This is a genomic window from Actinacidiphila glaucinigra, from assembly GCF_900188405.1.
Classification (GTDB): Bacteria; Actinomycetota; Actinomycetes; order Streptomycetales; family Streptomycetaceae; genus Actinacidiphila; species Actinacidiphila glaucinigra.
The window spans coordinates 1-99,786 of sequence record NZ_FZOF01000032.1; the positions used below are offsets into that span (position 1 = coordinate 1).

General features: G+C 72.6%; 100 protein-coding genes and 4 pseudogenes. 56 read left to right on the forward strand and 48 right to left on the reverse strand.

The window, feature by feature from the left end; translation table 11 throughout:
- The 5 genes from CHF15_RS37390 to CHF15_RS37410 form a co-directional block, all read right to left on the reverse strand.
- Positions 1 to 294 (reverse strand): YciI family protein (locus CHF15_RS37390; RefSeq protein WP_089228394.1); only part of this gene is annotated, 294 nt, incomplete at its 3' end.
- A gap of 325 nt (positions 295 to 619) precedes the next feature.
- Positions 620 to 1,441: an MBL fold metallo-hydrolase gene (locus tag CHF15_RS37395; protein ID WP_089228395.1), complete on the reverse strand. Its 822-nt coding sequence runs from the start codon at positions 1,439 to 1,441 to the stop codon at positions 620 to 622.
- Positions 1,442 to 1,610: 169 nt separating this feature from the next.
- Positions 1,611 to 2,486: a glycosyltransferase family 2 protein gene (locus CHF15_RS37400; protein ID WP_089228396.1), complete on the reverse strand. Its 876-nt coding sequence runs from the start codon at positions 2,484 to 2,486 to the stop codon at positions 1,611 to 1,613.
- A gap of 163 nt (positions 2,487 to 2,649) precedes the next feature.
- Positions 2,650 to 3,147 carry a hypothetical protein gene (locus tag CHF15_RS37405; RefSeq protein WP_089228397.1) on the reverse strand — a complete coding sequence of 166 codons (498 nt, stop codon included), beginning with the start codon at positions 3,145 to 3,147 and terminating at the stop codon, positions 2,650 to 2,652.
- Positions 3,148 to 3,404: 257 nt separating this feature from the next.
- Positions 3,405 to 4,733, reverse strand: coding sequence for an epoxide hydrolase family protein (locus CHF15_RS37410; protein WP_089228398.1), 1,329 nt, complete (start codon positions 4,731 to 4,733; stop codon positions 3,405 to 3,407).
- A 391-nt stretch (positions 4,734 to 5,124) separates the two neighbouring features.
- Here CHF15_RS37410 and CHF15_RS37415 point away from each other — a divergent pair, with 391 nt between their 5' ends.
- Positions 5,125 to 7,419 (forward strand): AAA family ATPase, encoded by a 2,295-nt coding sequence (locus tag CHF15_RS37415; protein WP_179280132.1) that lies wholly within the window; start codon positions 5,125 to 5,127, stop codon positions 7,417 to 7,419.
- A gap of 80 nt (positions 7,420 to 7,499) precedes the next feature.
- Positions 7,500 to 8,288, forward strand: coding sequence for an alpha/beta fold hydrolase (locus CHF15_RS37420; protein ID WP_089228400.1), 789 nt, complete (start codon positions 7,500 to 7,502; stop codon positions 8,286 to 8,288).
- Positions 8,289 to 8,422: 134 nt separating this feature from the next.
- On the opposite strand, the gene CHF15_RS37425 is transcribed toward CHF15_RS37420, so the two are convergent.
- Positions 8,423 to 9,175 (reverse strand): SDR family NAD(P)-dependent oxidoreductase, encoded by a 753-nt coding sequence (locus tag CHF15_RS37425; protein ID WP_089228401.1) that lies wholly within the window; start codon positions 9,173 to 9,175, stop codon positions 8,423 to 8,425.
- Positions 9,176 to 9,276: 101 nt separating this feature from the next.
- Positions 9,277 to 9,897: an NAD(P)H:quinone oxidoreductase gene (wrbA, locus tag CHF15_RS37430; protein WP_089228402.1), complete on the reverse strand. Its 621-nt coding sequence runs from the start codon at positions 9,895 to 9,897 to the stop codon at positions 9,277 to 9,279.
- A 380-nt stretch (positions 9,898 to 10,277) separates the two neighbouring features.
- On the opposite strand from wrbA, the gene CHF15_RS37435 reads away from it, so the two are divergent.
- On the forward strand, positions 10,278 to 11,201 hold the full coding sequence (locus CHF15_RS37435; protein ID WP_089228403.1) for an NAD-dependent protein deacetylase: 924 nt from the start codon (positions 10,278 to 10,280) through the stop codon (positions 11,199 to 11,201).
- Between the two features lie 81 nt (positions 11,202 to 11,282).
- On the opposite strand, the gene CHF15_RS37440 is transcribed toward CHF15_RS37435, so the two are convergent.
- The 4 genes from CHF15_RS37440 to CHF15_RS37455 form a co-directional block, all read right to left on the reverse strand.
- Complete coding sequence (locus CHF15_RS37440) at positions 11,283 to 14,819, reverse strand: S8 family serine peptidase (RefSeq protein ID WP_322975717.1); 3,537 nt, start codon at positions 14,817 to 14,819, stop codon at positions 11,283 to 11,285.
- A 649-nt stretch (positions 14,820 to 15,468) separates the two neighbouring features.
- Positions 15,469 to 16,065, reverse strand: coding sequence for a hypothetical protein (locus CHF15_RS37445; RefSeq protein ID WP_089228405.1), 597 nt, complete (start codon positions 16,063 to 16,065; stop codon positions 15,469 to 15,471).
- Positions 16,062 to 17,681, reverse strand: coding sequence for a sensor histidine kinase (locus CHF15_RS37450; RefSeq protein ID WP_089228406.1), 1,620 nt, complete (start codon positions 17,679 to 17,681; stop codon positions 16,062 to 16,064). The genes CHF15_RS37445 and CHF15_RS37450 overlap by 4 nt, the downstream gene beginning before the upstream one ends.
- Entirely contained in the window at positions 17,678 to 18,367 is a 690-nt protein-coding gene (locus tag CHF15_RS37455) for a response regulator transcription factor (RefSeq protein WP_089228407.1), read from the reverse strand. Before CHF15_RS37455 ends, CHF15_RS37450 begins: the two co-directional genes overlap by 4 nt.
- Positions 18,368 to 18,562: 195 nt before the next feature.
- Between CHF15_RS37455 and CHF15_RS37460 the strand changes: the two genes are divergently transcribed.
- The 6 genes from CHF15_RS37460 to CHF15_RS37485 all read left to right on the forward strand — a co-directional run bounded on the left by CHF15_RS37460 (position 18,563) and on the right by CHF15_RS37485 (position 24,569).
- Positions 18,563 to 19,420, forward strand: coding sequence for a DUF3152 domain-containing protein (locus tag CHF15_RS37460; protein WP_089228408.1), 858 nt, complete (start codon positions 18,563 to 18,565; stop codon positions 19,418 to 19,420).
- Between the two features lie 166 nt (positions 19,421 to 19,586).
- A complete protein-coding gene (gene cseB / locus CHF15_RS37465; RefSeq protein ID WP_179280133.1) occupies positions 19,587 to 20,333 on the forward strand; it encodes a two-component system response regulator CseB in 747 nt (248 codons plus the stop codon).
- Between the two features lies 1 nt (position 20,334).
- Positions 20,335 to 21,597 carry a sensor histidine kinase gene (locus CHF15_RS37470; RefSeq protein ID WP_089228410.1) on the forward strand — a complete coding sequence of 421 codons (1,263 nt, stop codon included), beginning with the start codon at positions 20,335 to 20,337 and terminating at the stop codon, positions 21,595 to 21,597.
- 190 nt (positions 21,598 to 21,787) lie between these two features.
- Positions 21,788 to 22,894, forward strand: coding sequence for a D-alanyl-D-alanine carboxypeptidase family protein (locus tag CHF15_RS37475; RefSeq protein WP_089228411.1), 1,107 nt, complete (start codon positions 21,788 to 21,790; stop codon positions 22,892 to 22,894).
- Between the two features lie 125 nt (positions 22,895 to 23,019).
- Entirely contained in the window at positions 23,020 to 23,877 is an 858-nt protein-coding gene (locus CHF15_RS37480; RefSeq protein WP_089228412.1) for an endonuclease/exonuclease/phosphatase family protein, read from the forward strand.
- 200 nt (positions 23,878 to 24,077) lie between these two features.
- The gene (locus CHF15_RS37485; RefSeq protein ID WP_179280134.1) at positions 24,078 to 24,569 is read left to right on the forward strand and encodes an SPW repeat protein; all 492 of its coding nucleotides are present in this window, start codon (positions 24,078 to 24,080) and stop codon (positions 24,567 to 24,569) included.
- Positions 24,570 to 24,679: 110 nt separating this feature from the next.
- Here CHF15_RS37485 and CHF15_RS37490 read toward each other — a convergent pair whose 3' ends face one another.
- Together CHF15_RS37490 and CHF15_RS37495 are read right to left on the reverse strand one after the other, a co-directional pair.
- Positions 24,680 to 25,228 (reverse strand): hypothetical protein, encoded by a 549-nt coding sequence (locus CHF15_RS37490; protein ID WP_089228413.1) that lies wholly within the window; start codon positions 25,226 to 25,228, stop codon positions 24,680 to 24,682.
- Positions 25,229 to 25,467: 239 nt separating this feature from the next.
- Positions 25,468 to 27,180 (reverse strand): SpoIIE family protein phosphatase, encoded by a 1,713-nt coding sequence (locus CHF15_RS37495; RefSeq protein WP_245939253.1) that lies wholly within the window; start codon positions 27,178 to 27,180, stop codon positions 25,468 to 25,470.
- Between the two features lie 275 nt (positions 27,181 to 27,455).
- Here CHF15_RS37495 and CHF15_RS37500 point away from each other — a divergent pair, with 275 nt between their 5' ends.
- Positions 27,456 to 27,839 (forward strand): winged helix-turn-helix transcriptional regulator, encoded by a 384-nt coding sequence (locus CHF15_RS37500; protein WP_089228415.1) that lies wholly within the window; start codon positions 27,456 to 27,458, stop codon positions 27,837 to 27,839.
- 82 nt (positions 27,840 to 27,921) lie between these two features.
- Positions 27,922 to 28,137: a hypothetical protein gene (locus CHF15_RS37505; RefSeq protein ID WP_089228416.1), complete on the forward strand. Its 216-nt coding sequence runs from the start codon at positions 27,922 to 27,924 to the stop codon at positions 28,135 to 28,137.
- A gap of 27 nt (positions 28,138 to 28,164) precedes the next feature.
- Here CHF15_RS37505 and CHF15_RS37510 read toward each other — a convergent pair whose 3' ends face one another.
- On the reverse strand, positions 28,165 to 28,368 hold the full coding sequence (locus tag CHF15_RS37510; protein ID WP_089228417.1) for a hypothetical protein: 204 nt from the start codon (positions 28,366 to 28,368) through the stop codon (positions 28,165 to 28,167).
- Positions 28,369 to 28,664: 296 nt separating this feature from the next.
- Between CHF15_RS37510 and CHF15_RS37515 the strand changes: the two genes are divergently transcribed.
- Entirely contained in the window at positions 28,665 to 29,963 is a 1,299-nt protein-coding gene (locus CHF15_RS37515; protein ID WP_245939254.1) for an MFS transporter, read from the forward strand.
- A 45-nt stretch (positions 29,964 to 30,008) separates the two neighbouring features.
- Here the strand turns inward: CHF15_RS37515 and CHF15_RS37520 are convergent, their stop codons facing one another.
- Positions 30,009 to 31,064 carry an NAD(P)-dependent alcohol dehydrogenase gene (locus CHF15_RS37520; protein ID WP_089228418.1) on the reverse strand — a complete coding sequence of 352 codons (1,056 nt, stop codon included), beginning with the start codon at positions 31,062 to 31,064 and terminating at the stop codon, positions 30,009 to 30,011.
- 162 nt (positions 31,065 to 31,226) lie between these two features.
- Here CHF15_RS37520 and CHF15_RS37525 point away from each other — a divergent pair, with 162 nt between their 5' ends.
- The 3 genes from CHF15_RS37525 (at position 31,227) to CHF15_RS37535 (ending at position 34,472) form a co-directional block, all read left to right on the forward strand.
- Positions 31,227 to 32,096: a helix-turn-helix transcriptional regulator gene (locus CHF15_RS37525; RefSeq protein WP_089228419.1), complete on the forward strand. Its 870-nt coding sequence runs from the start codon at positions 31,227 to 31,229 to the stop codon at positions 32,094 to 32,096.
- A gap of 404 nt (positions 32,097 to 32,500) precedes the next feature.
- Positions 32,501 to 33,502, forward strand: a complete 1,002-nt coding sequence (locus CHF15_RS37530; RefSeq protein WP_245939255.1) for an NAD(P)H-dependent flavin oxidoreductase — start codon at positions 32,501 to 32,503, stop codon at positions 33,500 to 33,502.
- A 103-nt stretch (positions 33,503 to 33,605) separates the two neighbouring features.
- On the forward strand, positions 33,606 to 34,472 hold the full coding sequence (locus CHF15_RS37535; protein WP_089228420.1) for a helix-turn-helix domain-containing protein: 867 nt from the start codon (positions 33,606 to 33,608) through the stop codon (positions 34,470 to 34,472).
- Positions 34,473 to 34,481: 9 nt separating this feature from the next.
- On the opposite strand, the gene CHF15_RS37540 is transcribed toward CHF15_RS37535, so the two are convergent.
- Complete coding sequence (locus CHF15_RS37540) at positions 34,482 to 35,105, reverse strand: TetR/AcrR family transcriptional regulator (RefSeq protein WP_089228421.1); 624 nt, start codon at positions 35,103 to 35,105, stop codon at positions 34,482 to 34,484.
- 72 nt (positions 35,106 to 35,177) lie between these two features.
- Between CHF15_RS37540 and CHF15_RS37545 the strand changes: the two genes are divergently transcribed.
- The 5 genes from CHF15_RS37545 (at position 35,178) to CHF15_RS37565 (ending at position 38,918) form a co-directional block, all read left to right on the forward strand.
- On the forward strand, positions 35,178 to 35,819 hold the full coding sequence (locus CHF15_RS37545) for a hemerythrin domain-containing protein (protein WP_245939256.1): 642 nt from the start codon (positions 35,178 to 35,180) through the stop codon (positions 35,817 to 35,819).
- A gap of 231 nt (positions 35,820 to 36,050) precedes the next feature.
- A complete protein-coding gene (locus CHF15_RS37550) occupies positions 36,051 to 36,311 on the forward strand; it encodes a hypothetical protein (RefSeq protein ID WP_089228423.1) in 261 nt (86 codons plus the stop codon).
- 41 nt (positions 36,312 to 36,352) lie between these two features.
- The gene (locus CHF15_RS37555) at positions 36,353 to 37,273 is read left to right on the forward strand and encodes an ABC transporter ATP-binding protein (protein ID WP_089228424.1); all 921 of its coding nucleotides are present in this window, start codon (positions 36,353 to 36,355) and stop codon (positions 37,271 to 37,273) included.
- Positions 37,270 to 38,274, forward strand: coding sequence for an ABC transporter permease (locus tag CHF15_RS37560; protein ID WP_089228425.1), 1,005 nt, complete (start codon positions 37,270 to 37,272; stop codon positions 38,272 to 38,274). The genes CHF15_RS37555 and CHF15_RS37560 overlap by 4 nt, the downstream gene beginning before the upstream one ends.
- Positions 38,275 to 38,444: 170 nt before the next feature.
- On the forward strand, positions 38,445 to 38,918 hold the full coding sequence (locus CHF15_RS37565; protein ID WP_089228426.1) for an SDR family NAD(P)-dependent oxidoreductase: 474 nt from the start codon (positions 38,445 to 38,447) through the stop codon (positions 38,916 to 38,918).
- Here CHF15_RS37565 and CHF15_RS37570 read toward each other — a convergent pair.
- From CHF15_RS37570 to CHF15_RS37580, 3 genes and pseudogenes are all read right to left on the reverse strand, one after another.
- Positions 38,821 to 39,165, reverse strand: a pseudogene (locus CHF15_RS37570) (thiamine pyrophosphate-binding protein); the annotation flags it as partial. The gene CHF15_RS37565 and the pseudogene CHF15_RS37570 overlap by 98 nt on opposite strands.
- A 221-nt stretch (positions 39,166 to 39,386) precedes the next feature.
- On the reverse strand, positions 39,387 to 39,611 hold the full coding sequence (locus CHF15_RS37575) for a CDGSH iron-sulfur domain-containing protein (protein WP_089228427.1): 225 nt from the start codon (positions 39,609 to 39,611) through the stop codon (positions 39,387 to 39,389).
- Positions 39,598 to 40,248: a HemK2/MTQ2 family protein methyltransferase gene (locus tag CHF15_RS37580; RefSeq protein ID WP_089228428.1), complete on the reverse strand. Its 651-nt coding sequence runs from the start codon at positions 40,246 to 40,248 to the stop codon at positions 39,598 to 39,600. The genes CHF15_RS37575 and CHF15_RS37580 overlap by 14 nt, the downstream gene beginning before the upstream one ends.
- A gap of 166 nt (positions 40,249 to 40,414) precedes the next feature.
- Between CHF15_RS37580 and CHF15_RS37585 the strand changes: the two genes are divergently transcribed.
- From CHF15_RS37585 to CHF15_RS37620, 8 genes are all read left to right on the forward strand, one after another.
- Entirely contained in the window at positions 40,415 to 42,145 is a 1,731-nt protein-coding gene (locus tag CHF15_RS37585; RefSeq protein ID WP_089228429.1) for a SpoIIE family protein phosphatase, read from the forward strand.
- 89 nt (positions 42,146 to 42,234) lie between these two features.
- The gene (locus CHF15_RS37590; RefSeq protein ID WP_089228430.1) at positions 42,235 to 43,392 is read left to right on the forward strand and encodes a PP2C family protein-serine/threonine phosphatase; all 1,158 of its coding nucleotides are present in this window, start codon (positions 42,235 to 42,237) and stop codon (positions 43,390 to 43,392) included.
- A gap of 72 nt (positions 43,393 to 43,464) precedes the next feature.
- Complete coding sequence (locus tag CHF15_RS37595; RefSeq protein WP_410169683.1) at positions 43,465 to 44,358, forward strand: Rieske (2Fe-2S) protein; 894 nt, start codon at positions 43,465 to 43,467, stop codon at positions 44,356 to 44,358.
- 19 nt (positions 44,359 to 44,377) lie between these two features.
- A complete protein-coding gene (locus CHF15_RS37600) occupies positions 44,378 to 44,854 on the forward strand; it encodes a hypothetical protein (protein WP_089228431.1) in 477 nt (158 codons plus the stop codon).
- 93 nt (positions 44,855 to 44,947) lie between these two features.
- Positions 44,948 to 45,274 (forward strand): plasmid stabilization protein, encoded by a 327-nt coding sequence (locus CHF15_RS37605; protein WP_089228432.1) that lies wholly within the window; start codon positions 44,948 to 44,950, stop codon positions 45,272 to 45,274.
- Positions 45,275 to 45,304: 30 nt separating this feature from the next.
- Positions 45,305 to 45,460 carry a DUF6131 family protein gene (locus tag CHF15_RS45235; RefSeq protein ID WP_018562256.1) on the forward strand — a complete coding sequence of 52 codons (156 nt, stop codon included), beginning with the start codon at positions 45,305 to 45,307 and terminating at the stop codon, positions 45,458 to 45,460.
- A gap of 138 nt (positions 45,461 to 45,598) precedes the next feature.
- Positions 45,599 to 45,829, forward strand: coding sequence for a DUF6480 family protein (locus CHF15_RS37615; RefSeq protein ID WP_089228433.1), 231 nt, complete (start codon positions 45,599 to 45,601; stop codon positions 45,827 to 45,829).
- 218 nt (positions 45,830 to 46,047) lie between these two features.
- Positions 46,048 to 46,488, forward strand: a complete 441-nt coding sequence (locus CHF15_RS37620) for a transposase (protein WP_245939257.1) — start codon at positions 46,048 to 46,050, stop codon at positions 46,486 to 46,488.
- 72 nt (positions 46,489 to 46,560) lie between these two features.
- On the opposite strand, the gene CHF15_RS37625 is transcribed toward CHF15_RS37620, so the two are convergent.
- Positions 46,561 to 46,728 (reverse strand): DUF5670 family protein, encoded by a 168-nt coding sequence (locus CHF15_RS37625; protein WP_089228434.1) that lies wholly within the window; start codon positions 46,726 to 46,728, stop codon positions 46,561 to 46,563.
- Between the two features lie 108 nt (positions 46,729 to 46,836).
- On the opposite strand from CHF15_RS37625, the gene CHF15_RS37630 reads away from it, so the two are divergent.
- Together CHF15_RS37630 and CHF15_RS45240 are read left to right on the forward strand one after the other, a co-directional pair.
- Positions 46,837 to 47,976: a winged helix DNA-binding domain-containing protein gene (locus CHF15_RS37630; protein WP_089228435.1), complete on the forward strand. Its 1,140-nt coding sequence runs from the start codon at positions 46,837 to 46,839 to the stop codon at positions 47,974 to 47,976.
- Between the two features lie 192 nt (positions 47,977 to 48,168).
- The gene (locus CHF15_RS45240) at positions 48,169 to 48,336 is read left to right on the forward strand and encodes a hypothetical protein (RefSeq protein WP_179280136.1); all 168 of its coding nucleotides are present in this window, start codon (positions 48,169 to 48,171) and stop codon (positions 48,334 to 48,336) included.
- Between the two features lie 71 nt (positions 48,337 to 48,407).
- On the opposite strand, the gene CHF15_RS37635 is transcribed toward CHF15_RS45240, so the two are convergent.
- The 3 genes from CHF15_RS37635 to CHF15_RS37645 form a co-directional block, all read right to left on the reverse strand.
- A complete protein-coding gene (locus CHF15_RS37635) occupies positions 48,408 to 48,881 on the reverse strand; it encodes a hypothetical protein (RefSeq protein ID WP_089228436.1) in 474 nt (157 codons plus the stop codon).
- A gap of 54 nt (positions 48,882 to 48,935) precedes the next feature.
- Positions 48,936 to 49,493 (reverse strand): hypothetical protein, encoded by a 558-nt coding sequence (locus CHF15_RS37640; protein ID WP_089228437.1) that lies wholly within the window; start codon positions 49,491 to 49,493, stop codon positions 48,936 to 48,938.
- 113 nt (positions 49,494 to 49,606) lie between these two features.
- The gene (locus CHF15_RS37645) at positions 49,607 to 50,083 is read right to left on the reverse strand and encodes a MarR family winged helix-turn-helix transcriptional regulator (RefSeq protein ID WP_089228438.1); all 477 of its coding nucleotides are present in this window, start codon (positions 50,081 to 50,083) and stop codon (positions 49,607 to 49,609) included.
- A gap of 534 nt (positions 50,084 to 50,617) precedes the next feature.
- Here CHF15_RS37645 and CHF15_RS37650 point away from each other — a divergent pair.
- Both CHF15_RS37650 and CHF15_RS37655 read left to right on the forward strand, forming a co-directional pair.
- Entirely contained in the window at positions 50,618 to 50,980 is a 363-nt protein-coding gene (locus tag CHF15_RS37650) for an SDR family NAD(P)-dependent oxidoreductase (RefSeq protein WP_322975718.1), read from the forward strand.
- A 187-nt stretch (positions 50,981 to 51,167) separates the two neighbouring features.
- The gene (locus CHF15_RS37655) at positions 51,168 to 51,665 is read left to right on the forward strand and encodes a DUF5994 family protein (RefSeq protein ID WP_089228440.1); all 498 of its coding nucleotides are present in this window, start codon (positions 51,168 to 51,170) and stop codon (positions 51,663 to 51,665) included.
- 495 nt (positions 51,666 to 52,160) lie between these two features.
- Here CHF15_RS37655 and CHF15_RS46825 read toward each other — a convergent pair.
- From CHF15_RS46825 to CHF15_RS37670, 4 genes and pseudogenes are all read right to left on the reverse strand, one after another.
- Positions 52,161 to 52,343, reverse strand: a pseudogene (locus tag CHF15_RS46825) (hypothetical protein); the annotation flags it as partial.
- A 338-nt stretch (positions 52,344 to 52,681) separates the two neighbouring features.
- On the reverse strand, positions 52,682 to 53,242 hold the full coding sequence (locus CHF15_RS37665; RefSeq protein WP_089228441.1) for a DUF5994 family protein: 561 nt from the start codon (positions 53,240 to 53,242) through the stop codon (positions 52,682 to 52,684).
- A gap of 257 nt (positions 53,243 to 53,499) precedes the next feature.
- Positions 53,500 to 53,661, reverse strand: a complete 162-nt coding sequence (locus CHF15_RS45250) for a hypothetical protein (RefSeq protein WP_179280137.1) — start codon at positions 53,659 to 53,661, stop codon at positions 53,500 to 53,502.
- Positions 53,662 to 54,159: 498 nt separating this feature from the next.
- On the reverse strand, positions 54,160 to 54,657 hold the full coding sequence (locus CHF15_RS37670; protein ID WP_089228442.1) for an Ohr family peroxiredoxin: 498 nt from the start codon (positions 54,655 to 54,657) through the stop codon (positions 54,160 to 54,162).
- Positions 54,658 to 55,046: 389 nt separating this feature from the next.
- Between CHF15_RS37670 and CHF15_RS37675 the strand changes: the two genes are divergently transcribed.
- Positions 55,047 to 55,313, forward strand: a complete 267-nt coding sequence (locus CHF15_RS37675) for a WhiB family transcriptional regulator (protein WP_089228443.1) — start codon at positions 55,047 to 55,049, stop codon at positions 55,311 to 55,313.
- 6 nt (positions 55,314 to 55,319) lie between these two features.
- Here CHF15_RS37675 and CHF15_RS37680 read toward each other — a convergent pair whose 3' ends face one another.
- Complete coding sequence (locus tag CHF15_RS37680; protein WP_089228444.1) at positions 55,320 to 56,084, reverse strand: SDR family NAD(P)-dependent oxidoreductase; 765 nt, start codon at positions 56,082 to 56,084, stop codon at positions 55,320 to 55,322.
- Positions 56,085 to 56,359: 275 nt separating this feature from the next.
- On the opposite strand from CHF15_RS37680, the gene CHF15_RS37685 reads away from it, so the two are divergent.
- From CHF15_RS37685 to CHF15_RS37695, 3 genes are all read left to right on the forward strand, one after another.
- Positions 56,360 to 57,460: a PP2C family protein-serine/threonine phosphatase gene (locus tag CHF15_RS37685; protein ID WP_179280138.1), complete on the forward strand. Its 1,101-nt coding sequence runs from the start codon at positions 56,360 to 56,362 to the stop codon at positions 57,458 to 57,460.
- 99 nt (positions 57,461 to 57,559) lie between these two features.
- The gene (locus CHF15_RS37690) at positions 57,560 to 58,291 is read left to right on the forward strand and encodes an SDR family oxidoreductase (protein WP_089228446.1); all 732 of its coding nucleotides are present in this window, start codon (positions 57,560 to 57,562) and stop codon (positions 58,289 to 58,291) included.
- A 47-nt stretch (positions 58,292 to 58,338) separates the two neighbouring features.
- Complete coding sequence (locus tag CHF15_RS37695) at positions 58,339 to 59,220, forward strand: RNA polymerase sigma-70 factor (RefSeq protein ID WP_089228447.1); 882 nt, start codon at positions 58,339 to 58,341, stop codon at positions 59,218 to 59,220.
- A 55-nt stretch (positions 59,221 to 59,275) separates the two neighbouring features.
- On the opposite strand, the gene CHF15_RS37700 is transcribed toward CHF15_RS37695, so the two are convergent.
- Together CHF15_RS37700 and CHF15_RS37705 are read right to left on the reverse strand one after the other, a co-directional pair.
- Positions 59,276 to 59,755: a cupin domain-containing protein gene (locus CHF15_RS37700; RefSeq protein WP_089228448.1), complete on the reverse strand. Its 480-nt coding sequence runs from the start codon at positions 59,753 to 59,755 to the stop codon at positions 59,276 to 59,278.
- 138 nt (positions 59,756 to 59,893) lie between these two features.
- Positions 59,894 to 60,358 carry a hypothetical protein gene (locus CHF15_RS37705; protein ID WP_089228449.1) on the reverse strand — a complete coding sequence of 155 codons (465 nt, stop codon included), beginning with the start codon at positions 60,356 to 60,358 and terminating at the stop codon, positions 59,894 to 59,896.
- A gap of 328 nt (positions 60,359 to 60,686) precedes the next feature.
- Here CHF15_RS37705 and CHF15_RS37710 point away from each other — a divergent pair, with 328 nt between their 5' ends.
- Entirely contained in the window at positions 60,687 to 62,042 is a 1,356-nt protein-coding gene (locus CHF15_RS37710; RefSeq protein ID WP_089228450.1) for an NAD(P)/FAD-dependent oxidoreductase, read from the forward strand.
- 639 nt (positions 62,043 to 62,681) lie between these two features.
- Positions 62,682 to 63,284 (forward strand): annotated as a pseudogene (locus tag CHF15_RS37715) (sigma-70 family RNA polymerase sigma factor); the annotation flags it as partial.
- Between the two features lie 28 nt (positions 63,285 to 63,312).
- On the opposite strand, the gene CHF15_RS37720 reads toward CHF15_RS37715, so the two are convergent.
- Positions 63,313 to 64,200 carry a sigma-70 family RNA polymerase sigma factor family protein gene (locus CHF15_RS37720; RefSeq protein ID WP_089228452.1) on the reverse strand — a complete coding sequence of 296 codons (888 nt, stop codon included), beginning with the start codon at positions 64,198 to 64,200 and terminating at the stop codon, positions 63,313 to 63,315.
- Between the two features lie 232 nt (positions 64,201 to 64,432).
- Between CHF15_RS37720 and qcrB the strand changes: the two genes are divergently transcribed.
- From qcrB to CHF15_RS37735, 3 genes are all read left to right on the forward strand, one after another.
- Positions 64,433 to 66,058, forward strand: coding sequence for a cytochrome bc1 complex cytochrome b subunit (gene qcrB / locus CHF15_RS37725; protein WP_179280139.1), 1,626 nt, complete (start codon positions 64,433 to 64,435; stop codon positions 66,056 to 66,058).
- A gap of 80 nt (positions 66,059 to 66,138) precedes the next feature.
- Positions 66,139 to 67,089, forward strand: a complete 951-nt coding sequence (locus CHF15_RS37730) for an alpha/beta hydrolase (RefSeq protein ID WP_089228454.1) — start codon at positions 66,139 to 66,141, stop codon at positions 67,087 to 67,089.
- Positions 67,090 to 67,301: 212 nt separating this feature from the next.
- Positions 67,302 to 68,153 (forward strand): alpha/beta fold hydrolase, encoded by an 852-nt coding sequence (locus CHF15_RS37735; RefSeq protein WP_089228455.1) that lies wholly within the window; start codon positions 67,302 to 67,304, stop codon positions 68,151 to 68,153.
- Positions 68,154 to 68,236: 83 nt separating this feature from the next.
- Here the strand turns inward: CHF15_RS37735 and CHF15_RS37740 are convergent, their stop codons facing one another.
- Positions 68,237 to 68,695 (reverse strand): hypothetical protein, encoded by a 459-nt coding sequence (locus CHF15_RS37740; RefSeq protein WP_089228456.1) that lies wholly within the window; start codon positions 68,693 to 68,695, stop codon positions 68,237 to 68,239.
- Positions 68,696 to 68,811: 116 nt separating this feature from the next.
- On the opposite strand from CHF15_RS37740, the gene CHF15_RS37745 reads away from it, so the two are divergent.
- From CHF15_RS37745 to CHF15_RS37755, 3 genes are all read left to right on the forward strand, one after another.
- A complete protein-coding gene (locus tag CHF15_RS37745; RefSeq protein WP_089228457.1) occupies positions 68,812 to 69,408 on the forward strand; it encodes a GNAT family N-acetyltransferase in 597 nt (198 codons plus the stop codon).
- Positions 69,409 to 69,418: 10 nt separating this feature from the next.
- On the forward strand, positions 69,419 to 69,829 hold the full coding sequence (locus tag CHF15_RS37750) for a VOC family protein (RefSeq protein WP_089228485.1): 411 nt from the start codon (positions 69,419 to 69,421) through the stop codon (positions 69,827 to 69,829).
- 253 nt (positions 69,830 to 70,082) lie between these two features.
- Complete coding sequence (locus CHF15_RS37755) at positions 70,083 to 72,464, forward strand: ATP-binding cassette domain-containing protein (RefSeq protein WP_089228458.1); 2,382 nt, start codon at positions 70,083 to 70,085, stop codon at positions 72,462 to 72,464.
- Between the two features lie 63 nt (positions 72,465 to 72,527).
- On the opposite strand, the gene CHF15_RS37760 is transcribed toward CHF15_RS37755, so the two are convergent.
- Positions 72,528 to 73,610: an aldo/keto reductase gene (locus CHF15_RS37760; protein WP_089228459.1), complete on the reverse strand. Its 1,083-nt coding sequence runs from the start codon at positions 73,608 to 73,610 to the stop codon at positions 72,528 to 72,530.
- Between the two features lie 182 nt (positions 73,611 to 73,792).
- Between CHF15_RS37760 and CHF15_RS37765 the strand changes: the two genes are divergently transcribed.
- Together CHF15_RS37765 and CHF15_RS37770 are read left to right on the forward strand one after the other, a co-directional pair.
- On the forward strand, positions 73,793 to 74,683 hold the full coding sequence (locus CHF15_RS37765; RefSeq protein WP_410169684.1) for an AraC family transcriptional regulator: 891 nt from the start codon (positions 73,793 to 73,795) through the stop codon (positions 74,681 to 74,683).
- An 89-nt stretch (positions 74,684 to 74,772) separates the two neighbouring features.
- Positions 74,773 to 75,126: a VOC family protein gene (locus CHF15_RS37770; protein WP_089228460.1), complete on the forward strand. Its 354-nt coding sequence runs from the start codon at positions 74,773 to 74,775 to the stop codon at positions 75,124 to 75,126.
- Between the two features lie 18 nt (positions 75,127 to 75,144).
- Here CHF15_RS37770 and CHF15_RS45255 read toward each other — a convergent pair whose 3' ends face one another.
- The 5 genes from CHF15_RS45255 to CHF15_RS37795 all read right to left on the reverse strand — a co-directional run bounded on the left by CHF15_RS45255 (position 75,145) and on the right by CHF15_RS37795 (position 80,054).
- A complete protein-coding gene (locus CHF15_RS45255) occupies positions 75,145 to 75,351 on the reverse strand; it encodes a hypothetical protein (protein ID WP_089228461.1) in 207 nt (68 codons plus the stop codon).
- Positions 75,351 to 75,947: a YceI family protein gene (locus CHF15_RS37780; RefSeq protein ID WP_089228462.1), complete on the reverse strand. Its 597-nt coding sequence runs from the start codon at positions 75,945 to 75,947 to the stop codon at positions 75,351 to 75,353. The genes CHF15_RS45255 and CHF15_RS37780 overlap by 1 nt, the downstream gene beginning before the upstream one ends.
- Positions 75,948 to 76,027: 80 nt before the next feature.
- Complete coding sequence (locus CHF15_RS37785) at positions 76,028 to 76,777, reverse strand: SDR family oxidoreductase (protein WP_089228463.1); 750 nt, start codon at positions 76,775 to 76,777, stop codon at positions 76,028 to 76,030.
- 184 nt (positions 76,778 to 76,961) lie between these two features.
- Complete coding sequence (locus CHF15_RS37790) at positions 76,962 to 78,662, reverse strand: L-aspartate oxidase (protein ID WP_179280140.1); 1,701 nt, start codon at positions 78,660 to 78,662, stop codon at positions 76,962 to 76,964.
- A 159-nt stretch (positions 78,663 to 78,821) separates the two neighbouring features.
- Positions 78,822 to 80,054 (reverse strand): NAD(P)/FAD-dependent oxidoreductase, encoded by a 1,233-nt coding sequence (locus CHF15_RS37795; RefSeq protein ID WP_245939258.1) that lies wholly within the window; start codon positions 80,052 to 80,054, stop codon positions 78,822 to 78,824.
- Positions 80,055 to 80,277: 223 nt separating this feature from the next.
- Here CHF15_RS37795 and fdxA point away from each other — a divergent pair.
- The 5 genes and pseudogenes from fdxA to CHF15_RS37820 form a co-directional block, all read left to right on the forward strand.
- Positions 80,278 to 80,589 (forward strand): annotated as a pseudogene (gene fdxA / locus CHF15_RS37800) (ferredoxin); the annotation flags it as partial.
- 193 nt (positions 80,590 to 80,782) lie between these two features.
- Positions 80,783 to 81,256, forward strand: coding sequence for a GNAT family N-acetyltransferase (locus tag CHF15_RS37805; protein ID WP_245939259.1), 474 nt, complete (start codon positions 80,783 to 80,785; stop codon positions 81,254 to 81,256).
- A gap of 160 nt (positions 81,257 to 81,416) precedes the next feature.
- Positions 81,417 to 83,870, forward strand: coding sequence for a SpoIIE family protein phosphatase (locus tag CHF15_RS37810; protein WP_179280141.1), 2,454 nt, complete (start codon positions 81,417 to 81,419; stop codon positions 83,868 to 83,870).
- 121 nt (positions 83,871 to 83,991) lie between these two features.
- Positions 83,992 to 84,588: an ALF repeat-containing protein gene (locus tag CHF15_RS37815; RefSeq protein ID WP_089228467.1), complete on the forward strand. Its 597-nt coding sequence runs from the start codon at positions 83,992 to 83,994 to the stop codon at positions 84,586 to 84,588.
- Between the two features lie 83 nt (positions 84,589 to 84,671).
- On the forward strand, positions 84,672 to 85,352 hold the full coding sequence (locus CHF15_RS37820) for a DNA alkylation repair protein (protein ID WP_089228468.1): 681 nt from the start codon (positions 84,672 to 84,674) through the stop codon (positions 85,350 to 85,352).
- Positions 85,353 to 85,362: 10 nt separating this feature from the next.
- On the opposite strand, the gene CHF15_RS37825 is transcribed toward CHF15_RS37820, so the two are convergent.
- Positions 85,363 to 85,995, reverse strand: a complete 633-nt coding sequence (locus tag CHF15_RS37825) for a response regulator transcription factor (RefSeq protein WP_089228469.1) — start codon at positions 85,993 to 85,995, stop codon at positions 85,363 to 85,365.
- The gene (locus CHF15_RS37830; RefSeq protein ID WP_089228489.1) at positions 85,995 to 87,284 is read right to left on the reverse strand and encodes a sensor histidine kinase; all 1,290 of its coding nucleotides are present in this window, start codon (positions 87,282 to 87,284) and stop codon (positions 85,995 to 85,997) included. Before CHF15_RS37830 ends, CHF15_RS37825 begins: the two co-directional genes overlap by 1 nt.
- 213 nt (positions 87,285 to 87,497) lie before the next feature.
- Between CHF15_RS37830 and CHF15_RS37835 the strand changes: the two genes are divergently transcribed.
- The 3 genes from CHF15_RS37835 (at position 87,498) to CHF15_RS37845 (ending at position 90,974) form a co-directional block, all read left to right on the forward strand.
- On the forward strand, positions 87,498 to 88,235 hold the full coding sequence (locus CHF15_RS37835; protein WP_089228470.1) for an ABC transporter ATP-binding protein: 738 nt from the start codon (positions 87,498 to 87,500) through the stop codon (positions 88,233 to 88,235).
- On the forward strand, positions 88,229 to 90,682 hold the full coding sequence (locus tag CHF15_RS37840; protein ID WP_089228471.1) for an FtsX-like permease family protein: 2,454 nt from the start codon (positions 88,229 to 88,231) through the stop codon (positions 90,680 to 90,682). The genes CHF15_RS37835 and CHF15_RS37840 overlap by 7 nt, the downstream gene beginning before the upstream one ends.
- 94 nt (positions 90,683 to 90,776) lie before the next feature.
- Complete coding sequence (locus CHF15_RS37845) at positions 90,777 to 90,974, forward strand: hypothetical protein (protein ID WP_089228472.1); 198 nt, start codon at positions 90,777 to 90,779, stop codon at positions 90,972 to 90,974.
- A gap of 103 nt (positions 90,975 to 91,077) precedes the next feature.
- Here CHF15_RS37845 and aceE read toward each other — a convergent pair whose 3' ends face one another.
- Positions 91,078 to 93,768, reverse strand: coding sequence for a pyruvate dehydrogenase (acetyl-transferring), homodimeric type (gene aceE / locus CHF15_RS37850; protein ID WP_089228473.1), 2,691 nt, complete (start codon positions 93,766 to 93,768; stop codon positions 91,078 to 91,080).
- Positions 93,769 to 93,885: 117 nt separating this feature from the next.
- On the reverse strand, positions 93,886 to 94,629 hold the full coding sequence (locus CHF15_RS37855) for an SDR family oxidoreductase (protein WP_089228474.1): 744 nt from the start codon (positions 94,627 to 94,629) through the stop codon (positions 93,886 to 93,888).
- Between the two features lie 426 nt (positions 94,630 to 95,055).
- Between CHF15_RS37855 and CHF15_RS37860 the strand changes: the two genes are divergently transcribed.
- Positions 95,056 to 95,436 (forward strand): cupin domain-containing protein, encoded by a 381-nt coding sequence (locus tag CHF15_RS37860; protein WP_245939261.1) that lies wholly within the window; start codon positions 95,056 to 95,058, stop codon positions 95,434 to 95,436.
- On the forward strand, positions 95,433 to 96,077 hold the full coding sequence (locus CHF15_RS37865) for a TetR/AcrR family transcriptional regulator (protein WP_179280142.1): 645 nt from the start codon (positions 95,433 to 95,435) through the stop codon (positions 96,075 to 96,077). The genes CHF15_RS37860 and CHF15_RS37865 overlap by 4 nt, the downstream gene beginning before the upstream one ends.
- 41 nt (positions 96,078 to 96,118) lie before the next feature.
- Here CHF15_RS37865 and CHF15_RS37870 read toward each other — a convergent pair whose 3' ends face one another.
- The 6 genes from CHF15_RS37870 to CHF15_RS37895 all read right to left on the reverse strand — a co-directional run.
- Positions 96,119 to 97,075 carry an alpha/beta fold hydrolase gene (locus CHF15_RS37870; protein ID WP_089228477.1) on the reverse strand — a complete coding sequence of 319 codons (957 nt, stop codon included), beginning with the start codon at positions 97,073 to 97,075 and terminating at the stop codon, positions 96,119 to 96,121.
- Between the two features lie 25 nt (positions 97,076 to 97,100).
- Positions 97,101 to 97,331, reverse strand: coding sequence for a hypothetical protein (locus tag CHF15_RS37875; RefSeq protein WP_089228478.1), 231 nt, complete (start codon positions 97,329 to 97,331; stop codon positions 97,101 to 97,103).
- A gap of 171 nt (positions 97,332 to 97,502) precedes the next feature.
- The gene (locus CHF15_RS37880) at positions 97,503 to 98,045 is read right to left on the reverse strand and encodes a hypothetical protein (RefSeq protein WP_089228479.1); all 543 of its coding nucleotides are present in this window, start codon (positions 98,043 to 98,045) and stop codon (positions 97,503 to 97,505) included.
- Positions 98,046 to 98,149: 104 nt separating this feature from the next.
- Complete coding sequence (locus tag CHF15_RS37885; RefSeq protein ID WP_089228480.1) at positions 98,150 to 98,488, reverse strand: ArsR/SmtB family transcription factor; 339 nt, start codon at positions 98,486 to 98,488, stop codon at positions 98,150 to 98,152.
- Positions 98,489 to 98,622: 134 nt separating this feature from the next.
- Positions 98,623 to 99,063 (reverse strand): hypothetical protein, encoded by a 441-nt coding sequence (locus CHF15_RS37890; protein ID WP_089228481.1) that lies wholly within the window; start codon positions 99,061 to 99,063, stop codon positions 98,623 to 98,625.
- 111 nt (positions 99,064 to 99,174) lie between these two features.
- Positions 99,175 to 99,786 (reverse strand): ABC transporter ATP-binding protein (locus CHF15_RS37895; RefSeq protein ID WP_089228490.1); only part of this gene is annotated, 612 nt, incomplete at its 5' end.

The following is a 99,786-nucleotide window of genomic DNA, read 5'->3' on the forward strand; positions in this document are numbered from 1 at the left end:
GCGTTGGCGGGTGTCGACGTCGATGACCATCCAGCCGGCGATGAGGTCCTTGGTCTCGGCGAAGGGGCCGTCGGTGACGGGTGGGCGGTCTTCGCCGTCGTAGCGGACCCAGGTGCCTTCGGGGGCGAGGGCCTGGCCGTCGACGAACTCGCCGGTCTTCTCCAGTCGGGCGGCGAAGTCGTGCATGTACTGGATGTGGTCGGTGATCTCCTGGGGTGTCCACTGGTCCATGGGTACGTCGTTCACCGCTGCCGGTGCGCCGCGGTAGTGCTTGAGCAGCAGGTACTTGGCCATGGTGGCTCTCCTTGGTGCCGGTGCGACCCATTGTGGCCGCCTTCACCACGGGGACGGAGCCGGCCGCGGCTTCTCGACATCACCGCCCGGAATTCTTCGCAGTTCTCACGGGCGGGCCTGTCCGGTGCCGGGCCGCCATGCGGCGGAGCCCCGGGGGACAGCGGAACAGGCCGCCGGCCGCCGCGCTGCCCGTAGCGGCTCCGACCGGGTCGCCCAGGATGTAAGCGACCGGTCGTCTCAACCGGTGCGACCGGTCCCGCTGCCGGTCCAGAAGCTACCACGGCTAAATGCGAGATTTAAAGTCAGATTCCCCCGTACCGGTCGGTCAGCGCACCGTGACCGAGTGGCTCAGGTCGATCCACTCACCATTGCCCGCGGTGCGCAGGCGCCCTGCGAGGCCGGCGTCGTCGAAGGCCTGCTCGATGTCGGAGCGGGTCTCGCTGAAGTGCGCCCATCCGTCGCAGTGGGCGGCCACGACCACCGGCGACCCCAGCACCGAGGCGGCGGCACCGGCCCGCTGCGCGGTGAGCGTCAGAGGGCGGCCGCGCATCTTCGACGGAACGCGCGCCGCGCCCACGAACAGGACGGCCACATCCACCGGCGGCATACGGCGGGCGATCTCCGCCACCACCGCGAGCGACGCGTTGTCACCGCTGACGTAGACGGTGGGAAGCCCTTCCCCCGTCAGGACGAAGCCGGTGACCTCGCAGTTCACATGTCCCTGCTCGTCGCGCTCACCGTCGTCGGGCCCGTGCTGGGCGGGCACCGCGTGGACGGTGACGGTGCCCCCCGAGGGGCGGGGAAGCGTCACGCTCTCCCAGGCCGGCAGCCCCCGGGCCGGGGCGCCCAGACGCCGCGCGGCCGCGGGGCCGGTCAGTACGAGCGGCGATCCGAGGGCGAAGGCGCGGCCCCGGGTGTCCAGGTTGTCGGGGTGCAGGTCATGGCTGACGAGGACGGCGTCCACCGGTCCGAGGGCGTCCTCGCCGACGGCGGGGCCCGCGGTCTTCGTGAGGTATCCGTGCTCGCCCGGACCGTCGAACGTGGGGTCCGCCACCAGGCGCAGCCCGCCGATGTCGATCACCGTGGTGGGGCCCCCGAGGACGCTGACCGCACCGGGGCGCCGGGCGGGACTGACCCGATCGTTCATGACGTACCTTTCCTGCCGGGTGTGTGGCGGAGGGCCTGTCGCAGGCCCCCCTGCGATCACATCACACGGATCGACCGGGGCCCTTGCCGGAGGCCGGCCGGCTGGAGCAGGAGGGTGGCGCCACGCCCCGCACCCTCCGGGGCCGGGCGCGGCCCGGGCGCGCCACGGCTCACACCACCGGGGGCCTGCCCAGGGCGGTCATTCGCGCGACGGTGCGCCACCGCATGGGGCGCCGCGCGCCGCACGGCGTGCGAACCCCTTCCAGGAAGCCGCCCCACCAGGCCCGAAGCCCCTCCGGCGAGGGCCGCTTGAGTACCGTGAGCACCGCCCACACCCCCAGGTATGCGGGCACCAATGGGGCGGGCAGACGCCGCTTGGCCAGCCACACGCGGTTCCGCGCCACCATCCGGTAGAACACCGCATGCCGCGTCGGCGACGTCCACGGGTGCTGCAGCACCAGCTCCGGCGCGTACCGGATCCGCCAGCCCGCGTCCAGCGCCCGCCACGCCAGGTCGGTCTCCTCGTGGGCGTAGAAGAAGGCGTCCGGCCAGCCGCCGATCTCCTCCAGCATCCGCATCGACAACCCGTGCCCGCCGCCGAGGAACGTCGTCACCAGCCCACCGCGCATCGGGCCCGACGCACCCAGCCGCGGCACGTGCCGGCGCTGGGTCCGCCCGAGTTCGTCCGCGATCCGGAACGACACGATGCCCAGCCGCTCGTCCCGGCGGTACAGCTCGGCCATCCGCCGGAAGACGTCGGTCGCGATCAGCAGCCCGTCGTCGTCGAGGTCGACCACCACGTCGACGTCCCCGTACTGGCGCAGCCGCTGCAAGGCGACGTTGCGACCCCCCGCCACCCCCAGGTTCTCCGGCAGTTCCACCCGGGTCACCCCCTCCGGCAGCGGCGGCAGCGGCGACCCGTTGCCCACCACGACGACCCGGGCCGCCGGCGGGTCCTGTGCGGCGACCGAGGCGAGCAGCGCATCGAGCTCGGCGGGCCGGTCGCCCATGGTCAGGACGGCGACCCCGACGCGCAGGTGGCCCACAGGTGAACTCCGTTCGTCCGGCAGTGGTGTCCGCGATGCTAACCGGCACGGGCGTCCACGGCCGCGACCCCGCTGCTCCCGGGAGAGCCGCGCCCGACGGGACTTCACCGTGACGGCACGGGCGATGTCACGGCAGCCGGCAGCGGCCGTGTGAAGCCGGAGATCAGCCTGCGCGGCGGCGCTTGCGCTCGGGCCGGTACGGGTGGGGGAGTCCGTCGAGGCCGCCCACGGCGGCGCGGATGTGCGCCGGTCCACCCGGAAGGCCGTTGCCCGCGCACCACCAGGAGAGCCGGCCGTCCGCCTCACGCGCATGCATGCCGAATTTGTGCTCGCCGCACACCGGCCACGCCTGCCACAGGCATTCGGCGACGGTCTCCTGGGCGGCGTCGGTGACGGCCTCCAAGGCGAGGGCGGGATCGTACGCCGAGTCCGGGTCCATGAAGTTGCCGTGCCATTCGCCGTTGGCCAGGGCGACGCAGACGTACTCGTCCTCGTCCTCGTCGTAGGAGGGAACCCCCTGCAGGCGCAGAGGCTTTCGGTCCGGCAGGGTCGCCGCGAGGTCCCGGTTGACGAGGGCGAGCGCCTCGTCCCACAGCGGGTACTTGCCGGGTGGGACCCTATGGGGCTCGGGTGGATCGAAGAAGCCGTTCACGGAGTTCATTCTGCACACGGTGGACGGACGGATCGGACGCGGTTCACCTCACTCGGACCGCGCGTGATCTTCAAGAGTTGATGGCGGATCAAGCTACTTGCCCGTATTTACGTTCAATGTTCTACTTGTTTGACCGAGCAAGCTTTGCGGGTGTGGGGACGCCCCTTGCTCGGATCATGGGGACGCGGCCTCGCGGTGATGAGCCATCGCGAGGCCGCACATGGTCTGCCCGCCGCCGATCCGTCCGTGCGGCCGAGTCCCCCCCGCTACTTGCCCGGTGAGCCGGGGTCGCGCAGGGCCGAGAACGCGGCGCGCAGTTCCCGGGTGAAGATGTCGGGGACCTCCCAGGCCGCGAAGTGCCCGCCGCGAGGAGCCTTGTTGTAGTAGATGAGGTCGTGGTAGGCGTTCTCCGCCCAGCTCAGCGGCGCCTGGTAGATCTCGCCGGGGAACACCGTGATGGCCGCCGGGATGGACACCGACACGGCGTTGAAGTTGTTGGCGTTGTTCTCCCAGTACAGGCGCGAGGAGGAGACCGCGGTGTTGGTCAGCCAGTAGAGGCTGATGTCGTCGAGGATCTCGTCCTTGGTGAGCACCCGCAGCGGGTCGCCGTCACTGTCCGTCCAGGCGGCGATCTTGTCGTACATCCAGGCGGCCAGCCCGGCGGGGGAGTCCGTCAGCCCGTATCCCTCGGTCTGCGGGCGGGTGACCATCATCGCCGAGTAGCCGGAGCCCGTCTTGTAGAAGGCGTTGAGCTTGTCGTACGCGGCCTTCTCGTCGGCGGACAGTCCGGCCGGGGTCGGGTCGCCGCAGGCGAGCTTCTTGGCGATGTCCGGCGGAACGGTGGCCGGCATGTTGACGTGGATGCCGATCAGCCCGGGGGGCTTCTGCGCCGCCATCTTGTCCGACACCACCGCGCCCCAGTCGCCGCCCTGGGAGACGTAACGCGTGTAGCCGAGGCGCTGCATCAGCACGGCCCACGCCCTGGCGATGCGGCTGGGGTTCCAGCCGGTGGTGGTGGGCCGCTCGGAGAAGCCGTAGCCGGGCATCGAGGGGATGACGAGGTGGAACGCGTCCCGTGCGCGGCCGCCGTGGGCGGTGGGGTTGGTGAGGGGGTCGATGACCTTCAGGAACTCCAGGACCGAGCCCGGCCAGCCGTGGGTCAGGATCATCGGCAGGGCGTCCTTGTGGCGGGACCGGACGTGGATGAAGTGGATGTCGAGCCCGTCGATCCTGGTCTTGTACTGCGGAAGGGAGTTGAGCTTCGCCTCGATCTTCCGCCAGTCGTAGTCCTTCCCCCAGTAGCGGGTCAGCTTCCGCATCGTGGCCAGCTGGACGCCCTGCGACTGGTCGGGGACGGTCTCGCGGTCGGGCCAGCGCGTGGCGTCGACGCGCCGGAGGAGCTCGGCGATGTCCGCCTCCGGGATGTCGACGCGGAAGGGCCGGATGCCCGCGGCGTCCGCCGCCGCCTCCGTCTCCCTCGCCGCCTCCGGGCTCCGGGAAGCCAGGCCGAACGCCCCCGTGGTCGCCGCGGTCATCGCGGCGGCGGAGGAGAGCAGGATCTTTCGCCGAGAAAGCAGACTGGAAAAGTCGGGCATGGCAGATCTCCGGTCGTCCCGATTCCCGGGAGGGAAGTCTCGTTGGCGTGCACGTCCCTCATCGGTGACGGCGGGAATGCGGCACGGAATCGCCAGGACCCGGGAGTGCGGGCGGCAGCCGATCCGATGGGCCGATATGAGGGCATTACGACGAGACGAGACGCTATGTGGCGTTCCAGCGCCCTGCAACTCGGGATCCGGCCCGGTGCCCCGCGCCCCGGACGGCGCCGGACCCTTGCCGTGACGAGGCGTCATTGCCGCCGTTGAGCACACCGCGGGCGCCCGCGACCGCCGGGGGTTCCAGGATCCCGCTCGGCCGCATCGTTGCCCCGGACGTCGTCGCCGGCCTCGGCCCCCGCGGCGCGCGGCGCGGCCCCGGTTAGGCTGGGGCGTGTCCCTCATCGGCCGTGACCAGGAGCTTTCAGCGATCGGGGCCCTCCTCGACCGGCTGCGAGCCGGGGTCGGCGGGCGCGTCGTCGTCACCGGGCCGCCGGGGGCCGGGAAGACCGCGCTGCTGGCCGCCGCGGCGGAGCTGGCCGCCCAGCGCGGCATCCGGGTCGAGTACACCGGCGATCGCGCGCTGTCCGGGCCTCCCGCCACGTCGTACCGGCGGGGCGAGCCCGTTCTTCTTCTGTCCGACGTCGAATCGGCCGTCCTCGACCCCGGCCCCGGCACGGCCGAGGGCACGCCCGGTTCCGTCGCGCCCCCGGGGCCCCGGGCACTGCTGGCCGCCGCGCGCGAGCACACAGGGGACGGCACCGAGCTGAGGCTGGGCGGACTGCCGGGCACGGAGTTCGCCGCGCTCGTGCCCGGCCTGCCGCCGGACGCCGTCCACGCCCTGTGGCTTGTCTCCGGCGGGCTCCCCGGCCCCGCGCTGTCCCTGGCCGAGCGGCTGAAGGGCCTCGGCGGGGACGCGGACCCGGTGGCGCACCTGGCGCTGGCCGCCCCCTCGCGGGCGCAGTTCCTCGAACTCGACCTCGGTCTCGTCCGCGTGCTGGAGGCGGCCGCCGAGCGGCCGCTCGCCCCCGCGGTACGCGCCCGCGTACTGGCACGTCTCGCGCGCGAACTGCTCGCCGACACCACGGCCGCGGCGCGCCGCCGTGACCTGGCGGACACCGCGCTCGGCCTGGCCCGCGCATCCGGCGACCCGGGGACGGTCGCCGAGGTCCTGGACAGCCGGCTGCACGCGCTGTGGGACCCGGCCGCCACCGCCGAACGCCTGGCCACCGCCGAGGAGATCGTCACCCAGGCCCGCCGGGCGGGTGACGCGGCCGCCGAGAGCCGCGGCCTGTTCTGGCGCTTCGTGGCGCACGCCGAGGCCGGTGACCTCGCGTCGGCCGAGGCGGCGCTCGGGGTGTACGCGCGTTCCGCCGAACAGGCCGGGCACACCGACGCCCGCGTGGTGGCACTCGCCCGGCAGGCGATGCTCGCCACCGTCCGCGGGCGGTTCGACGAGGCGGAGGGACTGGCCGACGAGGTGCTCGCCGCCGGCCACAAGGCGGGGGTGCGCGACACCGAGCGGCTGGTCGGCTCGGTACGCCACCAGGTGGCCGTCGTACGCGGCCGCACCGAAGCGCCCGTCGAACCCTGGCAGCGGATGGCCCGCAGGCTGCCCGGCCACTTCTTCGAGGCCACGGCGGCCCGGGCGATGCTGGAGGCGGGCCGCGACGTCGAAGCCGGTCTGGAGCTGGAACGGCTGCTGCCCGCGGTCCTCTCCGGCACCGGCCCGCGCTGGACCGGCGCGCTGGCCGACCTGGCGGCCGTCGCCGCACGCACCGGGAGCCCGGCGGCCGCCGCCGCCCTGTACGAGGCGCTGCAGCCCTACCGGGGGCGGCTGGTGGTGTGGGGCGGAGCCAACACGATCACCGGTCCCGTCGACGACTACCTGGGCCGCCTGGCGGCGCGCCTCGACAGGCCCGGGGCAGCCGTCGGCCATCTGGACGCCGCCGAGAAGCTGTCCCGCCGGCTCGGCGCCCTTCCCTGGCTCGCGCTGACCCTGGCGGCACGGGCGGAGGTCCTGACCCGGCGCGACGGTACCGGGGACCGGGAGCGGGCGGCGCAGGACGCCATGGAGTCCCGGTCGATCGCCGAGCGCCTGGGCATGGACGGGCTGCTCCGCGCCCTGCAGCCGCCCGCCCCCTCCGGCGCCGTGTGGCACTGGGTGCTCGACGGGCGCGACTGGCGGCTCCGGGCCGACGGCGAGTCGGCCCGGGTACCCGACGGGCGAGGCCCCCGCCACCTGCGTGCGCTGCTGGCGGCGCCCGGCCGGGAGATCCCCGCCCTCGACCTGGTGGCGGGCGGTTCCGGGCTGGCGGCCCCGCCGGCCGATCCGCTGCTGGACGACACGGCCCGCTCCGCCTACCGCCGACGGCTCGCCGCACTCGACGAACGACTCGACGCGGCCGACCGGGCCGGGGACGTGGACGCCGCCGCGGCCGTACAGGCCGAGCGCGGAGCACTCCTCGCCGAGCTGCGGCGCTCCGCCGGCCTCGGCGGCCGACCCCGAACCCACGGCAACGAGGCGGAACGCGCCCGGGTCGGCGCCACGCGGGCCCTGTGGGGGACCGTCCGGCGTATCGAGGCGGCCGCCCCGCTCGCCGGTGCCCACCTGAGGGCGTCCCTGCGCACGGGCCGCCTCATGCGGTACCAGCCGGCACCCGGCGGCCCCGGGCGCTGGCAGGTGTGACGCCCGTCACGAACGGATCGTTCCCTGCGGCGTTACGCCTCCCGGTGTGTACGGCACGCACCACAGGAAGGACACACCACATGAGCGACGGCGGAGCACCCTCGACATACGCGGGTCTGCGGGCGGAACGCCACGGCGAGCCGGACGGACGGCCACCGCTCGTCCTGCTCCACGGACTGAGCTACGACCGTCACCGATGGGGTCCCCTGCTGCGCGAGCTCAAGGCCGTCGACCCGGCGCGGGAGGTCCTGGCCGTCGACCTGCCCGGACACGGGCAGTCGCCGCCGCTGGACCACCACGGGCTCGACGACGTCGCCGCCGCGGTGCACCGGGCCGTCACCGAAGCGGGTCTGAACCCGCCGGTCGTGGTGGGGCACTCCATCGGCGGAGCCATCGCCACGGCGTACGCCGCGGCCCACCCGGTGCGCGGCGTCGTCAACATCGACCAGCCGCTGCGCGTCGGCGGCTTCGCCGACATGCTGCAGCGCAACGGCGACGTGCTGCGCGGCCCCGGGTACGGCACCATCTGGGACGGCCTGCTCGGCCGCATGGGCATCGACGGCCTGCCGCCCGAGGCCCGCGCCCTCGCCCGGCCCGACGCGGTCCCCGCGAGGGAACTGCTCCTGACCTACTGGGGCGAGCTGCTGACCGCCCCGCCCGCGGCGCTGGACGAGCGGAACGCCTGCCGGCTGGAGCGCATCGCGTCCCAGGGCACCCCGTACCACTACGTCACCGGCGCCGAGCCGGATGCGGAGTACCGCGCCTGGCTCTCCCGCGTCCTGCCCGACGTCACGATCACCGTCCTGCCCGGCAGCGGCCACTTCCCGCACCTCGCCCACCCCGCGGAGGTCGCCAGCCTCCTGAAGTGAGGCGGCGGGGGAGCCGGAGGCGGGCAAGCGGGTGGCGGTGAACCCGCCCGCGCCGCGCCGGAGTTCCGGCCGCGGGCGCGGGCGGAACCCGGGCGTCCCCACCCGCCACCCGCCCCACCCGCCGCCGGTCCCGGTCAGCGGGCGAGACCGCCGTCGGCCATCAGCGTCTGCCCGGTCATGAAGGCGGAGTCGTCGCTGCTGAGGAAGGCGATGGTGCCGGTCAGGTCCTCCGGCAGGCCGTTGCGCTTGATGGCCTGGGCCTGCGCGGCCGCGGCGAGACCTTCGGGGGTGTGGTTGCCCTGGAGGACGCCCGGGGTGATGGTCAGGGCCGGGCCGGCGGCGTTGACGGTGATGCCGAACGGCGCGAGGTCGTTGGCCAGGCCGCGGCTGAAGCCGATGATCCCCATCTTGCTCGCCATGTAGTGCGAGATGCCGGGGACGTTGCTGACGATCGAGTCGGAGGTCAGGTTGACGATGCGGCCCCAGCCGCCCTTCTTCATGGCCGGCAGCACCGCCTTCACCATGAGGAACTGCGAGTCGAGGTTGACCGTGAGGACGCGCCGCCAGGTGTCGTAGTCCACGTCCTCGATGTCGCCGATGGGGAAGATGCCGGCGTTGTTGACCAGGATGTCCGTCCGGCCGAAGCGCCGGGCGGCCTCCTCGCCCACGGCCGCGGTCTGCTCCGGGCTGGACACGTCGGCCGTGAGGCCGAGCACCGGGTGGCCCTCGGCGGAGAGCAGGGCGACGGTCTCGTCGGGGGCGGTGAGGTCGACCGCTACGACGGTCGCGCCGCGCGCGCCGAGGTCGACCGCGATGGCCCGGCCGATGCCGCGTGCGGCGCCGGTGACGACGGCCACGCGGCCCGTGTGCGTCTGCGGAACTGTCATGTCGGTATTCTTTGCTGTGAGTTGGTGCGGTCCCGTGCCCGATCGGGGATTGCCCGGGACCCGGGACCTCTGTCCCTCCGGGCTCCGGGCCGGAGGAGTCGTCACGCCGCGCGGCCGGCCTTCATGGTCCTGGCGACGTCGGCGATGCGCCGGCCATGGAAGGCGGCGGCGGCGCGGGCGGTGCCGTCGACGGGGAGATCCCCGTCCACCCCGGTCACATGGGAGGCGCCGTAGGGGTTGCCGTCGGCGTACTTCACGGGGTCGGTGAAGCCGGGGGGCACGATGAACCCGCCGAAGTGGTAGATGGAGTTGTAGAGCGCGAGCAGGGTCGACTCCTGTCCGCCGTGCAGCTGCGAGGTGGACGTGAAGCCGCTGTAGACCTTGTCCGCGAGCAGGCCCCGGGCCCACAGGCCGCCGAGGGTGTCCAGAAACTGCTTGAGCTGGCTGGCGACGTTGCCGAAGCGGGTGGGGGTGCCGAAGACCACGGCGTCGGCCCATTCGAGGTCGCCCGGTGCGGCCACCGGTATGTGCTCGGTCGCCGCGGCGTGGTCGGCCCACGGCTTGACGCCCGCGATCACCTCCCGGGGCGCGAGTTCGGCGACGCGCAGGAGCCGTACCTCGGCACCCGCCTCGGCCGCACCGGCGGCGACGGTCTCCGCGAGACGGTGGATGGTGCCGGTCGAGGAGTAATAGACGACGGCGACGTTGGGCGTGTGGGGCATGTGGGGTCCATTTCGGTGCGGAACGCCTGAGGGCGCGGGGCTTGGCGACGTGCCCTTCGTGGGGCCCGGAGGCATTACCGAGAGCTGCGTGCGCAAGCAATGAAACGCCGGATCCGGACGTCCGTGTATCGGGAATGCGACCTACCGCCCGGGTCGTAGGGGCCGGTCGGCCCGGCCGTGCCGGGGCGTGCCGCCGGCCTACGGCGCGGGGACCGGGCGCCCGAGGAGGCGGACCTGCGACCTACCACCCGGGCCGTACGCGCCCGTCGCCGTCCCGGTGCCGGTAGTGCCCGGGACCTGCGCCGTGGGGACGGGGCACACACCCGGCACCGCGGCACCGCGGCAACGGGTCGGGACGGGCCGTTGCGTACCCTTGCGGCATGCGCATGCGCCCCACTTTGAGCTGGACCCCCACCGAGGACCTGCCGCCGGGCACCACGGACCTGGGGCCCGTCGCCCACGCGCTGGGTGGCGGCGGCGTGCTGGTGCTCACCGGGGCGGGCATCTCCACGGAGTCGGGCATCCCCGACTACCGGGGCGAGGGCGGGAGCCTGAGCCGGCACACCCCGATGACCTACCAGGACTTCGTCGGCAGTGCCCAGGCCCGGCGGCGGTACTGGGCGCGCAGCCACCTCGGGTGGCGCACCTTCGGCCGCGCCCGCCCCAACACCGGGCACCAGGCGGTGGCCGCGTTCGGGCGGCACGGCCTGCTCTCAGGAGTGATCACCCAGAACGTCGACGGCCTGCACCAGGCCGCCGGCAGCGAAGGCGTCGTCGAGCTCCACGGAAGCCTCGCCCGGGTCGTCTGCCTCTCCTGCGGTGACCTCAGCCCGCGCGGCGAACTCGCCCGGCGGCTGGAGGAGGCCAACGCGGGCTTCGAGCCGGTGGCCGCGGGGATCAACCCGGACGGCGACGCCGATCTCACCGACGAACAGGTCGGCGACTTCCACGTCGTGCCCTGCACGGTCTGCGGCGGCGTCCTCAAACCGGACGTGGTGTTCTTCGGCGAATCCGTACCGCCCCGGCGGGTCGAGCACTGCCGCGAGTTGGTCCGTGAGGCGGCCGCGCTGCTGGTCCTGGGCTCCTCGCTGACGGTGATGTCCGGACTGCGGTTCGTCCGTCAGGCCGCCGAGGCGGGCAAGCCGGTGCTGATCGTCAACCGGGACGCGACCCGCGGCGACCGCCACGCCCTCACCCGGGTCGCGCTGCCGCTGGGAAGCGCCCTCTCCGCCGTGGCGGAACGGCTGGACGTCCCCGTCGGCGGACCGCTCGACGGCCGGGAAGCGGCTCCGGCGAGCCTGTGACGGCGGCCGGTCCGTCCGCGGTGGACGTACCACCGCGGACGGACCGGCCTCCTTGTCGCGGGTCCTGGCAACGGCCGCGCCTCAGCGCAGGCCGAACGCCCGGATCACGGTCTGCTGCACCGAGTTGCCCGCCGAGTCCTTCGCGCTCGCCCGCAGCGAGACGAAGGACGCCTTGCCCGGGGCGTCCAGGCGGAACCGCCCGTCGCTTCCGCAGGCGGCCTTGCGCCAGGTCCGGCCGTCGTCGTACGACAGCTCCAGGCCGACCGCGCCGATCTTGCCGGCGAGGCTGGCACGCGACAGGTGCGCGGCGGTGACGGAAAGGCTGTCGTGCCGCCCGGCACGCCCCGCCGCGTCGGTGCCGATCCGGTAGTCGAGCTGCACCAGGGGCAGCACCACGGTGACGCCGTCGGTCGGCTTCGCCGATGTGAAGTCCCACTCGGTGAGCGTGCGGGAGGAGTACGGGGTGTACGGCACGTCGCGCTCACCGGTGACCACCAGCTTGTACGGCAGCTTGCGGGCGCTGGGGGCCTCGCCCACGACGGTCGTGAAGTGCCCCTGGCCCAGCTGCTTGGTGCCCTGGTAGAGCGTCTGCTGCTGGGTTCCGGCCGGATCCTGGTTCCACCCGACGTGGTCCCGGCTGCCCCAGGCCGGGATGTCGATGTACAGCTGGTCGCCGTTGCGCGTGGGCGGAAGGTTGTTGAAGAAGGTGTCGTTCAGGAAGGGGCGCTGGATCGGCTTGAACCACTCCTCGGACTGCCTGCTGCCGGCCCGGTAGGCGGTCCTGGCTCCCTGCTCGAAGCCCACGGACTCGACGAACGCCTGCTGGTGCCAGCCGACGCCGGTGGTGGACACCCAGTCGGTGCGCTTCCCGTTCGAGGGTTCGGGCATGATGTTGCCGGAGGTCCAGTCCACGCCGTCGAACCATTCGAAGCGGAACTCGCTGCCGGGGGCGCCCTGCTTCGGGTTCGCGAAGTCGACGTCGATCCGGGCCAGGTTCTCGGCGTCGCCCTTGACCGTCATCTTCGACGGGATCTCGTTGTGCCAGGCGTGCGCGAGGTCGTAGACGTACGGGCTCGCGGTCTCGGAGTCCACGGTGATCTTGGCAGCGCCACCCTTGACCTGCCGGATGAGTTCCTCGCCCTCTTCAGTGCCGAGGAGGCCGACGTCGAGTGCGACGGGTCCCTGGCCCAGCGCCGTGTAGGAGCGCATCGGGCGGCCGTACCCGTTCTCGACCACCAGCATGAGCTTCGCACCCGCGGCCACGGCGTTGGCCGCCTGCTCCATGTCGCCGACTTCGTCGTTGTGGCGGACCACCACGGCCTTGCCGCGGGCGTCGAGGTGGGCGTAGTCCGCACTCGACCCCTGCCCGGCGAAGACCACCGGCAGCTTGTAAGTGCCCCTGGCCAGCGGGGTGATGCCCTCCTGGCGCAGTATGCCGGTGAACTCGGTCGAGCCGGTGGACACCGCAAGTGCCGGCTTCTCGTTGCGCCAGCGGGCGGTCAGCTGGAAGTCGCCGTGGGTCACCTTGCGGGTGGTCGGCTGGGCCCAGAGGCTGTCGTAGTACAGGCTGTCGGCGGCCAGACCCGACCGGACGCCGTTCAAGGTGCGGTTGTAGCCCAGCTTCTGGAAGGTCGCCTCGCTCTGCTGCGGGGTGGTCATCCGGATGCGCTGTGCCTTGGACGCGTCGAAGCTGACGGTGACGTCGCGGTCCAGGAACACATCGGGGTCGCCGAGCAGGGCCAGGCCCCGGGAGTGCGGACCGTGGACGCCCTGGATCTCCTGGAAGGACAGCGCCGAGTAGACGTTCTCGGGGAGGAAGAACTCCCGGGTGCCGGAGGCGTCGACGTTGAACTCGAACGACTCTCCGGTGCTGACCGTGAGCAACTGGACCACACCGGAGGTGGGGTTGCCCTCGGCGTCCTTGAAGGTGAGTGTCAGCTTGTGCATCACCGCGGTGCCGACGGAGACGGCGGTGTGCGCGGCGACCGTGCCGGCCGCGTCTTCGGCCAGCACCTGGCCCGAGTAGTGGTTCTCGGTCGTACCTGCGGAGCCGTCGATCGTCACCGTGACGGCGGCGGTGCCGTGTGCGGGGACGACGACGCGGGAGGACGACAGCCGGAACATTCCGGCCGGGGCGTGTGGCGCGTCGACGGAAAGCGTGAGGGAGACCGGAGTCCCGGTGGTGTTGGTGTAGGTCACCGGTCGCTGGAGGACGCCGCCCTTGTTCTGCGCCATGTAGGCGGTCGCCGTCGCGAAGACGCCGGCCCGTGCTGCCGCGGCGACGTCCAGCCGGCCGCTTCCGGCCTGGAAGGCGTCGTACGCCGGGGTCTGCCGGGAGCTGCTGGCCAGCAGGTCCTTCAACTGGCCGCCGGTGAGCTCCGGGTGGGCCGCGGCGAGCAGGGCGGCGGCGCCCGCGACGTGAGGGGTGGCCATGGAGGTGCCGCTCATCGACTGGTAGGCGCCCTGGCCGTTGCCGGTGAACTGGGAGTTGGCCGCCAGGATGTTCACTCCGGGGGCCGTGATCTCCGGCTTCAGCGCGCCGTCGATGCGGGGGCCCTGGCTGGAGAACGGGGCGAGCGAGTCGGTGGAGTCGACCGCGCCCACGGTCAGCGCGGAGTCGGCCGCTCCCGGTGCGCCGATGCTGCCCGGCGTGCCCGTGTTGCCCGCGGCGATCACGAACAGCGCTCCGGTCCGGGCGCTCAGGTTGTCGACGGCCAGGCTCATCGGGTCGGTTCCGTCGGACACCTCGCCGGTGCCGAGGCTCATGTTGATGATCTTGGCCTGCTGTTCGACCGCCGCCCACTCCATGCCCTCGAGGGCCCAGGAGGTCTGCCCGCTGCCGGAGTCGTCCAGCACCTTGCCTATACGCAGCCGGGCGCCGGGGGCGACGCCCTTCTCCTTGCCGTCGGAGGCCGCACCGGTGCCGGCGATGATCGACGCGACATGGGTGCCGTGCCCGGCCCCGTCGTCGGTGGTCTCGTACGGTACGAAGCTCTGGCGGCTCGCGATGCGGTCCGCGAGGTCCGCGTGACCCGCGTCGACGCCGGTGTCGAGGACGGCGACGTCCACGCCCTGCCCGGTGTCGCCGCCCTGCCAGACCTGCGGCGCGCCGATCTGCTCGGTGCTGTCGGCGAGGTCGGCGTGGATGGGGGCGTCGAGCCAGATGTGCGAGATCCCGGCACCGAAGGACGGCTTGGCGTCCTGCGTGCGGGCGCCGTCGTCGGTCGCCGCCCCGGCCACGGACTTCCAGAAGTCGTCCGCGCGCGAGCGGTCCGCGCTCAGGGCGGCGCCCTGGATGCTGTCGAGGTTCCGCACCCGGGTCGCGCCCTCGGGCACGGCGGACGCGCGACGCGCGGCACCGGCCTGCGTGTAGGACACGATGAGCGGCAGCCGGTCGCGGTGCGCGTCGTCGTAACCGTCCGCGATCAGGTCCGTGATGTTGAACAGTTTCCGGTCCAGGGTGCCCTGGGCCAGGAAGGGCAGGACGGACTCGGGGTAGACGTAGAGGTCGTCGTTCGATGTCAGGATGCGCGTCCGCGCCGGCAGTCCGTCCGCGCCACGGACGGTGACGGTGCCGCCGGACGGGCCTTCACCGCGCGCGACCTGACTGGTCGTCACAACGTCACCGGTGATCAGTGTGACGGTGTGGGTTCCGGCGGGCACACGGTCCGCGGCGGACGAGTGCGGGGGAGCCGGAGTTCCGGCAGGGGCGGCGGCCTGAGCCGTGATGGGGCTCGTGAGTGCGAGGACGGAAGCCCCGGCGATGACCGGCACGCTCCAGCGTCTTTGATGTCTCTTCAAGGTGTCCCCGGGTAGGGTCCGGGCGGAGGGCGATCACCTCCGCCGTACAAGGGCGCCAACCGCGGCGGGTTGGAAGCACCTGGGCTGGGTGATCATATGCACGTATGAATTCGATGTGAAGAGTGGCGCTTCGTCATTGTGAACCATGTGGCAACGATGTGAGTGCCCCCCGGGGCCCAGCCCGCGGCGGAGGCCGTGGACCCGCCATGGGCCGGACACGACCGCGGCGCACGACCGCCGTGCAGCAACGACCACACCAGTGCGGCAGGTTGGCGCCGCACTTCGATGGCCTCCGCGGTACAGACCGGAGTGCCGTCGACCGGTGAGGGCTGCCAGGTTGCCGACGGTGTGATCCACATGACACTGTTCGCGCGCGGGCGGCGAAGGCCCTGACCCTTGCGCCCTCCCCGTGAAACGGGAAGCGCCTTCCGGCGCAGCCGGAATGGGACGCCGGCGGCCGTCCGGGCTACGACCGGATGGCCTCGGGGCACGAGTCGGCCGTCTGCGTCCTCGACCAGCCGTCGCCCACCGCGTGGACGGTGCGTGCCGGGGATCCCGGCTTGGTGGCGGGCGGCTGCGCGGAGGAGCCGCCCGTGCCGCCGACGGCGGCCATCGAGGACAGCGCGGCGAGCGTCACGTCCGCATTCGACACCGTGCACGCCAGCTGCTGCATCGCCGGTTGGCTGAGTGGGGTGACGTCCTTCGGGAGCAGGACGTAGACGGCACTGTCGGAATTCGACTTCACCTGCGGCCCGACCTTCAGAAAGGGCAGCTCCGTGGTGACGGTCGCTCTCTCGGCGACGGTCGGTCCGGCGAACAGCATGCGGACGGCGTCCTCGACGCTCGCGGGGGCGGTCGTCTTGCGCGCGTGCACCGTCAGCTTGCCGTCCTGCAGGAAGTAGAGGGAGACGAGGACGAGGTTCGCGGTCCGCGGGGCGGGGGAGGACATGCCGGTCGCCGCTTCGCCGGCCTCGATGACGCCGGACGGCGGGACCCCGCAGGCCGTCAGCGTGAGCGCGGCCGCGAGGCCGGTCGTGAGCGCCGCCAGGCGCGTACGCTTCACCGGGCACCCGCGCCGGCGTCGTCCTCGGCAGGCTCGCCGTCGGCCGCGGAGTCGCGGTGCAGGGGGAGCTCGACCGTGAACGCCGCACCGCCCCAGGGCAGGTTGGCGGCAGTGACCCTGCCACCGTGCAGGTGCACGTTCTCCGCCGTGATGGCCAGGCCCAGCCCGCTGCTCGCGCTCCTGGCCCGTGTGCTGTTCGCCTTGTAGAAGCGTTCGAAGATGTGCGGCATGGCTTCCTCGGCGATCCCCGGTCCGTTGTCGGTTACTTCGATGACGGCCCACGCCGCGTCCGCGGGGTCCTCCCGCACGCTCATGGCCAGCCGCACCGGCGGCTCCCCGTGCCGCAGCGCGTTGCCCACCAGGTTGGCGAGCACCACGTCGAGCCGTCGCGGATCCACTCGGGCCCGCAGCACGCCGGGCGGGGGCAGATGGGTCTCGACCCGGCCCTGCCACCCCCGGGCGGCGAGGGTGTGCTGGGCGAAGTCGGCCAGGTCGATCTCGTCCACGTTGAGTTCGGCCGCGCCCGCGTCGAAGCGCGAGATCTCCATCAGGTCGTTCACCAGCACGCTCAGCCGGCTGGTCCCCTCGCTGATCAGCCGCAGCGCCTCGCCGGTCTCCCGGTCCAGGCGCAGCGCGTTCTCGTCCAGCACGTCGGTGACCGCCGACATCGCCGCCAGCGGAGTCCGCAGCTCATGGGAGACGTCCGCGACGAAGCGGCGCGCCTGCGCCTCCATGCGGCGCAGTTCCGCGACCGACCGCTCCAGCTCGGCCGCGGTGTGGTTGAAGGACTGCGAGAGGTCGGCCAGTTCGTCCGTTCCGTTGACGGCCAGCCGCACGTCGAGGTGCCCCTCGGCCATCCGGCGCGTCGCCCCGCGCAACGCCCGTACGGGACGGAGCACACCGCTCGCGGCGAGCAGCGCCAGGACGACGGCGAGGCCCAGTGCCACCAGGGTGGCGTGCTCGATGGCGCTGACCATCGCCTTGACGTAGGCCTGTTCGGTGTCCTGCGGCACGACCAGGTACATCACGAGCCCGGAGAGCCTGGACTCCGAGCCGTCCCCGCTGGTGTAGGTGACCGGCATGCCGACGACGAGCCAGGGACGCCCGTTGTCGTCCACCCGCTGGAACACCGCGGCACGTTTGGTCGCGACGGAGCGGCGCAGCTCCGGCGTGATCTTGTCGAAGTCGGCGCTCGGCGCGTAGGCGCGGAGGTCGCCGTAGGTGGCCAGTACCCGCCACCCCTGGGCCTGGCTGGCGCGCTGCACGTGGTTCACCGCCACCTCCAGGTCCGACTGGTCCGGGTGCAGGGGGGTGTAGACGGCCAGGTCGTTGACACCGGCCCGGAACTGCCGGATGACGTTGTCCTGGCTCTGCTGCAGCACCCCTGTCCGCGCCTCCCGGAAGGTGACGGCTCCGGTGCTGAGGGCGCCGGCCATGGTCACCAGGACGAAGGCCACGACCAGGCGGGAGCGCAGGCCCCGGAGCGGGAGCGGGACCTTCGTCAGGGCCGCCCGGTGGAACCGCGTCCACCTCGGCCCCCGAGCGTCGGCGTCCGTCGCGGCGGCCTGCTGGTCCCGGACGGCCCTGTGCGCCCGTGCGGATTCCCGGCGGCTCACGCGGAACCGAAGCGGTAACCGAAGCCGCGTACGGTCTGGATGTACCGGGGGGCGCCGCCCAGTTCACCGAGCTTGCCGCGCAGCCGCTTCACGCAGGCGTCCACGAGCCGTATGTCGCCGTAGTAGCTGTGCTCCCAGACCGCTTCCAGCAGTTGCTGGCGGCTGAAGACCTGTCCGGGCGAGGCCGACAGGGTCAGCAGCAGCCGGAGTTCGGAGGGGGCGAGGGCGACGGGTTCACCGCGGTGCGTCACCACGAGCCCGGCGCGGTCGACGACCAGTTCCCCGTGCGACTCCGCCCTGGGCCGGAGGGTGTCGGAGACCGACGCGTCCAGCCGGCGCAGTACGGCGCGTATGCGCGCGTCGAGCACGCGGGCCTGCACCGGCTTGACCACGTAGTCGTCCGCCCCCGCCTCGAGGCCCACGACCACGTCGATGTCGTCGCCCTTGGCGGTGACCATGATGATCGGCACCTGGTCGCGGTCCCGTATGCGACGGCACACGTCGAGGCCGGACATCCCCGGGAGCATCAGGTCGAGCACGACGACGTCCGGGCGGAAGGGGCGGAGCTGTTCCAGTCCGTCCTCACCCGTTCCGGCGGCGAGGACGTCGTGCCCCTGGTGCCGTAGCCCCAACTGGACGGCCTTACGGACATCTGGGTCGTCTTCGACAATCAGGACTCGTGGCACTTCGCCAGTGTAAGCAGATCGCGATCGGCAGCCGTCCCGGGAAAGGGCAGCTCGCGGGAGCTGTTACAGAAGGGTCATACCCGCGATGCGAGGCGGCTTTCCCGATCGGCGGCGAGCATCCGAAGGGGTGCTCGTTATCGTTTCGTGATGGTTCGAGCTCATGGCGATCATCTCGGATGACCAGGTTGAGCTGCCATGGATTCATCCCACCGCGCCGGACGCCACCGCCCCTCCCGTCGCCGGCGCCGTCGGCGCCGCCGGGCCAGGGGCTATCTGGTCGCCACGCTGGTGGTCGGCGGACTGCTCGGCTCCGCCGCGTTCTTCCTGGGCGACGGGCGCGGCGACGCCCCGAGCGGTGCGCGGCAGCCGCGCGGCGTGGTGAACGTCACCCCCACGCCCTCGCGTACTCCCACACCCACGCCGACGCCCACTCCGCCCCCGAAGCCGAAGCCGAAGCCGACCCCCACCGAGATCGACGTCCCCGCGAAGGGCAGCGGCACGTTCGTCACCGCGCGGGCCGGCGGGGAGAAGGTCGGGCACGGACCGCGGCCGCTCCGCTACGTGGTGAGGGTCGAGACCGGCCTCGACGTCTCGCCGGCCCAGGCGGCCGACGAGATAGCCGACATACTCGCCGCCCCCCGCGGCTGGACCCACAACCAGGCCTACGCGTTCCAGTTGGTCGGCGCCGGACAGCCCAGCGACCTCACCGTGAGCATCGCGACACCGGGAACGGCCGACGCCCTGTGCTGGGCGGGCATCCGGCAGGACACCCACGGCGAGTACAACTGCGAGGTCCCGGGCGGGGTCGTGGTCAATCTCAAGCGCTGGGTCGAGGGCTCGCCCACGTTCAAGGGGCCGATACACGACTACCGGGCGCTGATCATCAACCACGAGATGGGGCACTTCCTGAAGTACACGCACACGACGTGCGCGGGCCCCGGGCAACTGGCCCCCGTGATGATGCAGCAGATCAAGGGCCTGCACGGGTGCGTCTCCAACGCCTGGCCCTACGACGGCAACGGCCGATTCGTCACCGGGCCGCACGTGCCGTGACCCCCGGGACCTCTGGTCGTGGTGGGGCGGCTGTGACGTGAACGTGAAGGGCCCGCTGATACACGGTTGATGCCTGGCCGAGCGGCGACGGATGCCCGGCGCGGATCCGCCTCGCGCATCATGGAGAGCCCGTACCTGCGTCCGATGGGAAAAGATGTCGGTTTCCATGAACGAGGGGGCGGCCGGCCCGCCGCCCGTGGCGGTCCTGCTCGTCGAGGACGACGAGGTGATCCGCCGGTCGGTCACCATGGCGCTGGAACGCTACGGCTACCGCGTCACCTCGGCCGCCGACGGTCTGACCGGCCTCGAACTGTTCCGGGAGGGCCACCACGACCTGCTGCTGCTGGACGTGATGCTGCCCGGTCTGGACGGGATCGGGCTGTGCCGCAGGGTCCGGGAGACCAGCATGGATCCGGTCCTGATGATGTCCGCGCGGGGCGACGCCCTGGACGTGGTCTCCGGCCTGGAGGCGGGCGCCGACGACTACGTGGTCAAACCCGTGGACACCGCGGTGCTCGTGGCCCGGATCCGCTCCCTGCTGCGGCGGGCGACCTTCACCCCCGCCCCTGCCCCGGCCCCGGTGGGCCCGGCGGCCCGCACGGAACCGACGGAGCTGCCGCAGGACCCCGGACGGCTCGTCTTCGGCGACCTGGAGATCGACACCGCGGGACTCGAGGTCTCCCGGGCCGGCGCACCGGTCGCGCTCGCCCCCACCGAACTGCGGCTGCTCCTGGAGTTCGCCGCGAACCCCGGTGTCGTGCTGGACCGGAACACCCTGCTGCGCAACGTGTGGGACTACGGCTGGGACGGCGACAGCCGCGTGGTCGACCTGTGCGTGCAGCGGCTGCGGAAGAAGGTCGGCGCCGAACGCATCGAGACCGTCCGCGGTTTCGGCTACAAGTTGCGGCGCTGAGGTGGACACCGTGCGCGACCTGCTCAACTGGCGTTCGCTGCGCTGGAAGACCGCGCTGCTCGTCGCCGTGGCCTGCTGTGCGATCGCGATGACCGTCGGGGTGCTGGTCCACCGCAGCACGCTGGCGCGGTCGATGAACGACGGCGGCGCGAAGGCCACGGCGGAGCTGGAGCGGGCCTTGGCGGACGCCCGGCGCGACGGCGGGTTCCCCCAAGGGCTGGAGACCTCGCCCGCGGCGATGCCCGCCGAACTGCTCGACCGGCTGCACCACGGGCCGGGGCCGGGCACCGGCCACGCCACCTGGTACGACGGCGACGGCCCCGGCGACCACCCGCGGATGTGGGCGGCCCGGACGGACGGGGACAGGCCGGTGGCGATCGCGATCGACATGACGTCCGACCTGCTCACCCGGCGTGCCCTGGACCGGCACATGTGGAAGTACTCCGTGCTCGCGCTGGGCGTCGTGCTGCCGCTGACGGCGCTCGCGGCCGAGCTGCCCCATCGCAGGCTGCGGCGCGTGGCGCGGACCGCGCGCCGCATCGCGGCCGGTGACCTGGCGGCGCGGACCGCCGACGGCCGGGGCGGCCGCGGCGGCGACGAGATCACCGAGATCTCCGCCACGGTGGACTCCATGGCCGACAGCCTGCTCGGGCGCCTGGCGGCCGAGCAGCGCTTCACCGCCGACGTCGCCCACGAACTGCGCACCCCGCTGATGGGCCTGGTCACCGCGAGCGGGCTGCTGCCCGAGGGGGAGGCCACCGACCTCGTCCGCGACCGGGTGGGGGTGCTGCGGATCCTGGTGGAGGACCTGCTGGAGATCTCCCGGCTGGACGCGGGCGCCGAACGGGCCGAACTCAGACCGGTCCCGCTGGCCGAGGTCGTCGAGGAGTCGCTGACCCGTACCGGAATGCCGGCGCGGTTCACCCCGGACGGCGCCGCGTCCGCCAGGACCGACCCGCGCCGGGTCGACCGCATCGTGGCCAACCTCGTCCTCAACGCCCACCGGCACGGCGGCGCCCCCGTCGAGGTCGCGGTGACGGGCACCACCGTGACCGTACGGGACCACGGTCCGGGCTTCCCGCGCGAGCTGCTCGCGGACGGGCCCCAGCGGTTCCGCACCGGGGCGTCGGAGCGCGGGCGGGGCCACGGCCTCGGGCTGACCATCGCGCTCGGCCAGGCCCGGGTGATCGGCGCGGCGCTGTCCTTCGCCAACGCCCCCGACGGCGGGGCCGTCGCCACGCTCCGGCTGCCCGTGGCCGACTGAGCCACCGCGGGGCAGGGGTGCGACGGCGTTGCTACACGGCGGCGTTGATACGCGAACGGCGTTGATACACGACGGATGACCGGCCGAGCGCGGGCGGAGACACGGTCACGGCCGGGCCGACATCAGCGGGCCCCACGGTGGGCGGTGTGCGTGAGAGCCACGCCGTGAACCCCGTGGAGGTGCGCCGTCCATGCGCCCAGTCCCCGAATTCCGCGATCCTGACACGGAGCCTGTCCGGCAGCCGGTGATCGTCGGACCGTGGAATCCGCCGAGCGGTGCACGTCGTCCCCGGCGCGTGCCGGTCGCGGCCGGTGCCGCCGCGCTGCTCACCCTGATCGTCCTGGGCGCGCTGGTCGTCATCACGAGCCGGGGCGGTGACGGAGAAGGCGTGTCCGGGAGCGGCGGCCACCACGACGAGCGGTCGGAGCTCCGCCCCCCGGTGTCGCTGCCCTGGCCGGGGGAGGGGCAGGCCAGCGTGCTGGTCGAGGGGCTCGGTGACGGTGGTGACCTCGGGAACCGGGGCGCGCAGAACCCGGTGCCGATCGCCAGCGTCACCAAGGTGATGACCGCGTACGTGATCCTGCGCGACCACCCGCTGCGCGTCGGCGCGTCCGGTCCCCGTATCGCCGTCGACCAGCAGGCCTCGGACGAGTCCGTGTCCGGCGTGGAGTCCAGCGTGCCGCTGAGGCTGGGGCAGCGGCTGGGCGAACGGCGGCTGCTGGAACTGATGCTGATCCCCTCCGGCAACAACGTGGCGCGACTGCTCGCCCGTTGGGACGCGGGGACGCAGGAGGCGTTCGTCGCCAAGATGAACCGGGCCGCCGAAGACCTCGGCATGGACCGGACCACCTACACCGGGGCCAGCGGCATCGAGCCCACGACCACCAGCACCTCCGGCGACCAGCTCAAGCTGGCCCGGGAGGTCATGCGCGACCCGGTGTTCAGGGCCGTCGTCGCCCAGCCCAGCACCACCGTGCCCGGTGTGCCCGGCACCGTCCTCAACACCAACACCCTGCTCGGCACCTCCGGGGTGATCGGGCTCAAGACCGGCTCCAGCACCCCCGCCGGCGGCGCCCTGATGTGGGCGGCCAACGCACCCGACCGCCGCGGACACGGCCATCTCGCCCTCGGCGTCGTCCTCCACCAGCGCCCCGGCACGAGCCCCCAGGAGGGCCTCAACGCCGCCCTGGGAGCCGGCCACACCCTGGTGGAGGGCGTACGCCGGTGGGTGGCCGGCCGGCACCGGAGCCGCGTCGGCGGCCGCCGATCTGTCCGGGGACCGGTGAGCCGGCCGTGACCACTCTCCTGCGCACTCCCGGCGCTCCGCCGGAACCCGCTCGCGAACCACGGCCCGGCAGGTGCCCCGGCATCTGGCGACGTGGACGCCTCCCCGCGGCCCTGGCGGCGGCGGCCGCACTGGTGATGCTCGGCCACGCCCGCATCCCGGACGGGGCCGGCCATCTCGGCAGCCTCGTCGAGACCTTCCTGCCCTGGACCGGCCTGGCCGTCCCGCTCCTGATGCTGTGCGCGCTGCTGCGGCGCTCGGCGACCGCAGCCGTCGCCGTACTGCTGCCCGCCGTCGTCTGGTGCTCGCTCTTCGGCGGCACGCTGGCCGACAAACGGGCGTCCGGCGGGGAGCTGACCGTGGTGACGCACAACGCCAACGAGGAGAACCCGGACCCGGCGCGCACCGCCCGTGCCCTGGCGGCCTCCGGCGCCGACCTGGTGGCCATCGAGGAGCTGGGCGACAACGCACCGGCGTACAGCGCCGCTCTGCGCGCCGGCCACCCCTACCACACGGTGCGGGGCACGGTCGGCCTGTGGAGCCGCTACCCGCTCGCCGACGCCCGGACGGTCGACATCGCGCCGTGGCCGCGCGCCCTGCGCGCCACCGTCCGCACCCCCAAGGGGCCCGTCGCCGTCTATGTCGCCCACCTGCTGTCCGTCCGGTTCACCCCGCTGTACGGCTTCGGCACGAGCGGGCGGGACACCGCCGCGCGCGCCCTGGCCGCCGCCCTGCGCGCCGAACCGCTGCCCCGCACCCTGCTCATGGGCGACTTCAACGGCACCACGGACGACGGGGCCCTGTCCGCGGTCACCTCGCAACTGCGGTCGGCCCAGGCCGAGTCGGGCGCCGGCTTCGGTCTGAGCTGGCCGGCGTCCTTTCCCGTGGCCCGGATCGACCACATCCTGGTGCGCGGCATGGAACCCCGGTCGGCCTGGACCCTCCCGTCCACCGGCAGCGACCATCTGCCGGTCGCGGCATCGGTCCGGCTGTAGGGGCCAGGAAGACCGGGTGGCGGACGCGTGGCGTGACGGAGGCCTGCCGCTGCGTGAACCGATACGGCGGTGAACCGGACCGCGCGCCGAGCGGCCGCGGCACTCGCAGGGCGCTGTGCTCGGCGATTCGACCGGAGTCGGATGCCTGAGTTCGGGTAGAGGGATATGTGAAATGTTCGAAATGGACGGAGATGGTCCGTATGTCCCGGACGCAACCCGGTATCGAGCAGCACCCCGATCTGCTGGAACTCCGCGCCGACTACGAGCGCGCGAGCACCACCAACCGGAGTCAGGCCGTGGAGGCCATGGCTCTGCTCACCGGCACCTATCTGGCCGCCTCACCGTGGATCGTGGGCTTCAACGCGCTGTTCGGTTTCAACGCGCTGTCGACGATCGCCGTGAACAACCTCATCGCCGGCATCGCGTACGCCCTGCTGATGGGAGGCGTGGGACGCGGCTTCGAGCGGGCCCACTCTAGGGCCTGGGCGGCGGCGGTCATCGCGCTGTGGACGATCATTTCGCCGTGGTGCATCGCGGGAAACGTCAGCACCACGCGCACCATCACCAACAATGTCATCGTCGGTGTGATCGGACTGATTCTGGCTCTCGCGGCGGCGTCGCTCCGTCCGGACAGCGCGCTGCGCAAGCGTCGGGGTTCTCCGGAGCCGGCAGGAGGTCTGCCCAGGACGTAGCGGGACACGGGGGGCTCGGCCGGCGACGCCTCTCGCCCGCGTGACCCGGCGCCTCCCGGCGTCGAAGAGCCCGGCGCACCGCACGGTGCGCCGGGCTCGGTCGGCTCACGTCAGGGCGTGGGCCCGAGCGCGCAGGCCACGACCACGGTCACGGTGTTGGGGGCCACTCCGGCCGGCACCGCGTTCACCGTCCACCCGGTGGACGGGTTCGCGAACGGGACGCTGGTCACGATCGTGGCCCTGGTGACCTGGAATCCGCCGCCGATGGCCAACTCGCCCGCGGGGCAGGACAGCGTGTGGTCGGCGCCGTCCGCCGTGAACGTGGCGACCAGGGTGTGGGCCCCGGAGAGCCCGCCCCCGGTACCCGGAGGGCCGGCGGGGCCCTGGGGTCCGGCGGGCCCGGCGGGCCCGGTCTGGCCGGGGGGACCTGCGGGACCGGCCGGTCCCTGCGGTCCCGGAGGGCCGGGGATGCCCGGACGGTTCAGGCAGTAGTTGGGGTAATTGGGGTACGTCGGGTACTGGTAGCACGGGTGCACGGACCGCTGCTGGACGCCCTGCGCGGTCTCGGCCGCCGCCGTGGTGCCGTCTTCCGCGGGCGCGGAGAACGCCGTGCCCGACACGAAGCAGGACGCGAGGGCAGCGCTCGCGGCGATCGTCATCACGCGGACTCGGCCGTAGCGTCGCTGTGCCGATGACATGGGCCTGGTTATTCGGTACAACACGTCACCTCCAGGTATGGGTTCTCTGCGGGCGGCCCGTGCCGCCCACCCCGCAGTACGCGGCGGGGACCGTCACGAGGGACGTCGAACCCACAGCAAGGATCACTTTCAGTGCCCATTCGCGCACGCCGGGTAGCCGAAGGGGTGATGCCGCGCGCCCGGGACCGGCTGGCCGGCTCTCATGGCGGGGGCAGGCGCAGGGCGAGGAGGGCGATGTCGTCGACGTTGCCGGGGGGCATGCGGGTCAGGAGCTGGTCGCAGAAGTCGTCCAAGGGCTCCTCGGCGAGGGCCAGGGCGTTGCGGCGCAGCCGGCTGAGGCCGGTGTCGAGGTCGGCGCCCCGCAGTTCGATGAGGCCGTCGGTGTAGAGCAGCAGCGTGGACCCCGACGGCAGGGGTGTCGTGGCGTCGGGCCGGCGGTCGCCGGTGCCGGTGCCGGTACGGGCACCCAGCAGCGGACCTCGCGCGTCGTCGAGGTACCGCCCGTGGCCGTTCGGGGTGAGCAGCAGCGGCGGGGGGTGTCCGGCATTGGTCCAGCGCAGAGTCCAGGGGCCGTCGCGGGGGCCCTCGACGCGCGCCAGGACGAGGGTGGCCATGGGGACGGTGGTGATCGCCGGCATGGCGTCGTCGAGGCGGTCGACGATGGCGCCGGGGGGCTCGGTGCGATCCCAGGCCAGGGACCGCAGTATTCCACGGAGTTGGGCCATGCCCGCGGCCGCGGTCAGGTCGTGGCCGACGACGTCGCCGATGACCAGCGCGGTCACGCCGTCCTTGAGCTGGAACGCGTCGTACCAGTCGCCGCCGACCTGGGACGCGGCGGGTGCGGGCTGGTAGCGGGCGGCCAGGAGCAGCCGTCCCGGCTGGGGCAGGGGGGCGAGCAGGTTGCGCTGCATGGCCTCGGCGACGTCCCGCTGACGGCCGAACCGGCGCGTGTTGTCCAGCACTTGGCCGACCCGGCGGCCGATGTCAACGACAACCTGCAGGTCGTCGTTGCCGAAGGGGGCGGCGGGGTCCGTGCGGACCAGGGTCAGTGCCCCGGTGGAGTGCCTTCCCGAGCCCAACGGCACGGTGAGCGCCGACGCCGCACCCACCGACTGCAGGAAGCCGCTGTGCAGGGCGGCCAGCGGCGAGTCCGGCCGTGCCGGGGCCCCGGCATCCTCGTCCAGGACCGGCACCGCACCGCGCACGGCCTGGACCAGCGGGGAGCGCGACTCGCCCGCGAAGGGAAGGCGGGCGCGCCAGCCCTCCTGCCCGCGGTCCCGCCCGTCCGGCCCGGTGACCGCCACCCTGTGCGTCTCGTCGTCACCGACGAGCAGGTCGACCGCCACCCAGTCGGCGAGGCCGGGGACCAGCATGCGCCCGAGGCGGGCGAGTGCCTCGTCCGTTTCGAGGGTCTGGCCGAGCACCGCGGTGATCTGTGCGACCAGCGTCAGGCGCCCGGTCAGGTCCTCCAACGCCTGCATGTGCTCAGCACGTTCGCTGCGGTCGTCGGAGAGGCGGGCGAACAGCATCGCGGTGCCCTCGAACGAGGCGCCGTCCGTCACGGGCGCGGCGGACCACGAGACCTCGACCAGCTTGCCGTCTCCGCACAGATACCTGTCGCTGTCCGCGTGGGCCTCACCGGCGTGGATCAGTGCTTCGAGCAACCTGCAACGGATACCGGGACGTTCACGGTCCGCGTGCCGGTGCACGAGGTCGTGGAAGTCCTTGCCGGCCATCGCCTCGGCGGAGCGGCTCAGCAACCGTTCGGCGGCGGGATTGGCCGCGACGACGCGCCCGGAAGGGCCGACCACGACCAGCGACGCCCCCAGTTGCTCGACGACCTGCCGCCAGAAACCCGGCTGGGCCGCCCACTGCCGGCCTCCGTCGGCCTCGTCCGACACTGCGCCCTCCAAGATCGCCCCTGTTCGCCGCAGAGCGTCGGTCCGTACCGGGGACACCGTGCCGACGACGACCGATACTCCATGCTCCCGCCTGTCAGACCCCGACCGCGGCCGACACGACGAGACACCGGCCTCCCGGTCCTCCGGTCCCCGGGCGGCGTCCTGCGCCCCACCACGACCATGGCGGCCGCCCGCCCGCCCCGGCTGCCAGGGGAAATCCGTCCTGGTACCGGCAGGACCAGGCACGGCACCCGCCCCCGCGACCCCACATGGCTACGCTCCGAGGAATGACCACGGGATCCCACGAGACGACCAGCACCCGACCGCCGGCACTTCGTCTGGAGCGCGGCTCGGTCCATGACGAGGCGTGCCCGAGTTTCCAGGGCGCGGTCGAACTCGTCGGACGCCGCTGGACGGGGGCGATCCTGTTCGCGGCCTCGCGCGGCGCGCGCCGCTTCGGCGAGTACCGCGCCGTCATCGCCGGGATCTCCGACCGGCTGCTCGCCCAGCGCTTGAAGGAGCTCGAGGCCGAGGGCCTCATCGCGCGGTCGGTCATCCCCAGCACCCCCGTGCAGGTCCGCTACGAGCTCGCCCCCGATGGCCAGGCGCTCATCGCGGCCCTGCAGCCGCTCGCGCAGTGGAGCGCGCGCCGACTGCGCCGCGTCGGATAAAAAAAGCCCGTAATGGGTGTATGTCCTATTGAATGGGTAATAACCACGCAAAATCTCCGGAGGTAGCACAGAGGGGTGCCACATGATCCGAGGAGCCGAGGGAATCCCCAGCCCCACTCCCCGCGCTAACGTCGACCTGGCCCGCGAATGCCGACCGTGTTTCGGCTGGGGGACCGTCGTCACCGACCAGGGCCGGCACGAACTCTGTCCCGACTGCCAGGACGGCCGGATCACCACCCCCGAACGTGTCAGGGCCGTACGCCTGCGCCCCGGCTCCCGCTACGTCTCGCCCCGCTGAGCCCGTTGGCCCGCCCGCCCGCCGCGTTCACCACGCCTCCGGCCCGCCCCCGCGCCACTCCACCTGCCCCGGGTCGGTCAGGCTGACCGTGCCGGCGTCGTACCCGGCGAGCCACAGGAACCGCAGCAGGTCCGCCAGGCAGTGCGCGGTGCCGAAGTAGTCGCCCCGGATCACGACCCTTCGGCCGTCGACCGGAGCTTCCACGACCACCGGCGGCCCCTCGGTGCGCATGGTCCCAGCCTGCACAGTCACCGGCGAGGACGCATCGCGGGCGGACCCGCGGGCTGACCCGCGTGCGCCCCGCTCACCGGCCCGGCCCGGCGTTTCGCCGGAGCCGGCGGACCGGTCGCATCCCGCCACTTTCGCCGGCCGACACCCCTCCCGGCCGCCGCACTGCTATGTTCGCCCGCATGTTCCTCTCCCGTGCATAGGAGTCAGTGCCGCCGCGCCCGCCGGGCGCGGTCCTCGCTGCCCGTGTACGCGTGAGCGCCGCGAGTCCGGCGCTGTCTTCCCCGAGGAACATGATCATGTCTTCGTCTGCCGCCGCCCCGTCGTATGCGGCTGTCCTGCGGACCCCCTATGCCTGCCGCACGTTCGGTGCCGCGCTGTTGGGCCGGCTCTCCTACGGAATGGTCTCGCTGTCCCTGATCCTGGCGGTCAAGGAGGCCACCGCCTCCTACTCCGTGGCGGGCGGTGTCATGGCCGTGTTCGGGCTGACCAGTGTCTTCCTCGCCCCTGCCCGCGCCGGTCTGGTCGACCGGTACGGGCCGCGGCGGGTACTGCCTCCCATGGCCGCCGCCTACGCGGTGCTGCTGACCGTACTGGCCCTCGCGACCACGTGGTCCGGCGCGTCGGGAGTCCTCCTGGGCGTCCTTGCCGGAGCCGCCGGTGCCGGTGCGCCACCGCTCGGTCCGGTGATGAGGAGGTTGTGGAGTGCCCTGGTCCCCGACCGGGGTCTGCTGCAACGCGCGTACAGCCTGGACGGTGTGGCCGAGGAGCTGTTGTTCGTGACCGGACCGCTGCTGGTGGGCGTGCTGGTGAAAGTCGCCGCGCCGTGGGTGGGTCTTGCCGTGAGCGCCGCCCTCGTATGGGCCGGGGCACTGATGCTGGCCGCGTCCCCGGCGGCCCGCGGCCTGGGGTACCGGGGCAAGGCCGCCGGGGCGTCGGCAGCAGCGTCCGAGGACGTTCCCCCGGGCGTGACCCCCGGCCGGCAGGCGGGCAGGCCCGGGCTGGGGCAGGCGATCGCCGTGACTGCCGCGCTCGGTACGAGCCTCGGGGCGCTGGATCTCCTGGTGATCGCCTTCGCCGACGAACATCACGCCTCATTTGTGGTGCCCTGGGCCCTGGCGGCGCTGTCCGCAGGCAGCGCCGTCGGCGGCCTCGTCCACGGCTCCGTCCGGTGGCACGCCACAAGTCGATTCCGGCTGTCTTCGTCGGCGCTCGCCCTGGGGCTCGTTCTGGCGGTGGCCGGCCTGTCACCTCATCCCCAGGTGCTCGTCGTCTGGGTGGCGCTGGGCGGGCTGTTCGTGGCCCCGGCCATCACGACGGCGTATCTGATCGCCGACGAGTGCGCCGGTCCGGGTGCCCGCACCAGAGCGGGCGCGTGGGTCAACACCGCCTTCAACGCCGGTTCGACGGGAGGGACGGCCGCGGCCGGACTGCTGGTGGGGCGGATGCCCCTGGCGGTGTGCTTCGCCGTCGCCGCCGCCCCGGTCGTGCTGTCCGCCGCGACAGCGCTCGACCTGTCGCGCCGGTCGGTCCCGGACGTCACCGATCCACTTGAAGCCGCACGGGCAGCGGGCAGGGGATCGGTTGCCGACGGATGAGCCCTCCAGCAGGCGGCCGGCACCTGGGCCGTGCCCCGAACCGGCCTAACCGGCCTGCCCGAGGGTGGAGACGTCGATCACGAAGCGGTAGCGCACGTCGCCGCGGTCCAGGCGGTCGAGGGCGGTGTCGACCTGGTCCGCCGGCACGGTCTCGATGTCCGCGGAGATGCCGTGGCGCGCGCAGAACTCGAGCATCTCCTGGGTCTCGCGGATGCCGCCGTTCTTCGTCGAGGTGATGATCCGGCGAGGGTCGCCGAGCAGCATGCCCTGGAACGTGGCGGCCTCGGCGGTGACACCGGCGTTGACCAGCACGCCGTCGAGACGCAGGAGGCCGAGGTAGGCGTTGGTGTCGATGCTGCCCGACACGGTGTTGACGATCAGGTCGAAGCTCCGCCCGCGGTCCGCGAACCAGGAGGCGTCCTCGGTGGACACGTAGGCGTCGGCGCCGAACCTCAGCCCGTCCTCGCGCTTGGAAACGCTCCGGCCGAGGACGGTGACCTCGGCGCCCATCGCGTGCGCGATCTTCACGCCGAGGTGGCCGAGCCCGCCCATGCCGACGACGGCGACCTTCCTGCCGGGCCCGGCGCCCCAGCGGCGCAGGGGCACGTACATCGTCACCCCGGCGCAGAGCAGCGGGGCGGCGACGTCCAGGCCGAGGCCGTCGGGGATGCGGAGCACGTAGTTCTCGTCCACGACGATCCTGCGGCTGTAGCCCCCGAAGGTGGGCCGCTTGTCGTAGTCCAGCGCGCCGAAGGTGAGGACCTCGCCCTTCAGGCAGTGCTGCTCCTGGCCGGCGAGGCAGTTCTCGCACGCGCGGCAGGAGTCGACGTAGCAGCCGACACCCACCCGGTCACCGACCGCGTGGCGGGTCACGCCGGGGCCGGCCGCGACGACCGTCCCGGTGATCTCGTGGCCGGGGACCATGGGGAACAGGCCCTCCATCCAGTGGTTGCGCAGGAGGGCGATGTCGGTGTGGCAGATGCCGGTGTGGGCGATGTCGATGACGACGTCGTGGGGTCCCGGCTCACGGCGCTCGACGGTGGTGAGTTCCAGCGGCGCGCCGGGACCGGCGGCGGCGAGGGCGGCGACGGCGAAGGGCATGCGTGTCTCCTGGTGGGGCGAGGTCGGACGGGGATCACTTCCGTCTTCGACTGCACCAGGTGCCGGGCCGTCCGCGAAGGGGAAGCGTGACCGTGCCGAGGGTGCTACTCGCGGAGCCACCTTCGGCGCCCCACGGGTGCGGGGCTCGGCTATACCTGGGGTATGGACGCTGAGCGGGCCCTGCGGGACTTCCTCGTCTCCCGGCGGGCGGCGATCGACCCCGGGCGGACGGGACTTCCCGTCGGCCACGGCAGCCGACGGGTACCGGGGCTCAGGCGCGAGGAGGTCGCGGCGCTCGCCGGCGTGAGTGTGGCCTACTACACGAAGCTGGAGCAGGGGCGGATCGGCCGCATCTCCGAGGAGGTCCTCGGCGCGGTGGAGAGGGCGCTCCAGCTCGACCAGCTGGAGTGCGCGCACCTCAGGACCCTGGTACGGAACGCGGGAAGCCGGCCCATCCCCTCGGCGCCGCCTCCCGTGAAGACCAGGCCGGGCGTCGTCGCCATGGTGCACGCGCTCGACCTGCCCGCCATCGTCCACGGGCCGCGCCTGGAGGTGCTGGCGGTCAACCACACCGCCAAGCTGCTTGTCGACGACTTCGACGCCAAGCCCGTCAAGGAGCGCAACCTCGCCCGCTGGACGTTCCTCGACCCCCGGGCCAGGATCGTCTACCCCGAGTGGAACAAGATCGCGCCCCAGGTGGCGGCGGCACTGCGGCAGGTCGCCGCGGACCGGGCGGCGGACCCCGCGCTGGAGCAGCTCGTGGGGGAGATCGCCGTCGCGTCGCCGGACTTCGCGCGGTACTGGGCGGAGTACCGGCTCTACGAGCATTCGTACGGCGTGAAGCGGTTCTTCAACGACACGGTCGGCGAGATGAGCCTGCACTACGAGACGATGACCCTGCCCGGGGGCACGGGTCAGAGCGTCATCGTCTTCAGAGCGGACCGCGGCTCCCCCTCGGAGGAGAAGCTGCGCATCCTGGCCAGCTGGAACGCGCCCACCGCCGAGGAAGACGCCCGGCGCATCCGCCCGTAGGCCGTGTCGTCAAATGCCCTCCCCCCAGCCTTCGGCCGGAGGTGCCCCCACCCCGCGGCGCTCCCGCAGCTCCGCCGGGAGGTGCCCCCAGGCACGGCACTCCCGCAGCTCCGCTGGGAGGTGCCCCCACGCTGCGTTGCCGAATCGTCCGAGTAGCCCACTACGAGGACGACTCTCCGCCTTGCGATGCACCGCACCTGGGGGCACCGCCCGGCGTCAGCTGGGGGAGCCGCCGAGCCCGCCCTCCGGGCGATGGGGGCACCTCCCAGCGGTAGCTGGGGGAGTTCATTTGACGACACGGCCTGGGGGCGGGCGCGGCCGCACCGGCCGATCGGCTTGCGTCGCCTGGGGTCAGTGGGGGAGGCGCATACTGGAGAGATCAAGGCGGCCCGGCTGAGGCCTTCGTGATCTTCGCAGTGCCGGAGGTGGGCATGTTCGACACCCCGTTGTGCGGCCTGCTCGGTATCGAGGCGCCGGTCATCTGCGCCCCGTTCGGTCCCTGGGACGAGGTCGCCCTCGCGGCCGCCGTCTGCGAGGCCGGAGGACTGGGCAGCCTGGGTACCGCCGCGCGGACCGTCCCCGAGCTCCGGCAGCAGTGGTCGCGGCTGCGCGAACTCACCGACCGCCCCTTCGCGATCAACCACACGACCCGGCCGTTCGACGAGGAGGCCTTCCAGGCCACGCTCGACGCGCGCCCCGCCGTCATCTCGTTCCACCTCGCCGTACCGGCCGACCTGATCGCCCGGGCCCACGACGCGGGCGTCATCTGGATCCAGCAGGTGACCGACGCCCGCCAGGCGGGGCAGGCCCTGGACGCGCGAGCCGACGTGATCGTCGCGCAGGGCGGCGAGGCCGGCGGGCACGGCGGCGACGTGAGCACGATGGTCCTGGTGCCGCAGGTCGTCGACATGGCCGGCGGCACCCCGGTCGTCGCCGCGGGCGGCATCGCCGACGGGCGCGGCGTCGCGGCGGCGTTCGCCCTGGGCGCCCAGGGCGTGTCGATGGGCACGCGGTTCCTCGCGTCCACCGAGATGAACATCTCCCAGGACTGGAAGCAACGGATCGTCGGGGCGGACGCGGTGGACGCCGTCAAGGCGCTCAACAGCGACCGGATCCTGCCGCCCTACTCCCGTCCCGGCGGCTTCGGCGTCCCGCGCGCCCTGCGCACCGAATTCGTGGACACCCTCCGCGACCACCCCGAGCGGGTCGACCCCGAGGAGGCCGTACCGCGCCTGCTGGCGGCGATCCGCCGCGGGCGCGGGGACGAGTACCTGCCGTTCACGGGCCAGTCGGCGGGGCTCGTCCACGACGTCCTCCCCGCAGGCGACATCCTGCGCGGGATCCTGCGGCAGGCGGAGGCCGTCCTCGCCGCGCTGGCCGACGGAAAGCCGTTGCCGCGCCGCTAGGTTGGGCCCACGACCATCCTCACGCACCCCCACTCCGCGCGAGATCGTCCCGGCAGGGAACCGTCCCCCTGGCCGGCCCCGGCGGCGGTGCCACACTGGACGCATGGCCCCCGACGCACAGCTCGACGAGTTGGGTGAGTTCCTCAAGGCACGCCGCGCCGAGCTCAGCCCCCGGACGGTGGGCCTGCCCGACGGCGCGGGGAACCGCCGGGTCAGCGGACTGCGCAGGGAGGAGGTCGCCCGGCTGGCGGCGATCTCCACCGGCTACTACACGCGCTTGGAGCAGGGCCGGATCCAGGCGTCCGCTCCGGTCCTGGACGCCCTCTCCCAGGCCCTCCACCTCGACGCGGACCAGCGCGACTACCTCTTCGGCCTCGCCGGGAAGGAGACCGCGCGCCCCCGCCGCCGGACCCGCCATCACGTCCAGCCGCAGTTGCGGCGCCTTCTGGACGACCTCACGGCCACCCCCGCCATGGTGCTCGGCCGCCGCATGGACGTCATCGCCTGGAACGCGCTCGCGGCGGCGCTCATCACCGACTTCGGGTCGGTTCCGGAGGAGCACCGGAACTATCCCCGGATCCTGTTCACGGACCCCGCCATGCGGACGCTGTACACCGACTGGGGGACCATCGCCCGCTCCTGCGTGGCCCAGTTGCGCATGGAGGCGGCCAAGTATCCGAGCGACCCCCGGCTGACCGCGCTCGTCGGGGAACTGTCCGCGCGGGACCCGGACTTCTGCTCGTGGTGGGCCGCCCACCACGTCGCCGCGCTCACGGTCGGGACCAAGGTGCTCGACCATCCGGTGGCCGGCGAGCTGTCCCTGGACTGGGACACGCTGACCGCCACCACCGACCCCGACCAGAAGCTCGTGATCTGGACAGCCGAGGTCGGCTCGCCCACCCACGACGGGCTGCGCATCCTGGCCTCCTGGGCCGCGGACCGGTCGCTGTCCACGACTCCCGTGGACTGAACGGCCGCCTCAGGACTCCTGGAGCAACTCCCGGCAGGCGGCCCGTGTGATCCAGCTCTGGGCGCGGTCGAAGGCCCAGCCGCGTTCACCGACGAGCGTGCTCCAGGCGTGCGGACCGAGGTGGAACCACAGCAGGTCGACGGCCTCGGCCCGGTTCACGTCCGCACGGAGCGCGTCGAGCGCCGCGAGGCGGTCCGCGACCCGCGTCAGGGCCTCGACGTAGTCGTCCGTCCCCTTGTCCAGCACCGCCTTGACGGCCGGCTCCCCCGGCGGATCACGGTAGAAGAGCCCGTACACCAGATCCCAGTGGCGTTCGTGCGTGAGCCGGGTGCCCTCGGCGGTCAGTGCGATCACGGCGCGAGGGTCGTCGCTGTCCTCGACCGCGGCCAGCGATTCGGCGATGGCGGGGTCCGTGAGGGCGGGCTCCAGCAGGGCCGCCAGGATCTTCGGCTTGTTCCCCACGCTGCTGTACACCGTGGGCACGGCGACCTTCCCCGCCTCCGCGATCTCCCCGATCGTCACACCGGCGTACCCCCGTGCCAGGAACAGCGCCTGCGCGCTGCCCAGGATCGCTTCGCGCGTAGCGGCCGCCGAATGGGCGCGGAGGGGGGAGTGGTACTTCCGGCTCGTCACCGACGCAGCATACCTCTCCACCGTAAGTGATTATATTGACAATAATCGCCTCTAATGAATATGTTCCGTTTCATGAACCACTCCTCCCAAGAGCCCATGTCCGTCATCGAGACCCGGCTCGCCCACGAGGTCCACCGCGTGGCCACCGCCCTGCTGGCGGAGGCGGCCGTCCGCCCTTCCGCGCCCCTGGGCACGCTGGCCCAGCTGCGGGACTTCCTCGTGGTGAACCTGCGCCACCACCACGAGACCGAGGACGAGGACCTGTGGCCGCAGATCGTCGCGACCTCGCCGGCCACCGCGGACGCGCTGGGGGACCTCAGCGCGGAACACGAGCGGCTGGACGAGGCCCTCGACGCGCTCGCCGCCGTCGCGCTCGGCGACGACGCCGACGCAGCCCGGCCCGCGCTCCACGAGGCGGCCGCCGCCGTACGGGACACCGTGCACAGCCACCTGGCGCACGAAGAGCCGATCCTCTTCCCCGCCCTGCGGGAGCACGTCACGCCCGAGTACTGGGCGGACTTCTCCCAGCGGGTGATCGCCACCACGCCGCCCGTCGCCGGCCACCTCATGATCGGCTTCCTCGACGAGGTGGGCACCCCCGAGGAGGTCGAACTCATGCTCGCGGCCCTGCCGGAGCCGGTGCGGCCGCTCCTGCCCGCCATGCGCCGGCAGGCCTCGGACGACCTCCGGACCCTGCGCGGCGCCGGGGCCTGACCCGGCCGCGCGGCCCCGCTCCGAGGGCGGATTCGGCAAGCCGGAGCGGGGCCGCATCTCCAGGGTGCGCCCGAGGCGCGCCCGGCACACGCCGGGGAGCACGGCCCCAGGGGCGCCGCGAAGCAATAGACGAAGGTATAGGCGGCGCCTCCCACCGCTACTTTCGTCACCCGCGGAACGCAGACTTTCTGCCGAAGCCCGGGGGCCGGCCCGCGCCATAACTTCGGTGACATGAACCCCACCCCGCGTACGGAATCCGTTCCCCTCACCCAGCGCCCCGCGCAGCTCCTCGCCGGCCTCGTCGGCGTCGCGCTCCTCCTGCTGGGCGGTGTGCCGCTCACCGAGCGCCTCTTCGCCCACCTGACGGTGTGGGCCGCCGGCCAGACCATTCCGGGCCTGTCCCACCTTGTTCTCCTCGTTGTGGGCGCCGCGCTGCTCACCCTGTTCTGGCGCCTCCGTCACGGCAAGGCTCCGGCCGCCCAAGACCGCTGAACGACGCACACGCACAGGAAGATCACACGGGCCACCACGTCATGACCGATTCCCCCAACGTCCCCGCCATCGAGACCGTCGGGCTGGGCAGGCGCTACCGTCGCGGCTGGGCGCTGCGCGACACCTCCTTCCGCCTTCCCGCCGGCCGCGTCTGCGCGCTCGTCGGCCCCAACGGCGCGGGCAAGACCACCTTGCTGTCCATGGCCGCCGACCTGATCACGCCCACCACCGGCACGATCACGCTGTCCGGGCACCGCCCCGGCAGCGTCCAAGCCCGCCAGAGCACCGCGTTCCTCAGCCAGCAGAAGGCCCTCTACCCGCGCTTCCGCGTCAGCGAGATCCTCCGCATGGGCCGGGAGCTCAACCCCACCTGGCACCAGGAGACCGCCGAGTCCGTCATCGACGCCGGCCAGGTCCCCATGAACGCCCGCGTCGGCACCCTCTCCGGCGGACAGGCCACCCGCGTCGCCTTCGCCCTCGCGCTGGGCAAGCGTCCCCGACTGATGCTCCTGGACGAGCCGATGGCCGACCTCGACCCCCTGGTACGCCACCAGATGAACGACATCCTCCAGGCCGAGGCCCGGCGGCACGGCTCGACCGTCGTGATGTCCTCGCACCTGGTCTCCGAGCTGGAGAGCGCCTGCGACTACCTCGTGCTCGTCAACAACGGCACGGTCCGGCTGGCCGGCGAGGTGGACCTCCTCCTCGCCGAGCACCGGCAGCTCACCGGGCACCACCGGCAGGAGCCGGTCCCGGACGGCTACCAGGTCATCGCGACCTCCGGCGACGAGGGAGGCCACAGCTCGCTCGTCCGCACCTCCCACGCGTCCCCGCCCGACGCCGGCCACCGCGCCCCCACCCTGGAAGAACTGGTCCTCGGCTATCTGCGCGCGCCCGACGCGCCCGCACTCCTCACCCCGAGCGCGAGGGTCGACGGCGGCATGGAGGTGGTGGCGGCATGAGCACCGCAACCACCCGCAGTCGCACGCCCGTTCGCCGAGGACCGCGACTGCGCGGACTGACCTGGCTGATCTGGCGGCAGAACCGCACCGCCTTCTGGATCGGACTGGCGGTCGCGGCAGCGGTCGCCTGCTACGCCCTCGTACAGCACCAGCACATAGCGGCGGCCGTCACCGCGCAGCACCTCGACGCCTGCCAGGGCCACCAGCTCTCCGAACGCTGCCTCAGCCGCCTCACGACCTTCGGGCAGCAGTACCAGTTCCCGATGCGGCGGCCGCTCCAGGCCATGCTGCTGCTCCCGTTCCTCTTCGGCCTCTTCCTGGGTGGGCCGCAGCTCGCGCAGGAGCTGGAGTCGGGGACCTACCGCACGGTGGCCACCCAGTCCGTGACCCGCATGCGCTGGTTCGCGGCGAAGCTGGGCGTGCCGCTCGCCATGACGGTCCTCGTCAGCGGTGTCATCGCGGCCGCGATGACCTGGTGGTGGCACCCGGTGGCCAAGGCGATGGGGCCGATGTTCCCCTGGCACCAGTGGTACCCGTTCTACGGGGTGGGGCCCGTCGTCGTCGGCCTGAGCGTCCTGTTCTACCTCCTGGGGGCGACCCTGGGGCTCGTCCTGCGCCGTACCGTTCTGGCGATGGGTGCCACCCTCGCCGTCGGCGCCGGGCTGTTCGCCCTCCTCGAAGCGGTGCGCCCGCGCCTGTGGCCCGTCCGCACGGCGTACGCGCAGCACACATCAGAACCGCCGGCTCCCCTTGACGCCTGGCAGCTGGCCGACGGCCCGCTGTCCAAGGAGGGGCACCGCGTGTCCGAGGCCTGGGACTGCTATGCCGCGGGGGACATCAAGCAGTGCCTCGCCTCCCGGGGCATCACCGGCCGCTGGTCGGAGTACCACCCGGCCTCGGATCTGTGGCCGCTGCAGTGGACGGCGACGGGCCTGTGCCTGGCGCTGGGCGTCGTGCTGATCGCCCTGTCCCTGTGGTGGACCCGCCGGAACCCGGCCTGATCACCGCCGCCGGTCCCCTTCGAAGGCCCCGGACGGGCCCAAAGGGGGACCGGCGCTCCCTGGATCGGTGATGCCTTCATCGGCGCGGAGTTCACGCCGAACCTGGTGGTGAGCGGTGCGGGGCCCGACCGGGCTCCGCACCGCGGAACGAGGAATCAGGAGAGCTGGACATGAGCGTGAACACGATCGCGGTGATCACCGGTGGCAACCGGGGGCTGGGCCGCGCCACCGCCCTCGCGCTGGGTGCGGCGGGGACGGACGTCGTCCTCACCTACCGGAGCAACGAGAAGGAGGCCGCGGAGGTGGTGGAGGCGCTGACCGCGATGGGGCGCAAGGCGGCGGCACTGCGGCTGGACACCACCTCGTTCGGGGAACTCCCCGCCTTCGCACGGACGCTGGGCGACACCCTGCGCGCCACGTGGGGACGCGAGACGTTCGACTTCCTGGTCAACAACGCGGGCACGGCCGGGTTCTCCCCGCTGGGCGCCACCGGCGCGGACGACTTCGACCTGATGGTCGACGTGCACTTCAAGGGCGTGTTCTTCCCTCCTGCTGGTACGAGCCGCCCATGGCGCTGCGGTTGGTCTGCCCCACGATCGCCACCACCGGTACGTGGTCGAGCTTCGCGTCGTACAGGCCGTTGAGCAGGTGGATCGCGCCGGGCCCCGACGTGGCCGCGCAGACGCCGACCCTGCCGGAGAACTTGGCGTAGCCCACCGCCTGGAAGGCCGCCATCTCCTCGTGACGGGCCTGGACGAACCGTGGCTTGTCGTCCGCCCGCCCCCAGGCCGCGAGCAGTCCGTTGATGCCATCGCCCGGGTAGGCGAAGACATGGTCGACGTCCCATTCCCGCAGTCGCTGCAGTACGTGGTCGGAGACCTTGATGGACACGGGGGACTCACCTTCCAGTTTCCGTTTCGGGCGTTTCCGGTGGCGGCGCACCCGCCACGACGCCTCGGCCGTGACGCCGCATCCGGAAGCGGTGATGGCCGTGGCGCTCGGCCGGCCGCTCCGGCCGGCCGCCGGGATCCTGCGTCTCGCGTGCCCGGACCGCCCGATCTCTAACACCCCCGCACGGACCGGCCGGATGATCGCGCCCGCCATCGCGGAGGTCAGGCCCTGCGTGCCGCCGGAGACTTGCCGCGCCGGCGGTGACTGGTGTCGCACCACGGGTACTTCCGGCTGCGCCGGCAAGCGCACACGGCCACGACGAAGCGGTCGGAACGCACCACGCGGCCGTCGTCCAGGACGACCTCCACGGGGCCTTCGATCAGGATCGGGCCGTCCCGGGTGAGCGTCACCCGCGTCGGCGCCGGTTCATCGTCAACGTTCGGCACGGATCACCACCAGCTCTTCCTTCTCCTCGCCCGGGGATATCAGCCCCCGCGCCTCCAGCCACGCCGACCTGCCGCGCAGCACCGGCCCGAACGGGATGTAGCGGCGATCGGTCACCACCGGCCGCAGTCCCGCGCGACGCAGCCGGCCCAGAGTGTGCTCGACACCGCAGAAGCCCGAGTGGACCAGCAGCAGCACGCCTCCCGGTGTGAGCAGCGGCGGCGCGTCGGAGCAGATCCGGTCCAGCAGCACCCGGCCGTCGGGCCCCGCGTCCCACGCCACGGCACGGCCCCGGCCGGGAGGGCGCGCCCGCGGTGACGGCACGTACGGCGGGTTGGCCATGATCAGGTCGAAGCGGCGATCCGTCACAGGCGCGGTGAGGTCGCCGCGCAGCACCCTGACGCGCAGACGGTTCAGCCGCGCGTTGAGCCAGGTCGTGAGCACCGCGCCCACGGAGGCGTCGACGGCCGTCACCCGCGCGACCCCGTGCTCGGCGGCGGTCAGCGCCAGCGCGCCGGTGCCGGTCCCCAGGTCGAGGACGTCGGCCTCAGCCGTGAGAGGCTCCCGCTTCAGCGCGTCCTCCAGCAGAAGCGTGTCGTCCTGGGGGCGGTAGACCCCCGGTGGGCACAAAAGCCACATACTGCGCGGATACCCCATGATGCGCGGACTAACGTGGACCACGCGGTGCGACCGGAGGCCCGCCCGCGGGTTGCGGACCGCGGTCAGGGGCCCGCACGGCCGCCGCATGCGATCCTGATCCCGGGGTAGGCCAAAATTTCGAGGTCGCACCCGAGGACAGGGGAGCATGGACGCCGCCGTACCGGACACCGGATCACCCGTCCTGGACGGATCCCTGGCACCGTCCGCCGACGTGCCCGGCGGTCTGCTGGAGGGCATGAAGGTGCCTGCCTACGTGGTGGACGCCGAGGGGCTGATCATCGCGGCCAACGGCGCCGCACTGCGTCTCCTGCACAGGCCCGCCGCCGAACTCCTCGGTCACGACGCCCACGACCTGCTGCACCGCGACAGCCACGGCCGCCCCCTGCCGCGATCCCGGTGCGAGATGCGCGACGCCCTCCTCGCGGAGCGCACGGGGCACAACGACCTGGGGTGGTTCGCCCGTGGCGACGGCAGCCTGCTCGGACTGTCCTGGTTCCTGACGCCCTACGCCCTCGACCCGGACAGGCCCGGGGCCCTGGTCATGCTCTACCAGCGGCACGAGCCTGCGGGGCACCGGGAGGACGGCGAGGAGCATGCGACGGCCCTCACCGAGCTCGACCGACTCGCCCTGCTCGCGGAGACCACCACCCAGCTGACCTCGACCCTGGACGTGACCGAGGCGCTGCACCGCCTGGCCGCCCTGACCGTCCCGCTGCTCGCCGACTGGGCGGTCGTCGACCTGCTCACCGAGAACGACGAGGTGCGGCGGGCCCTGGTCGTGCAGCACAAGGACGGCGTACTGATCGAGCGCGCCGACCTGCAGGGTCCGATGCCGCCCCTGCCGCAGGAATCCCCGATGCCGCTGTCGCGCGCCCTGCGCGGCGCCGCCTCCAGCATCGCCAGTGCCGCCACGTACCAGGGCCCTCCGGACTCGGGCATCGCCGTCGAGCAGCACCGGCTCTTCGAGGAGACCGGCATGCACTCCGCGGCCATCGCCCCGATCCGCGGCCTGCGGGACGTGCTCGGAGCGCTCACACTCGGCCGTGCCGCGCGCCCCGACGCATTCACCGCCTCCGACCTGCCGCTGCTGGAGGACGTGACCCGCCGGGCGGGCCTCGCGCTCGACAACGCCCGCCTCTACCAGCGGCAGCGCAAGGTCTCCGAGACGATGCAACGCCACCTGCTGCCGCAGATGCCCACGATCCCAGGGCTGCAGATGACGGCCCGGTACGTGGCGGCCCCCCAGGCCTCACAGGTCGGCGGCGACTGGTACGACGCCTTCCCGCTCATGGACGGCGCCACCGCGCTCGCCATCGGCGACGTCGTGGGACACGACCTCGACGCCGCCGGCGGCATGGCCCAGGTCCGCAACATGCTGCGCGCCTTCGCCTGGTCGCACCCCGAGGCGCCCAGCGACGTCGTCACCCAGCTCGACCAGGCCGTCATGCACATCGCCGAGGTGCCGATGGCCACCGTGCTCCTCGCACGGCTCACCAGCGGGGACGACGGTCTGTGGCGTCTGCGGTGGACCAACGCGGGCCATCCGCCTCCGCTGCTGGTGGACCACGACGGACGCACCCGCTTCCTCACCGGTGGCCACGGCATCCTGCTCGGCACCGGCACCACCCGGCCACGCGAGGACGCCGTCGTCACCCTGCCCCCGCGGTCCACCCTCGTGCTCTACACCGACGGACTGGTCGAATCGACCCGGCACTCCATCGACGACGGCCTGGACCGGCTCCGCAAGCACGCGGCCTCCCTCGCCCGGCGCCCCCTGGACCCCTTCAGCGACGCGCTGCTCGACCGGGCCCGGCCCACGGACAACGACGACGACGTCGCCTTCCTCGCCCTGCGCACGCCCGACCCCGCCCCGTGACACCGCCGGGCGCTCCCTTCCCGCGCACGTCCGGGTGAGTTTCCCGGCGGTCCGGGGAAAGAGCGCAGAGGGGAGCGAGGGAGGCCACCGTGCCGTATGACCAGCTCGGACTCGACGACATCCTCGCGGCGGCGGAGGCGGCCGCGCCGGTGCAGTCCCTGGACGTCGTGGCGCGCAACCTCAGGGAGCGGTTCGGAGCCAGATCGGTGTCGTTCCTGCTCCCCGACGTCATCGGCCAGAAGATGGTGCGGGTCAGCGAGGACGTCGCGTCGCGGCAGGACGGCAGCGCCGAGCAGATCCCCCTGCACGGCAGCATCTACCACGACGTCCTTCGCAGCCAGCAGGTGATGCGGGCACCCGCCGACGGGGCGGGGCAGCGGGTGGTCGCGCCCGTCACCAACCGGGGCGACACCATCGGCGTGCTGGAGCTGACCCTGCCCGACGGCACCGACGAGGTGCTGGCCGAGGTCGCCGAGGCCGCGCACGCGCTGGCCTACATCGTCGTCACCGACCGCCGGTTCACCGACCTCTACCACTGGGGCAAACGCACCACACCGCTCACCCTGGCCGCCGAGATCCAGCGCGGGCTGCTGCCGTCGGCCGCCTCCTGCGAAGCGAACGAGTTCATCCTCGCCGCGGCACTGGTACCCGCGGACTCCGTCGGCGGCGACACCTACGACTACACCCTCGACTACGACACGCTGCACCTGTCCATCACCGACGCCATGGGGCACGACGTGGAAGCCGCCCTGCTGGCCACCGTTCTGGTGAACGCCTCGCGCCGTGCCCGGCGCGCCGGGCACGACCTCGCAGAACAAGCCCTCGAGATGCACACGGCGCTCCGGGAGCACGGCAGCCACGGCCACGCCACCGGGCAGCTCCTGCGCCTCGCGGTGGACGGGACGGGCTGCCGGCTGGTCAACGCCGGACACCCCTGGCCACTGCGTCTGCGCGACGGCACCGTGGAGGAACTCGGCCTGCGGATCAACCTCCCCTTCGGCGTCCCCTCCGCGCCGCCCTTCCGCGTCCAGGACGTCGATCTGCGACCCGGCGACCGGCTGGTGCTCTACACCGACGGCATGCAGGAGCGCGAGGCCCGCAGCGTGGACCTGCCCGCGCTGCTCCGCGACTCCGCCGGCGAGCACCCCCGCGAAGTGGTCCAGGTGATGACCTCCGCCGTGTCCGTGGCCTGCCACGGCCACCTCCAGGACGACGCCACGGTCCTGTGCCTGGACTGGCGCGCCTGAGCGGGCGCGCCCACGCCGCCTGGTGCCGGGTTTGTCCCGGAGCAGGCAGGAAAGCCGCAACACATGAGGCTTATGAGCAGGCATACGCACGAGAAGCAGGGCTCCCCGAACGGCCCCGTCCCCGCAGCGATGGACACCCTGGAAGAGCAGGAGTGGCTCGACGGACCCGCCGCCGGTGTCCGCAGAGCCGTCCGCGCCCTGCCCCTGGGCCGGGGGCGTGACGCGCTGCGCGGCCTGTGGCTCGGCCACCCCCTGCACCCGGTGCTGGTGCAGGTGCCGATCGGCGCCTGGACCTGTGCCGGGATACTCGACCTGCTCCCCGGCGAGAGCCGCGCGGCGCGCCGTCTGGTGGCGGTGGGACTGGTCTCCGCCGGGCCCGCGGCCCTCGCCGGATGGGTGGACTGGGCGGAGCAACGCCCCCGCCAGGCCCGTGTCGGCCTGGTCCACGCGACCGCCAACCTCGCCGCCGTCACCGCCTACGCGGCGTCTTTGGCGTACCGGATCAAGGGCCGTCCCCTGCTCGGCAGGGCCCTGGGCTTCGGCGGGATGACCCTCGCCACGATGGGCGGGGTGCTCGGCGGCCACCTCGCCTACCGGCAGGGCGCCGGCGTGAACCACGCGGAGGCGGTGCCCGTGCTGGTGGAGCCGGGCTGGCACCGCATCGGGGTGCCGCAGGACTTCCCGGTCGGCGAACCGGTGCGGCGGATGGCCGACGAGGTGGCGGTGGTCGTGGTCCGGGAGTACGACGGGCGGTTCCACGCCCTGGCCGACCGCTGCAACCACATGAACGGCCCCTTGCACGAGGGCAAGGTGCTGGAGGGCTGCCTCGAATGCCCCTGGCACGGCAGCCAGTTCCGCCTCTCGGACGGCGCCAACGTCCAGGGGCCGGCGACCGCGCCGCAGCCCCGCTTCGACTGCCGGATATCCCCGGACGGACAGGTCGAGGTCCGGCTCGGCCGGAACTGAGCGACGAGGAGGAGCAGCCATGAGTCAGCAAGCTCTCGAGATCTACATGAACGACCATCTGGCCGGTTCCACCACCGGTCAACTGATCTCCCGTCATCTCGCCGACCACCACCGCTCCTTGCCGCACGGGGGCGAACTGCGGCGCGTGGCCGACGAGATCGAGGAGGACCGGCAGAGCCTCCTCGACCTGATGGCCGCCCTGGACGTCCCGGCACGCCGGCACAAGGTCTACGCGGGCTGGCTCGCCGAGAAGGCACGCCTGCTCAAGCTCAACGGACGGGTCACCCGCCGCTCCGGCCTGAGCACGGTCATCGAACTCGAGGCGCTGCGCCTCGGCATCGAGGGCAAGAGCCTGCTGTGGGAGTCGCTCCTGACGCTCACGCCGAGGGAGGAGCTGGACGAGGGCCGGCTCCGCACCCTCCTGGACCGCGCGCACGAGCAGATCGACACGGTCGAGACCGTGCGACGCGAGGCCGTCGGCGCCGGTCTCGGCTGAAGGGCCTGGGGTCACCGTGGCGCATCTGGTGATGATCCGCCGGAACGGGGTAGCCGCCCCTCAGGGGCAGGACGAGCAAATGGGGTGAAAGGAATGCCAGCAGGGTCGAACCGCAAGCGTGAGCGGCAGTACGAGCACATCAAGGAGAGCGCCAAGGAGCGCGGGGAGAGCGAGAAGCGGGCCGAGGAGACCGCCGCCCGCACCGTCAACAAGGAACGCGCCCGCGCCGGCGAGTCGAAGACCGCCAGCCGCAGCTCCCTCGAGGACATGTCCTCGGGCAGGCGCGGCGGGCAGCGCTCCGGCAAGGGCTCGCAGGGACCCACCTACGACCAGCTCTACGCCGAGGCGAAGCGCCGCAACGTCGACGGCCGCTCCCACATGAACAAGGCCGAACTCCGACGCGCCCTCGGCGGCAGCTGACCGCACGCGGGCCGACCAGTGGAGGACATCATGGTCATCCTCGGCATCATCCTTCTGATCATCGGCTTCCTCGCCGGGATCTCGATCCTCTGGACCATCGGACTCATCCTGGTCGTCATCGGCCTCGTGCTCTGGGTGCTGGGCGCCGTGGGGCACTCGGTCGGCGGACGACGGCACTACTGGTAGGCGGCGCGCAGGTCCGCCCTCGGATGCCGCCGGCGACTCCGCCGCCACAGGCGAGCGGACCGCGAGGTTCCGTTTCCAGCGACCGTACGCGGGAAGTCACAGAGGAGATGCGCTGACCGCGTTCCAGGGAGGTGTGCCGTGAGTACGACACCCGCCGGCAACCGTTCCGCCCCGTACAGCGGCACCGAACACAAGGTGCCGCCCACCGAGACGCCCCCGGGGGAGAGCAGCACCACGGAGGGGATCTCCGTCCCCGAGCGGCCGGAACTCCGCAAGGCGTGGGGTTTCGCTCCGCTGGTGCTCATCCTCGGCGTCGTCGCGGTCTTCCTCGCCGGCGTGATCGCCATGATCGTCGCCTTGTCCTCGTAGACGTGCGGCGATCGGGCGTCCGCCGGCCCGGGCGGTTCCCGGACGCCGGGAGGGGGGCCCGGCGCCCGGCGCATTCACCCACCGTGCGGCTGCCTCACCGCAGAATCCGGTTGCCCCCGTTCGGAGGTTCCACACCCGGACGGGGGCCGATTTCCGCGCGCCCGAACTGGAGGGGCCGCGTGGCGAGTGGGGATCCCGGTGTGAAATGATCTTGGTTCGTGGCTCGTGGAGATCTGACGGACGAGCAGTGGGCCGTGCTGGAGCCCTTGCTGCCCGTGCGCAAGAAGGCCGGTCGCCCGGCGGTCTGGACCCGGCGGCAGTTGATCGACGGCATACGGTTCCGGGTCCGGACCGGTGTGCCCTGGCGGGACGTGCCCGAGCAGTACGGGTCGTGGGGCCGGGTGTACGAGCTGTTTCGCCGCTGGCAGCGGGACGGCACCTGGCAGCGGGTCTTCACGCAACTCCAGGCCCGGGCGGATGCGAAGGACCTGATCGGCTGGGATCTCGACGTCGACGCCTCCGCCACCGTCCACCGCACCCGCCGGCGGGCCGAGGGGCGGCGCTGCCCGGCGCCCGCCCGCACGACGCCGCCGACGTCGAAGCCCGACGTGCTCGTGACCTTCGAGGCTGCATCCGGCAGCACGCTCACCGTCCGGTGATCTCCGACGACGAACGGGGTGCCAGCCGCGAATCGCGGCCGGCACCCCGGCGTGCTGCGAGCGAACGTCAGGTCACCATCGGTACCAGCGGCGGCGTCCGCCGCCCTCGGCGGCCCGGAACACGAAGCCGAGCAGCCACACCACCAGGACGATCACCGCGATCCACCACAGGGCCTTGAGGGCGAATCCCGCCCCGAAGAGGATCAGGGCCAGCAGCAGGACGACCAGCAAAGGAACCATGTCTACAACCTCCTGACCCCGCGTGTGCCCCGGGTCCGCGTCACCATGCACCGTGCCGCGGGGGCGACGGCCCGGAGGGCTGTCGGACCGGGGTGGCATGATCCGCCCATGAGCCTGACCACGCGGCAACTCGCCCTCGCCACCCTGGACCGTCAGCTCCTGCTCGAACGCCGGAGCCTGGACGTGGCCGAGGCCGTCCGTCAGGTCTGCGCTCTGCAGGCGCAGGCCCCGGCCTCCCCGTACCTGGCGCTGTGGAACCGCGTGCGGGACTTCGCCCCGGAGGACCTGGACGCGGCGTTCGCGGACCGCCGCATAGTCAAGGCGACCTTGATGCGGATCACGCTGCACGCCGTCCACGCCGAGGACCATGCCGCACACCATGCCGCGATGGTGCGCACGCTGCGGGGGTCCCGGCTGTACGACCGCCGCTACAGCTCGACCGGTCTGGACCCCTCCGACGCCGACGCGATCCTCCCCGAACTCGCGGGCTTCCTCGCCCGGCCCCGCATAGGCGCCGAGGTCGAGAACGAGGTCACGGCACGGTTCGGCGAGCACGCGCACCGGGTGTGGTGGGCGCTGCGCACCTACGCCCCGATGCACCATGTGCCGGCCGGCGGCCCCTGGTCGTTCACCCAGCCGAACACCTACCGCGCCGCCGAGGCGGTCCCCGCACCGACGCCGGAGGAGGCGGACGCCGGCGTGCGGCAGCTGCTGCTGTCGTACCTGCGCGCCTTCGGGCCCGGCTCCACCCAGGACTTCGCACGCTTCACGCTGCTGCAGCGCTCCGTCGTCACCGAGGCGCTGCAGGGGCTCGGCGACCAGGTGGTGCGGGTGGCGGGCCCCGGCCGCGCCCCGCTGTACGACCTCGTGGGCGCCACCGTCCCGGAGGAGGACACACCGGCGCCGCCGAGGCTGCTCCCGATGTGGGACAGCATCCTGTTCGCCCACACCGGCGCCGGCCGGGTCGTCCCCGAGGAATACCGGCCGGCTGTCGTCCGGCGGAACGGGGACACGCTGCCCTGCCTGCTCGTCGACGGGCAGGTCGCCGGGGTGTGGCGGGCGGTGGACGGCGGAGTGGAGATGACCGCCTTCCGCAAGCTCGGCAAAGCGGCCTGGGAAGGCCTGGCCGAGGAGGCGGCCAAGCTTTGGGCGCTGCTCGCCGACCGTGATCCGGCCGTCTACCGGCGCTACGGACACTGGTGGGACAAGGGGCTCCCCGGCGTCGAGAGCCGCTTCGTCAAGGACTGACCGCGGAGCCGCGACTGGGCGTTGGCCGTTACGGCTTCCGCCGCGCTGCGCCCCACGGGTCACAGGACCCACTTCGGCCCCACGCGCCGTGTTCGGGCCACGTGTCCATGGCCACGATCATTCGCATCTATGCTCGGCCTTACAGGGCATTACGCCCCAGCACCCTCCCGGAGACATGGAGGAGGCCCACTCATGGGACAGCCGGAGAAGGAGACCCGCGAGGAGCCGGAACGGGAGCCGGGAGAAGACGGCACGCGGGAATCAGGCACGCGCTCCGGGGGTGAAGAGCAATCGGACTCGGAGCAGACGAAGATCCCGCCGCACGAGAAGCGACGGGGAACCGGCCTGGAAGACTTCTAGGTCGCCGTGCCGCCGGCGTCGACGCCGGCGAGCGGGGCGCCGCCCGCAGTACGGAGGGCGCCCCGCCGGACTCAGGTCGACAGGAGGCGGTTGAAGAAGGAGCGGTAGCGCCGGAGCGCCGTACGCAGCTCTTCGGTGTTCACCTCTTCGCCGCGGGTCCACTGGCCCTCCAGGCCCTGCTTGTGCTGGGCGAAGGTCGACGCCAGCTTCTGCATGACGTCGGCGACCAACTCGTCGGCGGCGTGCACGGCATCGCGCGGGTCGTCGACGAACTCGCTCTGGATCTGCTGCCAGCGGGTGCGGAAGTTCTCCTCGTCCGCGGAGTTCAGCAGCTGCGGGGCCTCGTCCGCGGCGTTGTCCCGGGTGGGGGCGCCGACCGCGTCGTCCGGCGGCGGTTCGCCCCGCGCCCCGGTGCTCTCGCCGGGGTACTCCGGTGCCCTGGAGGCCGCCCCGGGGCGGTCCTGCGGGGGGCCGGGAGGCGCGTGGGTCTCTGCGAGGTCTTCGGTGGCCAGACCGCTTCCGCGGGAGACACGCTCGCGTTCCATCGTTTCTCCGCCTTTCCGGGTGGGTGTTCCGGGTTCCGCGTCCCGGGCGCTTCGTCAGGCCCGGGCGTGGCGCCGCCCGCCGCCGTCGGTGAGCAGCTCGTCGAACAGGGCGCGGTAGTGGACCATCGCGCCGCGCAGCTGTTCAGTGGTGGCCTCGTGCCGGGTGCTGAGGTCGTTGACCTCGTGCGCCGCCCGGTAGTGGTCCAGGGTTCGGCCGTGCTCCACCGACAGGTCCTTGACCTGCTGGTCGAAGTCGTCGGTCGGGTAGCCGCGGTCGTGCATCAGGGAGACCACGAGGCTGTCGGCGTCGTGGACGGCGTCCTCGGGCCGGTCGACGAACTCCTCCTGGACGCTGGTCCACTCCCGCGCGTAGCGGTCACGGGCACCGCTCGGCAGCGGCTTGATGTCCAGCGAGTCGTGACGCTTGGTGCGTGCGGCGAGGTCGCGCTCGGCATCCATGCGGCTGTCGGCCCCTTCGACCGTCCGGTCGTACTCCGGGCCGAAGCGGTCCTTCAGGCGCTGGTGCCGGATGAAAAGGGTGGACGCGACCGCGATCAGGGCGAGAACCACCACCACGGGGATGATGATCGCCAGAAGTGTCCCTGTTGACATGGGGTCGACTCCCTAGCACTCACGGGAAACCCCCCTCGTGGCGACGCCTGCCCCGGGCCATGTCTCCGAAACGCCACTTCTGCGGGTATTCGTCACGTGACCGCGTCGGCCGTTCAGGACCTGCCGCGCTCCGCGCGCAGGTGCTCGACGACCGGGGTGAGGGCGTTGCGCAGGGCCGTCTGGTCCTCGGCGGGGAGCAGGTCGATGAAGTGCTCCCGTACGGCGGCGACGTGGTGCGGGGCGACCTTGCGCATGGTCTCCCAGCCGTCCTCGGTCAGGACGGCGAACAGCCCGCGCCGGTCGGACTCGCAGTTCTCGCGGCGGACCAGGCCGGTCTTCTCCATGCGGCTGATCTGGTGCGAGAGGCGGCTCTTGGACTGGAGGGTGGCGCGGGCGAGGTCGCTCATCCGCATGCGGTGGCGGGGCGACTCCGAGAGGTTCACCAGGATCTCGTAGTCGTTGATGGTGAGGTCGAACGGCTCCAGATCGCGTCCGAGTTGGTTGAGCAGCAGCGTGCCGACGTCCACATAGGTGCGCCAGGCCCGCTGCTCGTCAGTGGTCAGCCATTCGTCGCTCTTGCCCTTCTCCATTTCGCCATCATATCCAGCGTGCCAATTCCACTTGAAAGCTGCACATTTTAGCGGTGGGCGCAAGGGGGCGTCACTCAGAAACGCAGCACCCCTCGCTGTGAGTACCCGGCGACGCGAACGCGGTGGCACGAAGTGCGGAGGCGGGGAGGCGGACTTCGTGCCGGGCGTCACGGCGGCGTCGTGGGTGGACACGGGTTCTGACGGACGGGGTCCGACGGGCGTCGATGCCGGAGCCACCTTGCGATCGGGAAACGGGAGAAGTCCGATGCGCATGGTGCGTGCGGAGGAGGACCTCCTGCCGCTGGACGCGGAGTCCGGGGAGCCGCGGGCGCTGTCGACGGCGGTGTGTGTCGTCGTCGGCGCGCCGTGACCCCACCCCGTCCGGCGGGGTGTTCGAGGCGGAAGGGCACCGCCGGCGGGCGGGGTTCGCGACGCGGCCGCAGGCGCGGATGGTGGACCTGAACCGGGGGGCGGTGGCGCACCATCTCCCGGCCGGAGGAGCCCGCGTCGCCCTGCTCGGGCTGGAACCAGGGCATCGCCTGCGTGGGCCCCTCGGGGGAGTGCTCCATGGCGACCTGGCGCAGGATCGTCGAGGTGAACCTCGTCGGAAGCGCTCTGACCGCCCGGGCCTTCCTCCCGCAGTCGCCGGCCACCCGCGGCTACTACCTGTGGGTCTCCTCGCTCGTGGCGATCGGCGCCGCCACGTTGACATACGCCCACTGTGGCTCCAGGTCAGGGGTAGAGGCCTTCACGCACTCCCTGCGCGCCGAGGTGGCCCGCCGCGGCGTCCACGCGGTGCGCACAACCTCCTTGCCCGGCCTGGTCGCCTGGCGGGCCCGCCACGCGATGGGCGCCCTGGAACAGCGGGTCGACATCGTCGAGGACGCCGCACGGTGACCCGCGCGTCCACGAAGCTCGGGCGGCAGGGCCCGGCGCCGCGGCACGGCGGCCTGAGGCATCGGGTCGGCCTGCCGGTGTGGGAGTACGGTGAAGACGGCAAGGAGCAACGCCCGAGGACAGCCGAGCCGGTCGGGCTTCGGGGAACGGGCGTGCTGGGCGGGCCGCCTGAGACGAGCGAGACACCATGGCCGACTCCGATACCCCGAACCTTCCCGAACTCCTCCCGGATGAGATCCGGCGAGAAGTGAGGCCCGGCACGGCACTGCTGAGGCTGGAGACGACCCACGACCGCCAGGGCATCCTCGACGGTGCGTGGTGGCCGCGTTCCCGCGACATCGTCGCGGAGCTTCCCAGCCTGATCACCGAGCTTGTCCGTTATCTGGGCCCCATCTCGCGTGTCGGCCTGGACGCGAGCGCCTGGGACGAACTCCCCACGCGCCTGACCATCGACGACCGGGTCGTGCACATCGACTCCTTCGCCGTCGGTGACGACACGGTCCTGATCACCCGCAGCGAGCGGGACCACTTCTCGCTGCTGGTGGTCCCGCCGCAGACAACCCCCGATGCGGCGCGCGCCGCGATGGCCAAGGCGGTGGAGGCCGGCAACGTCAGAGGGGCCGAACAGATCCTCATCGACACGGGCACCGATCCGGATCCTCCACGGCGAGTGAAGGGACGATGACCCACCCCGGGCGCGGGAGCCCTGCCCGAACGCAAACGGCCCCGGCGCATTCACACGCCAGGGCCGCCCCTTCCAAACCGACGCACGTGAGAGTGCACCAGTTCACTTTCCAGGCTACTGCTGCCGAAGCGTCGGTGCGGAGACACCCGGGACGACTGCGCCGTAGCGGATCGCCGGGCGGGAAACCCCAACAGGGCCCGGACCGGCGGTCCGTCACCGGTCGGCCCCGCGATGAAGCCGGGCGGGCCTGGTTCGCCCCCCCCGCGGCCGTCTACGGCCCGGGACGCGGGCCGTAGATCACCCCCAGGCGGTTGCCGGCGGCCAGTCCGCCCGGCGGGCCCGGGCGGTGCCCGCCCGTTTGCGGATCTCCGCCGCATCACCCGTATCGTCGCGGCTCGCCGACACCGGCCGAGGCGGAATCTCTCCCTCGTGCGGACGGCCGGTGGGAGACGGGTGGCCCGTGCTCGCTCCGGACTGGAACGACTCCACGGCTCCGGGGGCCCGAGTGGTGTCGACCGTGAGGTGCAGGCGGGTGCCGCCTTCGGGAGCCGCCGGATAGCTGCGCTGTTCCGTACCCGCGAAGTGCCGCCGAAGCGTTTCAGCGACTTGGCGGGCGGCTTCGGGGGACGCGGCGACGATGCGGACCTCGGCGAGCGCGGTCCGGGGCGCCGTTCGCACGCTGGGCGCCACGTACGGCGGGCGGTCCGCAACGGTGACCCGACGAGGCGAGGCGAGCAGCCGTGCGGGTCGCCGCGCGCTCACGGCCGTCGAACCTGAGGTTCGCATCGGACGACCGCTTTCGCGCCGCGGTTCCTCCGGCACCGTCGCGGCCGGTGGGTTCGCCAAGTCGCCCGCGCTTCCTTCCGGGACGGCGACGGTCCGGCGGCGGTACGGAAGGAGATCGCCGTAGTGGAAGGCGGCGATCCGCTGGTCGTGGCGCTCGTTGAGCGCACGGATCAGGACGGTGCCCACGGCGATCATCGCGAGGAGCACGGCCACGCCGACGAGGATCGTCATCATGCCCGCATCCCTCCCGCGCGGACCTCCATCGCGGCCGTACCGGCCGCGGACGGGGCTCCGCCTTCCGCCTCCCAGTCCGCTTCGCCTCTGCGAACGGTGAGGCATTCGTCGTCCGCCATGATGCCGCTCGCGGTGCGCCGGCACCGTGGGTCAGCCGCGGCTGCCATCAGCCGGGTCGCTGCAGCCAGATCACATTCCGGCGGTATGACCAACAGATCGAGGCGCCCGCTGGTGTAGGAGAGCAGCAGCAGTTTGTTCGCGTCCTGATCATTGAACCAGCCGACGTGGACGACATGTCCCGAGGCCGGCACCCTGTGAGGGATCACGGGCCAGAGCGAGGGATGCACCGCGACCCGTGTCACCCGCGCCCACCGGCGGTCCAGTGTGTCGATCAGGGCCGGGAGTTCACGGGTGAGATCGCGAGAACGAGGCCACCAGGCTCCGTCCAGCAGACCCGGGGCAGCATTGACAGGCCTCAGTGCCAGCCGAGGCGGCGGTGCGGGTGGTGAGTAATCCTGCCCATCAGCGATGCGTGGGCGATCGAGAATGATGTTCATGACACGGACCTGACTCCGGGAGCGTTCCCGCCTGCCCGAGATGGCCGTTCGCCGGGAACGACACCGGCATGGGGCCCGTGTACGAAGTGCTCCTGGTGACTCCACTCTACTCCCGCTGGGGCACCCGCCGGAGCCGTGGTTCCGCGCATCCTGCAGGCAGGGCACCGGCCCCGGCCGCGGGGGCGGCCGCGCCCGTGCATCCGCCCCGACGCTCTCCGAGCGTCCGGGCCCTCAGCCGGGGTGAACCGGCGTGCCACTCACAGGTTCCGGCCCTGGTGCGGGTGGCCCAGAACGAACCTCTTGGGCGTGCCGGACTCGCCCGGGATCACCCGGGCGCCGGAGTTGTGCCGGCGGTTCAGGACGACCACCATTGCCGCGATGACCGCCGCGACGGCCAAGGCTGCCAGAAAGTAGAGCATGTCGATCCCACATGAGTGAGTGCGCGGCTGCCGTGGTGACGCCGGCGCAACTTCCGCCGGGCCGGATAGTGAACGACTTCCGGCCCGTGAGCATTCTGCCCCTCCCCGGACCCCACGTCACCGAAGAATCCGTGGCGGAGGTCCTCCGGGCGCACGGCGGCGGGCGCCACGCGCGGTGCGGCGCATGCGGCTCCACGAGGAGCAGGGCGCCCCGTGTCCCTACGGCGCGCCCGGCCGGCGGACGGAATTCACGCCCGGCCCCGTCGGGGTCGAGAAAGTCCGACGGCACGGTCGTCGCCGAGCGCGCCGACCCCCGGGTTCCACATCGCCGGGCGCACGATGACCACGCCGTGAGACGCGCTGGACGCGCCCTGCCTCGACGGTTACGCCCTGTGGACCCATCCGACGACCCCGTTCCTGCGGGCCCCGCTGGGGGTCACCGTCACCGCGACGTGCCGGCGGCGCGAGGCGCGAGGCGACGTGCGCTGAGTCCGGGGCTCAGGGAGCGAGCGTGAGCGTGGCCGGCGTCCCCAGCGCCAGCATTTTCGTGTAGGGGCACAAGGTGTCCGCCCGCTTCATCAACGGAGCGGCGATCGCCGCGTCCGTCCCCGGCCAGGTGATCACCAGATCCGCTCGCAGCAGATAGCCCCCGTCCCGGGGATCGCGGCCGAAGGCGACGGTCGCCTCGACCGCGATCGTCGCGGGATTCCGCCCGGCCCGCCGGGCGACGAGGCTGAGGGCGCCGTGGAAGCAGGCCGCGAGGCCCGCGGCGAACAACTGCTCCGGATTCGTGCCACCGCCGTCCCCGCCGAGCTCGGTGGGGAGCCGCAGCGTGAGGTCCAACGCGCCGTCGGCCGAACGGGCCCGGCCCGAGGCCCGTCCGTGGCTGACCGCGCCGCCGTCGACGGTCACCGTGGTCGTGTAGAGGGGGGAGAAGGCCGGGCCGTCGAAGTCCTCGGCGGTGGACAGGCCGGGCCGATCGGTCGGCTCGCTCATCGCGGTGCCTCTCCACGGGGCAGGCTCCGGGCGGCCGTGGGGCTTGCGACCCGTGCGGGTGCCCGCCCGCCGCTCGTGACAGTGGTCTGCATGCTCTGTCCTTCTTCGTCCCGGGGAGAGGCCCGGACCTGATCATCGACTTGACCGGCCAGCCGGTCCGCGTGTGACGTTCCGGGCGGGGAATTTCCGGTGAACTCTCGTGGAGGTGCGGGGGCTGGCTCGGGAGGGGCCCGCCTGGTGCCCGAACCCGGCATATCGGGCGTCACACACCGCTCGATCCACCGGTCTCCACTCCATGGGGAGTCCCCGCCACGGACGGCCGACGGGTCCCGCCGGCCACGGCCCGCGGGTGTGCCGGGGAGCCCGGCTGTCCGTACGAGGAGGTTTTCGTGAACTGGCGTGATGAGGCGGCGTGCCGCGAGGAGGATCCGGAGCTGTTCTTCCCCATCGGCGGCAGCGGCCCGGGAAGGGTCCAGACCGGGGAGGCCAAGGCCGTGTGCCTGCGGTGCCCGGTCACGGCCCACTGTCTGGAGTGGGCTCTGGCGGCCGGCCGCCTGGACGGGATCTGGGGCGGGACCACGGAGGAGGAACGGCGCAGGATCCGGCGGCGCGACTACGTCGAACGCTGGCGGAAGGGCCGGCAGGCCACCGCCTGATCCGGATCAGACGAGTTCCAGCCCGCCGTCGACCGTCACGACCTGGCCGGTCATGTGCGTCCGCGCGGGTTCGGCGACCCGCAGGATCCACTCCGCCACGTCCCGGGGATCGGCGAGACGGCCCATCGGGATGCGGTCGCGTTCCTGGCCGACCATGGACTCGATCTCCTCGGGGGAGAGCCCCGCGGCGACCATGACGTCCGTGTCGGTCGGGCCGGGGGCGACCGCGTTCACCCGGACTCCCTCGGGCGCCAGCTCCAGGGCCCAGGTGCGCGTCAGCTGCTCCAGTGCGCTCTTGGTCGCGGCGTAGTGTCCGCCGCCGGGCAGCGGGCGGTGTCCGTAGGTGCTGGAGACGTTGACGATGGAACCCGAGGACTCCCGAAGGTGCGGAAGGGCCGCATGGGCGAGCAGGCTCGGCGCGGTCACATTGAGCGCGAACAGCCTCTCGATCACCCCGCGGTCCGTGCCCTCCAGCGGCATGACGGCCGTGGCGCCGGCGTTGTTCACCAGCACGTCGAGGCGCCCCCACCGTTCCACGGCGGCGGCGACGGCCGTGGTGGCGGCGCCGTCCGCGCAGATGTCGAGCGGCAGGACCGCGATGCCGGAGTGCGCCCGTGCGGTCTCCTCGAGCGCGTCCTTGCGTCGTCCCACGCCCAGGACCCGGGCCCCCGACTCCGCCAGGGCGATGGCGGTGGCCCGGCCGATGCCCGAGCCGGCGCCGGTGACGATCGCCGTGCGCCCGGAGAAGCGCTGGTCGGCAGAACTGGTCATAGCGGTTCCCTGATCTGTGTTCGATGTTCGTCGTATGTCGAACAATACAGCCCAGGGGAGTGAGATGGCGGGAAGATGATGAATGGGATCCATGTCACATATGTGGTGGATGTCCGGTCGTACTGCGAAAGCCGGAACTGTGTCGCGGCGCCGCGCCCGGGCGCGTCCACGCGGCCGATCGGTGCCCCGCCACGGAAAGGCCACGCATGATCCCCGCCCTCCCTCGCCGCACCCGTGCCGCTACCCGTCCCGCTCCCCGGCCCCGTGGGCAGGTCATGCGGCCCGCGGTCGTGCTTCCCTTCCTGGTCGGCGTGGGCTTCCTGGACGAGGTGTGCGCCCCGCCCGTCGGCTGGGCGACGACACTCGTGGCCGCCTCAGCCGCGGCGACGTACGCCGGTGCCCCGCTGACCGGGGGAGCCGTCCTCATCGTGGCCGCGGCCGGCATCGGCCTCGCCGTCAGCCCGGGCGGGTTCCCGCCCGTCACGACCTCGCAGGCGGCCGCCGTGCTCGTCCTGTCCGTGGCCGTCGTCGTCTTCTTCGTCCGCCAGGAGCACCACAAGCTGGAACTGGCCGCCGTCCGCGCCGTCTCGGAATTGACGCAGCGCGTCGTCCTGCGCCCGCTCCCCGAACGGATCGGCCCGCTGTGCGTCGCCGCCTCATACCAGGCGTCGGACGCCCACGCCACCGTCGGCGGCGATCTCTACGCGGCCGCGCGGATCACCGGAGCGACGCGGATCCTGATCGGCGACGTGCGTGGCAAGGGACTGCAGGGCATCCCCGAAGTGGCGGCCGCCGTCGGCGCGTTCAGGGAGGCCGCCCCCCGTTGCGGCACCCTGCCCGAAGTGGCCGCCCACCTGGAGGGCAGCATGCGCGGCCACCTGGCGGAGGCCGAGCGGAGCGACGACGAGGCCGCGGAGCGGTTCGTCACCGCCCTGGTGCTGGAGATCCCGGACGACCGGCGTGTCGTCCACGCGGTCAACTGCGGCCACCCCGCGCCCCTGGTCGCCGGCGGCGGCCGGGTCACCGCGCTGACACCCCACCGGAGCGGCCCGCCCCTCGGCCTGGGCGGCCTCGCGCCCCACGAGCACCACCAGGACACCTTCCCTTTCGCGCCGGGGGAGGTGCTCCTCCTCTACACCGACGGTGTCACCGAGGCCCGCGACCCGGCCGGCGCCTTCTACCCCCTCCGGGACCGCCTCGCCCGCTGGACGGGCACCGACCCCGGCGGCCTCGTGCGGCACGTCCGGGACGACCTGTGCCGGCACCTGTGCGGTCCCCTGCACGACGACGTCGCCATCGTGGCCCTCCAGCGGACTCCCGTTCCCGCGCAGGCGGGCAGCCCCGAGGCGGACGGGACCGCGGCCTGGGCCCCCTGAGGGTGCCCCGCGGCAGCCCAGGCGCGTCGACTGCCGCGAAGGTACGTTGAAAACGTAGAGGCATTCACCGGTCATCAGCATCGGGAGATGGGCAAAGCCATGAAAATCGCAGTCATCGGCGGAACCGGGCTCATCGGATCACAGGTCGTGAAGAACCTCGAAGCGGCGGGTCACGAGGCCGTGCCGCACTCCCTGTCCACCGGCGTGAACCTCCTGACCGGCGAAGGCGTCGTGGAGGCCGTCGCGGACGCCGACGTCGTCGTCAACCTCACGAACTCGCCGACCTTCGACGAGGCCTCGCCCGCCTTCTTCCAGACCTCCATGGACAACCTGGTCACCGCGAGCGAGAAGGGCGGCGTCGGCCACATGGTCATCCTCTCGATCGTCGGCGTCGACCAGGTGCCGGAACTGGACTACTACCGGGCGAAGGCGCTCCAGGAGGACATCCTCAAGGCCGGTTCGATCCCCTACTCCATCGTCCGCGCCACCCAGTTCATGGAGTTCATGGAAGCGACGATGTCATGGACCACGGACGGCGACACCGTACGGCTGCCGCGGACCCCGCTCCAGCCGATCGCCGCCGCCGACGTCGCGCGGATGGTCGCCGAGGTCGCCTCGGGCCCCCCGCTCAACGGGACCGTGGACATCGCCGGGCCCGACGTCTTCCCCCTGGAGGAGATCGGCCGGATCACCATCGCGGCCAAGGGCGACGGACGTACGGTCGTCGTCGACGACACGGCGGGCATGTTCGCCGTCGCCCAGGGCGACGTCCTCATCGGCGGCAGCGACGCCCGCATCGCCCCCACCCACTACAGGGACTGGCTGTCCTGACGACCGGGGCGTCCCGGACGCGGACGACGCCGACCGAGGACGAAGCAGTGGACGAAGCCGAGGACCTGGACCTCCGCGAAGCACAGGAGGAGTTCCAGGCCGCCCGTGGCAGCCTGTTCGGCATCGCCTACCGGATGCTCGGCAGCGTGAGCGAGGCCGAGGACGTCCTGCAGGACGCCTGGATCCGCTGGCAGACCTACGACCGTTCCAAGGTGGAGAACCCCCGGGCGTTCCTCGCGACGACGGTGACGAGGCTCGCGATCAACGTGCTCAAGTCGGCCCGGGCCCGCCGCGAGACCTACGTCGGGCCCTGGCTGCCCGAGCCGGTGGACACCGAGAGCGACCCCGCCCTCGGCGCCGTGAACGGCGAGGCGCTCGAAGTGGCGGTGCTGATGCTCCTGGAGAAGCTCACGCCCGCCGAACGCGCCGCCTACGTGCTCCGGGAGGCGTTCGAGTACCCGTACACGCAGATCGCGGAGATCATCGGCCAGTCCAACGCCAACGCGCGCCAACTGGTCAGCCGGGCGCGCAAGCACCTGGCCGCGGAGAAGCGGGCCAGTGTCGTGTCCACCGACCACCAGCGGTTCCTGACGGCGTTCGTCGCGGCCGCCAAGGCGGGTGAAGTGGGCGTGCTGGAGAACATGTTCGCCGAGGACGTCGTGTCGTACTCCGACGGCGGAGGCGAGGTGCGGGCGTCGAAGTTCCCCGTCGTGGGCCGTCATCGGGTGGCCAAGTACATCCACGCGTTCGCCGACCGCTTCTGGGTGGGTGTGACCGTGGAGCCCGCGCTGGTGAACGGCAGGCCCGCCGCGAAGCTGTTGCGGGACGGCGTCGTCTTCACCGTCGTCACCGTGAGCGTCACCCCGGAGGGCATCGACCGGGTGATGTGGATGATGAACCCCTCGAAACTGGGCGCCATGGCCGCGTGACGGTACGCGGACCTCCCCCGGCGCCGCCCGGGCGGCGCCGGGGGAGTGCCACGCGTCAGTCGACGAAGTACGAGTCGTGCTTGTCCAGGAACGCGGCGCGCTCCTCCTCGGTGGCACCGCCCATCTGCGACATCTTCTCGAAGTACTCCTCGCGCGGTGCGCCCGGCGTGAAGAGCAGCAGCATCTCGGCCGGGGTGTCGGAGTCGTTGCGGAAGGCGTGCAGCCCGCCCTGCGGGACGTGCAGGAAGTCGCCCTCCTCCGCGTCGACCCACTTCTCGCCGTTGTAGAGGCGGACGGTTCCGCTCAGGATGAAGAAGGACTCCGAGATGGTCCGGTGGAAGTGCGTCTTGGGACCGCCGGCGTTCGCCCTCATCATGACGCGGTAGAGCCCGTACTCGCCCCGCGTCATGTCCGTGGTGGCCAGGTAGTGGATGCCGTCCCCGGCCTGGCCGACGTTCGGCGGGGTGCTCGCCGGGCGGAAGTTCGCGTTGATCTCGCCGGTGTCCCCGAAGTACACCTGCTGTGGATACGACATGCCTACCATCCCTTGCTCGCGTCGCGTGCGCCGAGCGCACCGGCGGGGCGGGTGCCGGCCGTAGCGGCCGTCCGTCCGTGACCACGCCCCTCCGAGGTAAGACCGAGGTCCCCGGGCGGGTGTGACAGTCCATGGAGGTCAGGCGACCGCGACGACGCCCACCGCCGCCATGCCGTCGTCCGCGCGCAGGAGGATGTCGTAGAGATAGGTGTCGCCCGCGCGGGGCGTCACGACCTGGCGGGCCCCCGAGGGCAGCGGGCGCGACACGGTCTCGTGCCGTTCGCCGGGCCCCGATCCGCTGACGGCCACGAGCCTGACCGGCGTTCTGCCGATGTTCTCCAGCGTAACGGAACGGGTCCTCGGACACTTGTCGCCGAGTTCGTCGGTGCAGTGGAAGCGCACATCGCCGAAGTCGGCCAGCCCGCAGGAGACGTCGGTGGCGAAGCTGAAGCGCGCCGAGCAGACCGCCCCGACGCGCAGCTCCGTCGCGGGCGGCGGCGAGGCTTGGACCTCCTTGCGGGGCGGGCTGTCCGTGCACGCCGCGGCGAACGGCACGAGCGCGACGGTGCTGACGAGTACGGCGGACAGGAGCGCGGTGCGCACGAGGGCTCCAGAGGAAGGAAGGCGGGAACAGCCGGGTGCCGCACCGGTCGGGGTGCGGGTGGGCGTGGGCGGGTGCGGCGCGGAGTCGCCGTGGACGTCGGTCAGCCCGTGCCGGCCTGAAGTCGAGTCCCCGGGAACGTAGCAGACAGTGTTGACGCGTTCGGCGGGCGGAGGGGGGTGCCCACCCCCTTCGGGACGGTTGTCATCACCCGATATCGCCGTATATAGGCGCTATGTGATCACAGTGTTCGCCACTGAGCGGGCATGCTCTGTCACACCGACAGGGGCTGCGTTGTCTTACTGGTGACGGAGAGAAACAGAGGGAACCATGCGCGAGATCCTGATCGTCGGCGGCGGCTACGCGGGCTTCTACACGGCCTGGGGCCTGGAGAAGACCCTTCGGCCCGGGGAAGCACGGGTCACCGTCGTCGACCCGCGTCCCTATATGACCTACCAGCCGTTCCTGCCGGAAGTGACCGCCGGTTCGGTGGAGGCACGCCACGCCGCCGTGTCGCTGCGGCGCCACCTGCACAAGACCCGCCTGGTCGCGGGAAGCGTGACCGAGATCCGCCACGCCGACCGGACGGTTACCGTCCGGCCCGTGAACGGTGAGGAGTACGAACTCCGCTACGACACGCTCGTCGTCACCGCCGGCGCGGTGACCCGCACCTTCCCCATCCCGGGCCTCGCCCAGAGCGCCATCGGCCTCAAGCACGTCGAGGAGGCGGTCGCCGTCCGCGACCGGCTGCTGACGGCGTTCGACCAGGCGGCCTCGCTGCCGCCCGGGCCCGAGCGGCGGAAGCTGCTCACCGTCACCTTCGTGGGCGGCGGCTTCTCCGGTGTCGAGGGCTTCGGCGAACTGCTCTCGCTCGCGACCGCGATGCTCAAGTCCTACCCCGAACTGAGCCTGGGTGAGCTGTCGTTCCACCTCATCGAGGCCCGGGGCCGCATCCTGCCCGAGGTGACCGACAAGCCCGGTGCCTGGGTCGTGCGCCACCTGGAGCGGCGCGGCGCCCATGTTCACCTCGACACCCAGCTGGTCTCCGCCGAGGACGGACACGTCGTGCTGTCCAACGGGGAGGAGTTCGACTCGGAACTCATCGTCTGGACCGCGGGCAACGCCTCGAACCCGGTCGTGCACAACCACACCGACCTGCCGGTCGACGAGCGCGGACTGCTGGTCGTGCGCCCCGACCTCCGGGTGGGCACGGACGGCGACCCCGTGCCGGACGTGTGGGCGGCCGGGGACGACGCGGCCGTGCCCGACCTGGCCTCGCCCGTGCCGGGGGCGCGCACGGTGCCCAACGCCCAGCACGCGGTCCGGCAGGGCAAGCGGCTGGCGAAGAACATCCTGGCGAGCCTGCGCGGCGGCAAGGTCCGGGACTACCGCCACAGCAGCCTCGGCGTGGTCGCCACGCTGGGCCTGGGACGCGGCATCTTCCAGTACAAGGCCATCGTCATCAAGGGCTTCCCGGCCTGGCTGATGCACCGCGGCTACCACGTGCTCGCCGTGCCCACCTGGGAGCGGAAGGTCCGGGTCCTCACCGTCTGGCTCACCGCGGCCCTGTTCGGCCGGGACCTCGTCTCTCTCGCCTCCGTGCAGCACCCGCGGGACGCGTTCGTCACCAGCGCCGCACCCCGGCGCCCCGCGGAGCGACAGGCGGGCGACCACGCGGCGGTGTGAGCGCCGGAAGCCTGACCCACCGCCTCCAGGGGAGCACGCAGCCCCTGGAGGCGGTCGCGTCCTGTGCCTCCGCGACTGACCCGCACCCTCGATTTGTGACCCTCCGTGACATCGCCCTTTCGGCGGGCGGAACTTCAGCCACGGATGAATAACGTGTCACTTCTTTTCGAAACACCATGGGATTGATTTTGCGCGGTTCTTGGCGATGCGCCGGAAGGTGCGCCCAGTTTGCGGCATTTGTCCAGCGTATGATGTGAGCCGACGGTGGGTTGTGGGCCTCTGGCGCACACCGTGTACTCACCCGAGGCCCTTTGTTTCGGTGGCCGGTGACGATTTTCTCTCGCCATTTCTGTCACACGATCGGGTCTCTGCCGGTCTATTCAGCGGAAGTGATGGGAGAAATCATGACGCTCGGTGACCGAAGCCTGTGTAGTGGCCACCCATGTGGAACATCGTGTGACACCCTTGTGTCGCGCGGCTGGGAGCTGCCCGTAAATGACCTCTGACCGGATGGGTGACGTGTGCGCTTGCCGGCCACCAGGTGACGGTGATGCCGTGCGAGTGGACGAAGCCCGGGGGAAGGCCGATGCCGAGCCGTCCCCCTCCGCACAGGGTCTCGACGAGGCCGCCGGCGTCTTCATGGAACTTCAGCCGCGCCTGTTCGGCATCGCGTACCGCGTGCTCGGCAGTGCGGTCGAGGCAGAGGACGTCGTGCAGGAGGTCTGGCTGCGCTGGCAGAAGACCGACCGCTCCGCGGTGCTCAGCCCGGCCGCCTTCCTCTCCACCACCACGACCCGCCTGGCCATCAACGTCGCCCAGTCCGCCCGTGTGCGCCGGGAGACCTACATCGGGCCCTGGCTGCCCGAACCCGTCGACACGAGTGCCGACCCCGAGGTGGGCGCCCAGCGCGCCGAGGCCGTGGAACTCGCTCTGCTCCTGGTACTGGAGCGACTGACCCCCATGGAACGCGCGGCCTATGTCCTGCGGGAGGCGTTCGACTACGCCTATCCGGAGATCGCCGGGATACTGCAGGTCAGCCTCGTCAACGCACGCAAGATAGTCAGCCGGGCCCGCAAGCACGTGATGGCCGAGCGCCGCGAGACGGTGGACTCCGCGGAACACCGGCGACTGCGCGAGGCCTTCGTCTCCGCGGCCCGGACCGGGGACCTGGCCCCGCTGGAGGCACTGCTGGCCCCCGACGTCGCGGACCCCCCGCGTGAACGCGGCGGTCCGCGGGGTGCGGGAACGGCCCGCACCGTTCCCGATGCCGTCAGGAGCCGATGACGGGGCGGACGGAGCGGGCCGGGTGGTTCCAGGGCCGGAGCTTGTCGGGGTTGAGGACGATCCAGGCCTGCGAGACCCGGTCGTCGGCGACGTCCAGGCTGATGACCGCCGCCACCTGGCCCCCGTAGCGGGCCACCAGCCCGGTGCGGCCGTTGACGGCGTGGGCGGTCAGGGTCACCCGCTGGTGGTGGGCGAGCAGGGTCAGCAGACTGCGCGCGACCGGCTCGGCACCGTGGACCGGCCGGACCAGTGACCGCAGCTTCCCGCCCCCGTCGAAGAACGCCGTGGCGTCCGGGCACATCAACGCCGACAAACGCACCGCGTCGTCGCTCAGGCACGCCTCGCGCACCGCGCGCGCCACGGCGTCGTGCTCCTCCGGCGTCGCGGTGTGCGACCTGCAGGCGCGGATCGCACGCCGTGCGCGATCGGCGAGTTCGGCGCACTCCGGCTCCGAACGCCCCACCACGTCCGCGACCGTGCCCAGCGCCATCCCGAAGCAGCCGTTGAGCACGAACGCCGCCCGCTCCGCGGGCGCCAGCGCGTCCAGCGCGGTCAGCAGGACCTCACCGATCTCGTGCTGCAGCTCGACGCCCACCTGCGGACGCGCCGTGTCCGCGGCGGCCGGTCCCGCGTACCCGGCAGACGTGGCCAGGCGGGCCAGGCAGATCCCGCCCACCGTCTTCACCAGCCATGCCCCGGGCGACTCGATCGCCCTGCGTGCGGCCTCGGGCAGCTCGAACCACTGCCGGTAGGCCTCGTCGACGACCGACTCGGCCTGCGCCGACCCGCCCACCATCCACAGGGCCACGTCCAGCAAGTGCCGGCGCTCGTCCAGCAACTCCGCGATCGGGACCGCGTCATCGGAGAAATCCATGGCGTTGACCTCCCTCGTCCGCGATACCGACAGGGAACCGTTTTCCCGTCCTGCTGGTGAGACCGGACGGGCGGGGACCTTGTGACATTGCGCTCCTTCGCCACCGCACCGGCAATGCCGCGCGGACGGCGCACGTCACACTTTCGCCGCGGGATCGGTCATATACGTGGAAGGTGCACGAGAGTGCCGATCTGCGACCCGCCATGGGTGGAACATGAATGGTGACAGGAACATGGGAAGCGTCAGCCGGTCCGCGGAATCGCAACAGTCCGGCAGAGGCGCGAAGGTCGCCGAATGGTTCGGCGGGCGACTGGGCACCGACACCCGTTCCGGATCATCCGTCAGACGGAAAGCGTTCCCCAGCCACTGGTCCTTCATGCTGGGGGAGATATCCCTCTACAGTTTCTTCATTCTCGTCCTCACGGGAATCTACCTTTCGCTGTACTTCCACCCGTCCATGACGCCGGTGGAGTACCAGGGCAGTTACGCACCGCTGCGGGGCCTGACGGTGTCCGAGGCCTTCGACTCGACGATGCGCATCTCCTTCGAGGTGCGCGGCGGCCTGCTGATCCGCCAGGCCCACCACTGGGCGGCGCTGGTCTTCGTCGCCAGCATGTTCGTCCACATGCTGCGGGTCTTCTTCACCGGAGCCTTCCGCAAACCGCGCGAACTCAACTGGGTGCTCGGCTTCTCGCTGCTGGTCCTGGGCATGTTCGAGGGCCTGACGGGCTACGACCTCCCGGACGACCTGCTGTCCGGGACCGGGCTCATGGTCGTGAACGGGACCATCCTCTCCATCCCGCTCGTCGGAACCTACCTGTCGATGTTCCTCTTCGGCGGCGAGTACCCGGGCAAGGACCTGATCGCGCACTTCAACACCCTGCACGTCGTGGTGATCCCCGCCCTCATGGCCGGCATCCTCGTCGCCCACCTGGTCCTGGCGCGCCGTCACCGGCACACCCAGTACCCGGGGCCCGGGCGCACCGAGAGGAACACCGTCGGTCTGCCCTTCCGCGTGTACGCCGTGAAGTCGGGGGCGTACTTCCTGCTGGTCACCGGGGTCGTCTTCATCATCGCCTCGCTCGTGCAGATCAACCCCATCTGGCTGTACGGCCCCTACCGGCCCGACCAGGTCACCGCGGGATCGCAACCCGACTGGTACATGGGAGTCCTCGACGGGCTGCTGCGCGTGATGCCGGGCTGGGAGGTCGTCCTCTGGGGCCACACCCTGGCCCTGGACAACCTCGTGCCGCTGCTGGCGGGTGCCGGGCTCTTCCTCGCCCTGGGCGCCTATCCGTTCGTCGAGGCCTGGGTCACCAAGGACGGCAAGCGCGACCACCACCTCCTCGACAGGCCGCGCAACCGGCCGGTGCGCACGGCCCTGGGCGCGGCGTGGGTCAGCGTGTACGCGGTGGCGCTGGTGGGAGCCGCCAACGACCTGATCGCCCTCCGGCTGCACATGTCGGTCAACGCCGTGACCTGGGCCGTCCGGATCGGCCTGTTCGTCGTGCCCTTCGTCGTCTTCGCCGTGACGAAGCGATGGGCCCTCGCCCTCCAGCGCAGCGACCGGGAAGAGGTGTTGCACGGCCGCGAGACCGGGGTCATCAAGCGGATGCCGGACGGTGAGTACATCGAGGTCCACCGGCCCCTCGGCCGGGAGAAGCTCCACCTCCTCACCCAGCACGAGCAGTACGCGCCCATCCGCATCTCCGCGGACGGCAGCGCCTCCCGTAGCGAGCGGCTGCGCGCGCTGCTCAGCCGGGGCCTGTACGGAAAGGGGACGCAGATTCCCAAACCCACCGTGCGGGAATACGAGGAGATCGCCCACGACGACGGTGACGGCACCGTTATCCACTGAGCTGTCACAGATTCACCCGTTCCCTTGTCGAAAAGGGTGAAGGAAAACGCACGACCTTTCCGAACTTGGGAGTTCGACACATGAGCAAGCCCGTTCTCGAGCCCGCGGCCCAGGGAATAGCGGACGCCACGGCAAAGCCGCCGTTCCTGTACGAGCTCGGTGCGGAGGGCGCCCGCAAGGTCCTCGACGACATCCAGGCGGCGCCGGTCGAGAAGTACGACGTCCGCGAAAAGTGGATCACCGTGCCCGCGGAGGTCGGCGACGTACGGGTGCGCATCGTCAGGCCCGTGGGCGCGGACGAGGTCCTGCCTGTCGTGCTGTACGTGCACGGCGGCGGCTGGGTGCTCGGCAACGCGGGCACGCACGACCGCCTCGTGCGGGAACTGGCGGTGCTGGCGCACGCCGCGGTGGTGTTCGTGGAGTACGACCGCTCGCCCGAGGTCCGCTACCCGGTGGCGATCGAGCAGGCGTACGCGACGGCCCGCTGGGTCACCGCGAAGGGCGCGGACGAGGGCCTGGACGCCTCCCGCATGGCCGTCGCCGGCGACTCCGTCGGCGGCAACATGACCGCGGCCCTGACGATCATGGCCAAGCGGCGCGGCGACGTGACCTTCGTCCACCAGTCGCTCTACTACCCCGTGACCGACGCGGCCCAGGACACCGGCAGCTACCGGGAGTTCGCCGACGGCCCGCACCTGACCGCCAAGGCCATGGCCTGGTTCTGGGACTGCTACACCACCGACCCGGCGGAGCGGGCGGAGATCACCGCCTCGCCGCTGCGCGCGAGCCTGCAGGACCTCGAAGGGCTGCCGCCGGCGCTGGTCATCACCGACGAGAACGACGTGCTGCGCGACGAGGGCGAGGCCTACGCACGCAAGCTGACCCAGGCCGGCGTCCCCACCGTCAGCGTCCGCTACAACGGCACGCTGCACGACTTCATGATGCTCAACCCCGTCCGTTCCACGCAGGCGACCGGCGCCGCGATGGAGCAGGCGACCCGTGCGCTGCACACCGCGCTGCACGGCAACTGACCGCCCCACCCACCACGCCACCGGAGGGCGGCCGCGTGACGCGCCGCCCGCACCGGTGAACCCAGGTGGCCCGGACGCGAACATCGCCGTCCGACGCCCGCGAGCCACCTCCTCCAGACGTACGGCAGCCACTGCCGTACCCACCCACCGCAGGCCTCCGTCCCGGGGCCGGGTGGTGACACAACCAACACCTGCCTCGAAAGGGCCAACCCGTGAACCGTCATGCCCGCTACCGGACCCTCCGCACCCCGCTCACCGTCATGGCGACGGTGACCGTCGCCGCCGGTCTGCTCGCCGCCACCATCGGTCCCGCCAGCGCCACCAAGGGCGGCGGCCACGCCCCCACGCAGCACCCCAAGCCGACCGTGGTCCTCGTCCACGGCGCGTTCGCCGACTCCTCCAGCTGGAACGACGTCGTCAAGAAGCTGAAGCACGACGGCTACCCCGTGGTGGCCGCGTCCAACCCGCTGCGCGGGCTCAGCAGCGACGCCGCCTACGTCAGGGAACTCGTGGACAGCATCAAGGGCCCCGTGGTCCTCGCCGGCCACTCCTACGGCGGCGCCGTCATCTCCAACGCCGCCTACGGCTCCGACAAGGTCAAGGCCCTGGTCTACCTGGCCGCCTTCATGCCCGACAAGGGCGAGAACGCCTTCGATCTGTCGCTGAAGTTCGAGGGCAGCACGCTCGGCGACGCCCTGAAGCAGGTGCCGGTCACGCTCCCCGACGGCTCCAAGGGCGTCGACCTCTACATCGACCAGCCCAAGTTCCACGACCAGTTCGCCGCGGACGTTCCGGAGTACACCGCGGAGATCATGGCGGCCACCCAGCGCCCCGTGTCCGGCGGCGCGCTCTACGAGCCCTCCGGCGAGCCCGCGTGGAAGACCATTCCTTCCTGGGTCCTGGTGGCCTCGAAGGACCGCAACATCCCCCGCGAGCTCCAGGTCTTCATGGCCAAGCGCGCCAAGTCCCACGTGGAGGAGGTCCGTTCCTCCCACGCGGTGAGCGTCTCCCACGCGAAGGAGAGCGCCCGCATCATCGAGGAAGCGGCGCGTTCCGTCCGCTGACGCCGACGCGGAGAACCGGCGGGCGGGGCGGCGCATCACGCGCCGCCCCGTCCGTCCTTCGTCGGTACTCCCCGCCGCAGACCTCAGCCGTGCACGACGTGGACGCCGGCCGCCCGCTCCGCGCGGTCGGCCAGTGCCGTGAGGCCGACGGACGGCTCGGACGCCAGCGCCTCACCCACGAGCGCCCCCACGTCGACCGCCGCGGTCCGTCGGGCCGTCGGGCGCGTGAAGCCGGTGACGACCCAGCGGCCGCCCACGGGCGAGGCCGAGTCCTCGAGCCACGCCCAGTGCGCACCGTGCACACTGATCAGGTACTCCCCGAGGCAGGCCGTCAGCAGCGTGTGCAGCCGCGTCCACTCCTCCCCGTCCAGGAGGGCGGGGATCTCGTGTGCCAGGTTCTCGTCCAGGACGCGGACCGCGGCGCCGGGATCCGTCCGCAGCAGACCGGGAGCGTGACCGAGACCGGCCAGGAGGTCCCCGGCACGGCCGCGGCATGCGGCGGCCCAATCGGTGACGTCCAGGGCGGCGGTATCGGTACTCATACCCGCAGGGATATCAGAGGGGATCCGACCGCCCGCACGGCGCCCCCCTTGCACCCGCCGCAGCGGCCGCCGAAATCGCGTTGTCGGCCCCCGCGCCGCCGCGAGAGCATCCGTGCATGGCCGAGCCCTCCGCAACCCTCCGCTCCGACCAGGCCGTACTGCGCCGCTGGCGCACCGGCGACCTCGACGCCCTGGACCGCGCGATCAGCGAGTCCGTGGAGCACCTGGTGCCCTGGATGCCGTGGGCCGCCGACCACGGCAGAGACCGCACCGCCGACTTCCTGGCCCGCAGCCACGAGGAGTGGGCGACCGGAGAGGCGTTCGCCTACGCGATCACGTCGGACGACACGGTGATCGGCGGCTGCGGCCTCCACCGCCGCATCGACGCCGGCGGCCTGGAGATCGGGTACTGGCTCCACCCCCGGTGGACCGGACGCGGCCTCGCCACGGCGGCCGTGGCCGCCCTCGTCGGCGAGGGCTTCACCCTGCCCGGCATCGAGCGGCTGGAGATCCATTACGACGCCGCCAACGAGTCCAGCGGCGCCGTCGCCCGGCGCCTCGGCTTCACCGAGGTCGCACGTGTCCGCAGGCCGGAGGGACCCTCCGCTCCCGGCGAGGTGGGGATCGAGGTCGTCCGGCGGCTGACCGCCGGCCAGTGGCGGCCGCGGGATCGGTCAGGAATGGAGAAGCCCCCGCCGGCGGCCCGCGGCTAGCGTGACGGGCATGGACATCACCATTCACTGGACCTTCCTCCCGCACACCGACCCCGAGGCCTCGCTCGCCTTCTACCGCGACATCCTCGGCTTCAAGGTCCGCAACGACGTCGGCTACGGCGACATGCGCTGGATCACCGTCGGCCCCGCCGACCAGCCCGGCACCTCGGTCGTCCTGGAGCCGCCCGCCGGCGACCCGGCGATCACCGAGGACGAGCGCCGCGCCATCACCGGGATGATGGCCAAGGGCACCTACGCCCGGCTCGTCCTCGCCACGCCCGACCTCGACGGCGTCTTCGAGCGGCTGGTGGCGGGCGGCGCCGAGGTCGTCCAGGAGCCGACCGAGCAGCCGTACGGGATCCGCGACTGCGCCTTCCGCGACCCGGCGGGCAACACGATCCGGTTCAACGAGGTCCGCTGACGCCTCCCGCTGCTCCCCGCTCCCCGTACGGACACCCCCGGGCCGGGAACCCGTCAGCCGCCCGGCCCGTTCGACGGGGACCGGCCCGAACCGGGAGCGGGGCGGCCCGGCGGACGGCTACCGTGGCCGCGACCGCGCCGACGAGGGGACGCCGGACATACGTGTCCGAAGCCGGTCATATCGAGTCAGGCGACGCCGACGGAGACCGCGTGGGCGGCCCCGCACGCACCAGACAGATGGAGAGACGACACACATGGCCAAGAAGGCGGACGCGCAGTCGCCTGCGCCGCACGTTGCCGACAGCCACGATCTGATCCGCGTGCACGGCGCACGTGAGAACAACCTGAAGGACGTCAGCATCGAGATCCCGAAGCGCCGGCTGACGGTGTTCACCGGCGTCTCCGGCTCGGGCAAGAGCTCCCTCGTCTTCAACACCATCGCCGCGGAGTCGCAGCGGCTGATCAACGAGACCTACAGCGCCTTCGTGCAGGGCTTCATGCCGACGCTGGCCCGTCCCGAGGTGGACGTCCTCGACGGGCTGACCACGGCGATCACCGTCGACCAGCAGCGGCTGGGGGCCGACCCCCGCTCCACCGTCGGCACCGTCACCGACGCCAACGCCATGCTGCGCATCCTCTTCAGCCGGCTCGGCACCCCGCACATCGGCCCGCCCAGCGCGTACGCCTTCAACGTCCCCTCCGTCCGCGCCAGCGGCGCGATCACCGTCGAGCGCGGCGCGAGCAAGGCCGAGAAGGTCTCCTTCACCCGCACCGGCGGCATGTGCCCGCGCTGCGAGGGCCGGGGCACGGTCTCCGACATCGACCTGAGCCGGCTCTTCGACGACTCCAAGTCGATCAACGAGGGCGCCATCACCGTCCCCGGCTACAAGGGCGGCGGCTGGAACTCCCGGCTCTACGCCGAGTCCGGCTTCTTCGACCCGGACAAGCCGATCAGCAAGTTCACCAAGCAGGAGCTCCACGACTTCCTGCACCGCGAGCCGACCCGGATGAAGATCGCCGGCATCAACATGACCTACGAGGGGCTGATCCCGCGGGTCCAGAAGTCGATGCTCTCCAAGGACAAGGAGGCGATGCAGCCGCACATCCGCGAGTTCGTGGACCACGCCGTCGCCTTCACCACCTGCCCCGAGTGCGACGGCACCCGGCTCAGTGAGGGCGCCCGGGCGTCGAAGATCGCCGGGACGAGCATCGCCGACGCGTGCGCGATGCAGATCAGCGACCTGGCGGAGTGGGTACGCGGCCTCGACGAGCCCTCGGTCGCGCCGCTGCTCACCAAGCTGCAGCACACCCTCGAGTCGTTCGTGGAGATCGGACTCGGCTACCTCTCGCTCGAGCGGCCGTCGGGCACCCTCTCGGGCGGCGAGGCGCAGCGCGTCAAGATGATCCGCCACCTCGGCTCCTCGCTCACCGACACCACGTACGTCTTCGACGAGCCCACCACCGGTCTGCACCCGCACGACATCCAGCGGATGAACGGCCTGCTGCTGCGGCTGCGCGACAAGGGCAACACGGTGCTCGTCGTGGAGCACAAGCCGGAGACCATCGCGATCGCCGACCACGTCGTCGACCTCGGCCCCGGCGCCGGCACGGCCGGCGGCACCGTCTGCTTCGAGGGCGACATCGAGGGGCTGCGCGCCAGCGGCACCATCACCGGCCGCCACTTCGACGACCGCGCCTCCCTGAAGGAGACGGCCCGCAAGCCCACCGGCCACCTCGAGATCCGCGGCGCCACGGCACACAACCTGCGCGACGTCGACGTCGACGTCCCGCTCGGGGTGCTCGCCGTCATCACCGGCGTCGCGGGCTCCGGCAAGAGCTCGCTCGTGCACGGGTCCATCCCCGCCGGTGCCGGTGTGGTGTCCGTCGACCAGAGCCCCATCCGCGGCTCGCGCCGCAGCAACCCGGCGACGTACACCGGGCTGCTCGACCCGATCCGCAAGGCGTTCGCCAAGGCCAACGACGTCAAGCCCGCGCTGTTCAGCGCCAACTCCGAGGGCGCCTGCCCCACGTGCAACGGCGCCGGCGTCGTCTACACCGACCTGGCGATGATGGCCGGCGTCGCCAGCACCTGCGAGGAGTGCGAGGGCAAGCGGTTCCAGGCCTCCGTGCTCGAGTACCACCTCGGCGGGCGCGACATCAGCGAGGTGCTCGCCATGTCGGTCACCGACGCCGAGGAGTTCTTCGGCGCCGGCGACGCGCACACCCCCGCCGCGCACCGCATCCTCGGCCGGCTCGCCGACGTCGGGCTCGGCTACCTCAGCCTCGGCCAGCCCCTCACCACGCTGTCCGGCGGTGAGCGCCAGCGGCTGAAGCTGGCCACGCACATGGCCGACAAGGGCGGCGTGTACGTCCTCGACGAGCCCACCGCCGGCCTGCACCTCGCGGACGTCGAGCAGCTGCTCGGCCTGCTGGACCGCCTCGTGGAGTCCGGCAAGTCCGTCATCGTCGTCGAGCACCACCAGGCGGTCATGGCCCACGCCGACTGGATCATCGACCTCGGCCCCGGCGCCGGCCACGACGGCGGCCGGATCGTCTTCGAGGGCACCCCGGCGGACCTCGTCGCCGACCGCTCCACCCTCACCGGCCGGCACCTGGCCGACTACGTCGGCGCCTGAGGCGCGGCCTCCGCATGACGGCGCGGGGGCCGGGGCGATCACGTCCCGGCCCCCCCGCGGCCCTCAGTAGCGGGCGCTGTGGGCCCGCAGCAGCGGAGAGGGCGTCGACGGGCGGCCGTCGACGCTCGCCCCGGCGAACTGGAGCATCGGCGCCAGCGTCGCGTTGTTGTGGGCGGGGAAGTTCAGCGCGGGCGTGGACACCTCGTCGAGCGCTCCGCGCTGGGCCGCTGTGAGGGTGACGTCCAGGGCCCGCAGGTTGGCCTCGAACTGGTCCATGCGCCGCGCGCCGATGAGCGTGGACGTGACCCCGGGGCGCCCCTGCACCCACGCCAGGGCGACGGCGGCCGGGTCGGCGCCCGCGTCGGCGGCGACGGCGTGGAGCGCGTCGATGACCTTGTAGTCGGCCTCGCCGGGGACGCCGACGAGGTGCGTGCGCGTGGTGTCCACCGGCCGGGTGGAGGCGCTCGAGTACTTGCCGGACAGGAACCCGCTGCGCAGCGGCCCCCAGGGCATCACCGCCATGCCGAGGGCCTGGGCCATCGGGATCAGCTCGCCCTCCGAGGTGCGTTCGAGCAGGGAGTACTCCAGTTGCAGCGCGACGATCGGCGCCCATCCGCGGAAGCGCGCGATGGTGGCGGCCTCGGCCGTCGCCCACGCCGGCACGTCGGAGAACCCGACGTAGCGGATCCTGCCGTCGCGGACCAGGTCGTCGAGGGCGCGCAGGGTCTCCTCGACGGGTGTGACCGGGTCGAAGTTGTGGAGCCAGTAGATGTCGACGTAGTCGGTGCGCAGCCGCCGCAGCGAGTTCTCCAGCTGTTGCACGATCGCCTTGCGGCCGGGTCCGCCGCCGTTGGGGTCGTTCTCGTGGAGGTTGCCGAAGAACTTGGTGCCGATCACGACCCGGTCGCGCAGCGCGGACCGGCCGGCGAAGTAGTCGCCGATGATCTTCTCGGAGTGTCCGTTGGTGTAGATGTTCGCGGTGTCGATCGAGTTGCCGCCGCGGTCGAGGTAGGCGGCCAGGATGTTCGCGGACTCCTCGGGACCGCAGCCCCATCCGTGATCCTCACCGAAGGTCATCGTGCCCAGGGTGAACGGGCTGACGCGCAGTCCCGAGCGGCCGAGCGTGACGTAGGAATCGAGCGACATGACGGGGCTTCCTCACGGGGAACGGGGTCGGGGACGCCGGATCGGCCGTCCCCAGGTGCTCCTCCATTCGATCCCGCCGCCCGCCGTTCCCCTAGACCGATCGGCGCGCATCGTTGCACGATCCGCTCACCCCCGCCCCGATCATGAGCGCACCTGTCACCGTCTCGTGGTCCACTGGGGGGATGCGTCACCTGGATGAGATCGGCGAGCGGATCACGCGACTGTCCTCGGGGAGCCCGCAGCCGCGGTGGATCGAGGACATGGTGGTCTTCGCGAGCGGCCGCGTCACCGAACCGATGGGCACGGTCAACGCCCCGATGATGGCGCTGACGGTCCAGGGGGCGAAGCGATCCGTCCTCGGTGACCGGATCTTCGACTACCGGGCGGGGCAGTACCTGGTCGCGACCGTCGAGCTGCCGCTGACCTCGCAGATCAGCCGCGCCACGCCCGCGGAGCCGTTCATCGGGTTCGGGCTTCCGCTGCGGCCGGCGCTCATCGCGCAGCTGCTGCTCGAGGCCGCCCCCGTCCCGGCCCTCCCGTACGAGGGGCCGGGCCTGGCCACCAGCGACGCCGACGACCGGCTGCTGGACGCGGTCCTGCGGCTGCTGCGCCTGCTGGACGAGCCCCGTGACGTGCCCGTACTGGCTCCCGGGGTGCGACGCGAGATCCACTGGCGGCTGCTGAACGGGCCGCAGGGAGCGTTGATCCGGCAGATCGGGCGCGCCGACAGCCGCATGTCCCTCGTGGCCCGCGCGATCGAGTGGATCAAGGTCCACTACGACGAGGTCATCCGGATCGAGGAGGTCGCCCGCGAGGTGGGCATGAGCGTCTCCTCGCTGAACCGGCACTTCCGCGCCGTGACCGCCATGAGCCCCCTGCAGTTCCAGAAGCAGATCCGGTTGCAGAAGGCCCGCCTGCAACTCATCGCGGCACCGGACGACGTCGCCGCCGTCGGTCACGCCGTCGGGTACGACAGCGCCTCGCAGTTCAGCCGCGAGTACCGCCGCATGTTCGGAGCCCCGCCGGGCCGGGACGCGGCCCGCCTGCAGACCGCGGCGGTCGTCCGGGAGTAGCCGCCCCCGCCGACCGCCTCGCGTGTCGAGGAAGCCGTCGGTCCGTGCGGGTCCGGGAGATCCGATCACCGTCCTGGCAGGATGGCGGCATGGAACGTGTGCTTGGAATCGGCGGACACTTCGTGCGTGCCGCCGACCCGGCGGCCCTGAGCGCCTGGTACCGCGACTGCCTGGGGCTGGACGCCGATCGGAACGGCCTGTGGACCCAGGAACCCGGGCCCACGGTCTTCGCGGCCTTCGAGTCCGGGACCGACTACTTCGGGTCCCGCACCCAGCAGACCATGCTCAACTTCCGGGTCCGCGACCTGGACGCGATGCTCGCGCAACTGCGCGCGAAGGGCGCGGACGTGGCCGCGGAGACCGAGGACATGGACGGTGTCGGCCGCTTCGGCTGGGTCACCGACCCCGAGGGCAACCGCATCGAGCTGTGGCAGCCCGCCTGACCGGTGGCCCCTCGGGGATCAGTGGTCCTCGCCCGGGTCCTGTTCCGGGAGGAGGCCGGAGGCGCGCAGTCCGTCGAGGGCCTCGGCGACGGCGATCATGCGGTCGGCGACGTCGGCGAGTTCGCGGCGCAGCTCGATGACGCGCAGTTCCAGTGCGACGGCCTGGGCGCTGAGGGTCAGGGCGGTGGCCGAGACGTCGGGGCGGTGGTCGGGGGAGCCGGTCATCACAGGGCCTCCGGGCCGAGTTGCAGCGCGGCGACGCTGAGTTCGAGCCGTACCTTGTCGCTGAGCAGGACGCCCCCGGTCTGCAGGGGGACGTTCCAGTCGAGTCCCCAGTCGGAACGCCGGAGGGTGGCCGAGCCCTCGAAGCCGACCCGCCACTGCCCGTCGGCGTCGCGGGCGGTGCCGCCGTAGGCGAGGTCGACGTGCACGGGCAGCTCGATGTCCTTGATCGTCAGGTTCCCCGTCATGCGGAAGCCGTTCCCGCCCGAGGGAGCGACCGCGGTGGAGCGGAAGACCATGAGGGGGAAGGTCGCGGAGTCCAGGAAGTCGGGGCCGGTGATGTGGGAGTCCCGCGCCCGGAGGCCCGTGGTCAGGCTGCCGGTCTGCACGCTCACATGGGCCTCGGAGCGGGCCGGCCGGAGCCCGTCGAGCCGCAGGAAGCCCTCGAAGGCCGTGAATCCGCCCCGCACCCGGGTGACCATGGCGTGCCGGACGGAGAAGCCGACCGCGCTGTGGACCGGGTCGATGACGTACGCACCGGTAAGTTCCTCCCGCGGACGGGCGCCTGGAACGGTGGTTTCCGCGCAATTCCTGGGCATGGCGGGTCGGCACCTCTTCGTACGGGTGGGTCTCGGGAGGCTGCGGTGGCCCCCGCCGGGGCGGGGGCCACCCGCGGGGGTCACCGCTGCTGCTGCGCGAACCAGTCGGCGAAACGGGTGGCGCCCAGCTGCGCGCCGGGGCCGGGGACGAGGGAGCCGTCCTGCAGCTCGGAGCCGTAGTAGCGGGCGTGCGGGTCCGCGACGACCTTGCGGGGGTCGTTCTGGGCGGTCAGCACGTCACGGATCAGCTCGTCGAAGCGGAACATGTCCGGGCCGGCGATCTCCACCACGCCGTTGAGGGGCGTGCCGGCCGCGGTGCGGGCGACGGCCGTGGCCACGTCGTCGGAGTAGATGGGCTGGAACTTCACGGGCGGGATGCGCACCGTGTCACCCTCGGTCCCCGCGTCCGCGATGCCGTTCGCGAACTCGAAGAACTGCGTCGCGTGGACGATGGAGTAGGGCATGCCCGACGCCTTGATCAGCTCCTCCTGGGCCAGCTTGGCGCGGAAGTAGCCGTTGTCCGGGAGCCGGTCGGTGCCGACGATGGAGAGCGCGACGTGGTGGGTGACACCGGCCTCCGCGTTCGCCTTCAGGAGGTTGCCGGTGCAGGTGCGGAAGAAGTTCATCACGGCCTCGTCCTCCCAGGAGGGCGAGTTGGAGACGTCGACCACGACCTGCGCGCCCTGCAGGACCTCGGCGAGGCCCTCGCCGGTCAGGGTGTTGACGCCGGTGTTGGGGGAGGCCGCGACGGCCTCGTGCCCGTGGTCGTTGAGCTTGCTGACGACCTTCGAACCGATCAGCCCGGTTCCGCCGATGACTACGACCTTCATATTGGAGTCCTCTCGGGTGTTCTCGTGCGCGGGGCGCATGGTGCGGTGACTCGCCCACCGGCACCGGCCGGTACGTGATCGCCGGTACGTGTTCGCCGGTATTGACCGGGTGGCGGAGCGGTTTGTGACAGGGGCCCGGCGTGGCGGGCCCCGTACCTCACACGGCGTGGCCTGCGGCCGGCCGCTACTCGACGAGCTTGCCCTCGGTGGAGACGTCCTGCATCAGGGCGGCGATCTCCTCGGGGACGGCCGGGATGCTCTCGCGGGTGACGCCGGTCTTCGGGGACCAGACGAGGTTGACCCGCAGCGCGGGGTCCGACTCCGGGTAGTCGCTGCGGTTGTGGCAGCCGCGGGTCTCGCGACGCTCCAGTGCCGACTCCAGCGTGGCGCGTGCCGCCAGGGCCGCGGACTTGAGGTCGAAGGCGTGTGCGAGGTCCTGGTAGCCGGCGATGTCGGGGTGGATCCCGACGGACTCCATCCGCTTCTCGATGGCGTCGAGTTCCGCCAGGCCCGCGCGCAGGCCCTCCTCGTCGCGTACGACGCCCGCGTGCTCGGTCATCGTGTTGCGGATGGCGCGCTGCAGGGCGCGGACGTTCTCCGGCCCGTCCGCCGCCAGCAGGTCGTCGACCTCGGCGCGGGCCGCAGCGATCGCCGCCGCGGAGCGCGGCAGCGAGGTCAGCCCCAGCGAGTAGGCGGCGGCCGCCTGACCCGTGATGCGGCCGAAGACCAGCAGCTCGATGAGGCTGTTGCCGCCCAGGCGGTTCGCGCCGTGCAGGCCGCTGGACGCCTCGCCGATGGCGTACAGGCCGCGGACGTCGGTGCTGTGGTCCTCGGGCCGCACCCAGACGCCGCCCATCGAGTAGTGCGCGGTCGGCGCGATCTCGATCGGGTCGCGGGTGATGTCCAGCATCTGCAGGTCCAGCAGCGTCTGGTAGACCCGGGGGAGCCGGTTCATGATGGTCTGCCGAGGCAGGTGGGAGACGTCCAGCCACACGGCGCCCTTGGGGGTGCCGCGGCCCTCCTTGATCTCCGTGTACGAGGCGAGCGCCACGCGGTCGCGGGTGGACAGCTCCATCCGCTCGGGGTCGTAGCGGCTCATGAACCGCTCGCCGAGCGCGTTGCGCAGGATGCCGCCCTCACCGCGGGCCGCCTCGCTGACGAGGGTGCCGGCCGCGTTCTCCGGCTCGATGATGCCGGAGGGGTGGAACTGGACGAGCTCGGCGTCGCGCAGCCGGGCGCCGGCCTCCACGGCCAGGCGGAAGGAGTCACCGGTGTTCTCGTCGCGGCGGGAGGAGGTGCGCCGCCAGATCCGGGTGTGGCCGCCGGCCGCGAGGATGACAGCGTCGGCGTGGATGAGATAGCGCGTGCCGTCCGTGAGGTCGAAGCCGTACGCCCCGAACACGGCGCCGTCGTGCTCCAGGATGCGGGTGATGTAGACGCCCTCGAGCACCGGGATGCCGAGCTGCTCCGTCCGGCGGACGAGGGTGCGCTGGATCTCCAGGCCGGTGTAGTCGCCGGCGAAGGCGGTGCGGCGGTACCGGTGCGCGCCGAAGAAGCGCTGCGAGATCCGGCCGTCCTCCTCCCGGGCGAAGGCCATGCCGTACCGCTCCAGGTCGTCGATGCCCCGGGCCGCGCCCTGGGTGACGATCTCCACGGTGCGGGGGTCGGCCAGCAGGTAGCTCTCCTTGAGCGTGTCCGCGGCGTGCTGCTGCCAGCTGTCCTCGGGGTCCATGGTGGCCAGCGCGGCGTTGATGCCCCCGGCCGCGAGCGCGGTGTGGGCGTCGTCCTTGGGCCGCTTGCCGACCGCGAGGACGTCGACACCGGCCTCCGCCAGTTCGATCGCCGCTCGCAGTCCTGCTCCTCCGGTGCCGATCACCAGCACCATGGTGGAAATGTGTTGTTCAGTGAGGGCCACGGTCCGCTCCGATCGCCTTGGTTGTCACTGAGTACGACCGGGCGGTCGGGCCATCTGTGACACCGGTTTCCCGCCCGTGGGCGTGGGACGGGCCGGACCGGCCGTCCCCACGCCCACGCGGCCGGGCCGTCAGGCGGTGACGCGGTCCAGCGGCACGCCCGGGTCGGCGAGGCGGGCGTCGTCGACCGCGGCGCGCGAGGTGATCAGGTCGCGGACCGGCTCGATGACGTCCCACACGTTGACGTTCATGCCGGCCTGGATGCGGTCGCCCGACATCCAGAAGGCGACGAACTCCCGCGCGGCCTTGTCCCCGCGGAAGACGACGCGGTCGTAGCCGCCGGGCTCCACGTAGCCGGTGTACTCCATGCCGAGGTCGTACTGGTCGGTGTAGAAGTACGGCAGCCGGTCGTAGACGGCGTCCTTGCCGAGCATGCCCTGCGCGGCCGTGGCCGGCTGGTTCAGCGCGTTGGCCCAGTGCTCGACGCGGATGTGGCGGTCGAGGAACGGGTGGTAGGCGTTGGCGACGTCGCCCGCGGCGAAGACGTCCGGCGCGGAGGTGCGCAGGTGGGCGTCGGTGACGATGCCGTTGCGCACCTCCAGCCCGGCCGCCTCGGCGAGCTGCACGTTGGGGGTGATGCCGACGCCCACGACCACGGCGTCCGCGGGGAGGTGCGTGCCGTCGGCGAGCTGCACCCCGTCGGCGCGTCCGCCGCTGCCGGTGATGCGCTCCACCTGCGCGCCGTGCCGCAGGACCACGCCGTGGTCGGTGTGCAGGGCCGCGAAGACCTCGGCCGCCTCGCGCCCGAGCACCCTGAGCAGCGGCAGCTCCTCGTGCTCCAGCACCGTCACCTCCGCCCCGGCCTGCCGGGCGGCCGCGGCGGTCTCCAGGCCGATCCACCCGGCGCCGATGACGACGATCCGCGCGCCCGCGGTGAAGGCGGCCTTGAGCCGCTCGCTGTCGCCCACACGGCGCAGGTAGAGCACGTTGTCCAGGTCCGCCCCGGGGACGGGCAGACGGCGCGGGGTCGAACCGGTGGCCAGGAGCAGCCTGGTGTACGGCATGCGCCGCCCGCCGTCGAGCTCGACCTCCTTGGCGCCCGCGTCGAGCCCGGTGACCGTGGTGCCGAGGCGCAGGTCGACGTCGTGCTTGTCGTACCAGTCGTCGGGGTGGACGAAGATCGAGTCGCGGGTCTCCTTGCCGAGCAGATAGCCCTTCGAGAGGGGCGGGCGGACGTAGGGCCTGTCCGGTTCGTCGCCGATGAGAACGAGCCGGCCGTCGTAGCCGTTCTCCCGCAGCGCCTCCACCGCCTTGCCCGCGGCCAGACCGCCTCCGACGATCACGAAAGTGTTCTCAGGGGACACGATGCACCTCATCTCGGATGTCGCATGCTGCGAACCATGTACGGAGAGTCAACCACCAGACCGCTCGGCACTCCGTTGTGTGACACAGCCGTCGTGTCGCGGGGCCGTCCGGCGGGCGTGTTTGTCACATCGCCAGGGGTGTTCCGGTCATAGGGCTGATCGAAGGACGCCCGGGGCGGACGGCCCACCGGTGTTCGTCCCCGCCGCGACCTGGGAGCAGAGGGTGACCTACGTCATCGCGCAGCCCTGTATCGACGTCAAGGACCGGGCCTGCGTCGCCGAATGCCCGGTGGACTGCATCTACGAGGGCGGCCGGACGCTCTACATCAACCCCGTCGAATGCGTGGACTGCCGGGCCTGCGAGCCCGTGTGCCCGGTCGAGGCGATCTTCCACGAGGACGACCTTCCGCAGGGGTGGGCGCGGTACAAGGACGTCAACGCCGAGTACTTCGAGTCCGTTTCGCCCTCCGGCGGGCACGGCAGACCGCTGGTCGGAGACGGGGACCACCCCTATGTGGCGGAGCTGCCGCCGCAGGGGTCCCGGAAGAAGGACATCGCCGTCTTCGCCATCGGCAAGGAGGAGGCCGAGGAAGCCGACCTCTGGTTCCCGTTGTGACGGTCCGGGGGGACATGGGCACGGGCGTGGAGGCGGACGAGGCCCGGTGGTGAACCCCTTCGCGCGTACCCGGCCGCGGAGCGGACGGCCCGCGAGGCACGGGCCCCGCCTCGTGGAACTCGGCCCCCAGGACCTCGAACTCGCCGTGGCCATGCACCTGCGGTGCTCGCCCGGCACGCTGTGGAGCCGCTACCACCGGGCGATGGGTGATCCCCGGTCCTATCTGCGCACCCTGCTGGCCAGACCGGGAGCCGTGCACCTGGGCGTCCAGCAGCCGGCCGGGGACCTCGTGGCCGTGGGGCACCTGATGCCGGACCGCGGTAACGCGGAGGCGGCGCTGCTCGTCGAGGACGCGTGGCAGAACAGCGGGCTCGGCAGCCGGCTCCTGCGCCATCTCGGGCACCGTGCGGTCGGCGCCGGATGGAAGGAGGTCTACGGGCTCGTCCTGCCCGGTGACGCGAAGATCTCCGCCATCCTGTCCCACACCTCCGTCCCGGTGCACACCGTGTACGAGGAGGGCGTGACGACCCTCTGGGCGAAGACCGCCGACATCGAGGCCGAGGACGTCCCCGCCGACGTGTGGTGACGGGCGGGGTCAGCGGACGTGCCGCTGTCACAGATTCGGACGCTGCGCGGTCTGACCCCCGGAAGGCGCAAATCGGGCATTTGCCCGCCTGTTCGGCCTGCCTGGGGACAAGACCCCGAGGACAAGACCCTGAGGAAGAGACCGCGAGGACAAGACTTCGATGACCTGCACAGATGTGGTGACGCTTGGTAACCGCGTGAACGCTCCCGGGATATCCGACTCGGCGTTCGCGATCTTCGACGAGCGGGGGACGGTGGTCGCATGGACGACGGCCGCCGAGCGTCTGGTCGGATACGCCGCCGGTGACGTGGTCGGCCTGTCCGCCGCACTTGTGCTGCCGTCCTTCGGGGACGCTCCCTCGATGTCGGACTTCACCCGGCAGCGGCTCGCCGAGGACGGCTGGCCGGGCACTGCGGCGGTGACCCACCGGGACGGGCGGGTCATCGACGTCAGCCTGCGGATCACGATGCTGCGGGGCCTGAACGGGGCGACGCGCTGGCTCGCGTCCCTGACCGACGCCGGCGCCCTCTCCGGGGACGCGACGAGCCGATCCGTGTGGGGGCCGCTCCTCGCCCGCGCGCCCATCGGGGTCGTCATCCGCGACCCGCAACTGCGCTGCGTCTTCGCCAACGACGTGATGGCGGAGCACGACGGGATCTCGTGCGGCCGGCGACTCGGACGACGGTTCGTCGACGTACTGGCCGGCCCCAAGGCCGGCGCGCTCGAGACGGTGATGCGGCAGGTGCTCGAGAGCGGCACCACCAAGGTGCACGAGTACCGGACCTGGCTGCCGGTGAGCAAGGGCCGGGAGCATCCGTTCGCCGCGTCGTTCCACTGCCTCCAGGGCGCCGACGGCGAATCGCTCGGGGTCTGCGTCATCAGCGCCGACGTCGTCGAGAGCCGGCTGGCCCGCGAGCGCCTCGCCGCCGTCGGCGAGGCCAGCGCGCGCCTCGGCAGCACCCTGGACGTGATGCAGACCAGCCAGGAACTCGCCGACCTCGCCGTGCCGCTGCTCGCGGACTACGTCGCCGTGGACCTGGAGCAGTCCGTGCCGTTCAGCGAGGGTCCTCCGGCGCGCATCGACCCGGCGGGCGGGCGCCTCCCCGCGCTGCGGCGAGCCGGTCTGGCCTCGATCCACCCGGGGGCGCCGGAATCCGCCTGGGTGCGCGGCGAGCCGGTCACCGTGCCGCCCCGCTCGCCCTTCGCGTCCGTGCTGCGTACGGGCAGGTCCCACCTGGAGCCGATCCTGGACACCGCTCCGGGGATCTGGTTCGACGAGGACCCGGCCCTGGCCGCACGGATCCGCACGAACGGCGTCCATTCGCTGATGGTCGTCCCGATCCGCGCCCGGCGCGCGCTGCTGGGCGTCGTCCTGTTCATCCGCACCGTCGACCCGGAGCCGTTCCAGGAGGTCGACCTCCTGCTGGCCGAGGAACTCGTCAGGCGCGCCGCGGTGGCACTGGACAACGCACGCCAGTACGCACGCGAGCACACCGCGGCCCTCACCCTGCAACGCAACCTGCTCCCGCGCCGGTTGAAGGGCGGCACGGCCGTCGAGGCGGCCTCGCGCTACCTGCCGGCCGACATGGACCACGGGGTCGGCGGCGACTGGTTCGACGTCATCCCGCTGTCCGGCGCCCGGGTCGCCCTCGTCGTCGGTGACGTGGTCGGCCACGGTCTCCACGCCGCGGCCACCATGGGCACCCTCCGCGCCGCCGTCCGCACGCTGGCCGACATGGAACTGCCCCCCGCCGAACTGCTGCACCGGCTCGACGACACCGTCCAGCGACTCGTCGAGGAGGACACCGACCCCGCGGACCAGACGCCCGCCGTCGTGGGCGCCACCTGCCTGTACGCCGTCTACGACCCGGCCACCCGCGTGTGCGTCATGGCCCGCGCCGGGCATCCCCCGCCCGCGATCGTCGACCGCGAGGGAGGGGTCACCTTCCCCGACCTGCCCACCGGGGCGCCCCTGGGCATCGGCCTCGGGGACCCCTTCGAGGCGGTGGAACTGGAACTGCCCGAGGGCAGCCTGATCGCCCTCTACACCGATGGCCTGATCGAGAGCCGCGACGGCGACATCGAGGAAGGGATGCACCGCCTGGGTACCGCCCTCGCGGAACCGGACCGCTCCCTGGAGGAGCTCTGCACCCTCGCGACGGCGAGCCTCCCGGCGCAGGCACCCTCGGACGACGTCACCCTGCTCCTGGTCAGGACCCTGTCGCTCGGCGCGGCCCAGGTCGCCTCCTGGACGCTGCCCTGCGACGAGAGCGCCGTCCGCCACGCCCGGCGACTGGCCGCCGCCCAGCTCACCGACTGGGGGCTGGACGGGATCGAGCACTCCGCGAAACTGCTCGTCAGCGAGCTGGTCACCAACGCCGTCCGCCACGGCGCCGGCCCGATCGGCCTGCGACTGATCCGGCATCAGGCCCTGACCTGCGAAGTGTTCGACACCGACGTCTGCGTTCCGCGCCTGCGCAGCGCGCGCACCATGGACGAGAACGGCCGCGGCCTCTTCCTGGTCGGCCAGCTCTCCCGGCGCTGGGGGTCACGCTCGGCGGCCGGCGGCAAGGTCGTCTGGGCCGAACTGGACCTGGCCTCCGCACGCGCGTAGCCACGGCCGCCCCACGGCAACGACCGGGCGGCGAACACTGCCGGGGCCTGGAAGTGATCTCTGCGGCGCGGGACGGCGAGAATCCGGGCACCGACAGCTCGAACCCGGAGGGGACACACCCATGAGGCTCACCCGCGTTGCCCTGCTCGTCGCGGCCACCGCACTCAGCCCGGCGCTGCTCCTGGCCACCCCGGCGTCCGCCGGCGCCCTGCCGGCCCCGGGCACCCCGGCGACGGCCGCGACGGCCGCGCCCGGAACGCCGATCGACGAGATGTCCGAGGACGACCTCCGCATCGCGATCCTGCGCATCCTCGCGGACGAGGACTCCGGCCGGGCCGTCGTCCGAGAGGCTAACGAGGCCCTCGACGGCACCGTCGGCGACATGCGCGCCTTCCTGGAGACGGGTTTCCGTCTGGCGCGGGCGGAGGACGACCGCGTCGCGGTCTTCCGCATCCTGGCCGACAAGGACAGCGGCAAGGCCGTGGTCCGTGAGGCGACGCGGGCTCTGGAGGCGGACACCCCCGAGGCGCTGCGCGCCTTCCTGGAGACGGGTTTCCGTCTGGCGCGGGCGGAGGACGACCGCGTCGCCGTCTTCCGCATCCTGGCCGACCCCACGATCAGTGACGCGCTGCGCGCCGCCGCCGAGGCCGTCGTCGGCGGCACACCGGAGGAACTGCGGTACTTCCTGGAGACCGGGCAGTACGAGGTGGAGGGCTGAGGAGGAGGCCGCCGGGCGGACACGGCCCGGCGGCCGGCTTCCGTCGTACGCTGAACCCCGCGCACGAGGGAGAGGAGGCCGAGGTGGCCGGAACGACGGTGGCAGAGGTGACGGCCGAGCTGGCCGCGCTCGAGGACCCCAAGGCGCGCGCGGTGAACGAGAGGCACGGCGACGACCACGGCGTGAACCTCGGCAAGCTGCGCGCGATCGCGAAGCGGCTGAAGACGCAGCAGGACCTCGCGGTCCGGCTCTGGGAGACCGACGACACCGCGGCCAGGCTGCTGGCTGTCCTGATCTGCCGCCCGAAGGCGTTCGGACGGCACGAGCTGGACGCCATGCTCCGCGAGGCGCGCGCACCCAAGGTGCACGACTGGCTCGTGAACTACGTGGTGAAGAAGAACCCGCACTCCGAGGAACTGCGCGTGGCCTGGCTCGCGGATTCCGATCCGGTCGTGGCGAGCGCGGGCTGGGCGCTGACCACCGAACGCGTGGCGAAGAACCCCGACGGCCTCGACCTCGCGGGACTGCTCGACGTCGTCGAGGCGGAGATGAAGGACGCCCCGCAGCGCCTGCAGTGGGCGATGAACCACTGCCTGGCCCAGATCGGGATCGAGCACGACGGACTCCGCACCCGTGCCGTCGGTATCGGCGAGCGCCTGGAGGTGCTGAAGGACTACCCGACCTCTCCCGGCTGCACGTCCCCGTTCGCGCCCGTCTGGATCGCCGAGATGGTGCGCCGGAAGGACGCCGCGAAGACGGCCTGAACGACAGCGCTCAGGCCCGCAGGTAGGCGAGGACGGCCAGGACGCGCCGGTGGGTCTCCTCGGCCGGAGGCAGGTCGAGCTTGGTGAGGATGCTGCCGATGTGCTTGCCCACGGCCGCCTCGGAGACGACCAGCGCACGGGCGATCGAGCCGTTCGACCGCCCCTCGGCGACCAGGGCGAGCACCTCCCGCTCGCGCGGGGTGAGCCGCTCCAGCGGATCGCGGCGGCGGCGCAGCAACTGCCGTACGACCTCGGGGTCGACGACCGTGCCGCCGGCCGCGACCTCGCACAGCGCCTCGACGAACTCCTCGACCTGCCCGACCCGGTCCTTCAGCAGATACCCGAGGCCCGTCCCGTCGCCGGAGTCCAGCAGTTCGCCCGCGTAGGAGCGCTGCACGTACTGGCTGAGGACGAGGACGGGCAGGTTGGGCCGCTCCCGCCGCAGCCGTACCGCCGCCCGCAGGCCCTCGTCCTGGAAGCCGGGCGGCATGCGGACGTCCGTCACCACCACGTCGGGGGAGTGCTCGCCGACGGCCGCGACCAGCGCCTCGGCGTCACCCACGGCGGCCACGACCCGGTGCCCGCAGCGGCCGAGCAGCCCCGTCAGGCCCTCCCGCAGCAGCACGCTGTCCTCGGCCAGCACTACGCGGAGCGCTCGGTCGACTCGCAAGGGATCTCCACACGCAGCAGGGTCGGTCCGCCCGGGGGGCTGGACAGGGAGAGTCTGCCATCCAGCACGGACACCCGGTCGGCGAGCCCGGTCAGTCCGCTGCCCGCACCGGGATGGGCGCCGCCCCGGCCGTCGTCGCGGACCTGCAGGACGAGCCGCCCGTCCCGGTGCCCGCCGCTCACCCGCGCGCGGCCGGCGGCGCTGTGCCGGGCGACGTTGGCGAGGGCCTCGCGGACCACGAAGTACGCGGCGGCCTCGACGGCGCGGGGCAGCCGCCCTGGCAGTTCCAGGTCCACGTCGACGGGGACGGCCGAGCGGTCGGCGGCGTCGGCGACGGCCGCCCCCAGGCCGAAGTCGGCCAGGACCCGGGGGTGGATGCCGTTGATGAGCTCGCGCAGTTCCTCCAGGGCCCTGCCCGCCTCCCGGTGGGCCTCGGCGAGCCGGTCGGCCAGCGGACCGGGCGGCGCGTCCAGCCGGGCCAGGCCCAGGGCCATCGACAGCGCGACGAGGCGTTGCTGCGCCCCGTCGTGGAGGTCTCGCTCGATCCTGCGCCGCTCCGCCTCGAAGGCGTCCACCAGGCGTACGCGGGAACGGGTCAGTTCGACGATCCGGGCGCCCTGGTCGCGGTCGCGCGGGGCGACGAGGAGCCGGGCGAGGCCGGCCCGAGTGCCCGCGGCGACGCCCAGCATATAGGCGCCGAGCGCGAGCAGCGCAAGCCCCAGGACAGCCGTGCCCCACGCCGCCGGCCAGGTGGTGACCGTCCACTGCTTGAGCACCTTCGCCTCGTGCCCCTCCCCGACGGTGGCCATGAGCACCGGGACCGCGACCAGGGAGAGCGGCACCGCCAGCCCGAGGGTGACGACGAGGGCGTCCACCGGCCACAGCACACCCGCGAACAGCAGGGCGTGACCGAGCTCCCGCCAGGTCGCCCGTTCCCGCAGCCGGGTCGCCAGCCACGGCCACAAACCTCCCGCGGCGGGCGCCACATGGGCCCCCGGAGCGGGTTCGCGGTCGACCAGGCGCAGCCGGGCCCGCTCCAGCTGGGCGACGGGAAGGCCCGCGAGCGCGGTGAGGACGAGCAGCGGCAGGCCCACCAGGAGGACGGCGAGGGCGGCCCCGGCGGCCGCCGCGGTCACGATCCCCACAAGGGTGACGGCACCCGCGACCACCCCGGTCAGCAGGTACGCCAGCGAACGCCACGGCCACGCGGACAGCAGGAAACCGGGTCCGGACATCGCCTGCCACACATTCCTGGGATGCATGCGGATCACCGTAGGACCCGCGCGCGGGCCCGGACCATCCGCCCAGGGGGAGGACCGGGGGTATGCCTGGCCCCACCCCGTTTCTCGCCCCTGCCGCACTGCGCCGCGGCCACCCCGGGCGGTTTCGTGGAGTGCTCCGGGAGACACCGCCTCCCGGAGCACTCCGCCCCGAAGGGCGCGGGGGAGAACCGGCACCCGGCCCAGTGGGGACAGATGAACGACGACGCCATCCGATTGCGCTCCGTCAGCAGGCGGCACGGCTCCGGCGACAGCGCCGTGACGGCCCTAGACGAGGTCTCCCTCGCCTTCCCCAAGGGCTCCTTCACCGCCGTCATGGGGCCCTCCGGCTCGGGCAAGTCGACCCTCCTGCAGTGCGCCGCGGGCCTGGACCGGCCCACGTCGGGGTCGGTCCTGCTCGGCGGCACCGACCTGACCGCGCTCGGCGAGACCCGGCTGACCCTGCTGCGCCGCGAGCGGATCGGCTTCGTCTTCCAGGCGTTCAACCTGCTGCCGTCGCTGACCGCCGAGCAGAACGCCGCGCTGCCCCTGCGGCTGGCCGGCCGCAGGCCCTCCCGGGCCAGGGTGCGCGAAGTGCTCGAGCAGGTCGGCCTCGGCGACCGCGCCGGGCACCGCCCGTCGGAGCTGTCCGGCGGGCAGCAGCAACGCGTCGCCCTGGCCCGCGCGCTGATCACCCGTCCCGAGGTGCTGTTCGGCGACGAACCGACCGGCGCCCTGGACTCGCGGACCGGCCGTGAGGTGCTGACCCTGCTGCGGGGGATGGCCGACCGCGAGGGCCAGACCGTCGTGATGGTCACCCACGACCCGGTGGCCGCCTCCTACGCCGACCGTGTCGTGTTCCTCGTCGACGGCCGCGTCAACGGCGAGTTGGCCGCCGCGAGCGCCGACGCCATCGCCGCGCGCATGACCGGGCTGGAGGCCGTGCCGTGCTGAGCGCCGCCCTGCACACGCTGCGCACCCGCCGGGTCACCTTCGCCGGCAGTTTCGTCGCGCTGTCGCTGGGGGTCGCGCTCCTCGCCGTGATGGGCCTGGTCCTCGCCTCCTCCCAGGACGCGCCCGAGCGCAGGCCGGAACGCTTCGCCGCCGCGCCGGTCGTCGTCCGCGGCCAGGACACCCTGCGGGTGCCCACGCCGAGGGGCGAGCGGACGCGGCCGCTCGCGCAGCCGCGCGCCGTGCCCGCCGCGACCGTGGCCGCCCTGCGGCGGCTCGGCACGGTCGTCGACGACCGGTCCTTCCCCGTACGGGCCGGGGGCGGGCCCGGCGACCTCGTCGGACACCCCTGGTCCACCGCCGCGTTCGCCCCGTACGGGCTCACCGCGGGGCGTGCGCCCCGCGCCGCCGACGAGGTCGTCGTGACCGGCGGCTGGGCCGTACCGGGGGAGCGTGTGCGCACCGACCGGGGCACCGTCCGCGTCGTCGGCACCGTGCCCGACCTCGGGTTCGAGCACGCCGTGTTCTGGACCGACGCCCGCGCCGCCCAACTGTGCCCCCTCAGCGCGCAGTCGGTGGTCGACGCGGACGCCTCCGCGGTGCGGGACGCCGTCCGCGGCAGCGGCGCCCGGGTCCTCACCGGGAACGACCGCCGGTACGCAGACCCCGACCCCGGGCGGGACGACGAGGCGGTGACCGCGCTGAACGCCCTGTTCGGCACCGCGGGCGGCGTCACCGCCTTCGTGTCGGTTTTCGTCGTGGCGTCCACGTTCGCCTTCGCGGTCGCGCAGCGCCGCCGCGAGTTCGGGCTGCTGCGCACCGCGGGCGCCACCCCGGGGCAGCTCCGCCGGATGGTGCTGGCGGAGTCCCTGCTGGTCGGCGTGCTCGCCTCGGCGGCGGGCTGCGCGCTCGGCGGGTACGCCGCGCCATGGCTGGCCCAGGCCGTGGTCGACGGCGGACTCGCACCCGGATGGTTCACCATCGGTGACCACACCTGGCCCTACCACGCGGCCTTCTGGACGGGACTGCTCGTCGCCCTCGGCGGAGCGGCCGCTGCCTCGTGGCGGGCCGGCCGCACCGGACCCGCGCAGGCGCTGCGCGAAGCCTCCGTGGACACGGGGGCGATGACCTGGGGCCGTCTGCTCGGCGGCGCCGGGCTGCTGCTGACCGCCGTCGTCACCCTCTGCGTCACGCTCGCCGCCGACCCCGGCGACCTGCTGCACCGCAAGACGTACGTGAGCCGCCCGATGCTGCTGATCACCGCGACCGCGCTGCTCGCCCCCGTCCTGCTGCGCCCGCCGGCCCGGCTGCTCGCCCGGGTCCTCGGCAGGCTGCCGGGCGCGGCCGGCATGCTCGTCGGGGAGAACGCCGCCGCAGGCGTGCGCCGAACCGCCGCGGTCGCCTCGCCGGTGCTGGTGATGGTCGCCCTCACCGGCTCGCTGCTCGGCGCCCCCGCCACCCTGGACCGGGCCAAGGCCGAGGAGGTGCGCGAACGCACCACCGCCGCCTTCGTGGTCACCGCGCCCGGCGGCACGGGCTTCGGCGCGCGGACCCTGGAACGCCTGCGCGGCATCCCCGGTACCGAGGTGTCGCCGACCGCGTCGAGCGAGGTGTTCGTGCTGGAGGACGGCCCGGCACTGATCAGGTCCGAGGCGCGCGCCGCCGACCCCGGGGCCCTCGCCGCCACCGCCCGGTTGCCGCTCGTCGCGGGGAAGACGACCGACCTCGACGACGCGTCGATCGTCGTCAACGAGGAATGGGAACGGCACTCCGTCGGGCAGAGCGTCCGGGTGTGGCTCGGGAACGGCGCCGCCAGGACCCTGCGCATCGCGGCGGTCATGGCCACCGGTACGGGCGGCAACGGCGTCTACGTCACGCCCGCCAACGCCCCGCACGCCCCCGTCGACCGGGTGGACGTCGCCTTGACGGACGGCGCCGACGCCGGCGCCGTGAACGCCGCGCTGCGCAAGGCGGTCCAGCCGGACGGCGGCCGGGTGCTCACCAGGGACGAGTGGCTCGCGGCCCTGCGGCCCAAGAGCGACCGCACGACCCGGCTGGGCTTCCTGCTCGTCCTCGGCATCGCCCTGCTCTACACCGCCATCTCCCTGGTCAACACCATGGTGATGGCCACCTCCGACCGGGTCCGCGAGCTGGCGGTGCTGCGGCTGGCCGGGGCCACGCGGCGCCAGGTACTGAGGCTGGTGGCCGCCGAGTCCCTGGCGGTGGTCGCGATCGGCGCGGTCTTGGGCCTGGCCGTCGCCGTGCTCAACCTCGCCGGAATGCGTTGCGCGCTGGCCCTGCTGTCCGTGAGCGGTCCGGTCGAACTGCCGTGGGCGGCCGTCGGTGCGGCCGTGGTGGCGTGCGCGGTGCTTGCGGTCGCCGCCTCGGCCGTTTCGGCGTGGTCGGCCCTGCGAGGGGGTGCGGTGGCGCTCGCGGGGTTGCGGGAGTGAGCCCCGCGCCGGGCCGTCACCCCGGCGCAGGGGGCGGGCCCTCGGCGACCCTCACGCCGAGGGCCCGCGGGGCACGCGGGGATCCGTGATCCCGGTGGGCGCGTCAGGCCTGCCGGCCGTATCGGCCGCGGGCCTGCTCCACCGTCTGCGGGGTGACCGCTCCGGCGCGCTGTGGGCGGCTGTCGGTGCGGCCGTGGTGGCGTGCGCGGTGCTCGCGGTCGCCGCCTCGGCCGTTTCGGCGTGGTCGGCCCTGCGAGGGGGTGCGGTGGCGCTCGCGGGGTTGCGGGAGTGAGCCCCGCGCCGGGCCGTCACCCCGGCGCAGGGGGCGGGCCCTCGGCGACCCTCACGCCGAGGGCCCGCGGGGCACGCGGGGATCCGTGATCCCGGTGGGCGCGTCAGGCCTGCCGGCCGTATCGGCCGCGGGCCTGCTCCACCGTCTGCGGGGTGACCGCTCCGGCGCGCGCCAACCGGTCCAGTGCGGCCGTCACGATCGACCCGGCGTCCACCCGGAAGTAGCGGCGCGCCGCCTCCCGGGTGTCCGACAGGCCGAAGCCGTCCGTACCGAGGGACGAGTAGTCCTGCTCGACCCACTGGCTGATCTGGTCGGGCACCTGCCGCATCCAGTCGCTGACCGCCAGGACGGGGCCGTCCGTCCCCGACAGCGCCGACGTCACGTACGGGACGCGCTCCTCGCCGCCCAGCGCCTCCCGGTCGGCGTCGAGCGCGTCGCGGCGCAGCTCCGTCCAGGAGGTCACCGACCAGACGTCGGCGCGCACCCCCCACTCGGACGCGAGGAGTTCCTGGGCCTCCAGCGCCCAGTGGATCGCCGTGCCGGAGGCCAGCAGCTGGATCCGCGGCCCGGCGCCGGGGTCCGCCTGCCGGAAGCGGTAGATGCCCCGCAGGATCCCCTCCTCGACCGACGGCCCGTCGGGCATGGGCGGCTGCCGCTTCGACTCGTTGTAGACCGTCAGGTAGTAGAAGACGTCCTCGGGCCGGTCGCCGTACATGCGGCGCAGCCCCTCCCTGACGATCACCGCGATCTCGAAGGCGAACGCCGGGTCGTAGCAGACGGCGGCCGGGTTGGTGGAGGCCAGCAGGTGCGAGTGGCCGTCGGCGTGCTGCAGGCCCTCGCCCGTCATCGTCGTACGGCCCGCGGTCGCGCCGACCACGAAGCCGCGCCCCAACTGGTCTGCCAGGGCCCAGAACTGGTCGCCCGTGCGCTGGAACCCGAACATTGCGTAGAAGATGTAGAACGGGATCATGGGCTCGCCGTGCGTGGCGTACGAGGTCGCGGCGGCCGTGAACTCCGCCAGCGACCCGGCCTCGGTGATGCCCTCGTCGATCAGCTGCCCGTTCTCGGCCTCGCGGTAGTGCAGCAACTGGTCGGCGTCGACCGGCTCGTAGGTCTGGCCGTCGGGGGAGTAGATCCCGGCGCTCGGGAAGAGCGACTCCATGCCGAAGGTGCGCGCCTCGTCGGGCACGATCGGCACCCAGCGCCGTCCCGTGTCCGGGTCGCGCATCAGGTCCTTGACCAGCCGCACGAGAGCCATGGTGGTGGCCACCTCCTGCTTGCCGAAGCCCTTCCGCAGCGCCTCGAAGGGCGCCTGAGGCGGCTGCTTCAGCGGATGGGCGATCACCCTCCGCGCCGGAGCGGGGCCACCGAGCGCGGCCCGTCGCTCGCGCAGGTACCGGACCTCCTCGGAGTCCTCGCCGGGGTGCCAGAACGGCACCTGGTCGCCGCTGAGCGCGCTGTCCGGGATGGGCAGCTCCAAGGTGTCGCGCATCCGGCGGAACTGCGCCATCGTCAGCTTCTTCATCTGGTGGTTGGCGTTGCGCGACTCGAAGTCCGCCCCCAGGGTGTGCCCCTTGACGGTCTGGGCGAGGACGACGGTCGGCGCGCCCCGGTGCTGCACGGCGGCCCGGTAGGCGGCGTACACCTTCAGGGGCTCGTGGCCGCCCCGCGACTCGGTGAACAGCTCGGTGATCCGGCCGTCGGTCAGTCCCGCCGCGATGCGGGACAGCGCGTCGCCGGTGAAGAAGTGCTCGCGTACGTAGGCCGCGTCCCGTGCCGCGTACGTCTGCATCTGGGCGTCGGGCACCTCGCCGAGCCGCCGCACCAGCGCCCCGCCGGAGTCCTGCGCCAGCAGCGGGTCCCAGGCCTCGCCCCACAGCGACTTCACCACGTTCCAGCCTGCGCCGCGGAACCGGCCCTCGAGTTCCCGCACGATGCTGGAGTTCGAGCGCACCGGTCCGTCCAGCCGCTGCAGGTTGCAGTTGACGACGAAGGTCAGGTTGTCGAGGCCCTCACGCGCCGCGAGCGCCAGCGCGGCCAGCGACTCGGGCTCGTCCACCTCGCCGTCCCCGAGGAACGCCCACACCCGCGACCCGGAGGTGTCCTTGATGCCCCGCGCGTGGAGGTAGCGGTTGAACCTGGCCTGGTAGACGGCAGCGAGAGGGCCCAGCCCCATGGAGACCGTGGGGAACTCCCACAGCCACGGCAGGCGCCGCGGGTGCGGGTACGACGGCAGACCGCGGCCGTCGGCCTCGCGGCGGTAGGCGTCCAGCTGCCCCTCGTGCAGCCGGCCCTCGAGGAACGCCCGGGCGTAGATGCCGGGTGACGCGTGCCCCTGCACGTACAGCTGGTCGCCGGAACCTCCCCCGCGGCCTTCCTTGCCCTGGAAGAAGTGGTTGAAGCCGACCTCGTAGAGCCAGGCCGCCGACGCGTACGTCACTATGTGCCCCCCGAGGCCCAGGTGGGAGCCACGGGTGACCATCGCCGCCGCGTTCCACCGGTTCAGCGCGGTGATCCGGGACTCCATGGCGAGGTCGCCGGGGAAGTCCGGCTGCGCGGCGGCGGGGACCGTGTTGACGGGTTCCGTGGAGAGCAGCCCGGGCACCGGCACGCCGGATGCCGAGGCGTACTCGTGGACGCGCCGCAGCAGGTAGGCGGCGCGGTCGGGCCCGGCGTGCCGGATGACGGCGTCGAGCGACTCCCGCCACTCGGCGGTCTCCTCGGCGTCAGGGTCGGGCAGCCGGTCGAACCTGCCGGTCGGGTGGGAGTGCGCGGACTGCGCCGGATCGCTCATGGGGGCCTTCCTGTCGGGGTGTGGGGAGGGGAGGGCGGCGGCCGCGGAGGGGGACTCGCGGACGGTGGCCGCCCAAGGGGGATCGGTGCGCCGCGGGCGCGGGCGGTGCCGAGGGCGTCACCGCTGCGCGAGCCACTCGCGGAACGTCGTGCGGGCGACGTGGGCGTGCGCCGCCGGGAGCAGGGAGCGGCGCCGCAGCTCGGCGCCGAAGAACCAGGCGTGCTCGTCGGCGACGACGTGCCGCGCGTCGCCCGTGGCGGCCAGCAGCTCCGCGGTCAGCTCGTTGAGCCCGAACTCCTCCGGCCCGGCGACCTCCAGGGTGCCGAACAGCGGGAGCCCCACCGCCACGTGCGCGACCGCCGCCGCGACGTCGTCCGCCGACGCGGGCCGCACGAGGGCGGGCGCCACGCGTACCTCGCCGTCCTGGTGCGCGTCCTGACGGGCCATGGCCTCGACGCACTCGAAGGACAGGGCGGCCCGGACGATCGAGTGGGGAACCGGGGACCGCCGCACCTGGTCCTCCAGCAGCAGCTTCGCGCGGAAGTAGCCCGACAGCAGCCGCTCGGCCCCCACGAAGGAGAGGACGACGTGGTGCTCGACACCCGCCCTCTCGGCGGCGGCCAGCAGAGCGGTGGTGGAGGTGCGGAAGAACTGCAGGCTGACCGGTTCCGCGGGCGAGGGCGCGTCGGTGACGTCGACCACGATGTCGGCGCCGCGCAGAGCCCGGGCCAGGTCCCGCTCCGTGGCCGCACCGGAGTGGTCGGGGTGGGACAGGGGGACGACCTCCACCCCGTGGTCCCGCAGCCTGACGACCGTCCGGGAGCCGACCAGACCGGTGGCCCCTGCGACAACGACTCTCATCCGGGTCCCTTTCGTCCGCGGGGCCGGCGACCCCTGTGGTGTCCGCGTGACGGCGCAGCCGGCCGCTCCACCTGCTGTGACCGCGGCGGGGCCGTGGTTGTGACAGCACCGCGGGGCCGTTCCGCGGCGGGCGGCGGCGGGCGGCGGCGGGGGGCGGCGGGGGGCGCACGGAAAGCGGGGACGAGGCGGACGTCACACAAGCACGTGCTGTCCGGTCGTATGAGGGAGCAGCGACGTCCGCCCGGAGAGGACGAGAGCGGCCACCGCCCGCCGATGTCGGTACATCGCCCGGGCGGGGTGGCGGAATATCATCATTTCCTCTCATTTCGGGCGCAATCATGGAGGTGCAGCGCAGTGTCGGACAACGAGACACAGGGCAGCGGCAGCGAAGAGCCCCGGTCGGAGGTCTGGAAGACGGCGGTGACGATGCTGCAGGAAGCCAAGCCGCCCTTCCTCCCCGAGGGCGCCTCGGGGATGACCATCGCCGTCGAGTGGCCCCCCGGCGACCCCGGGACCCCGCCCCACCGCCACTCGGGACCGGCCTTCGGGTACGTGCTCGAGGGCGCGGTCCGCTTCGAGCTCGAAGGCGAGCCGGAGCGCATCGTCAAGGCCGGCGAGACGTTCTGGGAGCCGGGCGGGGACGTGATCCACTACCAGGACGGCAACGCCCTGCCGGACGCGCGGACCCGGTTCGTCGTGACCATGCTGTGCGCGCCCGGCCAGCCGATGCTCACCCTGGTCGAGGACGAGGAACTGGCCCGGCGCGCCCACCTGCGCGCCCCGCGCCCACCGCGGACCGGCGCGTGACCCCTCCCGCACAGGACGGCGGGACGCGGCAGGAGTGCGGTGTGCGCTGCGGCGGACTGCGGGCCGACGCGGTGCGCAACCGCCGCAGGATCCGTACGGCCGCCGCCGACCTGCTCGCCGAACAGGGCGCGGGCGTGTCGCTGGACCGGATAGCCCGTCTGGCCGGGGTCAGCAACGCGACGCTCTACCGCCACTACGGAAGCCGTGGGGAACTGCTGACCGACGTCGCCGAGGAGGTCGCGGCCGTGGCCGCCGCGGCCGAGGCCCGGCTGTCGACGAGCGACCCCCTGGTCGCGCTGCGCGGCTTCCTGGAGTCCCTGGCGTCCGCGCGGCCGGCCGCCCTGTACTGCCTGCCCGAAGGAACCGGCGACGGGCCCGCGGCGGGTGCCGGGCCCCGGGCCCGTGTGGCCGCCGCGGCGTGGCGGCTGCTCTCTCGCGCGCAGCGGGCGGGGCGGGTGCGCGAGGACGTGACCGCCGAGGACGTCCTCGCCGTCGTGTCGCAGCTGGGCCGCCCGCTCCCCGGAACCACCTGGCGGGCCACGGAGGAGAGGTGCCCGCGCCTCGTCCGGCAGTACCTGGAGGGCCTGGTCGTCCCCGTTCCCCGGGTGTCGCCCGAGCCGTACCACCTGCCCCGGCGCTGAACCGGGCGCGGAGGGCGCGTCCGCGTCCTCCGCGCCCCCGGTCAGTGTCCCGGTCCCCGCGGAACGGTGTGTTCCAGCAGGAAGCCGGCCACCGCCTCCGTGAACTCCGCGGGGCGCTCGACGTGCGCAAGGTGGCCGGTCCCGTCGAGGACGGCGAGCCGCGCACCGGGGATCCCCTCGTGGAGCATCCGTGCCCACCGCGGCCCGCAGATGAAGTCCTCCGCACCGACCAGCACCAGCGTGGGCGCCGTGATGCCGGACAGTTGCTCCCGGACGTCGAAGGCCGGCCCCTCGCCGAGCGAGGGTTCGGCGTACATGCGCAGCGACCCGCGCGCGGGCCCGAACTCGTCCTCGCGCCCCCAGTAGTCGACGACGTACGCCGGCATGGTCGTGCGGAGGCACTCGGTGGCGCCGTCGTCGTCGAGCCGGCCGAGCGGCGCCGTCAGGGCCTCCACATAGGTGGCCACCTCGGGGTGCTCCGCGACATGACGGCGGGCGAACCGCTCCATGTTGGCCACGGCGTCCGCCCAGAACTCCTCGCCGGTCACCGGGGAGGTGTCGTACAGGACGAGCGAGGCGAGGTGCTCCGGGTGCTCCAGCGTGTACTGCTGGGCGACGAAGCCGCCGTACGAATGGCCGAGCAGTGTCACCGAGGGCTGTGCGAGGTGCCCGATCACACCGTTCAGGAAGTGCGTGTACGTCGGCAGGGTGTAGTCGCGCGGGTCGGGCAGGCGCCCGGACTCCCCGGTTCCGACGGGCTCGACGTACACCACCGTGAACGCACGCTCCAGCAGCGGCATGCGCAGGTACTCCCAGCCGATGCCGGGCCCGCCCGAGAGGGCGACGCACACCGGGCCCCCCGCGCCGGCGACGTGGTACCGCTGCGCGACGGCGGTGCCCTTGTGGTCGATGGTGATCGTGTGCGTACCCGGGGCGAGCGGCCCGGCGGCGCTGTCGGCGGTGCGGGGGAGGACGGCGGGCACGACGGATGAATTCACACTTTCCACATGCTGTGTCACAGTGTCAGTCCACTGAAGGGGCGGCCGCGTTCTTCACGCCGCCGATCGCGTCCGGGCCCGGGAGCGAGGCGCCGGGCAGGTCGCGCAGGGACTCGTGCACGGCGTCCAGCCGGGCGTCCACCGCCGAGATCTCCCCGCGCAGCCGGCGTACGTGCGCATCCAGGGATGCGGCCTCGGCGGCCAGTGACATGACGATCGCCCGCACGTCGCGGGTGTCATCGGTGTTCGGGAGCATCGTCGCCCTCCAGGCGGATCGGCCGGTCGAGAAGGGAGCGGCCGGAGGCGGGGGCAGGGGACCCCATCCTCCGGCCGCTCTCCCGGCGCGGAGCGCCGGTCATGCACACTCTCGACAGGCCAGCCGTCCGGAACGTGACAACGAGGCGCGGGGGCCTCGCGGCCCCGGCCGTCAGACGGCGGCCCGGTACAGGCCGCGACCGGCCCGCTGCACCCTGGAGGCGCCCACCAGACGGTCGAGCGTGCTGCGCACCGCGTTGATGCTGCCGGCGTTCTCGTCGCGGCCGAGGGCGGCCGCGACCTCGCGGGCCCTGACCTCCGACCCGCCCGTGGTGGCCAGGTAGTCCAGGATCTGCTCGGTGAGCCTGCCGTAGCCGCCCACCGCGGAAGCGGCGGCCTGCTCCGCGACGGCGTCGCCGTCGCCGTCCTCGTCCGGGTGGCCGGGCTCCTCGGCCGCGCCGTCCTCCACGACGGGAGGCTGCCACTCCGCGGCCTGGTCGTCCTCGGCCTGGATGCCCGCGGCCGCGACGGCGGGACCCGTGACCGCGAGGTGGCTGAGGGCGCCGAGCGCCCTGCGCACCGATCCCAGATGGGCGACGACCGCCGCCAACTCCCGTTCGAGTGCCTGCTTCTGCGACTCGAGGCGCTGCAGTTCTCCCTGCAGGGCTCCGGCCGTGACCTGGAGATCCTCGGTCGTGTGCGCTGCTGAGACCATGTGTCCTCTCATTCCCGGCCCCTGGGGGCCAACGTCCGCGCACACAGATTAGTACGGCGAACACACGGGGTGACCACACTGAACACCGACGGCGGTGCCCGGCATTACGACTCGTCCGCGGTGACCTCGCCGACGTCCTCGGCATCGGCCGCCGCGAGCAGGGCGCGCGTCAGGTCGGGGAACCGTTCGTCCAGCTCGGCACGACGCAGCGTGACGTAGCAGCGCGTCCCCTCCTGGCGGGTCCGGGTGATGCCGGCCTCGCGCAGGATCTTCAGATGGTGGCTGAGCGTGGACTTCGCGACCGGCGCCCGCAGCTGGCCCCACCCGCGTTCCCTGCCGTCGGCCAGCACGCGCACGATCCCGATCCGCGTCGGATCGCTCAACGCGGCGAGGACGCGGGGGAGGCTCATCTCGCTCGCCTCTTGGGAATGCTGGTCGGCCATACGGTCACGATAACCCGAATGTTCGAAGAATGTGGAACCCCGGATCACGGCAACCCCGGATCACCGCAACCGCGGATCACCGGAAGCTGCGGGATCATCGCGCCGGCCGGGACGGGGCCCGGGGCGACGCGGCCTCAGGACCGGCGCGCCCGGTAGAGGCCGCGGCCCGCGCGGTCGACGCGCGACGCCCCCACGAGGCGGTCCAGTGTGCTCCGCACGGCGTTGATGCTGCCGCTGTCGCCGTCACGGCCGAGGGCCGCGGCGACGTCGCGGGCTCGTACCTCGGTGTCACCGGACCGCTCGAAGAAGTCCATGATCTGCTCGGTGAGCCTCCCGTACGGACTGCCGGAGTCCGCGGGGGCCGCCGTGACGTCCGCGCGAGCGGCGGCGGACGACGGGGGCCGGATGACGGCCTGGAGGGCGCCGAGGGCCCGCTGCACCGAGCCGAGGTGCGCCATGACCGCGGCGAGCTCCCGCTCCAGGGCCTGCCTCTGGGCCTCGAGGCGCACCAGATCGTCCTGGAGGCTCTCCGCGGTGTGCTCGACGCTCCGCCCCTTCCGGGTCACCGAGGCCATGCGATCCCCTCACCTCCGCGCGTTCCGTGGTCACACGGATCGGCACCGTTCACAATCCCAATTTACGCGCCGAAAGGCGTGATGTCCCCACTCTTCGGAGGAAGCCGGGTGTCAGTCGGTGGTGAGGATGTGGCCGTCGCGGAGTTCCAGGACGCGGTCGGCGAGGGCGAGGAGCTGGGGGTCGTGGGTGGCGACCAGCGCGGTGACGCCTTCGCTGTGGACGACGGCGCGCAGGAGTTCCATGACGGCGCGGCCGGTGTCGGCGTCGAGTTGGCCGGTGGGTTCGTCGGCGATGATCAGGGCGGGGCGGTTGGCCAGGGCGCGGGCGATGGCCACGCGCTGCTGCTGGCCGCCGGACATCTCGCCGGGGCGCTGGCCGGCGTGGCCTTCCAGGCCGACCAGGGAGAGCAGGAGGCTGACGCGTTCCTCGCGTTCGCGGCGGGGGGTGTTGCGCAGGCGCAGGGGGACGCCGACGTTCTCGGCGGCGGTGAGGATGGGCAGCAGGCCGAAGGACTGGAAGACGAAGCCCATGCGGTCGCGGCGCAGGGCGAGCAGTTCGCGTTCGGCCAGGCCGCCGAGCGTGGTGCCGTCGACGGTGACCCGGCCCGCGTCGGCGCGGTCCAGGCCGCCGATGATGTTCAGCAGGGTCGTCTTGCCCGAGCCCGAGCGGCCCTTGAGGGCCACCAGCTCCCCGCGGGCCACACTGAAGGACACCCCGCCCAG

Excerpts from the sequence above, each read along its gene's own strand:
- CHF15_RS37395 (WP_089228395.1), bottom strand. The coding sequence starts at position 1,441 with ATGAACGATCGGGTCAGTCCCGCCCGGCGCCCCGGTGCGGTCAGCGTC.
- CHF15_RS37405 (WP_089228397.1), bottom strand. The coding sequence starts at position 3,147 with ATGAACTCCGTGAACGGCTTCTTCGATCCACCCGAGCCCCATAGGGTC.
- CHF15_RS37410 (WP_089228398.1), bottom strand. The coding sequence starts at position 4,733 with ATGCCCGACTTTTCCAGTCTGCTTTCTCGGCGAAAGATCCTGCTCTCC.
- CHF15_RS37420 (WP_089228400.1), top strand. The coding sequence starts at position 7,500 with ATGAGCGACGGCGGAGCACCCTCGACATACGCGGGTCTGCGGGCGGAA.
- CHF15_RS37425 (WP_089228401.1), bottom strand. The coding sequence starts at position 9,175 with ATGACAGTTCCGCAGACGCACACGGGCCGCGTGGCCGTCGTCACCGGC.
- wrbA (WP_089228402.1), bottom strand. The coding sequence starts at position 9,897 with ATGCCCCACACGCCCAACGTCGCCGTCGTCTATTACTCCTCGACCGGC.
- CHF15_RS37435 (WP_089228403.1), top strand. The coding sequence starts at position 10,278 with ATGCGCATGCGCCCCACTTTGAGCTGGACCCCCACCGAGGACCTGCCG.
- CHF15_RS37460 (WP_089228408.1), top strand. The coding sequence starts at position 18,563 with ATGGATTCATCCCACCGCGCCGGACGCCACCGCCCCTCCCGTCGCCGG.
- cseB (WP_179280133.1), top strand. The coding sequence starts at position 19,587 with ATGAACGAGGGGGCGGCCGGCCCGCCGCCCGTGGCGGTCCTGCTCGTC.
- CHF15_RS37475 (WP_089228411.1), top strand. The coding sequence starts at position 21,788 with ATGCGCCCAGTCCCCGAATTCCGCGATCCTGACACGGAGCCTGTCCGG.
- CHF15_RS37480 (WP_089228412.1), top strand. The coding sequence starts at position 23,020 with ATGCTCGGCCACGCCCGCATCCCGGACGGGGCCGGCCATCTCGGCAGC.
- CHF15_RS37485 (WP_179280134.1), top strand. The coding sequence starts at position 24,078 with ATGTCCCGGACGCAACCCGGTATCGAGCAGCACCCCGATCTGCTGGAA.
- CHF15_RS37490 (WP_089228413.1), bottom strand. The coding sequence starts at position 25,228 with ATGACGATCGCCGCGAGCGCTGCCCTCGCGTCCTGCTTCGTGTCGGGC.
- CHF15_RS37500 (WP_089228415.1), top strand. The coding sequence starts at position 27,456 with ATGACCACGGGATCCCACGAGACGACCAGCACCCGACCGCCGGCACTT.
- CHF15_RS37505 (WP_089228416.1), top strand. The coding sequence starts at position 27,922 with ATGATCCGAGGAGCCGAGGGAATCCCCAGCCCCACTCCCCGCGCTAAC.
- CHF15_RS37510 (WP_089228417.1), bottom strand. The coding sequence starts at position 28,368 with ATGCGCACCGAGGGGCCGCCGGTGGTCGTGGAAGCTCCGGTCGACGGC.
- CHF15_RS37515 (WP_245939254.1), top strand. The coding sequence starts at position 28,665 with ATGTCTTCGTCTGCCGCCGCCCCGTCGTATGCGGCTGTCCTGCGGACC.
- CHF15_RS37520 (WP_089228418.1), bottom strand. The coding sequence starts at position 31,064 with ATGCCCTTCGCCGTCGCCGCCCTCGCCGCCGCCGGTCCCGGCGCGCCG.
- CHF15_RS37525 (WP_089228419.1), top strand. The coding sequence starts at position 31,227 with ATGGACGCTGAGCGGGCCCTGCGGGACTTCCTCGTCTCCCGGCGGGCG.
- CHF15_RS37535 (WP_089228420.1), top strand. The coding sequence starts at position 33,606 with ATGGCCCCCGACGCACAGCTCGACGAGTTGGGTGAGTTCCTCAAGGCA.
- CHF15_RS37545 (WP_245939256.1), top strand. The coding sequence starts at position 35,178 with ATGAACCACTCCTCCCAAGAGCCCATGTCCGTCATCGAGACCCGGCTC.
- CHF15_RS37550 (WP_089228423.1), top strand. The coding sequence starts at position 36,051 with ATGAACCCCACCCCGCGTACGGAATCCGTTCCCCTCACCCAGCGCCCC.
- CHF15_RS37555 (WP_089228424.1), top strand. The coding sequence starts at position 36,353 with ATGACCGATTCCCCCAACGTCCCCGCCATCGAGACCGTCGGGCTGGGC.
- CHF15_RS37560 (WP_089228425.1), top strand. The coding sequence starts at position 37,270 with ATGAGCACCGCAACCACCCGCAGTCGCACGCCCGTTCGCCGAGGACCG.
- CHF15_RS37565 (WP_089228426.1), top strand. The coding sequence starts at position 38,445 with ATGAGCGTGAACACGATCGCGGTGATCACCGGTGGCAACCGGGGGCTG.
- CHF15_RS37580 (WP_089228428.1), bottom strand. The coding sequence starts at position 40,248 with ATGTGGCTTTTGTGCCCACCGGGGGTCTACCGCCCCCAGGACGACACG.
- CHF15_RS37585 (WP_089228429.1), top strand. The coding sequence starts at position 40,415 with ATGGACGCCGCCGTACCGGACACCGGATCACCCGTCCTGGACGGATCC.
- CHF15_RS37595 (WP_410169683.1), top strand. The coding sequence starts at position 43,465 with ATGAGCAGGCATACGCACGAGAAGCAGGGCTCCCCGAACGGCCCCGTC.
- CHF15_RS37600 (WP_089228431.1), top strand. The coding sequence starts at position 44,378 with ATGAGTCAGCAAGCTCTCGAGATCTACATGAACGACCATCTGGCCGGT.
- CHF15_RS37605 (WP_089228432.1), top strand. The coding sequence starts at position 44,948 with ATGCCAGCAGGGTCGAACCGCAAGCGTGAGCGGCAGTACGAGCACATC.
- CHF15_RS45235 (WP_018562256.1), top strand. The coding sequence starts at position 45,305 with ATGGTCATCCTCGGCATCATCCTTCTGATCATCGGCTTCCTCGCCGGG.
- CHF15_RS37625 (WP_089228434.1), bottom strand. The coding sequence starts at position 46,728 with ATGGTTCCTTTGCTGGTCGTCCTGCTGCTGGCCCTGATCCTCTTCGGG.
- CHF15_RS37630 (WP_089228435.1), top strand. The coding sequence starts at position 46,837 with ATGAGCCTGACCACGCGGCAACTCGCCCTCGCCACCCTGGACCGTCAG.
- CHF15_RS45240 (WP_179280136.1), top strand. The coding sequence starts at position 48,169 with ATGGGACAGCCGGAGAAGGAGACCCGCGAGGAGCCGGAACGGGAGCCG.
- CHF15_RS37635 (WP_089228436.1), bottom strand. The coding sequence starts at position 48,881 with ATGGAACGCGAGCGTGTCTCCCGCGGAAGCGGTCTGGCCACCGAAGAC.
- CHF15_RS37640 (WP_089228437.1), bottom strand. The coding sequence starts at position 49,493 with ATGTCAACAGGGACACTTCTGGCGATCATCATCCCCGTGGTGGTGGTT.
- CHF15_RS37645 (WP_089228438.1), bottom strand. The coding sequence starts at position 50,083 with ATGGAGAAGGGCAAGAGCGACGAATGGCTGACCACTGACGAGCAGCGG.
- CHF15_RS37655 (WP_089228440.1), top strand. The coding sequence starts at position 51,168 with ATGGCCGACTCCGATACCCCGAACCTTCCCGAACTCCTCCCGGATGAG.
- CHF15_RS37665 (WP_089228441.1), bottom strand. The coding sequence starts at position 53,242 with ATGAACATCATTCTCGATCGCCCACGCATCGCTGATGGGCAGGATTAC.
- CHF15_RS45250 (WP_179280137.1), bottom strand. The coding sequence starts at position 53,661 with ATGCTCTACTTTCTGGCAGCCTTGGCCGTCGCGGCGGTCATCGCGGCA.
- CHF15_RS37670 (WP_089228442.1), bottom strand. The coding sequence starts at position 54,657 with ATGAGCGAGCCGACCGATCGGCCCGGCCTGTCCACCGCCGAGGACTTC.
- CHF15_RS37680 (WP_089228444.1), bottom strand. The coding sequence starts at position 56,084 with ATGACCAGTTCTGCCGACCAGCGCTTCTCCGGGCGCACGGCGATCGTC.
- CHF15_RS37685 (WP_179280138.1), top strand. The coding sequence starts at position 56,360 with ATGCGGCCCGCGGTCGTGCTTCCCTTCCTGGTCGGCGTGGGCTTCCTG.
- CHF15_RS37690 (WP_089228446.1), top strand. The coding sequence starts at position 57,560 with ATGAAAATCGCAGTCATCGGCGGAACCGGGCTCATCGGATCACAGGTC.
- CHF15_RS37700 (WP_089228448.1), bottom strand. The coding sequence starts at position 59,755 with ATGTCGTATCCACAGCAGGTGTACTTCGGGGACACCGGCGAGATCAAC.
- CHF15_RS37710 (WP_089228450.1), top strand. The coding sequence starts at position 60,687 with ATGCGCGAGATCCTGATCGTCGGCGGCGGCTACGCGGGCTTCTACACG.
- CHF15_RS37720 (WP_089228452.1), bottom strand. The coding sequence starts at position 64,200 with ATGGATTTCTCCGATGACGCGGTCCCGATCGCGGAGTTGCTGGACGAG.
- qcrB (WP_179280139.1), top strand. The coding sequence starts at position 64,433 with ATGGGAAGCGTCAGCCGGTCCGCGGAATCGCAACAGTCCGGCAGAGGC.
- CHF15_RS37730 (WP_089228454.1), top strand. The coding sequence starts at position 66,139 with ATGAGCAAGCCCGTTCTCGAGCCCGCGGCCCAGGGAATAGCGGACGCC.
- CHF15_RS37740 (WP_089228456.1), bottom strand. The coding sequence starts at position 68,695 with ATGAGTACCGATACCGCCGCCCTGGACGTCACCGATTGGGCCGCCGCA.
- CHF15_RS37745 (WP_089228457.1), top strand. The coding sequence starts at position 68,812 with ATGGCCGAGCCCTCCGCAACCCTCCGCTCCGACCAGGCCGTACTGCGC.
- CHF15_RS37750 (WP_089228485.1), top strand. The coding sequence starts at position 69,419 with ATGGACATCACCATTCACTGGACCTTCCTCCCGCACACCGACCCCGAG.
- CHF15_RS37755 (WP_089228458.1), top strand. The coding sequence starts at position 70,083 with ATGGCCAAGAAGGCGGACGCGCAGTCGCCTGCGCCGCACGTTGCCGAC.
- CHF15_RS37760 (WP_089228459.1), bottom strand. The coding sequence starts at position 73,610 with ATGTCGCTCGATTCCTACGTCACGCTCGGCCGCTCGGGACTGCGCGTC.
- CHF15_RS37765 (WP_410169684.1), top strand. The coding sequence starts at position 73,793 with ATGCGTCACCTGGATGAGATCGGCGAGCGGATCACGCGACTGTCCTCG.
- CHF15_RS37770 (WP_089228460.1), top strand. The coding sequence starts at position 74,773 with ATGGAACGTGTGCTTGGAATCGGCGGACACTTCGTGCGTGCCGCCGAC.
- CHF15_RS45255 (WP_089228461.1), bottom strand. The coding sequence starts at position 75,351 with ATGACCGGCTCCCCCGACCACCGCCCCGACGTCTCGGCCACCGCCCTG.
- CHF15_RS37780 (WP_089228462.1), bottom strand. The coding sequence starts at position 75,947 with ATGCCCAGGAATTGCGCGGAAACCACCGTTCCAGGCGCCCGTCCGCGG.
- CHF15_RS37785 (WP_089228463.1), bottom strand. The coding sequence starts at position 76,777 with ATGAAGGTCGTAGTCATCGGCGGAACCGGGCTGATCGGTTCGAAGGTC.
- CHF15_RS37790 (WP_179280140.1), bottom strand. The coding sequence starts at position 78,662 with ATGGTGCTGGTGATCGGCACCGGAGGAGCAGGACTGCGAGCGGCGATC.
- CHF15_RS37810 (WP_179280141.1), top strand. The coding sequence starts at position 81,417 with ATGACCTGCACAGATGTGGTGACGCTTGGTAACCGCGTGAACGCTCCC.
- CHF15_RS37815 (WP_089228467.1), top strand. The coding sequence starts at position 83,992 with ATGAGGCTCACCCGCGTTGCCCTGCTCGTCGCGGCCACCGCACTCAGC.
- CHF15_RS37830 (WP_089228489.1), bottom strand. The coding sequence starts at position 87,284 with ATGCATCCCAGGAATGTGTGGCAGGCGATGTCCGGACCCGGTTTCCTG.
- CHF15_RS37835 (WP_089228470.1), top strand. The coding sequence starts at position 87,498 with ATGAACGACGACGCCATCCGATTGCGCTCCGTCAGCAGGCGGCACGGC.
- aceE (WP_089228473.1), bottom strand. The coding sequence starts at position 93,768 with ATGAGCGATCCGGCGCAGTCCGCGCACTCCCACCCGACCGGCAGGTTC.
- CHF15_RS37855 (WP_089228474.1), bottom strand. The coding sequence starts at position 94,629 with ATGAGAGTCGTTGTCGCAGGGGCCACCGGTCTGGTCGGCTCCCGGACG.
- CHF15_RS37860 (WP_245939261.1), top strand. The coding sequence starts at position 95,056 with ATGCTGCAGGAAGCCAAGCCGCCCTTCCTCCCCGAGGGCGCCTCGGGG.
- CHF15_RS37875 (WP_089228478.1), bottom strand. The coding sequence starts at position 97,331 with ATGCTCCCGAACACCGATGACACCCGCGACGTGCGGGCGATCGTCATG.
- CHF15_RS37880 (WP_089228479.1), bottom strand. The coding sequence starts at position 98,045 with ATGGTCTCAGCAGCGCACACGACCGAGGATCTCCAGGTCACGGCCGGA.
- CHF15_RS37885 (WP_089228480.1), bottom strand. The coding sequence starts at position 98,488 with ATGGCCGACCAGCATTCCCAAGAGGCGAGCGAGATGAGCCTCCCCCGC.
- CHF15_RS37890 (WP_089228481.1), bottom strand. The coding sequence starts at position 99,063 with ATGGCCTCGGTGACCCGGAAGGGGCGGAGCGTCGAGCACACCGCGGAG.